This is a genomic window from Clavibacter sp. GW821-FHT01D01 (genome assembly GCF_059422605.1).
Genome location: NZ_JBWKXC010000004.1, coordinates 134781 through 248799, shown reverse-complemented (window position 1 = coordinate 248799; position 114019 = coordinate 134781). Strand labels below are relative to the sequence as shown.

Genomic DNA, 114019 nt, shown 5'->3' with positions numbered 1-114019 from the left:
GACGGCTCGAGCGAGTGGGTGGCCTCGCTCGGCTGACGACCGCCCGCGTGGCTCAGCCGCCGGGCGCGCCCTCGTGCCGCTCCGGCGGGTGCTCCGTCGGCGCCGCAGCGGGGAGCGCCTCAGCGGGGAGCGCCGCCGCGGAGGACGCCGCAGCGGCAGCGGCGCGCCGGTCCTCGCGTCGGGCGCTCACGCACCCGGCCGCCACGGCGACGACGAGGAGCGACTGCACGACCGCCAGCACGACCGCCGCCGTCTGCTCGGGCACCGGGAGCGCCGCGGGCGCGGATCCGGAGGCCGCGCCGAGCAGGACCGTCGCGTCGACGGCCGCGTGCACGACCACGACCGGCCACAGGCGGCCCGTGACCCGGCGCGTCCAGAGGCAGGCGGCGCCCACGACGGCGAGGTACGCGACCTGCAGCGCGAGCTCGGGTGCGGGCATGCCGCCCATGAGGCTGCCGGGCACGTGCCCGAGGGCGAACACGCCGCTGGTGACGCCCAGCGCCGCGAGCTCGCCGTGACGCTGCCGGACGGCGACGAGCAGCACGCCCCGGATCAGCAGCTCGTCGCCGACGCCCACGAGGCCCGTGCTCACCGCGACGACGAGGACGGTCGTCGCGGGGATCGCGCCCCACGCCACGGACATCGCCCCGAGGACCGGCAGCAGGGCGAGGAGCACCGGGAACGCGAGGAGCCACGGCCGGCGCGGGGACATCGCGAGGGTCGAGCGCTCCCGCCACACGGCGGCCTGGTCGCCCACCCACCACACGTGCAGGAGGAGGCCGCCCACGGCGATCGTCACGGGGATGACGTGGCCGAGCATCAGGCGGCTCGTCGCGTCGCGCTCGCCCGCGAGGCCCTCGAGGAGGCCGCCCAGGCCGACCGTGACGACGAGGTACCCGACCACGAGGGCCCCCGCGGTCCGGAGCCGGCGGCGCGACGGGTCGACGGGGACGGTCATCGCGCTCTCCTCGGGTCGGGGCGGAGAGGACGACGCCAACCGGATGCGCGGCCCGGCCCTCGCGGGCGTCCCCAGCCCTCGTCGGCGCGACCCCGCCGTCCCGGTCGGCGGAGGCGCCTGGGGACGATCGGGCGCAGGGGACCGGCGTCCGGGCTAGCGTCCGCACGGGATCCGGGAGGCAGGTCGTGCGGTTCGACATCTGGGAGGCGCGGGTCGCGTCGTCCCGCCGCGGGCGGCACGGGCGGCCCGTCCTCCCCGTGAGGCCGCAGACGGTCCTGATGTCGGCGGGCTGGGTGGTGATGGTCGGGTCCCCGCTCGCCGCAGGCACGCCGCGGCTGCTCCTCGTCGTGTTCGCGGTCGGCCTCGTCCTCGCGCTGGCCGGAGTCGTGGCGGCGGGCGTGCGGATGCTCCGTCGCGGGCTGCGCCTCCACCGGACGCGGCGTGCGGCCGCGCGCGCCGGTCATCCGCCCCGGCCCCGCCCGATGGACGCGAGCCGGGCCGCGGAGCTGTCGCTCGTCCTGTCGCTCCCCACGATGGTGGTCGCCTCCGCCGTCGTGGGCGACGCGACGCCCGGGGCGGCGATCGCGCTCGCCGCGGGGTCGCTCGCGCTGGGTGGCGCGGTGGGCGCGGCCGTCCGCGTGCACGGGCTCCGGTGCCTCCGTCGGTGGGAGGCGGGCGCGACGGGCGGCGCCGCGGGGGCCCGGCCCGAGGAGACGGGAGCGGCCTGACGGCGGATCCGCCTCACCCGTCGAGCGCGCCGCCGACGTGCTCGCGGAGGAGCGTCGCGAGCGCGGTGCGCTGCGCGTCCTCCAGGTGCGCCGGGAGCGTGTGCTCGTCGCCGACGTGCAGCCGCGCGCCCTCCACGCGGATCGCCGTCGGATCGAGGCCGGCGATCGGCGTCGCCACGGGCTCCTCCATGAGGTCCTTCGAGCGGATCGCGGTGCCGGTGACGACGACCCCGTACGGCCCGCCGGGGGTCTGGTCGGTCACGGTGAAGAGGATCCGCTCCTCCTCCGGCAGCGCCAGCGCCTTCGTCAGCCGGGCCATGTGCTTGCGGTGCCGCGGATCGTCCGGCAGCCGCACCACGTCGCCGAGTCCGAGCTCCGCGATGCGGCCGACGAGGCCGCGGGCGCGGGGCACGGCCGCGGGCAGCGACCGCGAGGTCCGCGCGTCGTGCTCGAGGGTGAGCGCGACGGCCCGCTCCAGCGCCCCGAGGAGGGCGGGCCGCGCGTCGGGAGGGAGCAGGTGGTCGACGTGCTGCCACGCGAATCCCCCGGCGGCCGTCGCGACGGTCGCCGCCGCGGCGGCGCCCTCCGGGCCGCGGACCAGCGGGATCCGCCGCACGGGCGCGCGGAGGATCACCCCGGACGGCGCGTCCCGCACGTGGACGGCGCGGTCGGTCACGAGGAAGCCCACCGCCTCCCGGGAGCGCGTGAGGCGGTTCATCGCGTGGTAGCCGAGGAACGCCACGGGGCGCTCCGCGGAGCCGTGGAGCAGCTGCGCCGCGGCCCGCTCGACGACCTCGACGGCGTCCTCGAAGGGGTGCGGCACGGCCGCGGGCACGAAGACGAGCCGCGCGATGCGCGGATCGCCGATGGTCGCCTGCCCGACCTCCCCGACGAGGCGTCCCCACTCGGCGTCGGGGCCGACCTCGTCGTCGCCCGCGTCGTCGTCCGGATCCGTCATGGTGCCCCCGTGGTCGATCGTCGCGACGAGCATGTCAGGCCCCGTGCGCCGGCGGAAGGGCGGCGCCCCCGGACGCGCGGCCGGTGCGCGTCAGGCAGCCGACGCGGCGTCCCGGGCGGCGATCCGCTCGGCCCGGCGGGCGCGCCCGCCCGCCAGCTGCAGCACGAGCGCGACCAGGGCGCTCGCCGCGACGAAGGCGCCGTAGACCGTGAGCACGACGGGCAGGCCGTCGGCCTCCACGAAGACCCCGGCGACGATGCTCGGGATCCCGAACGCGAGGTAGCTGGCGACGTAGACCGAGGAGAGGAGGCTCGCGCGCTGGTCGACGGGCGCCTCCGCGAGCACCAGCCGGAGGCCGGCCTGGAAGCCCGCGCCGAAGCCGACGCCGCCGACGACCGCGGCCACGGCGAAGAGGGGGAGCGACGCCGTCCAGATGGCCGCGACGAGGCCGACCGGGCCGAGCACGAGCGCGACGACGCCCACGATCAGGCTGCGGCGGGCGTCGCGGGTGCGGATCACGATGCCGGTGACCGCGCCCGTGCCGGTGAACAGGGCGATGGCCGCGCCCGTGAGCGCGGCGCTGTGCAGGCCGAAGGTCGTGCCGAGGACGGAGCCGATGAACGCGAGGAACATGCCGCCGAGCGCCCAGCTGGCGATCATGCCGCCGACGACGGCGGTGAAGACCGAGCGGGCGGCGCGCGGCACGGCCACCGACGGCACGAGCGAGCGGAGCGCGCCCGCCCGCCGCGGCTGCCGCTCGGGAACGACGGCGACGGCGACGCCCGCGGCCAGCATCAGCCCGGCGAGCACCAGGAACACCGTCTCCTCCGGGGCCGGCCCGTAGGCCACGAGGAAGCCGCTGCCCAGCGCGCCGACCGTGAGCGCGGCGGGCGGCACCACGCCGTTGAGGAAGGCGGCGAGGCCGGACCGGCGGACGGGCTGGTGGTCGATCATCCCGGCGCCGAGGGCCCCGGTCGCCAGGCCGATCGCGAGGCCCTGCAGGATGCGCGCGACGACGAGCGCCAGCCCGTCCTCGGCGAACGCGAACACGAGCATGGCGGCGACGGAGACGGCGAGCGCCCCGAGGATCACGGGCCGGCGGCCGATGTGGTCGGACAGCCGCCCGGCGGTCAGCAGGGTCGCGAGGAGGCCGGCGACGTAGACGGCGAACACGACGGTGAGCACCACGGGCGGCAGCGCCCACTCCTCCTGGTACACGGGGTAGAGCGGCGAGGGCGCGGCGCCGCTGGCGACCAGCACGAGCAGCGTGAGCGCGTAGACGAGGAGGCCCACGGGGGACTCGCGGCGGGGTGACGCGAGCGGGGCGGATCCGGCGGCGGTGGGCGCGGATGCGGTGTCGGTGCTGCCGGTGGTCATGAGCGCTCCTCGCGGTGGGCGGATCCCCGCGGCCGGGCGGGGCGGGCCGCTCCCCGTCGAGCGCGCGACCCCGATCGGGTCACGAGGAGGGGCAACGACGGACCGCTCGCGGGAATTCCCCGGGTGGAGACCACCTAGGCTCGTCCGGTGGCCCATCTGCTGGGAGCCGAAGCGCTCCACCTCGAGTTCCCGACGCGCGTGATCTTCGACGACGTGACCATCGGGGTGAACGAGGGCGACCGCATCGGCATCGTCGGACGCAACGGCGACGGCAAGTCGACCCTCCTCTCCCTCCTCGCCGGGCGCCTCGAGCCCGACCGCGGCCGCGTCACGCGCCGCCGGGGCGTCACCATCGGCGTCCTCGACCAGAGCGACACCCTGCCCGACGGCCAGACCGTGGGCGAGGCCATCGTCGGCGGCATCGACGAGCACGAGTGGGCGGGCAACCCGCTCGTCCGCGACGTGATCGACGGGCTCGCGTCCGACGTGCCGTGGGACGCGGACGTCGCCCAGCTCTCCGGCGGCCAGCGCCGCCGGGTCGCCCTGGCGAAGCTCCTCATCGGCGACCACGACATCCTGTTCCTCGACGAGCCCACCAACCACCTCGACGTGGAGGGCATCGCCTGGCTCGCCGGCCACCTCCGCCGCCGCTGGGCGCCGAGCTCCGGCGGCCTCATCGTCGTGACCCACGACCGGTGGTTCCTCGACGAGGTCGCCAACGCCACGTGGGAGGTGCACGACCGGCTCATCGAGCCGTTCGAGGGCGGGTACGCGGCGTACATCCTGCAGCGCGTCGAGCGCGACCGCAGCGCCGCGGTCTCCGAGGCGAAGCGCCAGAACCTCATGAAGAAGGAGCTCGCGTGGCTGCGCCGCGGTGCGCCCGCGCGCACGGCGAAGCCCAAGTTCCGCATCGAGGCGGCCAACGCCCTCATCGCCGACGAGCCGCCCGCGCGCGACACCGTCTCGCTCGCCTCCATGGCCATGCAGCGGCTCGGCAAGGACGTGGTCGACCTGCTCGACGTGTCCGTCAGCTACGGCGACAAGCAGATCCTGAAGGACGTCGAGTGGCGCATCGCGCCCGGCGAGCGCACCGGCATCCTCGGCGTCAACGGCGCCGGCAAGTCGACGCTGCTGTCGCTCGTCGCCGGCTCCCTGCAGCCCACGAGCGGCCGGGTCAAGCGCGGCAAGACCATCAAGGTGGCCGTGCTCACGCAGCAGCTCGACGAGCTGAAGGACGTGCTGGAGGACCGCGTGTCCACCGTCATCGGCCGCCAGCGCACCACGTACGTCGCGGGCGGCAAGGAGATGACCCCGGGTCAGCTCCTCGAGCGCCTCGGCTTCACGAGCGCGCAGCTGTCCACCCCGGTGAAGGACCTGTCGGGCGGCCAGAAGCGGCGCCTCCAGCTCCTCCTCATCGTGCTCGACGAGCCGAACGTGCTCATCCTCGACGAGCCCACCAACGACCTCGACACGGACATGCTCGCCGCGATGGAGGACCTGCTCGACTCCTTCCCCGGCACGCTCCTCGTCGTGAGCCACGACCGGTACCTCATCGAGCGCGTCACCGACCAGCAGTACGCCGTCATGAACGGGAACCTCCGCCACCTCCCGGGCGGCGTGGAGCAGTACCTGAAGCTCCGGTCGCAGCCCGGCAACGCGGAGAAGGCGACCGTCGCGCGGCCCGACGAGGTCGGCGGCCAGGCCACCGCCACGCTCGGCGGATCCGGCGGCTCGCAGCTCCAGGGCGCCGAGCTCCGGAACGCGCAGAAGGAGCTCGCGAGCATCACGCGGAAGCTCGAGAAGGCGGACACCCGCCGCCGCCAGGCGCTCGACGCCATGGCGGAGCACGATCCGGACGACTACGAGGGGCTCGCGAAGGTGAACGAGGGCGTGCGCGCCATCGAGGCCGAGGTCGAGGCCTTCGAGAGCCGGTGGATGGAGCTCAGCGAGCTGCTCGAGGGCTGATCCGCCGGCAGGTCAGTACGCGAGCTGACCCGCCGGGAAGGCGAGCGTGATCGTGCCGTCGGGGGCCAGAGCGGCCGTGAGCTCGATCCCCGCCATCACGATCCGGCCGTCGAACGCGCGCAGCGGCGCGTCCGCGACCCAGGTGACGTGGAGGTCCGAGGCGGCGAGCTGCGCGGGGGACACGCAGGACAGGATCCCGGATCCGGGGCTCGCATCGTCCTCCCGCGGTGATCCCGACCACGGGTACACCAGCAGGCACACGTCGGCGGAGATCGTGCGCGCCACGTAGAGCCCCACGCTCGTCTGCACGCCGCGGATCGAGGAGAGGTCGACGTCCCCGCGCGGCGAGCGGGGCGGCGAGTCCGCCTCCTCCCGGGGGCGGTCCAGGACGTCCTGGAGGGCGATGCCGCGGGACCGGCCCCCGATGTCGGTCCCGAGCAGCGAGAGGACGTCCGCCGGATCCGGGGGCTCGGCGGCGTCGGCGTCCGCGGGGTCGGTCGGGGTCGGGGAGGCGGTCGCCTCGGCGGACGGCGCCGCGGCTCCGTCCCGGCCCGCGGCGATGCCCGCGGCGATGCCCGCGCCGCCGAGCAGCCCGACGACGAGCGCGCCCGCGGCCCACGCGAGGGGACGCCGGGACGGGTTCCGCGGCGCTCCCGCGTCCTCCGGGGGATCCTCCGCCCCGCCCGGATCCCCGGTGCCGTCCGCGCCGTCACCCGCCGCGGCGAGCGACGCGCGCTCCCGGCGTCCCAGCTCGGCGGCCGCGCGGGTCCACCGGGGGTCGCCCTCGTCGACGCCCGGCGCGTAGACGACGCGCCGCAGGTCGTCGAGCGGCATGCCGCCCGGGTCGTCCTCCGGTCCTCGCGAGCGTCCGTCCATGGCGAGATCCCCTTCCCCCTGCCGACCCTGTCACACGACGCCGCGGCGCACCGCCAGCCCCTCAGTACGCGAGGAGGCGGCCCGGCGTCGTCAGCGTGATGAGGCCGTCGGTCGACCAGGTCGCGGTGACGTCGCCCGTGATGGTGCCGACGGAGCCGTCGCGGTTGCGGGACGGGAACACCGTCGTCCACGCGATGCGGAGGCCCGTGTCGGCGACCTGGTCGGGGGTGCCGCAGGTGAGGACCGCGGATCCGCCGTCCGGGAAGACCAGCAGGCAGAGGTCGCCCGTCACGGTGCGGGCGGCGTAGAGCCCGACGCTCGTCTGCACGCCGCGCACGGAGGCGGGATCGACGTCCGCGCGCACCTGGCGCGGCGGCAGGTCGGTGTCGGTCTGCTCGGAGTCGAGGATCGCGCCGATCGGGCGGCTGCGGGTGTCCGACAGCGACTCCGGGCCGAGGAGCGCCGGCGAGGCCGACGCGTTCGGCGAGGTGCCCGTGGTGCCCGTGGAGGCGGCGCCGGATCCGCCCGTCCGCGGGAGGTCGGACGCCGCGCTGTCCGAGCGGTCCGCGGCGGCGCCCGCGCCCGCGCCCGGAGCGGCGGCGCCGAGGCCCGTGCCCACCGCGATGCCCGCGATGAGGCCCACCGCCAGGGCGGCGCAGGCTCCGAGCAGCGCGACGGGGAGGCGGGGGCGTCGGGGCGCCGCGTCCGCATCCGCGTCGCGGTCGGCCTCGGTCCGGTGCTCGGTGCCCGGGAGCCCGGCCCCGGCTCCGCGATCGTCGTCCGGGGACTCGCCCCGGGCGGCGCGCTCGCGGCGGTCGAGCTCGGCGGCGGCGCGGATCCAGCGCTCGTCCGACTCGTCGGCGCCCTGCGCGTAGACGCGGCGGCGGAGCTCCGCGTCCGGCAGCGCGCCGAGATCCTCGACCGCGTCGTCGCCGTCCTGGTGCATGGAGCACCTCCTCCTCCGCCGACCCTGCCACATCGGGCGGGGGCAGGGGAGCGGAGGACGGCCCGCGGACCCCGCCGCGGCATCCGGAGGGATCCCGCCATGGCCCCGTCGCGTCCTCGCGGCGTCCCGTCGGCGTTCCCGGCGTCGTCCCGGCGGCGTTCCCGCGATGTCCTCGCGGTGTCCCCGTGTTACGCCCCGGTTCGACACGCGACCGCCCCCGCGCCTACCGTCGAGGTGCTGCAGGGCCGCGGCGACCGGTCGGCGCCGGCGTCCCGCACCGCATCCGCGGCACGGAGCCGCCCGCGCGCGCCGCTCGGCATCGCCGCAGGGGTCCCGCATCCGGGTGCCGCTCCGCGTGCCGTCGCATCGCCCGAACCCGACCCGGACGGCCGTCCGCGCGCCGCGTCCGCTCGACCAGCCCCTGCACGCACCAGGCTCCCCGCACCCCGCACCCCGCACCAGGCACCCCGCACCACCCGGACAGCACCGGCTCCCGCACCACCGAGAGGATCCCCATGACCACCCAGGCACCCCTGATCGACGCCCCGAAGCGGCGGAACCGCCTCGGCCTCATCATCGGCGCGGTCGTCGTCGTCCTCGCCGTCGTCGCGGCCGTCCTCTTCGCGACCGGCGCGTTCGACCGCGGCGGCAAGGCCGTCCGCATCGGCGTGGTCGGCGCGAGCGACCCGCAGTGGCAGCCCTTCGTCGACGCGGCGAAGGAGGAGGGCATCGACGTGGAGGTCGTCAACTTCTCCGAGTACACGCAGCTGAACCCGGCGCTGTCCGAGGGCGAGATCGACCTCAACCAGTTCCAGCACCTCGTCTACCTCGCGCAGTACAACGAGGGCGCGGGCGACGACCTCACTCCCGTCGGCGCCACGGCCATCTACCCCCTGGCGCTGTACTCCTCCAAGCACGCGTCGGTCGACGAGATCCCCGAGGGCGGCACGGTGGTCGTCCCCAACGACGAGTCGAACCTCGCCCGCAGCCTCCTGGTGCTCCAGAGCGCGGGCCTCGTCACCCTCGAGGGCGGCGGATCCAGCATCTCCACGCTCGACGACATCGACCAGGACGCCTCGAAGGTCACGGTCACCACTGTCGACGCGGCCCTCACCGCCACGTCGCTGCCCGACGCGGACGCCGTCATCATCAACAACGACTTCGTCCCCGACGCCGGGCTCACCTCCGACGACGCCATCGCGCAGGACGACCCGAGCGACCCCGCCTCGCTCGCCTACGTCAACGTCTTCGCCGCCCGCGGGGACGACGCGTCGAACGAGACGTACCTCGAGCTCGCCCGCATCTTCGAGGACACGCCGGCCGTCATCGACGCGCTCGTCGAGAACTCGGGCGGCACCGCGGTCCCGCTGAAGACCCCGGCCGACGAGCTGCGGAGCATCCTCGCCACCACCGAGGAGGACGTCGCGGCGAGCAAGGCGGCGGAGTGACGGACGCCCGTCCCGCGGGCTCCGGCCCCGACGCCGATCCCCGTCCCGCCCGGGACGGGGATCCCGTCGCGCCGCACGTCTCCCTGCGGGGCGTCGGCAAGCGGTACCCGCCGCGCGCGAAGGGCGAGCCGGCCCTCGACGCGCTCGCGGACGTCGACCTCGACATCCGCCGCGGCGAGGTGTTCGGCATCATCGGCTACTCGGGTGCCGGCAAGAGCACGCTCGTGCGGCTCGTGAACGCGCTCGAGCTCCCGACGTCGGGCACCGTCTCGGTCGACGGGCGCGAGATCCAGGACCTCCCCGAGCGGGAGCTCCGGAAGCTCCGGCTCGGCATCGGCATGGTCTTCCAGCAGTTCAACCTCTTCACCTCGAAGACCGTGTGGGGCAACGTCGCGTACCCGCTGTCCGTGGCGGGCATGCCGAAGGACCAGCAGCAGCGCCGCATCAGCGAGCTCCTGCACTTCGTCGGCCTCGCCGACAAGGCGCACGCGCGGCCGGACGAGCTGTCCGGCGGCCAGAAGCAGCGCGTCGGCATCGCCCGGGCGCTCGCGACCAGCCCCGCGATCCTCCTCGCCGACGAGGCCACGAGCGCGCTCGACCCGGAGACCACGAGCGAGGTCCTGGCTCTCCTCCGCCGGGTCAACGAGGAGCTCGGCGTCACCATCGTCGTCATCACGCACGAGATGGAGGTCATCAAGTCCATCGCCGACCGCGTGGCCGTGATGGACTCCGGCCGCGTCATCGAGCAGGGCGAGGTGTTCGACGTGTTCTCGCGGCCGTCGAGCGACGCCGCGCGCCGCTTCGTGTCCACGGTGGTCGCGGGCGTGCCCGAGGCCGACGAGGTCGCCCGGCTCCGCGCCCGGCACCCCGGCCGCCTCGTCACGCTGTCCTTCGCGGACGGCGGGGCGACGCAGACGGAGGTGTTCCGGGCGCTCGCGGGCGCCGGCATCGCCTTCGAGGTCGTCCACGGCGGCATCACCGACATCCAGGGCCGCACCTTCGGCAACCTGACCCTCGCGCTCACCGGCGACCCGGCGCGCATCGACGAGGTGCTCGCCGCCGACCGCGCCGGCGTCACCGTGACGGAGGTGGTCTGAGATGGACGCGCTGACCCCGCTCCTGCCCCTCCTCGGCCGCGCCACGGTCGAGACGCTCACGATGGTGCTGCTCACGCTCCTGTTCGGCGGGCTCGGCGGCCTCGTCATGGGCCTCGGCCTGTACCTGACGCGCGCCGGCAGCCTGTTCGCCAACCGGCCCGTGTTCGCGGTGCTGAACGTGGTGGTCAACACCTTCCGGCCGATCCCGTTCATCATCTTCCTGGTCGCCGCGCAGCCCCTCGCCCGGCTCGCGACCGGCAGCGGCATCGGGCAGCCGGCGATCATCTTCACCCTGTCGCTCGCGGCGTCGTTCGCGATCAGCCGCATCGTCGAGCAGAACCTCCTCACGGTGCAGCCCGGCGTCATCGAGGCGGCCCGCTCGGTGGGCGCGAGCCCGGTGCGGATCGTCGTCACCCTGCTGATCCCGGAGGCGCTCGGCCCGCTGGTCCTCGGCTACACGTTCGTCTTCGTCGGGATCGTCGACATGACGGCCGTCGCGGGCGCGGTCGGCGGCGGCGGGCTCGGCGACTTCGCGATCGTCTACGGCTACCGGCAGTTCGAGCCGGTCGTGACGTGGTCGGCCGTGCTCATCATCATCGTGCTCGTGCAGGTGGTGCAGTTCATCGGCAACCGGCTGGCGCGCGCGGCGCTGCGGCGCTGATCCTCCCGCGCGTCGCCCGCCGCGGCCGCCTCGCTACCTCAGCGAGGCGGCCGCGGCGCGCACGTGCCGGGTGAGGTCCGCGAGCACGGGGGAGTCGACGCTCCAGCGCTGCCAGTGCAGCGCCACGTCCACGTGGGACGCCTCGTCGAGCCGCACGAGCACGCCCCGGCGCACGAGCTCCTCGGCCTGGAGGTCGGGCAGCATACCCCAGCCCATGCCGAGCGTGACCGCCGTGACGAACTCCGCCGACGAGGGCACGTAGTGCCGTGGCTGGCCGGCGGGCGCGCGCCGGCCACGGAGCCAGCGGTCCTGCATGGCGTCCTTGCGGTCGTACATGACGAGGGGCGCGGTCGCCAGCGCGCCGGGCGTCGGCCCGTCGGGCAGGTGCGCGTCGCGGTACGCGGGCGTCGCCAGCGCCCGGTACCGCATGCGGCCGAGCCGCTCCGAGGTGCAGCCCTGCACGGGGTCGCGCACGCTCGTGACGGCGGCCATGGCGGTGCCGTCGCGCAGCAGGTCGAGCGAGTGGTGCTCGTCCTCCCGCAGGACCTCGACGGCCTGCCCGGTCTCGGCGGCGAGGGCGGCGAACGCGGGCAGCAGCCAGGACGCGAGCGAGTCCCCGTTCACGACGACGGGCACGGCCGCGGTGCCGGCGCGCGGGGTGTCCCCATCACCTGGGCCGAGGAGCCCGTCGAGGTCGCGCTCGAGCAGCAGCACCTGCCGCGCGTGCCGGAGGACGGCGTCGCCGGCCTCGGTGGTGGTCGCGGGCCGGGTGCGGCGCAGGAGCACGCGGCCCGCGCTCCGCTCCAGCGCCGTGATGCGCTGGCTCACCGCGGACGGCGTCAGCCGCAGCGCGCGGGCGGCCGCGTCGAGCGTGCCCGCGTCGATGACGGCGGCCAGGGTGCGCAGGTGCTCGGTGCGGATGTCCATCATCAGCGATGCTAATGGTGCTCCACGGACGTGAGCTGGCCTGATGCCCGGCCGATGCCTACCGTGGGGGCATGCACCCGCTCGCGCACGCCCTCTCCGGCTTCGGCCTCGGCTTCTCCCTCATCGCCGCCATCGGCGCGCAGAACGCCTTCATCCTGCGGCAGGGCACGCGTCGCGAGCACGTCCTCGCGGTCGTCCTCATCTGCGCGGTCTCCGACGTGATCCTCATCGGGCTGGGCGTGGCGGGGGTCGGCGCGGTCATCGAGGCCGCCCCGGTGGCGATCGTCGTGATCCGCATCCTCGGCGCCTGCTTCCTCGCCGGGTACGCGGCGCTGTCCCTGCTCCGCGCCGTCGCGCCCGCGGGCCTCGCCGTCGCCGCGTCGGCGCCGCGCGCGCTCGGCGCCGTGGTCGCCGCGTGCCTCGCGCTCACCTGGCTGAACCCGCACGTCTACCTCGACACGGTCCTCCTCGTCGGATCGGTCGCCGCGGGCCACGGCGACGGCCGCTGGGCGTTCGGCATCGGGGCCATGGTCGCCAGCTGCGTCTGGTTCACGCTCCTCGCCACCGCGGCGCGCGTGTTCGCGCCCGTGCTCGCCCGTCCGGCGGCCTGGCGGGTGCTCGACACCGTGATCGCCGCCGTGATGCTGGTGCTCGCCGTGCAGATCCTGCTGCCGCTCGTGCCGGAGGAGCTCGCGGAGGGCGCGCGGATCCTCGTCGCCACGGCGGTCTGCCTGGCGCTCGCGGGAGCGGTCGCCGCGGGGTCCCGGTTCCGGCGTAGGCGCGCGGGCTCCACCGGCTCCGACGCCGAGGCCGCCGCCGCGGACGCCGTCGACCGCCGCCCCGCGGACGCCGTCGACCGCCGCCCCGCGGTCCCGGCGGCATCCGACCTGCCCGATGCGCCCGCGCCCGCCTCCCCGGTCGGCACCTCCGCCCCCACGCGATGAGGGCCGCGCCGCGCCCGGGACGCCGCGCGCTCCCCGGCTCGGAACACCCGGGGCCCTCCCGCTGTTGACCCCGGCATGACCGTCCCGCTCTCCATCCTCGACCTCGCCCCCATCGCCCCCGGGGAGACCGCCCGCGACAGCTTCGCCGCCTCCGTGGCGCTCGCCCAGCAGGCCGAGCGCAGCGGCTACCGCCGGGTCTGGTACGCGGAGCACCACAACATGGCGTCCATCGCGTCGAGCGCCACGAGCGTCCTGATCGCGCACGTCGCCAGCCGGACGTCGACGATCCGCCTCGGCTCCGGCGGCGTGATGCTCCCCAACCACTCGCCGCTCACCATCGCCGAGCAGTTCGGCACGCTCGAGACGCTGCACCCGGGCCGCATCGACCTCGGCCTCGGCCGCGCCCCCGGCAGCGACCAGGCCACCTTCCGGGCGCTCCGCCGCGACCCCGCGTCGTCCGACCGGTTCCCCGAGGACGTCGTCGAGCTGCAGGGCTTCCTCGCCGGCGAGAGCCAGGTCCCCGGGGTCTCCGCGACCCCCGGCGCGGGCACCCGCGTGCCCCTCTACATCCTCGGGTCCTCGCTCTTCGGCGCCCAGCTCGCGGCGGCCCTCGGCCTGCCGTACGCGTTCGCCTCGCACTTCGCGCCCGACGCCCTGCTCGAGGCCGTGCGGATCTACCGCCGCGACTTCCGCCCCTCCGAGCAGCTCCAGGAGCCGTACGCCATCGCCGGCATCAACGCCATCGCCGCCGACGACCGCGCCGACGCCGAGCGCCAGTTCCAGGACGTCCGCCGGGCGCGGCTCATGATGCTGCTCCGGCAGAGCGGGCAGATCCCGGCCGACCAGACCTTCACCGACGACGAGCTCGACCGGCTCCTCGAGGCGCCCGTCGGCGCGCACGTGGCCAGCATGATGACGTACACGGGCATCGGCACGGGGGCCGAGGTCTCCGACTACGCGAACCGCTTCGCGGAGCGCGCGGGCGTCGACGAGGTCATCGTCGGGCACGCCTCGCAGCGGACGCCGGAGCGCCTCCGCTCGGTGGAGCTGCTCGCCGACGCGCACGCGCTCGTCGCCGCGTAGCCCGGTTCCGTGCCCCCCGACCCCGACGACGCCGCGCGGGACGACGCCGCGCCGATGGAGGCGGCCCCGGCCGACGCCGCGCCCCTCGACCCGCGTGCGTCCCTGGCCGCCCTGCGGGCCGACACGCTCGCGCTCATCCGCGGGCTCGACCGCGACGTGGCGGCCATCGTCGAGGCGCGCCAGGACGCCAACTCCGACGACGAGCACGACCCGGAGGGAGCGACCCTCGCCTTCGAGCGCTCGCAGTCCGACGCGATGATCCACGAGGCGCGCGCCCGCCTGGGCGACGTCGACGCGGCCGTCGCACGACTCGACGCCGGCACCTACGGCCGGTGCGAGGTCTGCGGGGAGCGGATCCCGGCCGGCCGGCTCGAGATCCGTCCGGCCGCGCGCCGCTGCGTCGCGCACGCCTGAGCGACGCCGTTGACGGCCGGTCGGATCAGGCCCCGTCGTCGTCCAGGTCGAGGATCAGCTGGCGGAGGAGCCCCGCCAGCGTGTCGCGATCGGCGGCGGGCATCGTCTCCAGCAGGTCGGCCTCCTCGGCGACCAGCCGCGTGATGGCCGTGTCCACGCGCGTGCGCCCGGCGTCGGACATGACCACGAGGATCCCGCGCCCGTCGTGCGGGTCCGTCCGGCGCTCCACGAGCCCGCGGGCGACGAGCCGGTCGATGCGGTTCGTCATGGTGCCCGAGGAGACGAGCGTCTGCTGGAGGAGGGCCTTGGGGCTCAGCTGGTAGGGATCGCCCGCGCGCCGGAGCGCCGACAGCACGTCGAACTCCCAGGACTCGAGCTCCGACTCCTGGAACGCCGAGCGCCGGGCGCGCTCCAGCAGCCGCGACAGCCGTCCGACGCGCGACAGCACCTCGAGTGGGGAGAAGTCGAGGTCGGGCCGCTCGCCCCGCCACGCGTCGACGATGCGGTCGACCTCGTCGCGGCTGGGCATGCCCCCATCATGCCGGTCCGCCCCGGCTCCCCGGACCCACCTGGGAGTCCGGCTCCTCCTCGGCCTCCGGCGCCCGCCACCCCGCGGGGAAGAGGTCGTGGACGTCCTCGGCGACGCCGGCCGCGTCGAACAGGGACGCCGAGCGCACCCGGCGACGGGCCGCGTCGCCGAGCGCCTCGGACCGGCCCTCGGCGATGCGCCGGGCGAACGCGAGGGTGGCGAGGCAGGAGCGAGCGGCGCGACGGCGTCGACCACGGGGCGGAGGGCATCCGCCGACACGGGCCCGCGGACCCGGTGCGCGAGGCGCAGCCCGGGAGTCGCGCCCGGGACCGACGCCGTCCACGACTCGGGCAGCGGCTCGATCCCCGCGGGGCGCAGGGCCTCGACGAGGGCGCGGTCGAGCCGGGGCAGGTCCACGGCCAGCCCCGCGAAGGTCTCCTCCAGGTCCTCGGGATCCGCGGAGACGCCGAAGGGGACGTCGCACGCGACCCGGTCCGCGGGGCCCGCGGGGCGGACGTCGACGACGAGACCCGCGGGGTCGCCGGTCGCCACGCGCTCGGCGAGGGCCAGGTGGAGGTCCTCCACGGCCCGGCGCATCGCGATCCTGCCCCGATGCTCCTCGAACCGGAGGCGATCGCCGGGTTAAAGGTCGTCGAGCGGGATGCGCGCGCGTCGCAGGAGGTCCAGCGTGATGCCGTCGACGAGCTGGTCGGGGGAGCAGGAGCGGTACCCGGTGGCCGGATCGACGGCCGCCGGGGTGAGCACCGCGCGCTCCGCGTACAGGCGGAGGGCCGTGTCGGAGAGGCCGGTCGGGGATCGGAACCGACCGGCGGGGAGGTTCGTGGGGGGCGTGGAGGACATGCCCTCACGGTGGGCCCTGCCCCAGGGGCGGAGTCGAGCGCCCGGCCGACCGGCGCACCGCGGTCTGGCAGACTCGACCTGCGCACGGCCGGGCCGTGGAGCGGTCCGCCTTGGTGTAACGGCAGCACTTCAGCCTTTGGAGCTGTGAGGTCCAGGTTCGAATCCTGGGGGCGGAGCGACGCCCGCCGGCCGCGCCGGACGACGGAACGCGAGACGCAGGGAGATCGTCATGACCGACTCAGACAGCACGCCGAGGACCCGCGAGATCCCCATCGTCACGGGCGAGCTCGACGTCGACGGCGAGCCGCGCAGCCCCTCGATCGCCGTCGTGATCCTCGCCGCCGGCCAGGGCACGCGCATGCGCTCGCGCCTCCCCAAGGTGCTGCACGCGCTCGCCGGGCTGCCGCTCGTCGGCCACGTGCTCGCGACCGCGGAGGAGCTGGGCGCCCGCCACGTCGTCACCGTCGTCCGCCACGAGCGCGACCAGGTCGTCGAGGTCGTCCGCGCCCTCTCGCCCGACGCCCTCGTGGTCGACCAGGACGAGATCCCGGGCACCGGCCGCGCGGTGGAGGTGGGCATCACCGCCCTGCCCGACGGGTTCACGGGCCAGGTCGTCGTGCTGTCCGGCGACGTGCCGCTGCTCGACGCGGCGACCCTCCGCTCGCTCGTGTCCGCGCACCGGCAGGCCCGCAACGACTTGACCCTGCTCACCGCCCGCCTCGCCGACCCCACCGGCAACGGGCGCATCATCCGCGGCGAGGACGGCGCGTTCCAGGCCATCGTCGAGCAGAAGGACGCCACGGGCGACCAGCTCCGCATCGACGAGGTCAACGCGGGCGTCTACGTCTTCGACGCGGAGGCGCTGCGGCGGACCCTGGGCGCCATCGGCACCGAGAACGCGCAGCGGGAGAAGTACCTCACCGACGCGGCCGACGTCATCCGCCGCGCGGGCGGCGCCATCGAGGCGCTCCCCGTGCGCGACAGCTGGCTCGTCGCGGGCATCAACGACCGGGTGCAGCTCACGGCGGCCGCGACGGAGCTGAACGCGCGCATCATCCGGCGCTGGCAGCTCGCGGGCGTGACCGTCCAGGACCCGCGCACCACCTGGATCGACGTGAAGGCCACGCTCGCCGCCGACGTGACCGTCCTCCCGGGCACGCAGATCCTCGGCGCCAGCACGGTGGCCGCGGGCGCCACGGTCGGCCCCGACACGACCCTCCGCGACACGGAGGTCGGCGAGGACGCCGAGGTCCGCCGCACCGACGCGGAGCTCGCCGTCATCGGCGCCCGCGCGAAGGTCGGCCCGTTCTCGTTCCTCCGCCCGGGCACGCGCCTCGGCGACGACGGCAAGATCGGCGCCTACGTCGAGACCAAGAACGTGGAGATCGGCGCGTCCAGCAAGGTCCCGCACCTCAGCTACGTGGGCGACGCGACCATCGGCGAGCACACCAACATCGGCGCCGGCGCGATCTTCGCGAACTACGACGGCGTCGCCAAGCACCGCACGGAGGTCGGCGACCACGTGCACGTGGGCTCGCGGAACGTCTTCGTCGCACCCGTTAGGATCGGTACCGGCTCCTACACGGGTGCCGGTGCCGTCATCCGCAAGGACGTCCCGCCCGGCGCACTCGGCATCTCGGTGGCGCCGCAACGCAACATGGTCGGCTGGACCGAGGCCAAGCGACCGGGCACCCCCGAGGCCCGGGCCGCCGTCGAGGCCGCCGACGGCGCGAGGGACGACTCGTCCGACGCCCAGACCACCGAGCAGCACTGACGAGACGGAGTCCCGTGTCCGCAATCAAGACCGCCGGAGAGAAGCGGCTCGTGCTCGTCACGGGGCGCGCGCACCCCGAGCTCGCCGAGCAGATCGCGGAGGAGCTCGAGACCACCCTCGTGCACACCGACGCGCGGACCTTCGCCAACGGCGAGCTCTACATCCGCTACGACGAGAGCGTCCGCGGCAGCGACGCCTTCGTCATCCAGGCGCACACGGCGCCCATCAACGAGTGGCTCATGGAGCAGCTCATCATGGTCGACGCGCTGAAGCGCGCCTCCGCGAAGCGCATCACGGTGGTGGCCCCGTTCTACCCCTACGCGCGCCAGGACAAGAAGGGCCGCGGCCGCGAGCCGATCTCCGCCCGTCTGGTGGCCGACCTCTTCAAGGCCGCCGGCGCCGACCGGATCATGTCGGTCGACCTGCACGCCGCCCAGATCCAGGGCTTCTTCGACGGTCCCGTCGACCACCTCTTCGCCATGCCCGTGCTCCTCGAGCACATGCGCAGCGTCCTCGACTCGAAGACCCTCACGGTCGTCTCGCCCGACATGGGCCGCGTCCGCGTCGCCGACATCTGGAGCGACAAGCTCGGCGCCCCCCTCGCCATCATCCACAAGCGCCGCGACCCGAAGGTGCACAACCAGGTCACCGTGCACGAGATCGTCGGCGAGGTCTCGGATCGCGTCTGCCTGCTGGTGGACGACCTCATCGACACGGGGCGCACCATCGTCTCGGCCGCCGAGGCGCTCAAGAGGAACGGCGCCACGGGCGTCGTGGTCGCCGCGACGCACGCCGTCTTCTCGGACCCGGCCACGCAGATCCTCGACAGCCCGCACATCGACTCGGTCGTCGTCACGGACACGCTGCCGATCCCGGAGGGGAAGCGCTGGGACAAGCTCACGGTGCTGCCCATCGCGCCGCTGCTGGCCCGCGCGATCCACGAGGTCTTCGACGACGGATCCGTCACGAGCATGTTCGACGGGGCGGCCTGACCCGGTGCGCGCCCGCCGCCTCCCCGTGCGGGGGGCGGCTCCGGCGGGTCAGTCCCGGGAGTTCCGCTCGACGACCTCGCGCGCGACGCGCCCCGAGGGGATGAGGCCCAGCGAGACGATGTGCTCGTCGCCGCCGAAGGCGTACCGCGTGTAGCACTCGTAGCCCACGACGCCGGGGCCGAAGAGCTGGAAGCGCACCTCGTAGGACGGGGAGTCGGGGCGCTCGAAGCGCACGAAGTCGGCGCACGCCATGTCGGCCGTGTTCGCGCCGACGCGCACCATGGTGACGACGCCGGGCAGCAGCAGGCTGACGATCCCGACGACGACGACGACCCGCATCACGAGGAGCGTGCGCTTGCTGCGCAGGCTGCGGGGGCGGTGCGGCTCGTAGCCCGCGAGCTCGGGGTGCTCGTCGTCGTCCATCCGCCCCAGTCTGACAGACGCCCCGCCGCCCACGAGGGGCGGCGGGGCGTCGTCGGGGCGCGGACGGCTAGTGCGTGTCCTCGGCCTCGATCTCGGAGCGGTCGCCGGACCACAGCGTGTGGAAGGTGCCCTCCTTGTCGACGCGGTGGTACGTGTGGGCGCCGAAGAAGTCGCGCTGGCCCTGCACCAGGGCGGCGGGCAGGCGCTCGGAGGCGAGCGAGTCGTAGTAGCTGAGCGCCGACGCGAAGCCGGGCACCGGGATGCCGGACAGCGCGGCGACCGAGACGACGCGGCGCCAGGCCTGCTCGCCGTCGGCGACGGCCTTCGCGAAGTACGGGTCCTCCAGCAACGTGGCGAGACCCGAGTCCTTCTCGTACGCCTCGACGATGCGGTTCAGGAACTGGGCGCGGATGATGCAGCCGCCGCGCCAGATCTCCGCGACCTTGCCCTTGTCGATGTCCCAGCCGTACTCCTCCGCGCCCGCGATGATCGCGTCGAAGCCCTGCGCGTACGCGACGACCTTGCTGGCGTAGAGCGCGGCGCGCACGTCGTCCTCGAAGGTGTCCCCGCCGGGCTGGATCTCCGGACGGCTCGTGATCGTGGCCTGCACGGCCTTCCGCTGCTCGGGCTTCGAGGAGACGGCGCGGGCGAACACGGCCTCCGCGATGCCGCCCACGGGCACGCCGAGGCCCACCGCGTTCTGCACGGTCCAGACGCCGGTGCCCTTGGAGCCGGCCTGGTCGACGATCACGTCGACGAGGGGCTTCCCGGTCGACGCGTCCGCCTGCCGCAGCACCTCCGCGGTGATCTCGATGAGGTACGACTCGAGGTCGCCCCCGTTCCACTCCTCGAAGACGTCCGCGATCGCGTCGGGCTCGTGGCCGCCGACGCGGCGCAGCAGGTCGAACGACTCGGCGATGAGCTGCATGTCGGCGTACTCGATGCCGTTGTGGATCATCTTCACGAAGTGGCCGGCGCCGTCGGTGCCGACGTGGGTCACGCAGGGCTCGCCCTCCGCGACCGCGGCGATGGACTCGAGGATGGGGCCGAGCGTCTCGTACGCCTCGGCGGTCCCTCCGGGCATGATGCTCGGGCCCTTGAGCGCGCCCTCCTCGCCGCCGGAGATGCCGGCGCCGACGAAGTGGAGGCCCTTGGCGCGGACCTCCTTCTCGCGGCGGATGGTGTCGGTGAACAGGGCGTTGCCGCCGTCCACGATGATGTCGCCCTCCTCGAACGCCGCGGTCAGCTGCTCGATGACGGCGTCCGTGCCGCGTCCGGCCTTGACCATGATGATCGCCGTGCGGGGACGCTGCAGCGACGCGGCGAACTCCTCGACGGTGGTGGCGGCGACGAAGCCGGCCTCGGGGTGCTCCTCGATGAGGTGCGTGGTCTTCTCGGTGGTGCGGTTGTACACCGCGACCGTGTTGCCCTCGCGGCTGGCGAGGTTGCGGGCGAGGTTCGACCCCATCACCGCGAGCCCCACCACCCCGATGTTCGCCGTGGCCTTCTGGTCATCTGACATCTGATGCCTCCTTGTCGACAGTCGTGCTCAGGGTACGCCCGGGTCCCCGGGCGTCAGCGAGGTCTCGGGGAGCGTCTCGTAGGATGGACGGGCGCACCGCGAGGGTCGCGCCGCACGAGTTCCTCACCGAACCGCAGGGAGTGATCCGCATCGACGCCGTCCGCCCGTTCCCGCCCGTGATCGTGATGGGGGTCTCCGGATCCGGGAAGTCGACGGTGGGCGACCTCCTCGCCCAGGACGCGGGCGTCCCCTTCGTCGACGGGGACGACCTCCACACCGACGTCGCCCGCCGGAAGATGGCCGAGGGCCACGCCCTCGACGACGACGACCGGCGCCCCTGGCTCGAGGCCGTCGGGCGCGTGCTCGCCGACCGGCCCGAGGGCGGCCCGGTCGTCGCCTGCAGCGCCCTGAAGCGCTCCTACCGCGACGTCCTCCGCGCCTCCGCGCCCGACGTCGCCTTCGTGCACCTCGCGGGCGACCACGACCTCCTGGCCGAGCGCCTCGGGCACCGGGCGGGCCACTTCATGCCGGGCAGCCTCCTCGCCTCGCAGCAGCGCACGCTGGAGCCGCTCGGCGACGACGAGCGCGGCGTCACGCTCGACATCGCCGACGACCCGGTGGCCCTCGCCGACGCCGCGGTCCGCGAGCTCCTGCCCGGCGGCCGCACCGCGTCGCCCGGCCGGCTCGACGACGCCCCGGCGTCGCCGACGGAGCCCGCCGCCGCGGTCCCCGAGGCGGACGTCCCGGCGCTCGTCCGCGCCGCGCGCGCCGATGACGCGCTGCCGGATCCGTCGGTCGCCGCCGCGGCCGTCGGCGAGACCGCGCCGTCCGACGAGGGCGCGCCCGCGGCAGCCGTCCACCAGCCCATCCGGGTGGCGATCGTCGGCTGCGGCGTCATCGGCACCCACCACGCGCGCGTCCTCGCCGAGCACCCCGGCTTCCGCGTCGCCGCGCTCGTCGACACGAGCGCCGCCACCGCGGAGGAGCTCGCCGACGTGGTCGTCGAGGAGCTGCGCGCCGAGCGCCCCCGCGTCTTCGCCCGGCTGGCCGACCTCGTCCGCGCGGAGGCCGCCGAGCTCGTCGTCATCTGCACCCCGAGCGGCCTGCACATCGGCCTCGCCGAGGAGGCGCTCGCCGCGGGCCTGCACGTCGTCATCGAGAAGCCGCTCGACGTCGACCTGGCGCGGGGCCGCCGCATCGCGGAGCTCGCGCGCGCGGCCGCCGGGCGCGGGATCCTCTCCACCGTCATCAGCCAGCACCGCTTCAACCCGTCGAGCGTGGTCGTCGACCGCGCCGTGCGCTCGGGCCGGCTCGGCCGGCTCACCTCCGCGGTCGCGAGCGCCCCGTGGTGGCGCAGCCAGGGCTTCTACGACTCCGGGCACTGGCGCGGCACGTGGGACCTCGACGGCGGCGGCGCCCTCATGAACCAGGGCGTGCACACGCTCGACCTCCTCGTCTCCTACCTCGGCCGTCCGGTCGAGGTCTACGCGCAGACCGCGCTGCTCGCCCACGAGGGCATCGAGGTGGAGGACGTGGCGGTCGCCGTGATCCGCTTCGCCTCGGGCGCCCTCGCGACCCTGCAGGCGACCACCGCCGGCTACCCGGGACTCGACACGCGCGTGCAGGTGCAGGGGACGCGCGGGTCCGCGGTCATCGAGGCGGGCTCGCTCACCTACTTCCACGCGGCGCCCGAGTCCGGCGTGCCGGCCCAGGCGGACGTGCGGAACGACGCCGAGCTCGAGCTGCACGACGCGGACCTGCCCCGGTCCCCGCGCCTGGACAACACCTACCTCGAGGGCCACTACCGGCAGTACGACGACATCGCCGACGCGCTGCGGACGGGACGCCCGGCGGGGGTGACCGTCGACGACGCGTTCCTGTCGCTGGCGACCGTGGTGAGCGTGTACGTCTCGGCCACGCTCGGCACGCCGGTCGCCTTCGAGGACGTCGTCGACGGCGTGCACGACGGCCTGCGCCTCCGCGTCGGGCAGTCGACGCCGCCCGCGCCCGGCGCCGCGGCCCCGACCGCGCGGGAGGGGTCCACCGCGGACGCGTCGACCGGGGACCCGTCCGTCCGGTAGCATCGGGGGTTGAACTTCGGCGAGGGATCGCAGGGGCCGTGCGCGAGCACGGCGGCGGTCCGTTATCGACGCGGTGGACGGGGCTCGCACCTCATTCCTCACGCGCAAGCGTTCGAGCAGACGACACCCACACGACGCGAGCCCTCACGGGCTCCACTAGGAGCGACACCATGGTTGACAACAACCTCACCGCGGAGCTGCGCACGCAGTTCGGCAAGGGCGCGGCCCGCAAGATCCGCGCGATCGGCAAGATCCCCGCGGTCATCTACGGCCACGGCACCGACCCGCAGCACGTCACGCTGCCGGGCCACGAGCTCATGCTCATCATCCGCAAGGCGAACCAGATCATCACGCTCGACATCGCCGGCAAGCCGCAGCTCGCGCTGGTGAAGGACGTCCAGAAGGACCCCGTCCGCCAGATCATCGAGCACGTCGACCTCATCGTCGTCCGCCAGGGCGAGCGCGTCGAGGTCGAGGTCCCGATCCACGTCGAAGGCGAGTCCTACCCGGGCACGATCCACACCATCGAGAACACCTCCATCCTGGTCGAGGTCGAGGCCACGCACATCCCGGAGAGCTTCGTCGTCTCCATCGAGGGCTTCGAGGACGGCACGCAGGTCTCAGCCGGCCAGGTCGACCTCCCCGCCGGCGCCACGCTGGTCACCGACCCCGAGACGCTCGTCCTCGCGGTCTCCGTGCCCCAGCTCGACCTCACGACCGACGCGGTCGACGAGGACGTCGTGGCCGAGGGCGACGCCGAGGTCGACGTCACCGACGACGGCGCCACCGGCGACCAGTCGGGCGACTCCGACAAGTAGCACCACCGCGGCCCGCGGGCCGCGCCGCCGCATCGCGCGGCACCGCACCACCAGCACCACGGAGCCCGTCGGCCGCCGTCCGGGACACCGGCCGCGGCCGGCGGGCTCCGCGCATCCGCCCCGGATGCGGCCGACGACGAGGAGATCGCACGTGGACGACCGGACGCTGCTCGTGGTCGGGCTCGGCAACCCGGGCCCGCAGTACGCCGGCACGCGCCACAACGTCGGCCAGATGGCCCTCGACGTGCTGGCCGACCGGATGCGCGCCACCTTCCGCTCGCACCGCGCCAACGCGCAGGTCGCGGAGGGCCGTCCCGTCCCGGGCGGGCCAAAGCTCATCCTCGCGAAGCCCAGCTCGTTCATGAACCTCTCCGGAGGGCCCGTCGCGAACCTCCTCAAGTACTTCTCGCTCGACGCGTCGCAGCTCGTGGTCGCGCACGACGAGCTCGACATCCCGTTCGACGCCATGAAGCTCAAGCAGGGTGGCGGGCACGGCGGCCACAACGGCATCCGCGACATCATCTCCTCGGCCGGCACGGGCGACTTCACGCGCGTGCGCATCGGCATCGGCCGGCCTCCCGGCCGTCAGGACGCGGCGGACTTCGTGCTGAAGCCCTTCTCCTCCACCGAGCGGCAGGTGCTGCCGAACGTGCTCGAGGACGCCGCGGACGCCATCGAGATGATCGCCGCCGACGGCCTCATCGCCGCGCAGCTGCGCTTCCACACCGCCGCGTCCTGACGGACGCGCCGCTCCCGCCCGTCCGCCCTCGGCGGACGACGGCGAGCACGTCGGTGGCGGCGCGTACGATCATCTGGTGATCCTCCAGGGCTTGATCCCGGCGCTCTCGCGCGCCTCCACGTTCGACGACGCCCTCGCATCGGCCTCCCGCGACGCCGACTTCTCCCTCACCGAGGGGCTCCAGGGGCCGCTGCTCGCGGGGCTCCTCCGCCAGCGCATCCAGCGCGGCATCCCGGGGTGCCTGCTCGTCGTCACCGCCACCGGCCGCGAGTCCGAGGGCATGCGCCGCAGCCTCGCCGCGGTGCTGCCCGACGCCGAGATCCTCGAGTTCCCGGCGTGGGAGACCCTGCCGCACGAGCGGCTGAGCCCGAGCGCCGAGATCGTCGGCAAGCGGATCCACGCGCTCCGCCGCATGGAGCAGTGGCACCGCGCGCTCGGCCAGGGCGCCCGCGAGGTGCCGGCCGACCAGGTGCGGCCGCTCGTCGTCGTCGCCTCCGTGCGCGCCGCGCTGCAGCCCGTCGCCGACAACCTCACCGAGCTCGCGCCCGTGCAGCTCGTCACCGGCAGCCGCGGCCACGACCTGTCGGAGCTCGCGGTGCGGCTCGTCGACCTCGCCTACTCGCGCGTCGACATGGTCACGCGCCGCGGCGAGTTCGCGGTGCGCGGCGGCATCCTCGACGTCTTCCCGCCGGTCTCCGACCACCCCGTGCGCGTCGAGTTCTTCGGCGACGAGGTCGACCAGATGCGACCGTTCGCGGTCGCCGACCAGCGCTCCCTCGAGGAGACGGTCGAGTCCGTGGAGCTCCCGCCGAGCCGCGAGCTGCTGCTGAGCGCCCCCGTGCGCCAGCGCGCACGGGAGATGCAGCACGAGTTCCCGAACCTGCAGCAGATGCTCGCCAAGATCGCGGAGGGCATCCCGGTGGAGGGCATGGAGTCCCTCGCGCCCGCGCTCGTCGACCGGCTGGTGCCCGTCACCCACTACCTCCCGGTCGACGCGGCCATCGCCGTCGTCTCGCCCGAGCGCGTGTCCACCCGGGCGCAGAGCCTCGCCGACACGAACCGCGAGTTCCTCGACGCCGCCTGGAACGCCGCCACCGCCGGTGCCCAGGCCCCCATCGACCTCGCCTCCGGCGACTTCCTCTCCCTCGGGCGGCTGCGCGACGCCCGCGGCCCGCGCCGCTGGTGGACCCTGTCGGGCTTCCAGGCCACCGACGTGCTCCCGGAGGACCTGGGCATCGACGAGGTCATGACCGTCCGCATCCAGGCGGATCCGGTCCCGAGCTTCGCGGGCAACGCCGACGGCGCCGTCGAGCACGTGCGCGAGCGCCTCGCGGCGGGGTGGAGCGTGGGCGTCGTCGCGCAGGGCTCCGGGCTCGTCGAGCGCGCCGACACCGTCCTCCGCGAGGCCGGCGTGCCCGCGCGCGTGGTCGAGGAGTTCCCCGCGGCGCCGGAGGCGGGCATCGCCTACCTCCTGCGCGCCGCGATCGACGCGGGCTTCGAGATGCCCGAGATCCAGCTGGCGCTGCTCACGGAGAGCGAGTTCTACGGCCGGGCCGCCGGGTACGACAGCCGGCAGGTCAAGAAGCTCGCCACGCGCCGCAAGAACGTCGTCGACCCGCTGCAGCTGAAGCCGGGCGACCACGTCGTGCACACCACGCACGGCATCGGGCGCTTCGTGGAGCTCACCCAGCGCGAGGTCTCCTCCGGCGGACGCAACGCGGTGAAGACGCGGCGCGAGTACCTCGTCATCGAGTACGCGCCCTCGAAGCGCGGCTACCCGGGCGACAAGCTCTTCGTGCCCACCGATCAGCTCGACCTCCTCAGCCGGTACGTCGGCGGCGAGGAGCCCGGGCTCAGCAAGATGGGCGGCAGCGACTGGGCTGCGGCCAAGGGCAAGGCGCGCCGGGCCGTCCGCGACATCGCGGTCGAGCTCGTGAAGCTCTACTCCGCGCGCATGGCGTCGCGCGGGCACTCGTTCCCGCCGGACACCCCCTGGCAGCGCGAGCTCGAGGAGGCGTTCCCGTTCATGGAGACGCCCGACCAGCTCACCGTCATCGACGAGGTCAAGCGCGACATGGAGAGCCCCATCCCCATGGACCGCCTGGTCTCGGGCGACGTCGGCTTCGGCAAGACCGAGATCGCCGTGCGCGCCGCGTTCAAGGCGGTGCAGGACGGCAAGCAGGTCGTCATGCTCGTGCCCACCACGCTGCTCGTGAAGCAGCACTTCGAGACGTTCTCCGAGCGCTTCGCCGGGTTCCCGGTCCACCTGCGCCAGCTCAGCCGCTTCCAGACCGACAAGGAGTCCCGCGAGACCATCAAGGGGCTGGAGGACGGCTCGGTCGACGTCGTCATCGGCACGCATCGCCTGCTCACGGGCAGCATCGCGTTCAAGGACGTCGGCCTCGTCATCATCGACGAGGAGCAGCGGTTCGGCGTCGAGCACAAGGACGCGCTGAAGAAGCTGAAGGCCAACGTCGACATCCTCGCCATGTCGGCCACGCCCATCCCGCGCACGCTCGAGATGGCGGTCACGGGCATCCGCGAGATGTCGACGCTGGCGACCCCGCCGGAGGACCGGCACCCGATCCTCACCTTCGTCGGCCCGAACAGCGAGAAGCAGATCGCGGCGGCGATCCGCCGGGAGCTCCTCCGCGAGGGCCAGGTGTTCTTCGTGCACAACCGCGTCTCGAGCATCAACCGGGTCGCGTCCGAGCTGGCGGAGCTCGTGCCCGAGGCGCGCGTCGCCGTGGCGCACGGCAAGATGAGCGAGGCCATGCTGGAGCAGGTCATCGTGGACTTCTGGGAGCGGAAGTTCGACGTGCTCGTCTCGACCACCATCATCGAGACCGGCCTCGACATCGCCAACGCGAACACGCTCATCATCGACCGGGCCGACAAGTACGGCCTCAGCCAGCTGCACCAGCTGCGCGGGCGCGTCGGCCGCGGGCGGGAGCGCGCGTACGCGTACTTCCTCTACGACGCCGACAAGCCGCTGTCCGAGACGGCGCACGACCGGCTGTCCACCATCGCGGCCAACAACGAGCTCGGCTCCGGCATGCAGGTGGCGCTGAAGGACCTCGAGATCCGCGGCGCGGGGAACCTGCTGGGCGGCGAGCAGTCCGGCCACATCCAGGGCGTCGGCTTCGACCTCTACCTCCGCATGATCGGCGAGGCCGTCTCGACTTTCCGGGGCGACGTGGCCGAGGGCCAGACCGAGCTGCGGCTCGAGCTGCCGGTCGACGCGCACATCCCGGAGGAGTACGTCGACAGCGAGCGGCTGCGCCTGGAGGCCTACCAGAAGCTCTCGACGGCGGCGTCGCCCGCGGCGTCGGACGACCAGATCGACCGGGTCATCGAGGAGCTGTCGGACCGGTACGGCGAGCCGCCCGTGGAGGTCGACAACCTCGTGCGGGTGTCGCGCCTGCGTCGCGTCGCGCAGCGGGCGGGGCTCAGCGAGGTCGTGGCCATGGGCCCGAACCTCCGCATCGCGCCGGCCGACCTCGCCGACAGCAAGCAGGTGCGCCTGCAGCGCATGTACCCGGGGAGCCGCCTGTTCGCGCAGACCAACGCCGTGACCGTGCCGCTGCCCAAGCGCGACGGCGAGCCGCTGCCGGACTCCGAGCTCGTGGACTGGGTGCGCCAGCTCCTCGACGCGGTGTTCACGGTGGAGCCCGCGCCCGCGGCGAAGGAGTCCGCGCCGAGGGCCTGACCCGGCGGCGGGCGCCGGCGCCTAGGCGCGGGCCGGTCCGCCGTCGACGTGCGCCGGGAAGTCGTCGCGCGTCGCGTCGTCCGCGTCCGCGTCGCCCCCGGCGCGGCGGGCACGGCGGCTGCGGATCGACAGGGTGACGGCGGCCGCGACGATGGAGACGCCCGAGCCGAGGAGCACCGCGAGGGTGCCCTCGTCGCGCACCTCGTCCAGGCCCGCGAACGCCAACTCGCTCATGAGCAGCGACACCGTGAAGCCGATGCCGCCGAGCAGCGACACGGTCACGAGGTCGGGCAGGGCGAGGCCGCCCGGGGATCCGCGTCGCCGGGCGACGGCCGCGCCGAGCAGCCCGCCCGCGGTGATGCCGACGAGCTTCCCCAGCGGGAGCGCGAGAGCGATGCCCCAGAACGCGGGCGCGAGCTCCGCGAGCCCGACCGCGGGGATCGCGACGAGCGCCGCGGAGAACGCGAAGAGCGGCAGCACGATGCCGTTCGAGGCGGGCTCGAGCGCGTGCGCGGCGCGGAGGCCCGAGAGGCGGGGGAGCGCGAAGCCGAGGGCGACGCCCGCGATGGTGGCGTGGATCCCGGAGGAGAGCGTCGCCCACCACGTGACGAGCGCGATGAGGACGAGCAGGGCCACCACGGCTGTCCGGGCCGCGCCGGTGCGCCCGACGCCGAGCCGGCCGACGACGGCGAAGAGGGCCACGCCCGCCACCGCGACGACGAGCGGCACGACCGCGAGGTCCTCCGTGAAGAAGACGGCGATGATCCCGATGGCGATCAGGTCGTCGAGCACCGCGAGCGCGAGGAGGAACACGCGGACGGCCGCGGGCAGCCCCCGGCCGAACACGGCGAGCACGCCGAGCGCGAAGGCGATGTCGGTCGCCGTCGGCACCGGCCAGCCCCGCTCGAAGCCGCTGCCGGCGGTGATCGCGAGGTACACGCCCGCGGGTACGACGACCCCGCCGACGGCGGCGATGGCCGGGACGAGCGCGGCGGAGACGCTGTTCAGCCCGCCGGCGAGGAACTCGTGCTTGAGCTCGACGGCGACGATGAAGAAGAAGACGACGAGCAGGCCGTCGCTCACCCAGTGGCGCAGCGACAGGTCGACGCCGATCGCGGGCAGGGCGAGGTGCCCGTCGGCCCACGCGATGAGGCCGGGCCCGGCGGGCGTGTTCGCCACGACGAGGCCCACCACGGCGGCGAAGAGGAGGAGTCCGGCGGCGATGCGCTCGGAGCGGATGAGGGCGGTCATGTGCGCCTTCCGGGGTCGGGGGAGGAGGAGACGGTCGCCCGCCGCCGACCAGACTTCCCGGCGCACCGGAGATCAGCCTACCGGCGGTCCGGTGCGAGGATGACGGCATGAGCGAGCCCGCGTCCCCCTCCGCGCCCTCCGGATCCGCCGCCGCGGCCGTCGGCGACCTCGCCGCCGCGATGGCCGTCCTCCGGGCACCCGACGGCTGCGTCTGGAACCGCGGCATGACGCATCGCTCGCTCGTGCCGTACCTGCTCGAGGAGAGCCACGAGCTGGTCGAGGCCATCGAGTCCGGCGACGTGAGCGGCATGCGCGAGGAGCTCGCCGACGTCCTGCTGCAGGTCGTCTTCCACGCCGACATCGCGCGCACGGAGGGCGAGGGCTTCGACCTCGGCGACGTCGCCCGGACGGCCACGGAGAAGATGGTGCGCCGCCATCCCCACGTCTTCGGCGACGAGCGCGCGGACACCGTGGAGGAGGTGCTGCGCGTGTGGGGCGCGGCGAAGGACCGCGAGAAGTCGGCCCGCACGAGCGTCCTCGACGGGATCCCGGCGTCCCTCCCGTCCCTCGCCCTCGCCGACAAGCTGCTCGGCCGCGCCGAGCGGATCGGGCTCCTGCAGGCGGACGCGCCCGCGGCCATCCCGGTGGACGACGAGGACGACCTCGGCCGCCTGCTGCTCGCGGTGGTGGTCTCGGCCCGGAGCCGGGGGCTCGACGCGGAGCGCGCGCTGCGGACGACGCTGCGGTCGCTCGGCGCGGAGATCCGGGCCGCCGAGCCCGCGCGCGGGGACGGCGGGGCGGCCGGGCACGGTGCCGAGACGGGGCCGGGGAGCGACGACGGGCCGACGGGGACCGCCGGCGCGGGCCGGAGCGCCTGAGGCGAGGTCCGGCCCGCGGGGGCGTCGCCCGGGATTTACCCGATCCCGGGCCGCCACGTCCGACGCCTCCACCCGAAGGAGACGGCGGACAGACTGGGCGCTCACACCGTACGGGTCTTCGCCACCCGTCCATCACGGTTGTTATGGTCGGGGCGTGGCAGCTCCGGATCCGCGTCGCCGCCAGGAGCTCCTGGCGCACATCCTCGACCACCTGCGCACGCACCCGCTGGCCTCCGTGACCTTCCGCGGGCTGGCGGACGCGCTCGGGGAGAGCACGTTCGTGCTCGTCTACCACTTCGGCTCCAAGGAGCGGCTCCTCGAGGCCGCGATGGACGCGATCGACCAGCGCCAGTCCGAGATGGTGGCCGGCGATCCGCGCGAGATCCCCTCCTGGGAGCTGCGCGAGTGGACGACCCGGGCCTGGAGCTGGCGCCTCACGGACGTCAACCGCGACTTCCAGCGCCTCGAGTTCGAGGCGGCGCTCCTCCGCACCCGCGACGGCGTCGTACGGCCGCACGCGATCGCGAGCGTCACCGCGTGGCGCCGCTTCGGGCTCGACTGGATGCTGGCGCACGGCGTGCCGGAGGACGTGGCCGTGGACACGGCCGACCTCCTGCAGGCGGGCTCCTACGGCCTCCAGTTCGACTTCGTCATCTCGGGCGACCGCGACCGGGCCCTGCGCGGCTTCGAGGCGCTCATCGACGCGTTCACGCCGCGCATCGAGCCGTGGATCGACGCCGCCGCGGCCGCCGCGGCGGCGGAGGCCGGTCGGGCGCCCGAGGGCCCGCCCGCCGCCTGACAGAATCGGGGGATGCCCCAGCAGATCACGCCGCCCCGCGGCATGCGCGACTTCCTGCCCGCCGAGAAGGCCCGACGCGAGCAGGCGCTCGCCGTCATCCGCCGCACGTACCGGGCCCACGGCTTCGACGAGATCGAGACGCCCGTGGTCGAGGAGTCGGGCCGGCTGCACGCGGGCCTCGGCGGCGACAACGAGAAGCTCGCCTACTCGGTGCTGAAGCGCGGGCTCTCGGGGGACGACCTGCACGCGGCGGCGGACTCCGGCGACGTGCTCGCGCTCTCCGACCTCGGGCTCCGGTTCGACCTCACGGTGCCGCTCGCCCGGTTCTACGCCTCGCACCGCGCCGAGCTCCCGGGCGTCTTCCGCGCCATCCAGGCCGCCCCGGTCTGGCGCGCGGAGCGCCCGCAGAAGGGCCGCTACCGCCAGTTCATGCAGTGCGACATCGACATCATCGGCGAGCCCGGCCAGCTGGCCGAGGTCGAGCTGATCTCGGCGACCGCGGCGACCCTGGACGCCCTCGGCCTCACGGGCTGCACGATCCGCGTGAACGACCGCCGCATCCTCGCCGGCATCCTCGACTCCTGCGGCTTCGCGCCCGAGCGCCACGCGCAGGCCCTCATCAGCATCGACAAGCTCGACAAGATCGGCGCCGTGGGCGTCGTCGCCGAGCTCGCCGAGGGCGGGGCGGACGCGGCGGACGTGCTCGGCGGCATCCTCGCGCGCATCGAGCCCGCGCTCGCCGACGGCGGCGTGCCGCTCACGGCCGACGCGATCACGGCGATCCTCCCCGCGGGCGTCGACCCCGACGCGGTCGCCGACCTCGATACCCTCGCCGACGCGCTCGTCGGCCTCCCCGACGGCGTCACCCTCCGCTTCGACCCGACCCTGGTGCGCGGCATGGGCTACTACACGGGCACCATCTTCGAGATCGCGCACCCCGCGTCCGGCAGCTCCGTGGGCGGCGGCGGACGCTACGACGGGATGATCGGCCGCTTCCTCGGCCAGGACGTGCCGGCCGCGGGCTTCTCCATCGGGTTCGAGCGGATCGTCGACCTGGCCGTCCTGCCCGCCGCGGAGGACGCCGACGCGATCGCCCTCGTCCACGACCGCCGCACCCCCGTCGCCGTGCTCGCGCGCCTCAAGGCGGAGCTGGTCGCGACGGGACGCCGCGTGCGGCTCGAGCCGCGCCCGAAGAACGTGGCGCCGCTCCTGGAGTCGCTGCGGCTGCAGGGGTTCCGCACGTTCGCGGCGGTCGACGCCGGCACCGCCGACGCCGCGTCCCTGCAGGAGCGCCCGCTCGACGGCGGCCCGCGCGGCTGATCCGCCACCTGCGCGACACCTGCGCGCATCCCGGCGCCCGCGGCTCGCGAGGGGCCCGCGGCTAGGATGGACGCGACTTCACACCCCCCACCGCAACGCAAGGAGACCATTCCGTGGCAGCCATCGAAGCAGTCAACGCACGCGAGATCCTCGACTCCCGGGGCAACCCGACCGTCGAGGTCGAGGTGCTCCTCGAGGACGGCACGTTCACGCGTGCCGCCGTCCCGTCCGGCGCCTCCACCGGCGCGTTCGAGGCGTACGAGCTGCGCGACGGCGACGCGGGCCGCTACCTGGGCAAGGGCGTCCAGAAGGCCGTCGCCGCCGTCGTCGACGAGATCGGCCCGGCCATCCAGGACCTCGACGCCGCGGACCAGCGCATCATCGACGCCACGATGATCGAGCTCGACGGCACCGAGAACAAGTCCCGCCTCGGCGCGAACGCGCTCCTCGGCGTCTCCCTCGCCGTCGCGAAGGCCGCGGCCGACTCGGCCGAGCTGCCGCTGTACCGCTACCTCGGCGGCCCGAACGCGCACACGCTGCCCGTCCCCATGCTCAACGTCATCAACGGCGGCTCGCACGCGGACACCAACGTCGACATCCAGGAGTTCATGATCCTGCCCGTCGGCGCGTCCACCTTCTCGGAGGGCCTGCGCTGGGGCGTCGAGACGTACCACGCGCTCAAGGCGCTCCTGAAGGCCAAGGGCCTGTCGACCGGCCTCGGCGACGAGGGCGGCTTCGCCCCGAACCTCGACAGCAACCGCGCCGCGCTCGACCTCCTCATGGAGGCCATCGAGTCCGCCGGCTTCACCCCCGGCAAGCAGATCGCCCTCGGGCTCGACGTCGCGTCCAGCGAGTTCCACTCCGACGGCGCGTACACGTTCGAGGGCCAGAAGGTGGATGCGGCGCACATGACGTCGTACTTCGCCGACCTCGTCGCGTCCTACCCCCTCATCACCATCGAGGACCCGCTGGACGAGGACGACTGGACCGGGTACGACCACTTCACCGCGGAGCTCGGCTCGAAGGTGCAGATCGTCGGCGACGACCTGTTCGTCACGAACCCGAAGCGCCTCGCGGACGGCATCACACGCGGCGTCGCGAACTCGATCCTCGTCAAGGTCAACCAGATCGGCACGCTCACCGAGACGCTCGACGCGGTCAGCCTCGCCCAGCGCAGCGGCTACACGACCGTGCTCTCGCACCGCTCCGGCGAGACCGAGGACACGACCATCGCCGACCTCGCGGTCGCGGTGGACGCGGGCCAGATCAAGACCGGCGCCCCCGCCCGCAGCGAGCGCGTCGCCAAGTACAACCAGCTCCTCCGCATCGAGCAGGACCTCGGCGCCGCCGCGGTCTACGCCGGCCGCAGCGCCTTCCCGCGCTTCCAGGCCTGATCCGACCGGCCCGCCCCGCGACGCGGCGGCGGGCCCTCGGCGCACCACCGGACGACGCGGCGGGGCGACGGGCCACGCGGCCCGGCGTCCCGCCGCCCCCGTCCGCCGCACGACCCGCCGCCGCCCGACACCGCACCCGAAGGAGGACCGATGGCCCGATTCCCCGGACTCGACACCCTCCGCGCCCGCCGCTCCGCCCGGCCGCGCACCGAGCGCGTCCCCGTGGCGCTGCCCGACGCCGACGCGCCCGCCGGCAACTGGCTCCGCAGCATGCGCTTCTCCGGCTTCTCGGCGATGGTCCTCGTGCTCCTCGTCCTGACGGTCGTGGTGCTCGCCCCGGGCCTGCGCATCTACCTGGAGCAGCGCGAGCAGCTCAGCAGCCTGCAGAGCGCGGTCGACGCCCAGAAGGGCACCATCGCCGAGCTGCAGGACCAGCGCGCCCGGTACGACGACCCCGCGTTCCTCAAGGCGCAGGTGCGCGACCGCCTCTTCTACGTGATGCCCGGCGAGACGAGCTACCTCGTCCGCGGCCTCCCCGCCGCGTCCGACGACCCGGCCACCACCGCCGACGGCGCGCCCATCAGCGACGACCTGCAGGAGACCCGGCAGGACTGGGTCCAGGCCCTCCTCGGCTCCGCGCTCACCAGCGCCCTCAGCGACACCCCGCCCGACCAGCTCCAGGGATCCGTCCAGGGAGGCGACCAGTGACCCGACCCCCCTTCGACCCGCCCTCCGAGCGCGACGTCCGCGTCGTCTCCGCCCAGCTCGGCCGTCCGGCCCGCGACGTGGTCGGCATCGCCGCGCGCTGCGTCTGCGGCAATCCGACGGTCGTGAGCACCGCGCCCCGCCTGTCCGACGGCACGCCGTTCCCCACGCTCTACTACCTGTGCCACCCGGCGGCCACCGCGGCCATCTCGCACCTCGAGGCCGAGCACGTCATGGCCGAGCTGCAGGACGACCTCGCCGAGGACGAGGGGATGCGCGACGCCTACGCCGCCGCCCACGCGTCCTACCTCGCCGACCGCGATTCGATCCTGGTGGTGCCCGAGCTCGCGGGCGTCTCCGCGGGCGGCATGCCCGTGCGGGTGAAGTGCCTGCACGCGCTGGCCGGCCACGCGCTGGCCGCGGGCCCGGGGGTGAACCCCGTCGGCGACATCGCGCTCGCGCGGGCGTCGTGGTCGCCCGACGTGTGCGAGTGCGCCGACCACGACGCGGCATGACCCCCGCACCCGGCACGCGGGCGCCCGTCGCGTCGCGGCGCCGGCTGGCACGCGCGGTCGCCGTCGGGATCCTGGCCCTCGCCGCCGCCCTGCCCACCGTCACACCGGCCGCCGCCGATCCCGTGCGCGACCGGCAGTACTGGCTGCGCGACTACGGCATCGAGCAGGCGTGGCAGACCACGCGCGGCGAGGGCGTCACGGTGGCCGTCATCGACACCGGCGTCGACTCCTCGGTCGCCGACCTCCGCGGCGCGGTCGTCGGCGGCACGGACGTGTCGGGCGTCGGATCCGCGGACGGCACCCGCCCCGTGGGCGCCTCGAGCGAGCACGGCACCATGGTCGCGTCGCTCCTCGCGGGCCGCGGCACGGGCACGGGCTCGGGCGTCATCGGCGTCGCGCCGGCCGCCGGCCTCCTCAGCGTCTCGGTCGCCCTCGGCGGCCCGACCCCGGGCGCCCGCGACGAGGACGCCCAGATCGCCGACGCGGTCCGCTGGGCCGTCGACAACGGCGCGAGCGTCATCAACATGTCGCTCACGCGGAACTCCCTCGACTGGCCGGAGAGCTGGGACCGCGCCTTCCTCTACGCCTACGAGCACGACGTCGTGGTCGTCGCGGCCGCCGGCAACCGGGGGAGCGGCACGACCGAGGTGGGCGCGCCCGCCACCATCCCGGGCGTGCTCGCGGTCGCGGGCGTCGACCGGTCCGGCGCCGCGAGCTTCGACGCGTCCTCGCAGGGCATCACCATCGCCGTGGCGGCGCCGAGCGAGCAGCTCGTGGGCGTCGAGCCCGGCGGCGGGTACGTCCAGTGGGACGGCACGAGCGGCGCCGCGCCCCTGGTCTCCGGCGTCGTCGCGCTCGTGCGGGCAGCGCACCCGGAGCTCGACGCCGACGACGTGGTCGAGCGGGTCCTCGCGACCGCACGGCAGGAGGGCCGGCCCGAGATCTACGGCCGCGGCCTCGTCGACGCGGCCGCGGCCGTGACCGCGCCGGTGGCGCCCGCGAGCGGCAAGCCGCTCGGCGACCTGGAGGAGTGGGTGCGGCTCTACCGCCGCGCCCCCGTCGCGACGCCGGATCCCGCGGCGTCCGCGCGCCCTGACGCCGAGCCCGCGGTCCCCGCCGACGGCCCGACCGCCGACCCCGCGGCGGACGCCGTGCCGACGGCCGGCGCGCTCCGCCAGGTCGGGATCCCCGCCCTCGTGCTGTCCGTCTTCGCCGCGCTCGCGGCCGCCATGGGCGTCGTGGCGTACCGGCATTTCAGACGGCTGCTCCGATAGGGGTAGCCTGATTTCGACCACAACCTGCAGGGAGTCATCCATCGTGCCCAAAATCCTGATCGTCGGCGGCGGCTACGCCGGTTTCTACACGGCATGGAAGCTCGAGTCGCACCTCCGATCCGGCGAGGCCGAGGTCACCATGGTCGACCCGCTGCCGTACATGACGTACCAGCCGTTCCTGCCCGAGGTCGTGTCCGGCTCCATCGAGCCGCGCCACGCCGTGGTGTCCCAGCGACGCCACCTCCGCACCACGAACGTCGTCACGGCCAAGGTCACCGGCATCGACCACGCGTCGAAGACCGCGACCATCACGCCGCCCGTGGGCGAGCCGTACGAGTTCTCCTACGACATCATCGTCGTCACCGCGGGCAGCGTCTCGCGCACGTTCCCGATCCCGGGCGTGGCCGACGAGGCCATCGGCCTGAAGACCATCGAGGAGGCCGTCGCGATCCGCGACCGCATCTTCGCGAACTTCGACCGCGCCGCGACGCTCCCCGCCGGGCCCGAGCGCGACCGCCTCCTCACCTTCGTGGTGGTCGGCGGCGGCTTCGCCGGCATCGAGGTGTTCGCCGAGATGCGCAGCATCGCGACCGACCTCGTGAAGAAGTACCCCGAGATCGACTTCGAGGACACGCACTTCCACCTCATCGAGGCGATGGGCCGCATCATGCCCGAGGTCTCGCTCGAGACCAGCCACTGGGTGCTGAAGAACCTGGCCGAGCGCGGCGCGCTCGTGCACCTCGACACGCAGCTGAAGTCCGCCGTCGGCGGCGTCGTCGAGCTGTCCACCGGCGAGTCCTTCGAGTCCGACGTCATCGTCTGGACCGCGGGCGTCATGGCAAGCCCCATGCTGAAGAACACCGACCTCCCGATCGAGGAGCGCGGGCGCCTGCGCGTGCGCGCCGACGGTCGCGTCGAGGGCGACGACGGCATCGTCCCGGACGCCTGGGGCGCCGGCGACGTGGCGGCCACCCCCGACCTCACCGGCGGCGGCGTCGGCGGGTTCTGCGTCCCCAACGCGCAGCACGCCGTCCGCCAGGGCAAGCTCATGGCGAAGAACCTCACCGCGAGCATCCGCGGCGAGGGGATCACCGACTACTTCCACAAGAACCTCGGCGCCGTCGCGGGCCTCGGCCTGTACCAGGGCGCGTTCCAGTCCGGGAAGGTCGGCATCACCGGCTTCCCCGCCTGGGTCATGCACCGCGGCTACCACGGCCTCGCGATCCCGAGCTTCGAGCGCAAGGCGCGCGTCGTCACGGGCTGGCTGAACAACCTCGTCTGGGGCCGCGACATCGTCTCCATCGAGGCCCGCGAGACCCCGCGCACCGCGTTCGAGACGTTCGCGTCGCGCCCGCGCCCCGCGGCGGACGCGGCACCGGCCCCGAAGAAGGAGGACGCGGCACCCGCCAGGAAGGCCGCCGAGGAGAAGGCCGACGCGCCCAGCGAGGGCGAGAAGTCCCCGGCCCTCGCCGGCAGCTACAGCACGTCGCCCACCGCGGAGACCACGGGCGAGGACCGCACGGCCTGATCCGTATGATCCCCCGGCACCACCCGTCCGACGGCCCGCAGGCAGCAGCCTGCGGGCCGTCGTCATGCGCGGGCGACCGGTGGGAGCGTCCCGCCGAGGGCAGCGGCCCGCGCGCGCGGGGTGGACGCGGCCCGGGCGCGTCGACCGTAGGCTGTCGGGAGCGCTCCGGCGCCCAGCCCCCGTGGCCCAATCGGCAGAGGCAGGCGACTTAAAATCGCTACAGGTCAGGGTTCGACTCCCTGCGGGGGCACCGCATCCGCCGTCGTCGTCGTCCCGTCCACCGTGCCGCGGGGACCACTGGGACGGACACCGGGGAAGAGCCGGTAGCGCTACTTGGTACGCGCCCCATCCATCAGGGCACGTAAGCTGAGGATGCCCGAGATCTCGGGTGCCGTGGACGGGGGTCCATGACGGCGAGGGGGCGGGGATGAGTCTGATCGAGGACGCGCGGGCGACGGCTACGCAGCGGGCCGTCGAGGCCCTGGGCCTGCTCGACGGGGTGCCCGAGGAGCGCTTCGACCGCGTCACGCGGCTCGCGCGCACGGCCTTCGACGTGCCCCTGTCGACCATCGGGCTCGCCGACCACGACCGCATGTGGTTCGCCTCCTGCGCGGGCGCCGAGATGAGCGAGGCGCCCATCAGCGCCGTCTTCTGCGACACCACCATCCGGGAGGACCGGGTCCTCGTCGTCGAGGACGCCCAGGAGCACCCCGTCTTCCGTCACCTGCCCTCCGTCGCGGGCGAGCCGCACGTGCGGTTCTACGCGGGCCAGCCGCTGCACGACGCCGAGGGCGTGGTCATCGGCACCTTCTGCCTCTACGACCTGCGTCCGCGCTCGCTCGACGATGGCCAGCTCGCCCTCCTCGCGGAGCTCGCCGAGTGGGCCCAGCGCGAGCTCATCGCGAGCGTCGAGATGGAGCGCGCGCAGGCCGTGCAGGCCGCGCTGCTGCCGGCCGCCGAGGTCCAGCTGCCCGGCTACGGGATCGCCGCGGTGTGCGTGCCCGCGCAGGTGGTGGGCGGCGACTTCTACGACTACGAGCGGACCCCGTCGGGCCTGCGCTTCTCCATCGCCGACGTGATGGGCAAGGGCACGGGCGCGGCGATCCTCACGGCGACCGTGCGCGCGGTGCTCCGCGGGATCGCCAGCACCGCGGACCGCTTCGGCGCGGGCGTGCTCGAGGACACCGGGCTCCTCGTCACGGACGCCGCCCGCACCCTCGAGGCCGACCTCGAGCGCACGGGCGCGTTCGTCACGCTGCAGCACGGCCACCTCGACGCGGCGTCGGGCCTCCTCCGCTACGCCGACGCCGGGCACGGCCTGACGATCGTCGTCCACCCCGACGGCGCCGTCACGCACCTCTGCACGACCGACCTGCCCGTCGGCATCGACGCCGACCACCGCTGGCAGGAGCGCCACGTCGTGCTCGCCCCGGGGGACACCTTCGTCACCTTCAGCGACGGCCTGTTCGACATGTTCGGCGGCAGCGACCCGGCCTTCGACCTCATCGGCGGCCTCGTGCGCGAGGCCGACGGCGTGGACGCGCTCGTCGAGCGGGTGCGGACGCTGGCCGCGGCCGGCACGCCGCTCGACGACGTCACCGTCCTCGCCGTGAGCCGCGCGTGACGCGCACGGGCGCCCGCGGGACCGGCACCGGCGCCGGGACCGGCGCCGGCACGGGCCGCATGACGCTCCGCTTCGCGGTCATCCGGCTGCTCGCGGTGGTCACCGCCATCCTCGGCCTCAACTACATCGTGTGGCGGCTCCTGTTCTCGGTGAACCCCGAGGCGCTCTGGATCGCCATCCCGCTGGTCCTCGCGGAGACGTACAGCCTCATCGACTCGCTGCTGTTCGGGCTCACGATGTGGCGCGCGCGCGAGCGGCCCCGCCCGCCGGCGCCGCAGCCGGGCCTCACGGTCGACGTGTTCATCGCCACCTACAACGAGCCGCTCGACCTCGTGATGGAGACGGCGCGCGCAGCGCAGCGCATCACCTACCCGCACAAGACGTGGGTGCTCGACGACGGGAACCGCACGGAGCTGCGCGACCTCGCCGAGGCGGAGGGGATCGGCTGGATCACCCGGTCGGCGGACTGGAGCGGCCGGGCGCGCCACGCGAAGGCCGGCAACCTCAACAACGCCCTGCTGACGACCGAGGGCGAGTTCATGCTCATCCTCGACGCCGACCAGGTGCCGGAGCCCGAGATCCTCGACCGCACGCTCGGGTACTTCGACGACCGCCGCATGGCGATCGTGCAGACGCCGCAGGTCTTCGTGAACGTGCCGGACTCGGATCCGCTCGGCAGCCAGGCGCCCCTGTTCTACGGCCCCATCCAGCAGGGCAAGGACGGCTGGAACGCGGCGTTCTTCTGCGGCTCCAACGCGATCCTCCGCCGCGAGGCGCTCATGCTCCTCGGCGTCTCGCGCTACGTGACCGACATCGAGATCAGCGTGTTCCGCGCCCTCCGCACGGCGGGCGACGTGCTCGACAAGGCGCGCGCGGAGCTCGAGCCCGACCAGGTCGACCTCCGCAAGGCGCTCGACGACGTCGCCTACGACGTGCGCCGCGCCCGCGCGGAGCTCCGCCGCGGCCAGCGCCTCGCCGACGTGACCTACCGCTTCCAGAAGCGCGTCGACTCCATCGCCGCCCGCATGGTGCAGGACGACATGGCGGCGCTGAAGGCCGACCTCGCCGAGATCGCCGCGCTCGCCGGCCGCCACTCCGCCGACCGGGACGCCGTGTCGCTCGTGGACGACTCGGCCCTGTCCCGCCTGTCCCAGCGCGACTGGTCGCCGCTCGGCGCCCTCGATGCCGTGCGGGCCCTCGTCCGCGACATCGACGTGCACCGCGACGACGACGCGCAGTCGATCATGCCGCTGGCCACCATCTCGGTCACCGAGGACATGGCGACCTGCATGCGCCTGCACGGCCTCGGCTGGAAGTCCGCGTACCACGACGAGACGCTCGCCTACGGGCTCGCCCCGGAGGACCTGCCCACGATGCTCACCCAGCGGCTCCGCTGGGCGCAGGGCACGATCCAGGTGTTCTTCCGCGAGAACCCGCTCCTGCAGAAGGCCCTGTCCATCCCGCAGCGGCTCATGTACTTCGCCACCATGTGGAGCTACTTCTCCGGGTTCACGGCCGTCGTGTACGTGGCGGCGCCGATCATCTACCTCGTGTTCGGCGTGCTGCCGGTGCAGGCGCTCTCGACCGACTTCTTCGTGCGGCTCATCCCGTTCCTCGTGGTCAACCAGCTGCTGTTCGCGGTGGTGGGGCGCGGCAAGCGCACGTGGCGCGGCCAGCAGTACTCGCTGGCGCTGTTCCCGGTGTGGATCTCCTCGGTCACCACCGCCGTCGCCAACGTGTTCTTCCGCAAGCCCCTCGACTTCGCGGTCACGCCGAAGGTCCGCGCCGAGAGCGGGAAGCCGCGGTGGGACCTCGTGAAGCCGCAGCTCTACGTGATCGGCGCGCTCATCGTCGCCTCCGCGATCGGCCTGCTCCGGCTCGCCGTCGGGCAGGCCACGCCGCTCGGCACGTTCACCAACCTCGCCTGGGTCGTGTTCGACCTGGCGATCTTCAGCATCATCATCCGTGCGGCCCGCTACCGGGGCTTCACGCCGGCCAAGGAGGACGCATGATCGACATCGCAGTGACCGAGCAGGGGACCGACGTCAGCGTCGTCACGCCGAGCGGACGCCTCAACATGGTGTCGGCCCGTCAGCTCACCACCGTGGTCACCGAGGTCATCGACGGGGGCCGCCCCTACGTGGTCGTGGACCTCGGCAGCACCGAGTTCATGGACTCCTCGGGCCTCGGCGCCCTCGTCTCGGGCCTCAAGCGCGCCCGGCAGGCCGGCGGCGACCTCCGCCTCGCCCGCCCCAACGCGCAGGTGCGGGCGGTGCTGGAGCTCACCAACCTCAACCGCGTCCTGACGGTGCACGACGCCCCCGAGGGGGTGTTCGGTGACCGCTGACGCGGTCGACGAGGGACGCCACGGCGCCGTCGCGCCCGTCCGCGCCTCCGCGACCCTCCCGGCGGTCGAGGACAGCCTGGAGGCGGTGCACGCCCTCGTCAGCGGCGTGTGGGACCGTGCCTCGGACGTCGACGACACCGAGCGGATGCTGTTCGAGACGGCCGTGATGGAGATCGCCGGCAACGTGGTCGAGCACGGCGTCGCCGTCGGCGGCCGCATCGGCGCCGTCGTCACGTTCACGCTCACCGTCATCTGCGGCCACGACCGCATCGTCGCGCTGTTCGAGGACGACGGGAAGCCGGCCGAGGTGGACCTCACGCAGGTCTCCATGCCCGACGACCTCAGCGAGAGCGGGCGCGGCCTCGCGCTCGCCCAGGCGGTCCTCGACGACCTCACCTTCGAGCGCGCCGACGGCAGCAACCGCTGGCGACTCGTCCGGCTCCGCGGCTGATGCGCGGCGGGGGGATGCGGGCGCGCGGGGGCGGGCGCACGCGGGCGCGGATGCGGGGCTGGGCGGCGGCGGCCGTCGCGCTCGCGATCGCCGTCGTCCCCGCGACGGCCGCGCTCGCCGCCCCTGCCGCCCCGGCGGCCACCGCGCCCGCGGCCCCCGCCGACGAGGTCGACCTCACGCGTGCACCGGACGCACCCTGGTTCGGCGGCATCCTCGACTGGACCGCGGACGACGCGCAGAGCTACGCGGACCGCCTCGGGGCGACCCCCGCGGTGCTCGGCCAGTCGGTGCGCTACCCCCTCGGGTCCGACGACGTCACCTACCTCGACCAGTTCGCCCAGCAGGCCGGCCAGCAGGGCGCGCTCCTCCTCCTCACGCTGGAGCCCACGAAGCCGCTCGCCGAGCTCACCACGGAGGACGCGGACGCCCTGGCCGCCCGGCTGGAGGCGCTCCGCGAGCGCTACGACTCCCGCGCGCTCGTGCGGTTCGCGCCCGAGATGAACGGCTCGTGGACCCCGTGGGGCCAGCAGCCGTCCGCGTACGTGGCGGCCTTCCGCCAGGTCGCCGACGCCGTGCACGCGTCCGACGCGGGCGCCGTCACCGTCTGGTCGCCCGCCTACGCGGCCGGCTACCCGTTCGGGTCGGCCGACGGGCTCACCGACGCGTCCGGCACGCGTCCCGTCGCGGAGCTCGACACCGACGGCAACGGCCGCGTCGACATCGACGACGACGCCTACCGGCCGTACTACCCGGGCGACGACGCCGTCGACTGGGTGGGCCTGTCGGCCTCGCACTTCGGATCCGAGCAGGACTTCGTCACCGGGCAGCCGGTGGAGGAGTACCTGGGCGGCGAGGTGGTCCCGCAGCAGGAGTTCGGCGACAACGTGGTCCCCGAGGAGGGCAAGTTCTCCCGGGAGCTCACCGGCGCGTACGGCTACGCCGACCAGGGCGGCGCCGGCCGCGACTTCGCGGCGGAGTGGATCGAGGGGACCGGCAAGCCCGCCGTCATCGAGACGGGCGCGCTGTACGACCCCGCCCGCACCGACGGCGCGAGCGAGTCCGAGATCAAGGCCGCCTGGTGGGAGCAGGTGCTCTCGGCCGACGTCCGCGCGGAGCACCCCGGCATCGGCATGGTCGTGTGGCGGGAGCTCGAGCGGGAGGAGGCGGAGGCCGACGGCGCCGTCGTCGACTGGCGCGCCACGGGCGACCCGGCCATCGCCTCCGCCCTCCGCGCCCACCTGGACCCGGCGACGGCGACCCTCGGCCCCGTCACGCAGGTGTTCGACCAGGAGCGCGCGAACACCGCGACCGCGCAGTACCGCGACCCCGGATCCCCGGAGGACGAGCAGATGGGCTGGATCGTGCTGTGCGCGGTCGTGCTCCTCGTGCTGTTCGCCGCGTCCGGCCTCATCGGGCGCCTCCGGCCCGGCTGGCGCTATCCGGACGAGCACAGTCCCCGCGACCGCCGCCTGGACCTCTTCCGCGGCTGGACCATCGTCGCCGTGGTCATCACCCACATCGAGGTGGCGAGCCCGTACTCCTACGTGACCATCAACGCGATCGGCGCCATCACGGGCGCCGAGATGTTCGTGCTGCTCTCCGGCCTCGTGCTCGGCATGGTCTACCCCATGGCCGTGAAGCGGTTCGGCGAGCTGAAGGCGCTCGTGTCGATCCTCCGCCGCGCGTTCAAGCAGTACGTCGTGGCGATCGCGGTGGTCGTCATCGTGTTCGCGCTCACCTTCGTGCCGTTCCTCGACACCGACGTGATCACCACCTTCACCGACCGCGGCACGGGCGCCGACGGCAAGGTGACGACGGGCCAGGTCTACGACCTCTACCCGAACGGCGCGCGCCTGCTCGACTACCCGCCGCCCTGGTACGCGATCCGGGACCTGCTGCTGCTGCGCATGGGCCCGTGGGTCTTCAACATCATGGGGCTGTTCGTGGTCCTCACGCTGCTCGTGCCGGCCGTCGTGTGGCTCCTCCGCCGACGGATGTGGTGGGTCGTGCTCATCGCCAGCTGGGCCGGGTACCTGCTGAACGCGCAGTACGACATCCGGATCCTGCCGTCGATGTTCGAGGACGTCTTCCCGCTGCTCACGTGGCAGGTCGCGTTCCTCAACGGCATGGTCATCGGCTACTACCGGCGGCAGATCACGCGGGCCCTCACCGGCCGCCTGGGCCGCGTGCTGGTGACGATCGGGCTGGTCGCCTACGTGGGCTCCCTCGCCGTGCTGTGGGCCGGCCACACCTACGGCGTGCAGCTGCCGGGTGTCCCCGACGGCCTCTACTCGTCGCTGTACGAGTCGATGTACCAGCGCACGTTCCTGCAGCCGGGGCGCCTCGTCGACCTCGCGCTCATGCTCGTGGTCGCCTACACGTTCCTCACGCGGGTCTGGAAGCCGGTCGACCGGGCGTTCGGGTGGTTCTACACGCCGCTGGGCTCCGCGAGCCTGTACGTGTTCATCGTCCACGTGTTCTTCGTCCTCGTCGTCGGCAGCCTGCCGTTCCTCGACAGGTCGAACGCCTGGCAGGGGGCTGTCGTCCACACGCTGGTGCTCGCGGCGATCTGGTTCATGGTCACGCGCAAGGTGCTGTTCAAGGTCATCCCGACCTGATCCGCATCCGCGGGCGGGATCCGAGGGGATCCGATGCGATCCCGGGCAATCCGGCACGGTCCCCGTTCCGAACGCTTCTCGACATCCGGCGAAACAGTGCATCGCGCCCCTATGCCGGATGCCTGTCATCCGCATAGCGTTCGAACCAGCACGCGTTCGGTATCTGGGATACGGTCGCGACGATCAAGGGAGCTCCAACCATGTTCGACAAGAAGTTCATCACCCAGGCCATCGACCGGAGCGCGCAGTCGCCGCTGGACCGTCGTCGCTTCTTCAGCGCCGCCGGCATCGCGGGTCTCGGCGTCGGCGCCGCGGCCCTCATCCCCGCCACCGGAGCCCAGGCGGCCGACGCCCAGGCCGAGGCGGACGCCGGACAGGCGACCGACCTCGCCGTCCTCAACTTCGCGCTCAACCTCGAGTACCTCGAGGCCGAGTTCTACCTCCGCGCCTCCACCGGCGCGGGCCTCGTCCCGAACGACATCTCCGGCGTCGGCACGGCTGGCGGCGTCACCGGCGGCCGCCAGGTCCAGTTCAAGGACCGCGCGATCCGCGAGTACGCCCGCGAGATCGCCCAGGACGAGAAGGCCCACGTCAAGTTCCTGCGCTCCGCGCTGGGCTCGGCGAAGGTCGCCCGTCCGGCCATCGACCTCGACGCGGCCTTCTCCGCCGCGGCGACGGCCGCCGGCCTCATCAAGCCGGGCGAGAAGTTCGACGCGTTCGCGAGCGACGAGAACTTCCTGCTCGCGTCCTTCGTGTTCGAGGACGTCGGAGTGACCGCCTACAAGGGCGCCGCCCCGCTCATCACGAACAAGACGTACCTCGAGGCGGCCGCCGGCATCCTCGCGGTCGAGGCGTACCACGCGGGCATCATCCGCACGTCGCTGTTCGCGAAGGGCCTCGCGGCTCCGACCAACGCGATCTCGAACGCGCGCGACTCCCTCGACGGGTCCTCGGACCTCGACCAGGGCATCACGATCTCGGGCGGCGCGAACCTCGTGCCGACGGATGCGAACGGCATCGCGTACAGCCGCAGCACCGGCCAGGTCCTCAACATCGTGTACCTGAACAACAAGGCCGTGACCAAGGGCGGGTTCTACCCCAACGGCGTCAACGGCGGCATCAACACCAGCGCGGCCAACTAGCCCGCAGGCACGATCGCCACAGGGGCGCCGCCCACCTCCTCAGGTGGGCGGCGCCCCTGTCGTCGTCCGGGCCGTGCGCGCCCGTCGCGCGGAGGTGCCGCGGAGGTCGCGCGTCCGCGGCGCTACCGGCGGTTCCGCGGGCTGTCGGCCGCGAGCACCGAGTTCCGGCGCGAGTACGCCAGGTAGATCACGAGGCCGATGACCAGCCACACCCCGAAGCGCACCCAGGTCTCCCACGGCAGCGACGACACCAGCCACAGCGAGAAGCCGATCCCGACGATCGGCACGACGGGCATGAGCGGCAGGCGGAACGCGCGCGGGATCTCGGGGCGCTTGTAGCGCAGCACGATGACCGCGGCGCAGACCACCACGAACGCCAGCAGGATCCCGATGTTGGTGAGCTCGGCCACCACGGTGATGGGCAGGAAGCCCGCGAACAGCGCCGAGCCGATGCCGATGATCCAGGTCACGCGGGTGGGCACGTTGCGCTTCCGGTCCGTCACGGCGAACCACGCGGGCAGCAGGCCGTCGCGGCTCATGGAGAACCACACGCGCGAGGCGCCGAGCATGAACGTGAGCATCACCGTGACGACGCTCACGATCGCGCCGACGGCGACGACGTTCGCCACGGCGGGGAGGCCCACCGACTCGAAGGCCGTGGCGAAGCCGCTCTCCGGGTTGATGTCGCTGTAGCGCTGCATCCCGGTGAGGACGATGGTCGCGAGCACGTAGAGCACCATCGCGATGGCGAGCGACAGGAGGATCGCCTTCGGCATGTGCTTCGTGGCGTCCTTCGACTCCTCGGCCGCGGTGCTCATCGCGTCGTAGCCGAACACCGCGAAGAACACCGTCGCGGCGCCGGTGAACACGCCGGCCGCGCCGAAGGGGAAGTACGGCTGGTAGTTGGCGCCGGTGATCTGCGTGAAGCCGATCACGACGATGACGAGCACGAGCGCCACCTTCAGGCCCACGAGGTAGAGCTCGAAGCGGCCGACGCTCTTCATGCCGCGCGTGAGGACGAAGGCGGTGCCGAGGCAGAGGACCACGGCGAAGAGGTCGACCACGTGGCCGTCGCCCGTGCCCGCGGCGCCCAGCATCCAGGCGGGCAGGTCGATGCCGAGCTGGTCGAGCAGGAAGCCCGCGTACCCGGACACCCCGATGGCGACCACGCCCACGATGGCCGTGTACTCGAGCAGCAGGTCCCAGCCGATGAACCAGCCCACGATCTCGCCGAGGGCCGCGTAGCCGTAGGTGTACGCGGATCCGGCCTTGGGGATCATGCCCGCGAACTCCGCGTAGGAGAGCGCCGCGGCCGCGCTGGCGATGCCGGCGATCAGGAACGAGATGAGGACGGCGGGGCCCGCGGTCTGGTTGGCGACCGTGCCGGCGAGCGTGAAGATGCCCGTGCCGATGATGCCGCCCACGCCGATCGCGGTGAGCTGCCAGAGCCCGAGGGAGCGGGTCAGGCCGCCCTCCGAGCCCTGCGTGCCCGGCTCGTCCTCGATGGCGTCCACGGGCTTCCGCCGTGTCAGCGCCGACCAGAGGCTCGCGCTCGATGTGCTCATGGAGGACTCCTGCCGTCGGGGCCCGCGGGCCGCGTCGAGGCCGCCGGCGCCGGCGACGCCCCCAGTGTGGACCCGGCGCGGGATCCGCACCAGGTGCGGTCCGGCCGCCGGCCAGGACGGGGAGGGGGAGCTACGGGCGCTGCAGGGAGGGCTCGACGACGCGGATCCAGAGCCACACGGCGACGCTCAGCGCCGCGAAGGCCGCGGCGACGACGAGCGCCGTGATCCAGACCCCGGCCTGCACCCCCGACGCCGTCGTCGCGACCGCGGCGAACGCCAGCGTGAGGACGGCGACGCTCGTCACGGCCCACAGGGGCAGCGAGCGGAGGAGGAGCGACCGGCCGAGCACGAGCGACACCGGGGCGAGCGCCAGGGCCGCCGAGCTGAGCGCGGCGAGGGTCATCGTGCTGAGCAGCTCGTTCGCGGACTGCGCCCAGATGCCGCCGCGGGCGGGGACGAACCCGTAGGCGACCCACGCCGCGAGTCCCAGCGTCGCCAGCGCCCCGGACTGCACGAGGGCGAGGCGGGCCCGGGAGCGGTCGTCGCGGTCGTCGGCGACGAGGCCGAGGACCTGGCCGATGACGATGGGCGGCGCGAGGCCGAGGCCGCGCGACACGAGCACGGCGGTGGCCGAGAGGACGAGGAGGGCGGGCACGGCCCGGACCCGCGCCGGGCCCGCGCCCACGCGCCCGGCCACCGAGGCGACGGCGACGACGCCGACGCCGTTCACGACGGCGAGGCCGAGGAGCGCCGCGAGGAAGAGGCGCACGGCGTTGGGGTCGGATCCGACGGGCAGCGACAGCGAGGCGAGCGCGGCGGCGAGGGCCAGCGCGACGGCCGCGCCTCCCCAGCGCCCGGCGCGGCCGGGCTCCCGCACGGGGCGTTCGCCGAGGAGCGTCGGCTCCGGCTCCCGCCGCGCGGGGACGGGGATCGGGGCCGAGTCCAGCCGTCCGGGGACGATGCGCATCTGCCCGGTGGTCGCGGTGGTGTCCGTGAACGCGGCGGCCGTGGCGCGCGTGGTGAGCGCGCCGGCGTCGCCGCGCGGCACGATCCTGAGCGGCGTCATGTCGGACGCGGACCGGTGCCGTCCGCCGAAGCGCGCGACCAGCGCGCCGCGCAGGAGGAGGGCCGGGAGCGTCACGAGGAGGACGGCGCCGAGGGCGAGGAGGAGGGGGAGGAGGCCGCGGCCGTCGGTGAACGCGGCGTCGAGCGGCTGCAGCGACGTGCCGAAGCGCGTGGGCGCGTTCCAGGTGCCGGGTGCCGCGGCCGCGGGCGCCGAACCCGTTCCGGGTGCTCCCTCCGGCACGGGGCCCACCCCGGGCGTCCCGTCCCCGCCCGGTCCCGTCGCCGGTGCGGGCGCCGCCTCGGTGCCCTCGGGCGAGCTCGTGGCCTCGGGGGAGGGGGTGGCGGGCGGCGTCGTCGCGCCGGGCGTCGGGGAGGCGGAGGGCGCCGCCACGGTGACGCGCACCTCGGCGGCCAGCGTGCTGATGTTGCCGAGGGGATCCGTGACCGTGGCGGTGATGCCGAGCGGACCGGGCGGCAGCGTGCCCGTCGCGCACGACCAGCGTCCGCCGACGACCTGCGCCTGGCACGCCGCGTCGCCGTAGCCCGCCAGGTACGCGCGCACGGTGGCGCCGTCCTCGTCGGAGGTGCCGGAGATCGTGATCCCGGCGGTGTCGATGCTCGCCCCGGCCGCGGGGGCGGTGATGACGGCCGCGCCGGGTGCCGTGGTGTCGAAGCTTCCGGTGCCGCGTCCGACCGCGGGCGTGCCGACGCTCCACGACGTGGACTGCGTGGCCGTGACGGCGACCCCGGTCCCCGAGGGCGGCGGGGGAGCGAGGAGGCAGGCCCACGTGCTGGACGCCCCGACGGTGGCCCGGCAGGCGGCGCCGCCCGAGCGGGCGTCGACGGTGGCGCCCGGGAACCCGGTCCCGCTGACGAGGCCCGTGGTCACGACGGAGAAGCTGTTCACGCCCGGCGCCCGGAGGACGGATGCCGTGGTCGTCGCCTCCTGGCCGTCCGAGGAGACGCGGACGGCGCTCTGGCCGTCGGGCACGCCGGTGGCGGACGCCCGCCAGGTCGTCGCCGTGGGCAGCGCGACGGCGGCGGGGACGCTCGCGATGGTCACCTGCACGTCCGCTCCCGACGGGCGCGTGCCCGAGACCTGCACGGCGCCGTCGGTCGAGAAGGGCGGCGCCTGGACCGTGGGGCCGACCGCGGGCGCGGGCAGGGGCGCGCCCGGGGGACGGGGCGACGGCGAGGGGGTCTGCGTGGCGGCGGACGCCGCGGTGGCGCCGCCGGCGCCCAGGGCGACCAGCAGCGCGAGGACGGAGAGGGCGCGGACGAGGCGCTCGCGGGATCGACGGACACCGCCCGCACCACCCCCCGTGGACGGACGTCCCTCTTCCCTCGTCCTGAACCGCACCGTGCATCCATTCATGCGGGAACCTCCGGGCGTGTCAACCGCCCGCACCGACCGTGACGCAAGTGGTACGGGAACCTGGGCGCCGCGTGCCCGACGCCGGTGGACGGGGTGTGCGCCCACGGTGCGCGCCCTGGTGCCGCGCTCCGTCCGGGCCCCGAGCGCGCACCCTGCGGAGCGGGCGCCGGCACCGGCCGCGGCGTCCGCGGCCCCGTGCCCGATACTGGCGGGGTGACCCCTCGCCCCGCCGTCCCCGACCGCCCGACCCCCCTCGAGCTCGCCGGGCTCCTCGCCGGCGGACCGCGCATCGGGGTGAGCACGAGCGCCGCCAAGGTCGAGGGCCGCGCGCACGAGGGCGGACGCTCCGAGTCCGTGTGGGACGCCTTCGCCCGGCGTCCCGGGGCCGTCGCCGACGGCAGCGATCCCGAGCGCGGCGCCGACCACGTCGCGCGCGTCGCCGAGGACGTCGCCCTCGCGGCCGAGCTCGGCGTCGACCTCCTCTCCTTCTCGATCTCGTGGTCCCGCATCCAGCCGGAGGCGCGCGGCGGACTCCGTCGGGAGGGCATCGCGTTCTACGACGAGCTGGTCGACGCGCTGCTCGCGGCGGGCATCCGCCCCCGGGCCGCCCTCCACGACCACGACCTGCCCGTGGAGCTGCAGGACCGCGGCGGCTGGCTGCACCGCGACACCGCCCTCCGCTTCGGCGACGTCGCGTACCTCGCCGCGGAGGCGCTCGCCGACCGCGTGCCCGACTGGGTGACGCTCCGGACGCCGGACCTCACCACGATGGGCGGCCACGTCACGGGCACCCACGCCCCGGCATCCCGCCTCGGGCTCGACGCGCTCCCCACCGTGCACCACCAGCTCCTCGCGCACGGCCGGGCCGTCGAGGCCGTCCGCGGCTCGCGGTCCACGGCCCGGGTCGGCATCGTCGTCGGCCACCGGGTGGTCGAGGCCGCGTCCGCGGACGACGACGACCGCGCGGCGGCCGTCGTGGCGCGCGCCCTGCACCAGGACCTCTTCGCCGACGCGGTGCTGCTCGGCCGCTACCCGGACCTCGCGGGCCCGCACGCGGAGGCCTTCGAACGGCTCGGCCGGGTCGACCCGGCCGACCTCCGCTCCATCGGCCAGCCCCTCGACCACTACGGCGTCGCGCTGGCCGACCCGATCCGCGTCGCCGCCGTCCCGCGCCTCGTCGCCGGCTCCACCGCGATCCCGTTCGCCGAGCTGCCCTGGACCGACCACCCGGCGACCCTCGACGGCCACGCGGTCGCACCCGACCTCGTGCCGGTGGTGCTCGCCGACCTCCGCGCCCGCTACGGCGACGCGCTCCCGCCCGTCGTCCTCTCCGGCCTCGACGGCGCGCACCCCGAGCAGGTCGACGACCGCGACGGCTCGCGCCGCGATCCCCGCCGCGCGGACGCCATCGCCGACCACCTCGTGCAGGCGCTCGCCGCCGTCGCGCCGGGCGGGCCGGCCGAGGGCGTGCGGCTGGAGGCGGTGGTGGCGGGCAGCCTGCTCGACGGGTTCGAGTGGGAGGCGGGACGCCGGGCGCCCCGCGGGCTGGTGCACGTGGACCCGCGCACGGCCGACCGCACGCCGCGGACGTCGTACCGCTTCCTCCGCGACACCCTGCGCGAGCGCGGCTGAGGCGGGCGAGGGCCGCGTCGAGGGCCGCGGGACGCCCCCAATAGGGGTGCGCGGGGCCCCCATCCCCGGGTCCTCCCCAGGGCCGCGCGTAGGATCCTCACCATGGAATTGTGGATCGCGCTCGGAGTCGTCGTGCTCCTGGCAGTGCTCGTCGGCATCTACCTCTGGGCGACCTACAACGCCCTCGTCACCCTGAACGTCCGCGTGGACGAGGCGTGGAGCGACATCACGGTGCAGCTGAAGAGGCGGGCGGACCTGCTGCCGACCATCATCGAGTCGGTCAAGGGCTACGCCAACCACGAGCAGCGCGTCTTCGAGTCCGTGGCCTCCGCGCGCACCGAGACGATCAGCGCCGCGAACCCGGCCGAGGCCAGCGCCGCCGAGGAGCACCTGCAGGGGGCCATGAAGTCCCTGTTCGCGGTCGCCGAGGCGTACCCGCAGCTCCAGACGAGCCAGACGTTCCTGCAGCTGCAGGGCGAGCTGGTGGACACCGAGGACCGCATCCAGGCCTCGCGCCGGTTCTACAACGGCGGCGTCCGCGAGCTGAACACCAAGATCACGCAGTTCCCGAACACGCTCTTCGTGCGCGGGCTCGGCTTCGGCGAGCGGGACTTCTACGAGGTCTCGAGCCTCGCGTCCATCGCCGAGCCGCCGCGCGTGCAGTTCTAGCGGGCTCCGGCCGAGCGGCGCCCGGCGGTCGCGGCGTCCTCGCCGCTCATCCGGGCGCGTCCCCGGCGGGCTCCGGATCCGTCGCCGTCACCTCGGGCAGGTGCGCGCGCAGGGCCGCCGCGAGCGTGCCCCGCTCCACCACGCCGACCGACCCGAGCCCCTGCCACTCCGCCGCGCGCTCGAGCAGCGGCGCGATGCACCCGGCCACGACGGTCGGGTCGTGCCCGGCCTCGACCCACGACGCCTGCACCCGCAGCACGCCCGCCTGCCGGTCGCTCTTGAGGTCGACCCGGGCGACGATCTCGTCGTCCACCAGCACGGGCAGCACGTAGTAGCCGTGCACGCGCCGCGCGGCCGGCGTGTAGATCTCGATCCGGTAGCGCAGGTCGAAGACCCGCAGCGCCCGCTCCCGGAACCAGACGACGGGGTCGAAGGGCGACAGGAGCGCCTCCCCGCGGATCCGCCGCGGCAGGCGCGCGTCCCGGTGCAGCCACACGGGCAGCGGCCGCCCGCGCCCCTCCCACCCGGGCACGGTCACCGGCAGCACCTCGCCCGCGTCGGCGAGGTCGCGGAGCCCGCGGTCGGTCGCGGCGCGGGACAGGCGGTGGTAGTCGCCGAGGTCGGCGGCCGTGCCGATCCCGTGCGCGACGGCGGACCGGCGGACGAGCTCCCGCACGGCATCCTCCTCGGGCACGTCGCGCGCGAGGACGGCCGCGGGCAGCACGTCCTCCGCGAGCCCGTAGACGCGCTCGAACCCGCGGCGGCCGGCGCTCGCGATCTCGCCCCACGCGAACATCGCCTCCAGCGCCCGCTTCACGTCCGACCACCCCCACCACGGACCCGTGCGGACGTTCGCCTCGTGCTCGACGGCGCTCGCGGGCACGGGGCCGGTGCGCGCGAGCTCGGCGCGCAGCTCCCGGATGAGGGGCGCGTGCTCCAGCGCCCAGGAGCCCGGGCGTGTGCGGCGGGCGCGCTCCGCGTCCATCCGCCAGCGGAACAGGGGAAGGTCGTCCACGGGCAGCACGGCCGCCTGGTGCGCCCAGTACTCGGTGTACGCGCCGCCGCCGCCGAACAGCATGCGGTCGAGCGCGGCGCGGTCGTAGGGGCCGACGCGGGCGAGCACGGGGAGGTGGTGGCTGCGCTCGAAGACGTTGACGGAGTCGATCTGCAGCAGACCCAGCCGGCGGATCTCCGCGGCGAGACGGCGCGTGCCGGCGGGGGAGGAGTGCGGTCGGCCGAGCCCCTGCGCCGCCAGCGCGACGCGTCGGGCGAGGGCGGGGGAGACGGTGTCGACCATGCCCCGACGCTACCCGCGGCCCCCGACCGGGATCCGGCGGGCCGGGCCGCGCATCCGCCCGGCACCGGCTCACGGGAGGCCCGTCCTAGACTCCCAGCATGATCTTCGGCCAGCGATCCCGCGCCCGCGCCGCGGCGGACGCCCGCGCGGTCGAGCGCCGCGCCGATCCCGACATCGACAGCGTCCAGCCGGTCGCGCGCACTGTCGCGGAGACCGTGCCGCCGGGCATGGTCATCGCGGGCGCGTGGGCGTGGCGCCTGCTCCTCATCCTCGGCGTGCTGGGGGTCGTGGGCTGGCTCGTGATCCAGCTCGAGTACGTCGTGATCCCGCTGCTGCTCGCCATCGTCCTCGCGGCGCTCCTCGTGCCCATCTCGTCGTGGATGCAGCGCCACCACGTGCCCAAGTGGCTCGCGGTCGCGATCTCCGAGATCGGCGTCATCGTCGCGGTGGCGGCGCTCGTCTACCTCGTGACGACGCAGATCATCGGCCAGTACGACTCCATCCGGGCGCAGACGCTCACGCGCTACGCGGACGTCCGCGGCTTCCTCACCGACGGCCCGCTGCAGCTCTCCGAGGCGCAGCTGAACGACGCGTACACCCAAGCGGTCGACGCGGTCCAGCGCGACGCGGGCGTGCTGCTGAGCGGCGCGCTGTCCGTCACCTCCTCGCTCGGGCACGTGCTCGCGGGCGTCCTGCTGGTGCTGTTCTCGACCCTGTTCATCCTCATCGACGGCGCGGGCATGTGGCGCTGGGTCGTCCGCCTGTTCCCGCGGCTGGCGCGGCCCGCCGTCGACGGCGCGGGCCGGGCGGGCTGGACCACGCTGCAGAACTTCGTGAAGGTGCAGGTGCTCGTCGCCCTCATCGACGCGGTCGGCATCGCGGGCGGCGCCGCCATCATCGGGGTGCCGCTGGCCATCCCCATCGGCGTGCTGGTGTTCCTCGGGTCCTTCATCCCCATCGTCGGCGCCGTCGTCACGGGCACGCTCGCCGTGTTCGTCGCGCTCGTCTACAACGGGCTCACGCAGGCGCTCATCATGATCGCGATCGTGCTCATCGTGCAGCAGGTGGAGGGGCACGTCCTCCAGCCGCTCATCATGGGCTCGGTCGTGAAGGTGCACCCGCTCGCCGTGGTCCTGTCGGTCGCGGCCGGCGGGATGGTTGGCGGCATCGCGGGCACGTTCTTCGCCGTGCCGCTCGTCGCCACCGTCAACTCCATGGTCAAGCACGTGGCGAGCGGAGCCTGGCGCGGGCAGCCCGAGCCCCCGCCTCCCGCCGTCCCCGCCGACGCCTCGCACGCCACCCGCCGTCCCCGCCCCAGGAAGCGCACCCCATGACCGACGCCGCCACCGCCCCCGCCGCGCACGCCGACCCGCCGCTCCTGCGCGCCGTCGGCGACGAGCTCGACCCGAGCCAGCTGGGGGAGGACGCCGCCGCCCTCGCCGGGGAGCTGCCGGGCGGATCCGCGCCCACGCTCGCCCGCATCGAGGAGGCCCGCCAGGTCGTCGGCCGCGTGGCCGACGTGACGCCGATGGAGTCCTCGCGCTTCCTCGCGGAGATCCTCGGCAGCCCCGTGCACCTCAAGTGCGAGAACCTGCAGCGCACCGGGTCGTACAAGATCCGCGGCGCCTACAACCGCATCTCGCGGCTCACCGACGAGGAGAAGGCGCGGGGCGTGGTCGCCGCCTCCGCGGGCAACCACGCGCAGGGCGTCGCGTTCGCGGCGCGCGAGCTCGGGATCCGCGCGACGATCTTCATGCCCACGGGCGTCGCGCTGCCGAAGCTCCAGGCCACCCGGCAGTACGGCGCCGAGGTCATCCTGCGCGGCCACACGGTCGCGGAGCCGCTGCTGGCCGCCGCGGAGTTCGCGGCGCAGACCGGCGCGGTGCTCATCCCGCCCTTCGACCACGAGGACGTCATCACGGGCCAGGCCACGCTCGGCCTCGAGATCCTCGACCAGACGCCCGACGTCGAGACGGTCGTCGTCCCCATCGGCGGCGGCGGGCTCATCTCGGGCGTCGCGACCGCGCTGAAGCTCCGCGCCGCGCAGGAGGGCCGGACGATCCGCGTCGTCGGCGTGCAGGCCCGGAACGCCGCCGCGTACCCGCCCTCGCTCGCCGCGGGCCGCGCGACCGAGATCGAGATCACGCCCACCATCGCCGACGGCATCGCGGTCGCGAAGCCGGGCCTGCTGAACTTCGACATCATCCGCGACAGCGTGGACGAGGTGGTCACGGTCGAGGACGACGACACGGCGCGCGCCCTGCTCCTCCTCCTGGAGCGCGCGAAGCTCGTGGTGGAGCCGGCCGGCGCCGTGGGCGTCGCGGCGATCCTCGCGGGCCTCGTGCGGGACGCCGGCCGCACGGTCGTCATCCTCTCCGGGGGCAACATCGACCCGCTCATGATGGAGCGCGTCATCAGCCGGGGCCTCGCCGCGTCCGACCGCTACGTGAAGCTGCGGATCATGCTGCCCGACCGCCCCGGCCAGCTCGCGCGCACCTCGCAGATCATCTCCGAGGCGAACGCCAACGTGGTCGAGGTGCTGCACACGCGGCACGGCCAGGGACTGCAGATCAGCGAGGTCGAGCTCGAGGTGAGCGTCGAGACCCGGGGCCCGGAGCACACCGCCGAGGTCGTCCAGCGCCTGCGCGAGGCCGGGTACGACCCGCGCCTGCAGCGCGACTGACGACGCGCCGGCACCCGGGACGGCGGAGGATGCGTCGCGACTACGGCGTGTAGTTCTCCACGGCCTGGATCTCGACGGGGATCTCGCGGCCGTTCGGCGCGGTGTACGCGCCCTTCCGCCCGACCTCCCAGCCGATGATGGCGGCGCCGAGCGGCGACTGCTCGCTGTAGACGTCGAGGTCGCTGTCGCCCGCGATCTCCCGGTTGCCGAGCAGGAACTTCGTCTCGTCGCCCGCGATGAGCGCGGTGACGACGGTGCCGGGCTCCACGACGCCGTGGCTCTCGGGGGCGTCCCCGACCTCGGCTGTGCGGAGCAGCTGCGTGAGCTGGCGGATGCGGGCCTCGATCTTGCCCTGCTCCTCCTTGGCGGCGTGGTAGCCGCCGTTCTCCTTGAGGTCGCCCTCCTCGCGGGCGATCTCGATCTTCTTCGCGATCTCCTCGCGGCCCTGCACGCTGAGGGTGTCGAGCTCCCTGCTGAGGCGGTCGAACGCCTCCTGGGTCAGCCAGGTGACTGCCTGCTCCTGCGCCACGATGGACTCCTTGCACTCGCACGGACGCCCCGACGGATCCGTCAGGGCGAATCCCCCACTCTAGGCGGGCCAGCAGCTGTGGATCAAGCCGGTGACGGCGGGACCGGTCGTGCGGAGGCGCACCGTCTCCATCCGCTCGAACGCGTCACGGGCCGGGAGCTCGACGACCTTCCAGCCGACGATGGAGCGCTGTTCGTCCTGCGCCTGCACGGCGCACCACGCCGCCTCGCCCGCCGGCATGACGACGGAGAAGGTCACGTCGATGGTGCGGTCGTCGACGATGTCGAACGCGCGGTCGGTGGCGTCGATGGAGCCGGACGCCTGGTCGATCCCCGCCCACAGCACCCACGCGCCGAACACCACGGCGACGAGGCCGCCGGCTGTGCCGTAGAGCCAGCGCTGGCGGATCCGCGCGGGGCGCGTGCGCCCGTACCGCTCGTCGAGCGCGGCGGTGGTGGGGAGCGCGGGGACGCGGTGCTCGACGGTCTCGTCGTCCTCCGCGGAGGCGCCGGCGGGGACGGGGGAGCGGGACCCTGTCGTCACGGCAACTCCTCCACACGCACCTTGTACCCTGGAGGTCCAGACTACCGTCCCCACCCTTGGAGCCCCGTGACCCTGCGCCTCATGGCCGTGCATGCCCACCCCGACGACGAGTCGAGCAAGGGTGCGGCGACGTACACCCACTACACGCAGCAGGGTGCCGAGGTCATGGCCGTCAGCTGCACCGGCGGCGAGGCCGGCGACATCCTCAACGAGGGGCTGGCCGAGCGCGCGATGGCGGAGCGCGACCTCCCGGGCCTCCGCCGCATCGAGATGGCGCGCGCGCAGGCCGTCATGGGCGTGCAGCACCGCTGGCTCGGCTACGTCGACTCCGGCATGGCGCGGGAGGACGGCTCGCTGCCGCCCGCGAGCTTCGCGAGCATCCCGGTGGAGGTCTCGGCCGAGCCGCTCATCCGCCTCGTGCGCGAGTTCCGGCCGCACGTGCTGGTGGCGTACGACGAGAACGGCGGCTACCCGCACCCCGACCACATCCAGGCGCACGTGGTGGCCATGGAGGCGTGGCGCGAGTCCGGCGTCGCCGGCTCCTACCCCGACGCGGGCGCGCCGTGGCAGGTCTCCAAGCTCTACTTCGACCGGATCTTCAACGGCGCCAAGCTCCGCGCGGTCCGCGAGCACCTCGTCGCGGACGACGCGGCGCCCGAGATGCTCGAGGCCGTCGACGAGATGCTCGGCTGGATGGGCGACCGCCCCGACCTCGCGACGACGCACGTGGACGTGGGCGAGCACTTCGAGGCCCGCGACCGCGCGCTGCTCTCGCACGCGAGCCAGGTCGCCCCCGACAGCACGTTCTTCCGCTGGCCGCGCGACCTGCAGCAGCGGGCGTGGCCGTTCGAGGACTTCCAGCTCGTGGAGTCGCGCGTCGACGCGCCGGACGAGGAGCACGACCTCTTCGCCGGGATCGTCGACGAGGAGCGGGCGGTGCGCGCGTGATGCGCCAGGACCTCGTCCTCCGGCTCGCCGCCGCCGTCACGACGCCGAGCCCCACCCCCACGGCCGAGTTCGACCCGGACACGGTCTCCCCGGGTCCGATCGGCTTCATCGCGATCTTCTTCGTCGCGATCGTGGTGCTGCTGCTCATGGTGGACATGACGCGCCGGATCCGACGCACCCGCTACCGCGAGGAGATCCGCGGGCGGCTGGAGGCCGAGAAGCTCGAGGCCGACCTCGCCCGCGACGCGGCGCCGGAACGGGGACCGCGCACGTCCCCGGCCGCGGAGGCCGCACCGGACGCTCCCGCCACGCCGGACGACCCGGCGGACCCGCCCCGCGCCTGAGCGGCGCCCGCCGGACGGGCGGCGCGCGTCAGACGGGCGGCGCGCGTCAGACGAGCGGCGGGTCGGTCGCCACCAGCAGGATCCCCGTCCAGTGGCAGAGGAACGCCACCAGCGTGAACGCGTGGAAGATCTCGTGGAAGCCGAAGCGGCCGGGCCACGGGTTCGGCCGCTTCAGCGCGTACACGACGGCGCCCACCGTGTAGGCGAGGCCGCCCGCGAGGATGAGCGTCATCATCGCGGCGTCGGCGCGGAAGAAGTCGACGATGAAGACGAGCGACGCGTAGCCGAGCACCAGGTACAGGAGCACGTAGAGCCAGCGCGGGGCGCCGATCCACAGCACGCGGAACAGCACGCCGAGGACCGCGCCCGACCACACCAGCCAGAGCAGCAGCACCGACTTCCCGTGGGGCAGGGCCAGCACGGTGATGGGCGTGTACGAGCCGGCGATGAGCAGGAAGATGTTCGCGTGGTCCATGCGCTTCAGGAGGACCTTCGTGCGCGGCGACCAGTCGAACCGGTGGTAGACGGCCGAGACGCCGAACAGCAGCAGCGACGACGCCACGAACACGGCGCAGGCGATGCGGGCGGCGGTGCCGTCGGCCACGGCGATGAGCACGACGCCGAGCACGAGGGCCACGGGCGTCATGCCGGCGTGCAGCCAGCCGCGCCAGGTGGGCCGGGGCTCGGGACCCGCGTCCTGCGCGTCCTCGACGAGCGGGAGGTGCGGGACGGGCCCGTCCTCCTCGCGGCGCGACGCTGCGGGCCGGTCCTCCGGGGTGCCGAGCGGTCCGGGGGAGGCGGCGGCGGGCGTCATCCTGCGAGTGTAGGACAGCCCCGGTGACGTCACCCGGCCGGGCGATCCGCGCTCCCGGGACGTGGGATAGCGTGGGACACGTGCGAGAGAAGCCGATCCGACCGTGGCGCGGTCTCCTCTACCGGGCGTACCAGAAGCGCATCCGCCGCGGCCTCGACCGCACCGCCCTGCCGCACCACATCGCGATGATCCTCGACGGCAACCGCCGCTGGGCGCGCCAGCTCGGCCTCGAGTCGGCGGCCCATGGACACCGTGCGGGGGCGGCGAAGTTCCTCGAGTTCCTCGAGTGGTGCGACGACCTCGACATCAAGGTCACGACGCTCTACCTGCTCTCCACCGACAACCTCACGGGCCGGGGCAGCGCCGAGCTCACGGCGCTCATCGACATCATCGGCGAGCTCGCCGAGGACCTCTCCCGGCACCGCGACTGGCGCGTCAAGCACGTCGGCTCGGACGAGGGCCTGCCGCCCGAGCTCCTCGCCCGGCTCGACGCGTCGGAGGAGCGCTCCAAGGAGAACGCGGGACTCCACATCAACCTCGCGGTCGGCTACGGCGGGCGCACCGAGATCGCGGACGCCATGCGCAGCATCGTCCAGTCGCACCACCTCGCCGGCGGCACCCTCGAGGACCTCGCGGCCCTCCTCACGCCCGACCTCATCGGCGAGCACCTCTACACGGGCGGGCAGCCGGATCCGGACCTGGTCATCCGCACCTCGGGCGAGCAGCGCATCAGCGACTTCATGCTCTGGCAGTCGGCCCACAGCGAGCTCTACTTCATGGAGGCGCTCGGGCCCGACCTCCGCGAGGTCGACTTCCTCCGCGCCCTGCGCGACTACTCCTCCCGCCAGCGCCGCTTCGGCTCCTGACGCGTCCCGCCGGGCCTCCGGGCACCGCGCCGCCCCGCGCCGCCGGCCGACGCCGCGACGCCGGGCAAGAGTTAATGTCCCTGACACATCGGGACGCGCGTGGCACTGGTCAGCGGGCGGGGTCCCGACGTAGGTTCCACTCATCGGGCATGGCGCCCGATCGAGAGGGCCGCCGCATCGCTTCTCGTCACCGTGGCCCGATCGCCGTCAGGATCCGAGCGCGAACGCTCGGGGATGGAGTGGCCCGTGGCCCCGATGGACAGCCAGAGCAGCACCGCACGGCACGCCGGCCCGGGAGGGGGGACGCGGCAGGCCGAGCGCACGTACGTGCTCGACACCTCCGTCCTCCTGTCCGACCCGCGGGCGCTGTTCCGCTTCGCCGAGCACGCGGTGGTGATCCCGGTCATCGTCATCACGGAGCTCGAGTCGAAGCGGAACGACCCGGAGATCGGCTACTTCGCCCGCCAGGCCCTCCGCCACCTCGACCAGCTCCGGGAGGAGCACGAGCGGCTCGACTTCCCCATCGAGGTGGGCGACGCCGGCGGCACCCTGCGGGTCGAGCTCAACCACTCGAGCATGGCGGCGCTCCCCAACGGGCTGCAGCTCGGAGACAACGACTCGCGGATCCTCGCGGTCGCCCTCAATCTGTCGACCGAGGGCCTCGCCGTCACGGTCGTCTCCAAGGACATGCCGCTGCGCGTGAAGGCCGCCTCCATCGGCCTCCCGGCGGAGGAGTACCGGGCCGAGCTCGCGATCGACAGCGGCTGGACCGGCATGGCCGACGTCACGCTCTCCAGCGAGCAGATGGCCGACCTGTACGAGCGCGACACGCTCCAGACGCGGGCGGTGCAGGACCTGCCCGTGAACACGGGCGTCGTCCTCCACTCCGACCGGGGATCCGCCCTCGGCCGGGTCGTCCGCCGCGGCACCGTCAAGTCCGTGCGCGGCGACCGGGAGGTGTTCGGGCTCAAGGGGCGCTCGGCCGAGCAGCGGCTCGCGATCGACCTGCTCCTGGACCGCGAGGTGGGCATCGTGTCCCTCGGCGGCAGCGCGGGCACCGGCAAGTCGGCGCTCGCCCTCTGCGCCGCGCTCGAGGCTGTGCTGGAGAAGCAGCAGCACCGCAAGATCATGGTGTTCCGGCCGCTCTATGCGGTGGGCGGCCAGGAGCTCGGCTACCTGCCGGGCGACGCCGCGGAGAAGATGAACCCGTGGGCGCAGGCCGTGTTCGACACCCTCGGATCGGTCGTCTCGCAGAACGTCATGGACGAGGTGGTGGAGCGGGGGATCCTCGAGGTGCTGCCGCTCACCCACATCCGCGGGCGCTCGCTGCACGACGCGTTCGTGATCGTCGACGAGGCCCAGTCGCTCGAGCGGAACGTGCTGCTCACGGTGCTCAGCCGCATCGGGCAGAACTCGCGCGTGGTGCTCACGCACGACGTGGCGCAGCGGGACAACCTGCGGGTCGGCCGGCACGACGGCGTCGCCAGCGTCATCGAGACGCTGAAGGGCCACGAGCTGTTCGGCCACATCACGCTGACGCGCTCGGAGCGGAGCGCCATCGCGGCGCTCGTCACGGGTCTGCTCGACGGCGATCCCGTGTGACGCGCGCAGCCGCCGCATGACGACGGGCGCCGGTCCCCGAGGGGACCGGCGCCCGTCGGCGTCCGTCGTGCGGTGCGCGCTGCGAGGCGCGCGGGCCTAGAGGCCGGGCGCCGTCATCCGCAGCACGTCGAGGCCCTGGTCGAGCTGCTCCTCGGTGATCTCGCCGCGCTCGACGTAGCCGAGGTCGACGACGGCCTCGCGCACCGTCATCTTCTGCGCGACCGAGTGCTTCGCGATCCTCGCCGCGGCCTCGTACCCGATGATGCGGTTCAGCGGCGTGACGATGGAGGGCGACGACTCCGCGAGCGCGCGCGCGTGCTCCTCGTTGACGCGGAGCCCGTCGACCGTCTTGTCGGCGAGCAGGCGCGTGGAGGTCGAGAGGATGCGGATCGACTCGAGCAGCGACGAGCCCATCACGGGGATCGCGACGTTGAGCTCGAACAGGCCCGAGGCGCCCGCCCAGGCGACGGTCGCGTCGTTGCCGATGACGCGCGCGCAGACCATGAGGACGGCCTCCGGGATGACCGGGTTGACCTTGCCGGGCATGATCGAGGACCCGGGCTGGAGGTCGGGGATGTGCAGCTCGCCGAGGCCCGTGTTGGGGCCCGAGCCCATCCAGCGGATGTCGTTGCAGATCTTGGTGAGGCTCACCGCGAGCGTGCGGAGCGCGCCGGAGGCGTCGACCAGGCCGTCACGCGCGCCCTGCGCCTCGAAGTGGTCGAGCGCCTCGGTGACGGGCAGGCCGGTGTCGTCGGCGAGCACCTGGATGACCTTCTGCGGGAACCCGAGCGGCGTGTTGATGCCCGTGCCCGTGGCCGTGCCGCCGAGGGGGACCTCCGCGACGCGGGGGAGCGCGGTGCGGACGCGCTCGATGCCGAGGCGCACCTGGCGGGCGTAGCCGGCGAACTCCTGGCCGAAGGTGACCGGGGTCGCGTCCATGAGGTGCGTGCGGCCCGCCTTGACGAGCCCCTTCCACGCCTCGGCCTTCGACTCCAGCGCCTCCGCGAGGTGCTCGAGGGCGGGGATCAGCTCGGCGAGGAGCGCGCCCGTGACGGCGACGTGCACCGAGGTGGGGAACACGTCGTTCGACGACTGCGAGGCGTTGACGTGGTCGTTCGGGTGCACGGGCTTCCCGAGCGAGGACGTGGCGAGGGCCGCGAGGACCTCGTTCATGTTCATGTTCGAGCTCGTGCCGGAGCCTGTCTGGTACACGTCGATGGGGAAGTGCTCGTGGTGGGATCCGCCCGCCACCTGGTCCGCCGCGGCGACGATGGCCTCGGCGACGTCCGCGTCGATGATGCCCATCTCGCCGTTGACGATCGCGGCGGCGCGCTTGATGCGGGCCAGCGCCTGGATCTGCGCGGGCTCGAGGCCGCGGCCGGAGATGGGGAAGTTCTCGACGGCGCGCTGCGTCTGGGCGGCGTAGAGCGCGTCCCTCGGGACCCGCACCTCGCCCATCGTGTCGTGCTCGATGCGGAACTCGTCCGTCGTGCCGCTGTCTGATCCGGGGGAAGTGTCGACCACGCTGTTTCTCTCTCCTTCGGGACGGGTGATGCACCGGGCCTCGTGGGCCCGGGGTACGGGGGCGGCGCGCACACGGCGCCTTCCGGCGCGCGGGGTGGGCCTCCGCGGACGTCGCCCCTAGCGGGGGATGTCGCCCACGATGACGTCGGGCACCGCGGTGCCCTCGAGGAGCTTGTAGTTGGCGCCGACGATGGCCAGGCTACCGGCCGCCACCCGGTCGGAGATCATCTCGGAGGCCTCCAGCATGCGGGTCACGGTGTCGCGCAGGTGCTGGCGCCCGACCTCGCCCGCGTCGACCTCGGACGGCACGACGGGGTCGCCCGCCACGCGGCGGACGGCGGGCTCGATGGGGGCGATGAGGCGCGCGATGTGCGGCGGCAGCGCCTCCGCGTCGGGCGCCGCGCTCTCGATGGCCGCGCGGACGGCGCCGCACTCGTCGTGGCCGAGCACGACGATGAGCGGCACGCCCAGCACGGCGACCGCGTACTCGAGGCTGCCGAGGACCGAGTCGGAGATGATCTGGCCGGCGTTGCGCACCACGAAGAGGTCGCCGAGGCCCTTGTCGAAGATGATCTCGGCGGCGAGCCGGGAGTCGCTGCAGCCGAAGAGCGCGGCGACCGGGCGCTGCACGTGCGCGAGGGCCGCGCGGCGCTCGACGTCCTGCCGCGGGTGCTGGGGCGCGCCCTGGACGAAGCGCGCGTTGCCCTCGACCATCTCGGCCCACACCTCGGCGGGTGCCTGCGTGACCTCGTCCTGATCGGTCATCCCTCGATCCCCTCTCCGGGTGCGGTGGTGCTCGTGGCGCCGTCCGCGGGCGTCGGGGCGGGGGTGGCGGAGGAGCCCGCCGCCGTGCCCCGCGCGGCGGCGACCGCGTCGATGGCGGTGCGCAGCTCGTTGGCGTCGGCCGTGCCGTAGACCGCGTACGTGCTGTCGCCGTCGACGGCGCTCGCCGCGAGGACCACGTTGCCCGGGTCGTCGGCCTGGCCGTTGTCGTACAGGGTCCACTCGAGGCCGCCGATCTCCTCGCGGCTCACCTCCGGCGCGGACCGCAGGGTCTCGGCCAGCCAGGTGGGGTTCGCGTCGATGCCCTGGGAGATGCCGATGTAGCGGTTGCTCGGCGTGATGAGGCCGATGTACCAGACGGCGACGCCGTCGCGGCCTGCAGGCCGGATCTCGGCGTCGTTGCTCTTCCAGGCCGTGGGCAGGTCGGGTACGACGAGGGTCTGCGGGAAGCCGCCCTGCGCCTCGGCGGCCGTGGCGCCGTAGTCGACGTCGGGCAGGATCGTGGTGTTCGAGCGGGGCACCAGCGCGATGATGACCGCGACGGTGGCGACCGTGACGATGAGCGAGTACAGCAGGTTGCGGAAGGTCTGCTTGGCGCGGTGCCGGCGGGAGTCGGCGGCCTTGCGGGCGGCGGTCTCCTCGGGCGTCTCCGGCCGGCCGAGCTCGGCGACGACGTTCGGCGTGCGGTCCTTCGCCACGGTCAGCCGGCGTCGGACGCGGTGGTGCGGGCGGCGTCGAGCCGTGCCTTGGCGCCGAGCAGCCACTCCTCGCAGCGGGCCGCGAGGGCCTCGCCGCGCTCCCACAGGGCGATCGACTCCTCGAGCGTGGACGCGCCCTGCTCGAGGTCGTTGACGACGCGCACCAGCGCGTCCCGGGCCTCCTCGTAGCTGAGCTCGGAGACGTCGGGCAGGCGGGCGCCGGTGTCGGTGCCGGTGTCGGCGGGGCTGGTGGGCATGGGGGAGATCCTAGCTTTCGGAGCCGGGCGCGGGCCGGGCCCCGGGGGTGGGGGACGAGGGCAGGAGGGCGGCCGACGACGGGATGTCGTCGGTGGGGCCGGTGGAGGTTGCGCCCAGCGCGCCGGCGGCGAGGCGGAGGACGAGGCCGGTGCCTGCGGGGGCGTCGGCGGGGGTGCGGAGCGCGGATCCGTCGGCGGCCTGCACGATGGCGTACCCGCGGTCGAGGACGTGCTGCGGGGACAGGGCGCGCAGCTGCCGCGAGAGCTCGCTCGTCTGCTGCACGCCGCGCTCCACGACGCGGCCGGCGAGCTCGGCGGACCGCGCGATGTAGCGGCCGAGCTCCTCGGCGCGCGAGTCGACGATCCACGCGGAGCCCGTGAGCACCGGACGGGAGCGCAGCTGCTCGATGCGGTCGATCTCCCCCCGCACCTGCGAGGTGAGGCGCATGCCGATGCGGGCGCGGGCCTGCTGCACGCGGGCGAGCTCCTCGGAGACGTCCGGCACCACGCGCTTCGCGGCGTCGGTGGGGGTGGAGGCGCGGAGGTCGGCCACGTCGTCGAGCAGGGGCCGGTCGGCCTCGTGGCCGATGGCGCTCACGAGCGGGGTGCGGCACGCGGCCGCGGTGCGCACCAGGGTCTCGTCGCTGAAGACGAGCAGGTTCTGGAAGTCGCCGCCGCCCCGGGCGATGACGATGACGTCCACCTCGGGATCCTCGTCGAGCACGCCGATGGCGCGCGTGACCTCGCCGGCGGCCCGGTCGCCCTGCACGGCGGTGTGCACGACGCGGAAGCGCACGCTCGGCCAGCGCAGCTGCGCATTCCGGAGGACGTCCTTCTCGGCGTCGGAGTCCTTGCCGGTGATGAGGCCGATGCAGCCGGGGAGGAACGGGAGGCGCCGCTTGCGGTCCGCGTCGAACAGGCCCTCCGCGCGCAGCGTCTGACGCAGGCGCTCGAGGCGCTCGAGCAGGTCGCCGAGGCCGACGTGCCGCATCTCCAGCACCTGCATGGTGAGCGTGCCGCCCTTGACCCAGTAGTTGGGCTTGACGAGCGCGACGACGCGGGCGCCCTGGCCGAGGTCGGCAGGGATCTTCGCGCGCACGGACGACCAGACCGTGAAGCTGATGGTGGCGTCGACGTCGAGGTCCTTGAGCTTGCCGTAGACGTTGCCGCCGGAGCCGCCCCACTGGGTGATCTCGCCCTCGACCCAGGCCGTGCCGAGGCGGTCGATCCAGCCCTTGACCTTGCCGGACAGCACCGAGACGGGCCACGGCGCGTCGACGGTCGGGGCCCCCGCGGCGGGCATGGACACGGTGCGCGTCTCGCTCATGGCTCCCCACTCGGCGCCCAGCGCGGGCGCATACAATCGGATGCGTGACTACAGCGACCACTGACCAGCGACTCGTGGGAGCACCCGTCGTCAGCCTGTCGATGCCCCGGATGCCCGGCGTCCGCAACAGGCTCAAGGATAACCCGGTGGACGGACCCAAGAAGGTCCTGCTCGCCGCTCCGCGGGGCTACTGCGCCGGCGTCGACCGCGCCGTCGTCGCCGTCGAGAAGGCCCTCGAGCGCTACGGCGCCCCCGTCTACGTGCGGAAGCAGATCGTCCACAACGTGCACGTCGTCTCCACCCTCGAGCGCATGGGCGCGATCTTCGTGGAGGAGGTCGACGAGGTGCCCACCGGCGCCCACGTCGTCTTCAGCGCCCACGGCGTCTCGCCGGCCGTCGTGCAGGGCGCCGCCGACCGCGGCCTCCAGGCCATCGACGCGACCTGCCCGCTGGTCACCAAGGTCCACCGCGAGGCCGTGCGCTTCGCGAAGGCCGACAAGCAGATCCTCCTCATCGGCCACGAGGGCCACGAGGAGGTCGAGGGCACCGCGGGCGAGGCGCCCGAGCAGACCATCGTCGTCAACTCCCCGGAGCACGCCGACACCATCGAGGTGCGGGACCCGGACAACCTGGTCTGGCTGTCCCAGACCACGCTCTCGGTCGACGAGACCATGGAGACCGTCCGCCGCCTCCGCGCGCGCTTCCCGAACCTGCAGGACCCGCCGAGCGACGACATCTGCTACGCCACGCAGAACCGCCAGGTGGCCATCAAGAAGGTCGCGGTCGACGCCGACCTCGTCATCGTCATCGGCTCCGCGAACAGCTCCAACTCGGTCCGACTCGTCGAGGTGGCCCTCGAGTACGGCGCGAAGGCGTCCTACCGCGTGGACTACGCCTCCGAGGTCAAGCAGGAGTGGCTGGACGGCGTGCAGACGGTCGGCGTCACGAGCGGCGCCTCCGTCCCCGAGGTGCTCGTGCAGGAGCTCCTCGACGACCTCGCCGACGCCGGCTACGGCGACGTGACCGCGGTCGTGACCGCCGAGGAGGACCTCGTGTTCTCGCTCCCCAAGGAGCTGCGCAAGGACCAGTCCGGCAACACGGACTCGCGCGCCATCGGCGGGCGCACCCGCGCGTGAGCGACGACGACGGGCAGCGCCGCTCCGGCCGGCCCGCCCCGCGCTTCGGCGAGTACGCGTCCCCGTCGTCCTCCGCGGGCGGCTCCTCGGAGCTGTCCGAGGCCGATGCGCGCATCGTCGCGGAGGCGGCCGCCTACCGCGAGGCCGCGGCCGCCCGGGACGCCCCGGGTGGCGAGGGCGTCGCGAAGGGCAGGAAGGCCGGCAATCAGGCGGCGCCCCAGACCCTCGCCGAGCAGATGGCGGCGGAGCGCAAGGCCGCGCGCGAGCGCCAGCAGGCCGAGCGCCGCGACGCCGAGAAGGCCGCGGTGGACGCGCGTCGCGCATCCGAGAGGACCGCCGCGACGGAGCGCCGGGATGCGCGACGCGCACCCGCTCCCGCGCGCCCGGATCCCGCTCCGGACCAGCCCGCCGGCTCGGCTCCGGGTACGACGCCCGGACGCCCCGGCTACCTCGCCGGCCAGGAGCCGCGTCGTGCGCCGCGGCGGTTCGACGCGGCCATCACCATCGGCCTGCTCGCCGCCGGGCTCGTGAACGTGGCCGGCAGCATCGGCGCCAACTCGGATCCCTCGCAGGCCATCGACCAGTCCTACGCCCTCTTCGGCGGCGGCACCTACACGGTCACGCCGCAGACGGCGGTCATCGGCATCGCGGTCAACGTCGTGAACGTGGTCGTGTTCGTGCTGACCGCCTGGATCGCCCTCGAGCTCGTCAAGCGCCGCCGCATGGCGTTCTGGGTGCCCATCGCGGGCGCGGTCCTCGCCACCGTCATCACGAGCGTGCTCGTGCTGACGCTCATCATCCAGGACCCGGCGTTCCAGCAGATCATGTCGAACGGCGGGCCCTGACGCCCGCATGCACGCGAACGACGGCGGGGCCGGTCCACCAGGACCGGCCCCGCCGTCGTGTCCCCCGCGAGCAGCGGGAGGGCGACCGCCGTCGCTAGCTCTGCGACTTCCCGTGCGAGCCGAGCTGGCGCGTGGCCTCGACGACGCGGGCCGCCATGGCCGACTCCGCCGTCTTGCCCCAGGCGCGCGGGTCGTACGTCTTCTTGTCGCCCACCTCGCCGTCGACCTTGAGGAAGCCGTCGTAGTTGCGGAGCACCGAGTCGGCGATGGAGCGGCTGAACGCGTACTGCGTGTCGGTGTCGATGTTCATCTTCACGACGCCGTTGCGCACGGCCTCGGCGATCTCGTCGTCGGAGGAGCCGGATCCGCCGTGGAAGACGAGGTCGAACGGCTTCTCGGACGTGCCGTACTTCGACTGGATGCCGTCCTGGATCTCCTTGAGGAGCGACGGGCGCAGCTGCACGCCGCCGGGCTTGTACACGCCGTGCACGTTGCCGAAGGTGAGGGCGGCCATGTAGCGGCCCTGGTCGCCGAGGCCGAGGGCCTCGACGGTGGAGATGGCGTCCTCGAGGGTCGTGTAGAGGTGCGCGCCGGTGTCGTGGCTGACGCCGTCCTCCTCGCCGCCGACGACGCCGATCTCGACCTCGAGGATGGCGTTGATGGCCTTCATGCGGGGGAGCAGGTCGGTCGCGATGTCGAGGTTCTCGTTGAGCGGGATGGCCGAGCCGTCCCACATGTGCGACTGGAAGATGGGGTTGCGGCCCGCGCGGACCTCCTCCTCGCTGGCCTCGATCATGGGGATGACGAAGCCGTCGAGGGCGTCCTTCGGGCAGTGGTCGGTGTGCAGCGCGACCGTGATGGGGTAGTTCTTGGCGACCTCGGTGGCGAAGCGCGCGAAGGCGAGGGCGCCCGCCGCGCGGTTCTTCACGGTGTGGCCGGAGAAGTAGTCGGCGCCGCCCGTGGTGACCTGGATGATGCCGTCGGAGCCGGCGTCCGTGAGCCCCTGGAGGACCGCGTTGATGGTCTGCGAGGACGAGACGTTGACCGCGGGGTAGGCGAATCCGCCGGACTTGGCGCGATCCAGCATCTCGGCGTACTGCTCGGGGGTTGCTACGGGCATGGTGCATCTCCTTCGGCGGATCCACGGCGACGCCGTGCGGCTGACGCGGGCCCTCGGCGGCCGGTGGGAGGTGCTCCCGCGGCCGGGCCCCGCGTGCTCGCCACTCTACCGAGCGGTCGCGTCGGCGTCCCCGGACGCCCGGGGAGCGGATGCGGCCGACGTGAACTCGTCCGCCGACAGCTCGCGCGCGGTGGCCTCGAGCGGCGCGAGGGTGCCGATGACCTTGGACTCGTCGAGCCGGCTGAGGCGGCGGGCGGTGGGCAGCACCTGGCGCTCCAGGGATCCGACGACGCGGTTGTAGTCGCCGACGGCGCCCGTGAGGGAGCGGCCGAGCTTCGCGATGTGCTCGCCGCTGGTGGCGAGGCGGGCGTGCAGCTCGCGGCTGAGGTCGAAGAGCTGCTTCGCGTCCTCCGTGAGGACCTCCTGCTGCCAGCTGAACGCGACGGTCTTGAGCACCGACCACAGCGTGACGGGGGAGGAGAGGGCGACCCGGCGGCTGAACGCGAACTCCATGATGCTCGGATCCGCCTCGAGCGCGGACGACACCAGGGACTCGCTCGGGATGAACGCGATGACCATCTCCGGGCTCGCGTCGAGCCCCTCCCAGTAGGCCCGGCTGCCGAGCGCCGTGATGTGGTCGCGGACGGCCTGCACGTGCTGCTTCATGAGGTGGTCGCGTCGTGCGCCCTCGGGGCCGGTGGCGGAGGCGGGGATGGCGCTCGCCTCGAGGTACGCGGTGAAGGGCGCCTTCGCGTCCACCGCGATGTTCTTGCCGCCCGGCAGGTGCACCACCATGTCCGGCCGGCCGACGCCCTGGGCGGTGGAGACGCTGGTCTGCACGTCGAAGTCGACGCGGTGGATGAGGCCCGCGGCCTCCACGACGCTGCGCAGCTGCGTCTCGCCCCACACGCCGCGCGTGCTGTTGGAGCGGAGCGCGGACGCGAGCGTCTCGGCGGTGGCGCGCAGCCGCTCCTCCGCCTCCGTGGCGCTCCGCAGCTGCTCGCTCAGCTCGCCGTGCTGCTGGCGGCGCTGCTCCTCGAGCTCGTGCACCTTCGCCTGCACCTGCTTGAGGCTCTCCGCGACCGGGCTGAGCGCCGTGAGCACCCGGCCGTCCTCCTCGGTGCGGGCCACCTCGGCGCGCTGGACCTCGCGCAGCCGCGACTGCAGCTCCGCGATGCGGTCCTCCTGCTGGCCGATCTGCTCGCGGAGGTGCGACTCCTGGGCGTCCAGCCGCTCGCGGTGGAGCGCGTCCTGCGCCTGGGCGCGCTCCGCGTACTGCGCGGTGGCCTGCCCGACCTGCTCCTCGGCGAGGCGCTCCGTGCGGTCCAGCTGCTCCCGGAGCGCCGCGACGGTGGCCTCCGCGGCGGCGAGGCGGGCGGCCTCTCCCGCGCGGCCCGGCGCATCCACCCCCGAGCGGGCGCGGGACACGGCGATGCCCACCACCGCGCCCACGGCCAGGCCGATGACGAGGCCGACGAGCAGGGCGATGACGGGGTCCATGCGTGCAGTGTGCCAGCGGCCCCCGACACGGCCGGGACGTGCGGCGCGCGCCCGGGGGACGGGTCCCGCCGGGTGCCCGGGGACGGATCAGGCCCAGTCGATGGGCGGGGTCGCGGCAGCCGAGGCCCGGGTGACGGGCTGCGTGCGAGGCGCGCCGATGCGGCCCATCCCGACGCCCGCCGCCTCGGCGAGGCCGGTCAGGGAGGCGGCGCCGTGCCTCTCGGCCGCGTGCACGACGATGGCCGCGCAGGCCCGCGCGTCGGCCAGCGCCTCGTGGTGCGCGAAGTCCTCGAAGCCCGCGGCCCGGGCGGCGACCGGCAGCCGGTACGACTCGAGCGCGTAGGTGCGGCGGGCGACCTGGAGGCTGCACAGGTAGGAGTACGGCGGCGGGATGAGCGCGGTCGCCCGGCACGCGCCCTGGATGACGCCCATGTCGAAGCGCGCGTTGTGGGCGACGAGGTGGTCGTCGCCCGCGAACGCCATGAGCCGCGGCAGCTGGTCGGCCCAGCCGAGGGCGTCCGCCACGTCGTCCTCGACGATGCCGTGGATCCGCGTGTTCCAGACGGAGAAGGAGTCGTGCCCGGCCGGCGGGCGGATGAGCCACGACGCGGTGTCGACGACGACGCCGTCCCGGACCTTGACGAGACCCACCGAGCAGGCGCTCGCCGACGAGTTGTTGGCGGTCTCGAAGTCGATCGCGGTGAAGTCCAACGGCATGGCATCGATGCTCGCACGCACGACCGACGCCGGATCCCGGGAGAGCCGGGCCGCCCGGGGGCGGGGGAGGAGGCGGCCCGCCCCGTACGATGGTCTCCCGTGGCTCTCACTATCGCGATCGTCGGTCTCCCCAACGTCGGCAAGTCGACGCTCTTCAACGCCCTGACCAAGAACCAGGTGCTCGCCGCGAACTACCCGTTCGCGACCATCGAGCCGAACGTGGGCGTGGTGAACCTGCCGGACCCGCGCCTCGAGGTGCTCGCCGGCCTCTTCGGCTCGGAGCGGATCCTCGCGGCCCCCGTCTCCTTCGTCGACATCGCGGGCATCGTCCGCGGCGCGAGCGAGGGCGAGGGCCTCGGCAACCAGTTCCTCGCGAACATCCGCGAGGCCGACGCCATCGCGCAGGTCGTCCGCGGCTTCGAGGACGAGGACGTCGTGCACGTCGACGGCCGCGTTGACGCGGCCAGCGACATGGAGACCATCAACACCGAGCTGATCCTCGCCGACCTGCAGACCCTCGAGCGCGCCGAGCCGCGCTACGAGAAGGAGCTGAAGACCAAGCGCATCGAGCCCGTCGTGCTCGAGACCGCGAAGGCCGCGCGCGAGTGGCTCGACTCGGGCAAGCCGCTGTCGGCCTCGAAGATCGACCTGGAGCCCGTCCGCGAGCTCGGGCTGCTCACAGCCAAGCCCTTCATCTACGTGTTCAACGTCGACGAGCAGGTGCTCGGCGACACGGGCAGGCTGGCGGAGCTGGCCGCCCTCGTGGCGCCCGCGCAGGCCGTGTTCCTCGACGCGAAGATCGAGTCGGAGCTCATCGAGCTCGACCCCGAGGACGCCGCCGAGATGCTCGCCTCGACCGGCCAGGAGGAGTCCGGCCTCGACCAGCTCGCCCGCATCGGCTTCGAGACCCTGGGCCTCCAGACCTACCTGACGGCAGGCCCGAAGGAGACGCGCGCCTGGACCATCGGCAAGGGCTGGAAGGCCCCGCAGGCCGCCGGCGTGATCCACACCGACTTCGAGAAGGGCTTCATCAAGGCCGAGGTCATCTCCTACGACGACCTCGTCGAGACCGGCTCCATCGCCGAGGCGCGCTCCAAGGGCAAGGCCCGCATCGAGGGCAAGGAGTACGTCATGCAGGACGGCGACGTCGTGGAGTTCCGGTTCAATGTGTAGGGTAGTTTTCTGATTCACATTGCCCATCTCGCTCCATCGCATTGATATATACCGATATTCCGGTCATGTCTCAAGATCCCACGCAAGACCCACGAGGGAGGTCGGACCTCGTGCGTTCGGCTTCGCGACCGCGTGCGTGTGATCACTGGTTAGCGACGCTGGGTCGATGTACTGTTTCTGGTTAAGGTGGCGGTGGCGGTGGCGTGAGGAGCCGAGCTCATCGGTTGGTTAGTGCGGGAGAGGCCTGGTGACACAACAGATCCCCCTCCGGATCCGCCGATGGCCGCTGTGATTCTCATGCACGCGCTCAGACGGAATGATCGATGTGCTTTGAAAGGCTGTGACGGATGAGTGCGGCCGCGATCAACGAACGGCTCATCAAGTCGCGGCAGCGCGTGAGGGCGCATGGCGAGGTCTTCACTCCGCGGCATATGGTGAATCAGATGCTCGATCTCGTCCGCCCCGAGCTCGAGGCAGGACCGAACTTCGTTGACAAGACGTTCTTCGAGCCTGCCGCCGGCGATGGAAACTTCCTTGTCGCGATACTGCGCCGCAAACTCGACGCCATCGTCAAGCGCTACCAGCCATCCGTCCAACCCATGGAGTCGCTCTTCGCGCTGGCATCGATCTATGGCGTCGAACTGCTTGAGGACAACCACGCGGCGGCCAAGGCGAACCTCTTGGCCACATTCACCGCATTTCAGGAAAATGCAGGGGTTTCCTGCGGCACGCGCACGAACCTGTACCGCTCAGCAGCGGCGCTCGTGGACTGGAACGTCCTCCGCGGTAACACTCTTACCGGGCTCGACTGGGAGGGCCGAGAGCTCGTCTTCTCCTGGTGGAATCGCGTGCTCAACAAGCCGGCCCTCGTGCAACGCGAGCCGTTTACGCTCGCCTCGCTGCGCGGATCGAGCGTCGGCACGTTCGAGTTCAGCATTCATGCTTCATACTCTGTGTGTCAGATCACCCACGTCTATAAAGAGCTGAGGGCCGATGCCTAGTCCGAAGATCAGTACGTTCCGTGAGATCGTTCCCGTCGTCTATGCCTGGATGACTCCTGATGTCGCGAAATACCAGGGTTGGGAAAAGATCGGCTACACCGAGCAGGAGGGCGGGGCCGACGTGCGCATCGCCCAGCAGGCCTCCCAGCTGGGGATCGAGAAGGTCAAGCTATGGGCGCAGCGCGCGTTCTTCACATCGGAGGCTGGAGGTGCGTTCACTGACCGGGACTTCCACTCGTACCTCAAGCAGCGCGGCGTTGAGCGGGAACTCACCCCACGCACGGAATGGCATCGCTTCGCGGAAATGCCGTTGACCTCCAAGCAATACTTCCTCGAGTACGCTAGCCAAGACGGCGCAGAACTCCAGCGCGCCAGTAACGAGGACTACCGCCTGCGCCCCGAGCAGGATGCCGCCGTGGCGCAGGCGCTCCGTGCCTTCGGGTCCGGCCACGCGGATGTCCTGTGGAATGCCAAGCCTCGCTTTGGTAAGACGCTGACGACGTATGACCTCATGCGGCGCCTCGATGCACGCCGCGTGCTAATCGTCACGAACCGTCCGGCGGTCGCCAACTCGTGGTTCGACGACTTCGTCCGCTTTATCGGCCACCAGACCTCATATGTATTCGTCTCGGACTCGGCATCCCTCGCCGGCCGGGAGACAATGTCGCGCGGCCGGTGGACCCAGTACGCCGCGGAGCATGACGACCCGCGCAGCGTCGAGTTCCTCTCACTGCAGGACCTTAAGGGCTCCCAGTATTTCGGCGGCTCGCACAAGAAGCTTCTACACATAAAGAAGTCCAGTTGGGACCTGCTCGTCATCGACGAGGCCCACGAAGGCGTGGACACGACGAAGACCGACATCGTCTTCGACCAAATAACACGCAAGAGGACTCTGCACCTGTCCGGAACGCCGTTCAAAGCCCTTGCCGCGGGCAAGTTCGACGACCAGCAGATCTTCAACTGGACGTACGAGGACGAGCAGACGGCCCGTGCCGAGTGGTCCGATGGTGCGCAGGAAAACCCCTACGCAGCGCTGCCGACGCTCAACATGCTCACATACCAGCTCTCGCGCATGATCTCCGATCGTCTGTCCGAGGGGGTCGCCCTCGGTGAGGACCAGGCGAACATTGACTTCGCATTCGACCTTGGCGAGTTCTTTGCGACGAAGGACAACGGCGTCTTCGAGCACCGTGACGACGTCGTTAAGTTCCTCGATCGCCTCACCACGAACGAAAAGTATCCGTTCTCGACGTCCGAGTTGCGCGACGAAATTCGACACTCGTTCTGGCTGCTGAACCGCGTCGCGTCGGCAAAGGCGCTCGAGAAGCTGCTCAAGCAGCATGAGATCTTTAGGGACTACACAATCGTCCTTGCCGCCGGCGACGGGCGCAGCGAAGAGGACGCCGATACCATCGACTCAGCCAAGGCTCTCGAAAAGGTCCGTACCGCCATCGCCGCCGCGGAGCAGGTTGGCGGCAAAACGATCACCCTATCGGTAGGACAGCTCACCACCGGGGTCACCGTGCCCGAGTGGACGGCAGTGCTCATGCTCTCAAATCTGGCCTCGCCGGCGCTCTACATGCAGGCAGCCTTCCGCGCGCAGAACCCGCACACATTCCTCCGCGGCGAGCGCATGCTGCAGAAGAACAACGCCTATATTTTCGACTTCGCGCCGGAGCGCACGCTTGCAATCTTTGACGAGTTCGCGAACAACCTGCGCCCCAACTCGTTGAGGAGCCCCGAGGTTCGACGTGAGAACATCCGCACATTGCTCAACTTTTTCCCCGTCATCGGCGAGGACGCCGACGGCCGTATGGTCGAACTCGACGCCGCGCAGGTACTTACGTTCCCGCAGGTCTTCAAGGCGCGGGAGGTCGTACGTCGCGGCTTCCTTTCTAACCTGCTATTCGCGAATGTCTCCGGCATCTTCCGCTACTCCGAGCAGGTTATGGCGATCCTCGAGAAGCTGCCCGAGGCTAAGCAGGGCAAGCTTAAGGCGGGCACCAAAATCACTCTTGAAGAGCCTGTACCAATTACCGACTCCGACGGGAACGTTGAGGTTGACTTGCAGACAGTGATCAACCCTAAGGTGGCCGAGCTCGGCGCACCCGTTTGGCAGGTTGAGGATATCCCTATCATACAGCCTAATGCTCCGGCAAGCATCGCCGCAACGAGAATCGCGGACGCTATTACCGAGCAGACGAAAGAGAAGCGCGAGGAGCTAAAAGACGTCTACGGCCTTACGACCGCGCAAGTCACGCGGGATGAGAAGCGCACCGAGGCGGCGGTCGCGGCTGCCGTTGAACGCGCTTACGTCGATCACTCTATTGTCTCCAAGTACCTCGAGGACGAATTTCACAACGCTACGACTGACGCCGACGTTGCGGCCGTTGCCGAAAAGCGGGCCGAGCAGGAGCAAGCTTTTACCGCCGACATTTTAGCCATAGTTGGTAGGACGATGGAGCAGGTCGTTCCAGAGATCGTTGCAAGGGAGGAGAATAAGAAGGAGCAGAAGCGCGCGAACATCGCAATGGACAATGCGCGCGCCCACCTGCGGGGTTTCGCCCGGACTATCCCGATGTTCCTCATGGCCTACGGTAATGAGAGCATCCGTCTTTCGAACTTCGATGATCACACCCCTGACGCCGTCTTCGAAGAGATCACAGGCATCAGCGAAGCGGACTTCCGCATTCTGCGGGACGGACAGGACATCGCCGAAGACGACGGCACCGTCTCCCGAATTCCGGGCCTGTTCGATACGTCGGTTTTTGATCAGGCAATTCAGGAGTTCCTCGCCAAGAAGGTCGCGTTGGCTGATTACTTCGACGACGCGCTAACTGAGGATATCTTCGCATACATCCCACGTCAAAAATCGTCGCTCGTTTTCACACCCCAGCCGGTAGTGAAGCAGATGGTTGACATTCTCCAGCTAGAGAACCCCGGAATATTTTCCGACCCCACGAGAACTTTCGCAGACCTGTTCTCCACCGCTGGGTTGTTCCTCATGGAGCTCGTGCGCAGGCTCGATAATGGGCTGGCAGACGTCATCCCGGATCAGAACGATCGCCTGCGACACATCCTCTCGAAGCAGATCTTTGAGATGAGCCACAACCAAATCCTTCACGACATCACCATCGAGGCCGTGTCCGGCGGTGTCCGTGAACGCAAACAGTGGATCGCGGAGTCCGGGCACTACCGCGTACATAACCTCGCTCAGATGACCGCCGAACAGCGGCAGGCCGTCATCGACGACATGCTAACGGAAGGCGACTGATATGACCAAAAAGTTCGACGTTGTCATCGGCAACCCGCCGTACCAGGAGAAGGCTCTAGGTAAGGGCACCCGAGACACCCCGGTCTACCACCGCTTCATGGACGCGGCGTATGAAGTCGGGACGAAAGCCGTGCTTATCACCCCGGCCCGGTTCCTGTTCAACGCTGGCTTTACGCCAAAGGCGTGGAACGAGAAGATGCTCGCGGATGCGCATCTAAGCGTTCCGTATTACGAACCCGATTCTAACCAAATGTTTCCGGGCTTGACGGATCCTATTAAAGGTGGTGTTGCAGTCACATATCGCGACTCGGAGCGCGAGATCGGTCCGGTTGGCTTCTTTATACGGCACCCTGAGCTTAGCACTATCCTGCACAAGGTCCAGAGGTCGGGAACGAGCTTCATTGACAAGCTTGTGTCAAGCGGTCGGGCCTATGCCTTTACGGACGAGATGCACGATCGGTACCCGAATGCAATGGGCATGATGTCGATCGATGCACGGTTCCGTGTAAGCACCAATGCCTTCGAGCAGCTCGCATTTCTGTTCTTTCAGGTTCGACCGGACGACGGCGGTGAGTACGTGCGTCTCCTTGGGGTTATCAAGAACGTTCGCGTGTTCCGTTGGATTCGCAGTGAGTATATATCGGGGCCCAACAGCCTCAATCGGTATAAGGTCGCCGTGCCGGCGGCGAACGGGTCGGGTTCCACGACTGACTTCTTCGGCGTGGCGTTGAATTATCCGACGGTGCTGGAGCCAGGGGTCGCAGTGACACAAACATTTATTACCATAGGATCGTTCAACACTGAGGCGGAAGCCAAAGCTTGTCAGAAGTACACGAAGTCCAAGTTCGCGAGAACAATGCTCGGCATCCTCAAGATCACCCAGCACAACCCGCGAAATACCTGGAAGTTTGTCCCAAGCCAGGACTTCACTTCGGCATCATCCATCGACTGGAGTGGGTCGATTCCGGAGATTGACCAGCAGCTGTATGCCAAGTACGGGCTCGACGAGGAAGAGATCTCATTCATCGAGACCAACGTCAAGTCCGTGGAGTGACCGCCGGATAGTGATTTAGGTCATTCCCGCCAACGTTCAGATCCCGCAGTAGTGAATGGGCTCCGCCGTCGCCGATATCGTCGTGTAGGCGGTCCGTGGCGTCTTGGTCAATCGACATGACGTCGCGTTCAGCGCCGTCGATGAAGTGGCAGTAACGACATCTGCACTTTGTTGAGGGACGGAGAGGGCGACCCTCCGCAAGGACGAGTTGCTGAACGCGGCGCTGGATGTCGAGGACCGATGCATCCCGCCCGGCGACCGGCTCGAACGGCTGGCGGGTGATCGCCGTGGCCAGCACAGCTCCGGGTGAACGACCAGTGGCGGCTCTGCGTCATCTGGCAAGAGGGAGGTGCGGAGGATGTCGAGCTCGTCGACTACCACTGACAGTGACCGGATCGATCCGATCCATCCGGGCGAGATCCTGATGGAGGACTTCATCGAGGGCTTCGGGATCACCAGAACAAGCTCGCGGTGTCGAACGGCGTACCCCCGCTGCGCATCAACGAGATCGTGCACGGCAAGCGGGGCATCACTGCCGGCACCGCCATCCGGCTGGCGTGCTACTTCGGGACCTCGGACGAGTTCTGGATGAACCTGCAGTCCCACTAAGAGCTGCGGCTCGAGCGGCGGGCGCTGCAGGACAGGGTCGCGGAGATCGTCCCCCTGCGGGTTGCCTGGCCGCGAGACCCCGAGTCCGCCCGCCCTCTGGATGCCTGCCGCCGCGATCGCCTCAGAAGAGCGGCCAGGGGACCGCCGGCATCTCGCCCTCGGGGGCCGGGAAGCGCCCTGCCGAGCGCAACCGAAAGCAGCGGGCGGCGAGCGCGGCGATCTCCTCCGCCGTCAGCAGCTCCTTCAGTTCCCGCCCCAGATCCCCGTCCAGTGCCGCGAGCACCCGATCCACGCCCTCGAGCTCCTCGGCGCTCAGCGGATCCCCGACCCACCCCCACAGCACAGTGCGGAGCTTGTGGTCCCGGTGGAAGGTGAGGCCGTGGTCGACGCCGTGGCGGTGGCCGTCCGGCATCGCGAGCACGTGGTAGCCCTTGCGGTCGGCGTTGTTGACGATCACGTCGAAGACGGCCATGCGGCGGAGCGCGGGGGAGTCCTCGTGGATCAGGGTCACCGAGTTCCCCTCCTGGTCCTCGCCGCCGAGGACGGTGCGGTAGCCGGTCTCCGGCACCTCGTCCGTGGGGATCAGATCGACGGCGTCCTGGTCGGGGTCCTCGTCCTGCCAGAGCTGCACCATGCCCGCGCCGAGCGGGCCGTCGCGCAGCCAGGTGCGGGGCACGACGTTCCAGCCCAAGGCCTCCGAGACGAGGTAGGCGGCGACCTCGCGGTGCGCGAGCGTGCCGTCGGGGAAGTCCCACAGCGGGTTCTCGCCCTGGATGGGCTTGTAGACCACGGTGGTGTCGCCGATGGTGCCGAGGAAGGTCGCGTTGGACGCGGTGCGGATGCGGCCCGTGAGCGTCAGCTCGGCGGTGACCAGGTCCGTCGCCGGCATCAGTCCTCGCGGGCGATGCAGATGTGACCCTCGGGGTCCATCGGCTGGCCGCAGAACGGGCACGTCGGGCGGCCGGCGTCCACGATCTCGCGGGTGCGCAGGGCGAAGGCCCGGGCCGCGCCCACGGGGAGGCGCACGACCAGCATCTCGCCGTCGTCCGCGGACGGCATGCCGGGGAGGTCGTCGTCCTCGTCGCCGTCCGTGAGCGGGTACGCCTCGATGACGACCTGCGCCGTCGTCGGATCCCAGCCGAGGCTCATCGCGCCGGCGCGGAAGCGCTCCTCGACGGGCTCGAGCGCGTCCTCGTCGACGAGCTCGCGCGGCGTGTTCGTCGGGACGCTGAAGGGGTTCCCCTCGACGGCCACGAGCTGGTCGAGGATCTCGTCGATCTTCTCCGCGAGGAGCGCGGACTGCTGCTTCTCGAGGGCGATGCTCACCAGCTGCTGGCTCGCACGCACCTGCAGGTAGAACGTGCGGGCACCCGGGAGGCCGATGGTGCCGACCACGAGCCGGTCGGGCCAGTCGAACTCCAAGGCGCGTGTGGGCATGTCACCACTCTAGGCGCGTGCGGATCACGGTGCGCTGTGCCCGGCGCCGCCGCCGACCGGCGCATCGCCGGAGCCCGTGGGGCCTGCGAGCCAGGAGAGGTCGCCCGCGTCGCTGTTGGTCGCGTGGACGATCGGCCGGCTCGCGCCGTACCGCACGATCGAGACGGACGCGGGGCCCACGTCGATGCGCTGGAACAGGTCGAGGTGCGTGCCGAGGGCGTCGGCGAGGATCGACTTGATGACGTCGCCGTGGCTGACCGCGACCCACACGGCACCCGGCCCGTGCTCGGCCTCGATGGTGGCGTCGTGGCGGCGGATCGCCGCGACCGCGCGCGCCTGCATCCCGGCCATGGACTCGCCGCCGGGGAAGACGACCGACGAGGGGTGCGACTGCACGCGAGACCAGAGGTCCTCCTTGGCGAGGTCGCCGAGCGCGCGGCCCTGCCAGTCGCCGTAGTCGCACTCGGTGATGTCGGGCTCGATCGGCTGGGCCGGCTTCCCCGTCTGGTGCTCGAGGATCCGCTGCGCCGTCTCCCAGCATCGCTGGAGCGGGCTGGACACGACGGCGGCGAGCGGCACGGCGGCGAGCCGTTCGGCGGTGCGGTCCGCCTGCTCGCGTCCTGTGTCGTCGAGGTCGACGCCGGGTGTGCGCCCCGCCAGAATCCCGGTCGCGTTCGCTGTGGTGCGTCCGTGCCGCACGAGGATCACTGTCGCCATGCGGCGAGCCTAACGAGGCGGGCTGGGGCGGGGTCGCGGGAGCGGGGTCGCCCCAGGGCGTCGGTCGTCCAGCAAGCCGGTCGCGGCCCAAGACACCAGGATTGTGGAGGACACCGACGATCGTGGTCAGGAGGGTTGTACGTTCCAGTCCTCGGACCGTCTGACCGGGATGGAGGCTGCAGATGAGCATGCTGGTCACGCTCGGCGCCGTCGTGCTCGTCGGCGGGAGCATCGGGTACCTCGGTTCCATCGACGACCCCACCGGAGTGAGCAGGGCGTCGATGGTGCCATCTGCGGTCCTCCTGGCGGCGAGCGCGTACGTCCTCTTCGCGTTCGTCCCCTCCTCGGGATACGGGCCGCCGGTGCTCGCGATCAGCATGGTCGCCGGGTCGGCGCTCGCCGCGGGGATCGCGCTGCGGAGGCATCCGCTTGCGAAGGGCATGGGGTACTTGCAGCGCGTGGGCCTCGGATTCCGGCACACCCGCCTGCTGCGCGAGTACGCCGCGCAGCAGCGGCACAGGGACGCCGACGCCGACCGTCAGTCGCGGACGGTCTGACGGAGCGCGCCGCGAGGGGGCGCGCGACTGGTCGCGCGACGGTGCCTGCGCCACGATGGCGGGAGGGACGACGAAGAGGGGGACGCCATGGCGACCGATGCGCAGGCCGGTTGGTACGACGACGGATCCGCGACCATGCGCTGGTGGGACGGGGCGCGGTGGACCGAGCACGTGATGCCGCCGACGCCGCCCGTCCCGCCGGCCTCCCCGGTGGTGGCCCCGACCGCGGCCGTCCCGGCTGCGTCTATCAAGCCGCCTGCGGACGTCGCAGGCCACGCGGTGGCCACCGCGACGTCGATCACGCGTCCTGTCACCGGCCAGGGCGGTGCGACGACGCCGACCAGGACGGACTCCGCCGTCCCCTCGGGTCAGGCCTACGTCGTGCTCCAGATCATCCTCAAGGAGAAGCTGTGGGGGACGGGCAGCGGCAACCTCACCGAGCTCGAGCACGCGATCAACGAGCAGGCGGCGAAGGGGTACCGCTTGCACACGATCTCGACGGCATCCTCCGGCAGCAAGGGGCTCGCCGGCGGCGATCGGATCCAGGCGACCTTGGTGTTCGAGCGGCTCGGGTGACGGCAGCGACTCCACTCCCGTCCCGTGCTGAGCGCGTGAACCGTCGACCCGCGTCCCTCGCCGCCGCCGCACTCGTGCTGGCGGCGGCCCTCAGCGGGTGCACGGCATCTGACGACCTCGCGCAGCAGTTCCGCTCCGGTGACGGCAAGGGGCACATCTCCGGAGACGGGCGGGTGACGGAGTTCAGCGTCGAGGATCGAGGCACGCCCGTGACGTTCGTCTCAGACGACACAGCGGGCACGGCCGTGACCGCTGAGCAGTTCCGCGGCAAGGTCCTCGTGGTCGACTTCTGGTACGCCGAGTGCGGTCCCTGCCGGCTCGAGGCGAAGGACCTCAACGAGGTCAGCGCGGCGACGACGGACACGGCGATGTTCCTGGGCGTGAACACCCGGGATTCGGCAGCCAACGCCGACGCATTCGTCCGTGCCTTCGATGTCCCCTACGACACCGTGCTCGACGCGCAGGACAGCAGCGTCCAATTGGCATTCGCCGAAAGGACAGCACCCAACGCCACGCCGTCGACGATCGTGCTCGACCCGGAGGGCCGCGTGAGCGCCCGGATCCTCGGGCTGGTCGACCCCAGCACGCTCACGACGTTGATCGCGACGGCCGCGGCGACGCCGCCCGCCTAGACCGGACGCGCTACGCCTGGCCCCGCACCGTCGGCCGGCAGATCAGCACCGGGCACGGCGCCGAGTGCTGGACGCGGCTGGCGGTGCTGCCCAGCAGGATGGTCGCGGTGAGGCCGCGGCTGCCCGCGGCCATCGAGATGAGGCCGGCGGAGAGCTCCTCGGCGGCGCGGATGATCTCGGTCGCGGGGGAGCCGCTGCGCACGTCGCGGTGGATGGTGGGGCCCCAGCCCTCGAACACGTGAGCGACCACCTCGACGGCGGACTCGGCGTCGCGGCGGTAGCTCAGCTCCGTCTGGCCGTGCGCATGGCGCGGGCCGAGCTCGTTCGCGAACGGGGCCGCCGCGTAGGGGCTCACGACCGCGAGCACGGTGACCTCGGTGATCTCGCGGGAGTCCGCGATCACCTGGAACTGGCGGGCCGCCTCCAGGGAGGCGCGGGATCCGTCGGTGGCGACGATGACGTGCATGCTCAGACCTCCCGGTCCGTCGGGGAGGATGCGGCGACGCCCGCCGCGGCCTCGAGGTCCGGCTTCTTCCCGCCGAGCGTCCGCTGGGCGAGGTACAGCACGAGGCCCAGTGCGAGGAGCCCGCCCACCCACCAGAGTGCGTCGGGGTCGTCGACGAGCGTGTAGATCAGCACGGCGACGTTGCCGAGGATGCCCACGACGAGCAGCGGCGTGTTAGCCCGGTAGGTGTCCGGCGTCTCGTCCTTCCCGCGGAGCTTCAGGCACGCGACGATCACGAGCGCGTAGATGAAGAGGAGGAACACGACCGTGATGGTGGCGAGCCGGTCGACGATGTCGAGCCGCTCGTCCTCCGGGAGGCCGGCCTGGCTGGAGCGGATCGCCGCGCCGATGATCAGCAGCGACGCCACGACCGCGCCGCCGAACAGCAGCGCGACGTACGGGCTCCGGCGGGCCGGGTGCACCTTGGCGAAGACCGCCGGCACCACGTTCTCGCGGGCCATGCCGAACAGGATCCGCGACTGCGCCACCACCGTGACGAGCGCCGTGTTGCTGATGGCGACCATCGCGATGAGGCCGAAGACCACGAGCATGATCGCCGCCGGGATGAAGAACAGGTCGGCGCGCACCACCTCGAGGAGGGTGTTGCCGGCGAGGGCGTCGATCGGCACGGCGAGGGCCGCGGCCATCGAGACGAGCACGTAGACGACGCCGGCGGTCATCATGCCGCCGATGAGCGCGCGGGGGAACGCGCGGGACGGGTCGATGGTCTCCTCGGCGACGTTGGCCGCGTTCTCGAAGCCCGTCATGGCGAAGAAGGCGAGCGAGACGCCCGCGAGCACGGCGAGCACCGCGGATCCGGCGCCGCCCTCGACCTGGAACTGGAGGAGCACGGCCGGGTCGCCGACGCCCTCGACCAGCGCGATCACGCCGATGGCGACGACCACGACGAGGCCGCTGATCTCGATGAACGTCATGACGACGTTCGCGATGACCGACTCGCTGATGCCGATGAGGTTGATGACCGTGATGAGCGCCACGAACGCGACGGCGATGCCGGTGGACGCCCAGATGGCGGACTCGGGCAGGCCGATCAGGTCGCTGAGGTACCGCACGAATCCCGCGGCGAGCGACCCGACCGCGGCCATGTTGGCGCTCAGCATGCAGATGGTGATGAAGAACGTGAGCACGGGGCTGCGGAACGCCTTGTTGATGTACAGCGAGGCGCCGGCGGCCTGCGGGTACTTCGTGACGAGCTCCGCGTAGGCGAGGCCGGTGATGGTCGCGATGGAGACGCCCACGAGGAACGCCATCCAGAACGCGCCGCCCACGGCGGCGGCGACGAGGCCGACGAGCACGTAGATGCCGGAACCCAGCACGTCCCCGACCACGTAGAAGTACAGCTGCTTGGCCGTGATGGAGCGCTTCAGCTCGGATCGCGGGGGTGCGGGTGCCTCGATGGGGTTCGCCATCACCCAACCCTAGGGGCGGGGTGCCCTGCGGTGAAGGGCCGGTTGCGGCCCCCGATGCTGCGGCATGCGTCGCCGACGGGGTCGCGCGCCACGGATCCGGTCGTGGATGCCGATCGGCGGGGCGCCCGTCAGCTCGCGTCCGGACCCGACTCGCCCTGCGTCGTGGTCGCCGCGAGCTGCTCCATGAGCTCGGCCGTGCGTCGCAGCTCCTCCTCGTCGGCGACGGGCCCGACGGCCGAGGCGGCCTCGCGCAACCAGCCCGCGCGTGCCACGAGCACCGCGGCGAGGAGCTGACGCCCGGCGGGGGCGACGACGAGGCGGGGCCCGATCCCGTCCGTCTCCTCGGCGAGGACGCCGCGGTGGAGGAGCGCGGCGAGGCTCGGGACGAGTGCGGCGCGCGACGTCCGGGTCCAGACCGCCAGGGACCCGCGGTCCACCCGCATGTCGGTGGCGACCACGCGGAGGAGCTGGATCTGCAGTCCCGTCAGCCCGTCCCAGGCATCGATCGTGGCGGCGTCCATGACGTCGAAGACGTCGCTCATGCCGACGATGAGCCGTCCGAGCACGTGCGGATCCGTCATGGCGCGCCTCCTCGGGAGCCGGTGGCGACGACCCCGCGGGCCGTCTGCTCTGGAGGGACCGTATCGCCCGACGGCGCCGGAGGCCATGGGCGACGGCGAACCGTCACGACATCCGTCCGTCTGCGATGCTGGCACCGGATGCGCGCCGTGGGAGCGCGACCGTGACGAGGAGGTCGCATGAGCGCCGCAGCAGTCGCTGGATCCGCGGGGGCGCGCCCGTGACGCCCCGGATCCGCGCCCTCCTCCTCACGGGCATCATCACCGGGCTCACCATGGCCGTCGTCGCGGCCGCCCGGCCCTGGACCCGCCCGGACGCGCCCGACGACTGGGTCGTGCTGCGCTTCGCCGCGGGCGACGCCGGATCCGCCTACGAGGCCTTCGAGTCCCTCGCGGCGACCGAGGCGGCGGGGGACGACGCGCTGCAGCTGCTGGAGGCCGGACGCATCGACGGCAACGAGTTCGGCGCGGACTCCTACGACGTCTACTTCGTGGGACCCGACCGCCGGATCATGTGGGAGGTCCTCGCGCCGATCTTCGCCGGGGCGCCCGTGCCGTGGACGTCGGTGGAGCTCCGTCGCGGCCTCGCGGACGCCGCGCCCGTGGTGGTGCGGGCCGGGCGCTGACCGCGGGATCCGCCGCGCGCCCTGCCGGTCCGCGCCGCGCCACGCTGCGCCGTGCCGACTCGCGTCGCAGCCCGCCGGGCCGCGGTGTCGGCGCCCGCGTCTAGCGTCGGGGCATGACGTCGAGCGGATCCCCCAGGTGCCGGGCCGAGGCGTGCGTCGCGCTCGTCGAGCCCGGGGCGCCCGTGCCGCTGTGCGCCGCGCACCTCGTGGCCGCGGCGGCCTGGGTGGAGCGGGGGCACGGCGTCGAGGACGTGCTGCCGTCCCCGTGCCCGGCCTGCGGCTCCCGCTTGGGCGTCCGCTACCCGTCGGGCTGGCTGTGCGCGGTGTGCGAGTGGCGGCACGGCGACCACCCGGACGGGGAGCTCGCGCCGCCGCGGGTGGATGTCGTCTACTACATCCGCTTCGGCGAACGGCTGAAGATCGGCACGAGCGCCAATCCCCGGCAGCGGCTCGGCACGCTCCGGCACGACGAGCTGCTCGCGTTCGAGCGCGGCGGGCGCGCGGTGGAGCGGGCGCGGCACACGCGGTTCGCGCGGCAGCGGTTCGACCGCACGGAGTGGTTCGCGCTGGACGACGAGCTGCGGGAGCACGTGCGGGCGCTCGCCGCGGGGCAGCCGGATCCGTGGGAGCTGCTCGCCCGGTGGCGGAGCGAGGCGCAGGCGCTGCGGGTGAGCTGACGCCTGCCTGCCCTGCCCGCCCCGACAGCCCCGCCCACCCGCTGACAGCGCCCGCGGCTCGCGGGGGTCAGCCGGCGGACGCGGCGGCGGTCGGCGGCTCGCGCAGGTAGGCGTCGACCAGGAACGGGCCGCGGATCTCACGCAGCCGGTCGAGCAGCAGGTCCACCGTGCCGCGCGTGAGCCCGGAGACGCAGAGGTCGTAGGGCCCGAGCGGGGGCAGCTTGCCGGTGCGGATCCGGACGACCTCCCAGCCGGCGGACCGCAGCGCCCGGTCCTTCCGGCGATCCGCCTCCTCGCGGCGGCCGACGTGCTCCAGCCCGTGGCGTCCCGTGGAGTCGTACTCGACGGCGACGCGCAGCTCCGGCAGCAGGATGTCGGGCCACGCCTCGAGGTGCTCGAAGAACGGGCGGGCGAGGCGCACGGCGTTGAGCCCCGGGGTGTGCTCCAGGCGCGCGACCAGCTCCTGCCGCAGGCGCTCCTCGACGGCGGACGCGGGCGGCGGGGCGCACGCGCTCGCGAATGGCTCGCCCACGGGGAGGTCGGGGGTGGCGCTGCAGACGCCGGGTGAGCGGCGGGCGCGGGCGACGGGCGGATCCGCGACCGGAGCCGGGCCGCGCACCGCCCGCGGGGCCGGGCTCGGCGTGCCGTCCTTCGCGCGCCGGTCGCGCCCGGTGCCGCGGGACGCGGGCATGCCGTCGCGCGCTCCCCGCCGCGCGCGCGGCGAGCCGGAGGGCGACGACGGGGATTCGGGCGCCAGCCCGGGCGCTGCCGCGGTCGGGGCACCCGCCACCGCACCTGCCACCGGACCCGCCACCAGCGGGGACGCGCCCGGCCAGCGCACCTGGTCCGCCATCGGCAGCACGGGCGTGCGCGGAGCCGCCGCCTCGGCGCACTCCGGGCACCACGACGACCGGCGGCGCTCCCGGCCCGGGCGCATGCGCTGCTCCTCGGGCGTCGCGACGAAGACGTGACCCGTGTCGCACTGCCAGGTGAGGAAGACGTCGGCGGCGGGCGGCACCTGGGTGAGCGTGATGCCGCGGTTGAACTCCGGGTGGTACTGCCTGATGAGCACCGGGAACGACGCCCACGCCTCCCGGTAGGCGCCCACGGGGTAGGGCACGTCGAGGCCGCGCGACCAGCGGCGTCGCGCCCACCACGCATCCACCGGCTCGGGCATGCGGTCACGCTACGAGGAGCCACCGACCTCGGCCTAGCCTGGGGCCGTGCCCGACCTCGCGACCGACCGCCTGCTGCTCCGGCGCTACGCCGCCGCCGACGCGCCCTTCCTCCTCGACCTGCATTCCCGGGCCGAGGTGCAGCGGTGGATCGGCTCGGGCCGCGTCGAGGCGGATCCGGCCCAGGCGGCCGCGCGCGCGGACCGCTACGCCGCGTTCGACCACCCCGTGCGCGGGATCTGGGCGATCGCCGGCCGCGCGGACGGCGCCCTCCTCGGGTCGCTGCTGCTGAAGGGGCTCCCCGCGTCGGCGGATCCCGTGACGGCGGACGATCCCGCCCCGCGCGACGCGCCCGCGGAGGGCGAGACGGAGATCGGCTGGCACCTGCACCCGGACGCCTGGGGTCGTGGCGTCGCGACGGAGGCGGCGCGCCGCGTCCTGGCGCACGCGGCCGCCGGCGGCCTGACGCGCGTCCTGGCCGTGACGAACCCGGCGAACGCGCCGTCGCAGGCCGTGTGCCGGCGCATCGGGATGCGGGCCCTCGGCCACACCCGCGGCTACTACGACGCCGAGTGCGAGCTGTTCCGCGTCGACCTCGGCTGAGCGGGATCGGCATTCGCCCCGCGTCCCTTTTCCGGCATCTGAGGAATCCGCGACTAGCGTGGGACGCGATGCGAGGGGGCTCCGCGACGATGCGGCGCGTCCCGATCCGCAACGCGCACCAGGAGGACGATCGACGATGATCACGCAACCATCCGCACCAGGACGCGGGACGCCCGCGGACGGTGCACCCGAGCGACGCCCGAGGCGGAGGGGGATGCGCGCGGTCGCCGTGACCGCCGGCATCGCCACCGCCCTGTCCCTCGCGGGCCTGCCCGCGCACGCCGCGACGCCGTCCGGAGCGCACGCGCCGGCCGCCGCCGCGCCCGCGGCCATCGCCCCGTCGGCTCCCGCCGCCGTCGAGGACGCGACCTTCACCCCGGGCGAGGCCCGCCTCGACACCGCGGGGAACGTGATCCAGGCGCACGGCGGCCAGATCGTCCCCTCGGTCGACGAGACCGGCGCCACCATCTACTACTGGTACGGCGAGGACCGCTCCAACGGCTACGCGTCGAGCCCCGGCGTGCACGTGTACTCATCCCGCGACCTGGAGGCGTGGACCGACGAGGGCCTCGCGCTCCGGGCCATGTCGTCGCCCGACCAGTTCGACGCCGACCCCTTCTTCGCCGGCCTCTACGGCGACCTCGACGCCGACGCGCGCGCCGCCGTCTACGAGGACCTCGGCACCACGCCCGCGGCCGGGTCCTCGCGCCCCGCCGCGATCCTGGAGCGCCCGAAGGTCATCCACAACGAGGCGACCGGCCAGTGGGTCATGTGGATCCACACCGACGGTCCCACCGCCACGAGCGACGCGCAGTACGCGAAGGCCACCGCGGGCGTCGCGGTGTCCGACTCGCCGACCGGCCCGTTCCGCTACCTGCAGGACCACCGGCTCCACGAGGCGCCTCCGGGCGAGCCCGACTACCAGCCGAGCAGCAAGGGCATGGCCCGGGACATGAACCTGTTCGTCGACGACGACGGGACGGCCTACATCATCTACTCGAGCGAGGAGAACTACTCGCTCTACATCTCGAAGCTCGACAGCGACTACACGGCGCTGGCGACCGGGCCCGCCGACGCGGTCAAGGGCGTCGACTTCACGCGCCCCTACATCGGCGCGCACCGCGAGGCGCCCGTGCTCTTCAAGTCGCACGGCACCTACTACCTCATCACCTCGGGCGCGACCGGCTGGAACCCCAACCCGGCCTCGTACGCGACGGCGACCGACATCCTCGGCACCTGGACGGACCGCGGCAACCCCGCGCAGGGTGACGGCGCCGCCACGACCTTCGGGTCGCAGAGCACCTCGGTGATCCCGATCGACCCGGAGGACGGCCGCTTCGTCTACATGGGCGACCGGTGGACGCCGGACGACCTGGCGAACGCGCCGTACATCTGGCTGCCCCTCTCCTTCGGCGAGGGCGGATCCATGACGCTCACCGACCCGGGCACGTGGAGCGTCCGCGACATCCCGGCCTACGCGCCGTGGGAGGTCACGACGGAGATCCCCGCCACCGTGCGCACCGACGACGCCTCGTCGCTGCCCGACGAGGTCGAGGTGCGGAGCGACGGCGCGACCACGACCACGGGCATCGCCTGGGACGCCCGGGCGCTCGCCGGGGCCGGTCCCGTGCAGCTGCGCGGCACGCTCGACGACGGGCGCACGCTCGTCCGCCGCGTGGTCGTCGTCCCGCAGGACCTCGAGTACGCGGTCGACGCGGGCGGCTGGGCGACGGCCGACTGGAAGGCCGTCGTGCAGGCGGCCGCGGGCGACGCGCCGCTCCTCGGATCGGTGCCCGAGCAGCCGCTCGGCACGGATCCCGCCACCGGCACCACCTGGGGCTGGACCGGATCGAGCGACGTGAAGGGCGACGCCGGCGGCGACCTGTACTCGACGCTCCGCTGGGCGAAGTCGGGCGCGACGCTCACGTACTCCTTCGGCGGGCTGACGCCCGGCGAGCACCGCGTCGACCTCGGGTTCTCGGACCCGTGGACCACCGCGAGCCGCACCGCGCGCATCACGCTGAACGGGCAGGTCGTCGAGCGGGCGCGGCCCTTCGGCGCCGACTCCTCGAGCGCGTACACCGCGGTCGTCGGGGCGGACGGCGTGCTGGAGGTGGAGATCGCGAAGGCGGCGGGACCGGACGTCCAGGTCAGCTTCCTCCTGGTCTCCGGCGGCCCCTCGGCTCTCGCCGAGCAGAGCATCGCGTTCACCGCGCCCACCCGCGCGACCGCAGGCGGCGACCCCATCGCGCTGACGGCCACCGCGACCTCGGGCCTGCCCGTGTCGTTCGCGGCCTCCGGGGCGTGCGAGGTCGACGGCGCGCAGCTCACGCCCACGTCCGCGGGCGTCTGCACCATCACCGCGACGCAGGCGGGGGATGACGCGTTCGCGCCCGCCGAGGCCGTCACGCGCACCTTCCGGGTGCAGGCGGCGGTCCTCGACGACTTCGCCCGCCGCGGCTCCGCGGTCGGCGGATCGTGGACCGGGTCCACCGCCGCGACCGCCTACCGCCTCGCGGCCGGCACGCTCCGCCCGTACCAGGGCGGCGCGCTCCTCCACGGCGAGGCGCTCGGCGCCACGCAGGAGGCGGCGGTGCGGCTCACGAAGGTGTCCCGCACCGCGCAGTCGGTCGGCCTCGTCCTCAAGTCGCAGTCGGCCCGCACGGTCGACCGCGGCGCGGTCACGGTCGCGTACGACGCGCGCACGAAGGCGATCACCACCACGGCGATCGCGACCGACGGCACCCGCACGGCCTACCCGGCGATCCCGGTGCAGCTGCTCGCGGGCGACGTCCTCACGGCGCGCTACACGGCCGACGACACGGTGGAGGTCCTCCTCGACGACGACCTCGTCGCCACGACGGAGCTCTCCGACGCGGACGCCGAGCGCTTCCACGACGCGACCGGCCGCGTCGGCCTCTGGACGCAGGGCGCCCTGCTGACGGTGCTCGACGACATCCGCGGCGGCACGACGGTCGGCTGACCACCGGCCGGGAGCGGGGACGCGTCACGGCGCGTCCCCGCTCCCGGCGTCAGTCGCCGCTCTCGCGGGCCCTCCGGGTCTCCCGGTCGTTCGCCTTCCGGATCCCGTCCACCAGCTCGTCCTTCGTCATGCGGCTGCGGCCGCTCACGTCGAGGCGGCGCGCCACGTCCATCAGGTGCGCCTTCGACGCGTTCGCGTCCACCCCGCCCTGCGTCCCCGCGCCGCGGCGCTCGGCCCCGTCGTCGGAGGGGCCCTTCTCGTCCTTCGGCTCCCAGTGGTCGCCGACCTTCTCGAAGCCGTGCTTCAGCGCGGCGTAGGCGGTGCGCTCCGCGCGCTCCCCGGATCCGTACTGCTCCTCCGCGGAGGCGTGCGCGGCCGACCAGGTCGCCTGGGCGCGCTCGGGGGAGCGCCGGATGGTGCTCGGCATGTCGTCGTCGTCGGGGGCCACGGGTCCTCCTCGTGCTCGGGTGCGGGCGCCGTGCGCGCCGCCGTCCCTCCACCCTGCCCCTCCGCACCGGTCGAGGTCGAGGGCTGGGGGAGGCCGTGACCGCCAGGGGACGCGCCTCCGGCCTCCGGCGCCGGTGAGCCCGCCGGGGGATGATGGACCCATGGCGTCTCCGCTCCACCCCCGCACCCCGTCCCCCCTCCGACGCGCCGCGCTCGCCGCGGCCGCCGCCGCGCTCGTGCTGGGCGGTGCGCTGATCCCCGCGGGTCCCGCCTCCGCGCACGACCGCCTCGTGGGATCCACTCCCGCGGCGGACGCCACCGTCACCGCCGAGCCCGGCACCATCGCCCTCGACTTCAGCGAGGACCTCCTCTCGCTCGACGCGCAGAACTCGGGCTTCGCCATCCAGGTCGTGAACGCCTCGGGCGGCACCTTCCACGAGGACGGCTGCGTCACGGTCGACGGCACCACGGCCACGAGCCGCATCGCGCTCGGCACGGCGGGCACGTACCAGGTCACGTGGCGCGCGGTCTCGAGCGACAGCCACCCCATCGACGGCACCTACTCCTTCACCTACGCACCCGAGGGCGACACCACGGGCACGCCCGCGGTCCTCGCCGCCCCGGCATGCGGCGACGCGTGGGCGGGCAGCGCGGCTACCGCGACGCCGGAGCCCGAGGGCACCATGACGACGCAGGGCACGCAGGGATCCGCTCCCGCGCCCACCACGGACGCGGAGTCCGGCGAGTCCGTGCCGCTCGCCGACGCCGCGGAGACCACGCCCGTGTGGGTGTTCGTCCTCATCGGCCTGGTGATCCTCGCGGCCGCCGTGCTCGTCGTGCTCGGGGTGGTGCGGCGCTCGTCGCGCCGGTTCCCGGGCGAGGACGGGCGGAGCGTCGGCGGTCCGACCGACGGCGCCGACGACCGGCGCTAGGCCCGGTCGTCCCCGCCGAGGGCGCGGCGCAGGGCCTGGAGGTCGTCGCCGTCGAGCGTCCCCGCGAAGCGGAGCAGCGCGGCCTCGCGGTCCTTCGTGGCCGCGAGCGCGCCCGACATGAGCGACGCGGCGTGGTCCGTGCGCGATCGCGCGGGCGCGAACGTGAGGGCACGGGCCTCGTCCGAGCGGGTGACGAGGCCCTTCTGGCCGAGCCGGTCGAGGACCGTGAGCACGGTCGTGAGCGCGGGCCGCGGATCCGGGATGCGCGCGACGACGTCCTTGCCGGTGAGCGGCTCGTCCGCGTCCCACAGGGCGTCCATGATGGCGGCCTCGAGCTCCCCGCGGGGGCGCTGGCGTCCGATCGGCACGGTCGGCTCCCCTCGGGTCGGGTGGCGGATGGAGGTCACGATCCTACGCCGACCCGCGGGGCCCGCTCCGCGCCCCGCGCCCTCGCGGTCAGCCGGCACCCCGGCGGATCGGGCACGATGGAGGCATGACCGATTCACAGGACCGAGAGCCCACCCCCCTCGAGCAGGCCATCGCGCGCGGCCAGGCCGGCGAGTCCGACATGACCGCCGTCCTCACGGAGTTCATCAACACGACCGTGGTGGTGCCCACCGCGACGCCCCTGACCCCGGAGACCGACCAGCTCCAGCCGGTCCTCTTCGACCGCGACGGCGTGCCCATGCTCGCCGCGTTCACGCACGAGGACCGCATCGACGAGAAGGTCACGAGCGTCGCCGACCACGTCGCCACCATCCCCGCCGCCGAGCTCGTCCAGGCGATCCCGGAGGGCACTGGCCTCGTCATCAACGTCGGCACCACCGACGGCTTCGAGATGATGCCCGAGGGCGTCGCGCAGCTCGCCGACGACGTGCGCCGCGTCATCGACCAGGACGAGGACGGCACGCAGCCGGGAGCTCCCACCCCGTCCGCGCCGTCGCCCGACGCCGTCTGACCCCGGCCCCGCCGACCACCCGGCGCCGTCGCACCCGAGGAGGGGGCGGCGGCGTCGTCGCGTCGGGGGCGTCTGGGGCGTCTGGGGCGTCCGGGGCGTCCGGGGCGTCCGCGACGTCCGGCGGACGCGACCCGGATCGTCACACGACGGAAACGTCCCGCTCGATATGCTGATCCCGTAGCACGGCCGCGCACGCATCGCGGGAGAGCTCCTCCGGGAGCACCGAAGGAGCAAGCCTCCCCGCCAATCTCTCAGGTCCCTGTACCGCGATGCACTGGCCACTCTGAAAAGAAGTCGTCCCGTACGGCTCGCCCACGGTGAAAGCACCGTCCTCGGACGGCGCGAAGCTCTCAGGCACATGACAGAGGGGGAGTCCCGCACCCGGCGCGCCCGCGCCGGAGGAACCCGGAGGACTCCATGCCCGACGCACCCGCCGACGCCCCGGCCGAGGCGCAGCCCCGCCGCTCCCCGCTGCACGCCGTGCACGAGGCGGCCGGCGCCTCCTTCACCGACTTCGCGGGCTGGCTCATGCCGGTCCGCTACACGAGCGACCTCGCCGAGCACCGCGCCGTGCGCGAGGCCGCCGGCATCTTCGACATCTCGCACATGGCCGAGATCTCCGTCGAGGGGGAGGGCGCCGCGGCGTTCCTCGACTCCGTCCTCGCCGGCCGGCTGTCCGCCATCGCCGAGTGGCAGGCGAAGTACACGCTGCTGCTGGACCCCTCGGGCGGCATCGTCGACGACCTCATCGTCTACCGCACCGGCGAGGAGTCCTTCCTCGTGGTCGCCAACGCCGGCAACCACGATCCCGTGCTCGCCGTCCTCGCCGAGGCCGCCGCGGACCGCGACGACGTCGAGGTCGACGACGCGAGCGACGACGTCGCGCTGATCGCCGTCCAGGGCCCGGTGTCCCGCGCGATCCTCGAGGCCACCGAGGGCCTCGACACCGAGGCGCCGCTCGAGGCGCTCCGCTACTACCGCGCGACCCCGGCGCGCTTCGCCGGGCAGGACGTGCTCGTCGCGCGCACCGGCTACACGGGCGAGGACGGCTACGAGCTGTACGTCGCCACGGAGGACGCCGTCGCGCTGTGGGAGGCGCTCGTCGCCGCCGGCACCCCGCTCGGGCTCCTGTCCACGGGCCTCGCCTGCCGCGACACCCTGCGCCTCGAGGCGGGCATGCCCCTCTACGGCCACGAGCTCGGCCTCCACACGCTGCCCGTGCAGGCGGGCCTCGGCAAGGTGGTCGCGCTCGGCAAGGAGGGCGGCTTCCGCGGGCGCGCCGCCGTGGAGCGGGGCCCGGACCCCGTCGCGCGCGTGCTCGTCGGCCTCGTCACCGAGGGTCGCCGTGCACCGCGCGCCGACTACCCCGTCTACGCCGAGGAGGCCGTGGGCGACTCCGCCGCCGCCCTCGAGGCCGTGATGGACGCGACCGAGGGCGCCGTGCCGCCCGTCGGCATCGTCACCAGCGGCGCCCTGTCGCCCACGCTCGGCCACCCCGTGGCCATGGCGTACGTGGATCCCGCGCTCGCCGCCCCCGGCACGCGCCTCACCGTCGACGTCCGCGGCACGCGCGTGCCCGCCACCGTCGTGACCCTCCCGTTCTACTCGCGAAAGGCCCGCGCATGACCGACCAGACCACCCTCCAGTACACCGCCGAGCACGAGTGGGTGCAGGTCGACGGCGACGTCGCGACCGTCGGCATCACCGCGTACGCCGCCGACAAGCTCGGCGACGTCGTCTTCGTCGAGCTGCCCGCCGTGGGCGACGAGCTCTCGGGCGGCGAGGTCGTCGGCGAGATCGAGTCGACCAAGTCGGTCGGCGAGCTCTTCGCGCCCATCGACGGCACGGTCACCGAGGTCAACGACGACGTCGTCGCCTCGCCCGACCTCGTGAACAGCGACCCGTTCGGGGCCGGCTGGCTGGTGAAGGTGCGCTTCGAGGCGCTCCCCGCGCTCCTCAGCCACGACGAGTACCGCGCGCTGGTGGGCGAGTGACCGCCGTCGACGCCGGCACGCGCCCGGCCGCGACCCCCGTCCCCTCCACCGTGCCGGATGCGGCGGAGGAGTCCTCCGCGTTCGCGCCCGGCGCGTTCGGCGCACGGCACATCGGCATCGACTCCGAGGCGCGCGCCACCATGCTGGGCGTCCTCGGCCACGACTCGATCGCCTCGCTCCTCGCGAAGGCGGTTCCGGAGACCATCCAGGTCGGCCGGTTCCGCACCGAGGGCGACTCCGTGCTCCCCGAGGCCGCCACCGAGCGCGACGCGCTCGCGGAGCTCCGCCGCATCGCCGGCCGCAACCGCGTGCGCACCTCGATGATCGGCCTCGGGTACCACGACACGATCACGCCCGCCGTCATCACCCGGAACGTGCTCGAGAACCCGAGCTGGTACACGGCCTACACGCCGTACCAGCCGGAGATCTCCCAGGGACGCCTCGAGGCGCTCATCAACTTCCAGACGATGGTGGCCGAGCTGTCCGGGCTCGCGACCGCGAACGCGTCCATGCTCGACGAGTCGACCGCCGTCGTCGAGGGCATGCTCCTCGCGCGCCGGGCCTCGAAGGCGAAGACCCCCGTCTTCCTCATCGACGCCGACGCGCTGCCGCAGACGCGCGCGCTCCTCGACAGCCGCGCCGCGGCCCTCGGCATCGAGCTGGTCGCGCACGACCTCGCCACAGTGGATCCCGCGGAGCTGCCGGACGCGTTCGGCGCGTTCATCCAGTACCCCGGCGCCTGCGGCCGCATCTGGGACCCGAGCGCCGTCATCGCCCGCGTGCACGCGGCGGGCGGCCTCGCGGTCGTCGCGGCCGACCTGCTCGCCCTCACGGTCATCACGTCGCCCGGAGAGCTCGGCGCGGACATCGCGGTCGGCACCTCGCAGCGCTTCGGCGTGCCCATGGGCTTCGGCGGTCCGCACGCGGGGTACCTCGCCGTGCGCGCCGGCCTCGAGCGGCAGATGCCCGGACGCCTCGTCGGCGTCAGCCAGGACGCGGCCGGGCACCCCGCCTACCGGCTCTCGCTGCAGACGCGCGAGCAGCACATCCGCCGCGAGAAAGCCACGAGCAACATCTGCACGGCGCAGGTGCTCCTCGCGGTCATGGCGTCGATGTACGCCGTCTACCACGGGCCGAAGGGCCTCCGGGTGATCGCGCGCCAGGCGAACCGGGGCGCCCGCCGCCTCGTCCGCTCGCTCGCCGCGGTGGGCGTCGAGCCGCTGCACGCCGCGTTCTTCGACACCGTGCGGGTCTCCGTGCCCGGCCGCGCCGACGAGATCCTCGCCGCCGCCGCCCGGGGCGGGGTCAACCTGCTCCGCGTGGACGCCGACACGCTGGGCTTCAGCGTCGACGAGGCCACGCGCACCGAGGACCTCCGGGTCGTCGCCCGCGCGTTCGGCGCGGAGCTCGCCGACGACGAGGGGGCGGCCGGCGACCTGTCGTCGATCCCCGAGGCGTCCGTGCGCACGAGCGAGTACCTGACGCACGCGGTCTTCTCGACGCACCGGTCCGAGACCGGCATGATGCGCTACCTCAAGCGCCTGTCCGACAAGGACTACGCGCTCGACCGCGGCATGATCCCGCTCGGCTCCTGCACGATGAAGCTCAACGCGGCCAGCGAGATGGAGGCGGTGACCTGGCCCGAGTTCCAGGCCATCCACCCCTTCGCGCCCGTCGACGACGTCGAGGGCTACCTGGAGCTCGTGCTGCAGCTCGAGACCTGGCTCGCCGACGTCACGGGCTACGACACCGTGAGCCTGCAGCCGAACGCGGGCAGCCAGGGCGAGCTCGCGGGCCTCCTCGCGATCCGCGGCTACCACCTCGCGAACGGCGACGCCGAGCGCACCGTGTGCCTCATCCCGCAGAGCGCCCACGGCACGAATGCCGCCAGCGCCGTGCTCGCAGGCATGCGCGTCGTGGTCGTCGCGTGCGACGAGCTCGGCAACGTCGACCTCGACGACCTCCGCGCGAAGATCGCCGAGAACCGCGACACGCTCGCGGGCCTCATGATCACCTACCCCTCCACCCACGGCGTCTACGAGCACGAGGTCGGCGCGATCTGCGACGCCGTTCACGAGGCCGGCGGCCAGGTGTACGTCGACGGCGCGAACCTCAACGCGCTCCTCGGCTTCGCCCGGTTCGGCGACTTCGGCGGCGACGTCTCGCACCTCAACCTGCACAAGACGTTCTGCATCCCGCACGGCGGCGGCGGGCCCGGCGTCGGCCCGGTGGCGGCGAAGGCGCACCTCGCGCCCTTCCTGCCCGGCCACCCGCAGGCGCAGCGCAACGTGCACGCGCTCGTGCAGGGCGGGCTCGTCTCGACCATCGAGCACGGCGGCGCCCCGGTGTCGGCGGCCCCCTACGGGTCCCCGAGCATCCTCCCCATCAGCTGGGCCTACGTCCGGATGATGGGCGCGGAGGGCCTCATGCAGGCGACCGGCGCCGCGGTGCTCTCGGCGAACTACATCGCCGCGCGCCTGCGCGACCACTACCCGGTCCTCTACGCCGGCGAGGACGGCCTCGTCGCGCACGAGTGCATCCTCGACCTCCGCCCGCTCACCGCCGCCACCGGCGTGACCGTGGACGACGTGGCCAAGCGCCTCGTCGACTACGGATTCCACGCGCCCACGATGAGCTTCCCGGTGCCGGGGACGCTCATGGTCGAGCCGACCGAGAGCGAGGACCTCGCCGAGGTCGAGCGCTTCGTCGCCGCCATGATCGGCATCAAGCAGGAGGCCGACTCGGTCGCCGCGGGCGAGTGGCCGGCCGACGACAACCCGCTCCGGAACGCGCCGCATACCGCCGAGTCCGTCATCGCGGGGGAGTGGACGCACGCGTACACGCGCGAGCGCGCCGTCTACCCCGTGTCGACCCTGGTGCGCGACAAGTACTGGCCGCCCGTGCGCCGCATCGACCAGGCGTACGGCGACCGCAACCTGTTCTGCGCGTGCCCGCCGCCGGAGGCGTTCGCCTGATCCGGGGCTGACGCACGACGGACGACGCACGACGCGCGCACGACGAGGGCGGCGGGACCATCCGGTCCCGCCGCCCTCGTCGCACGTCCGGCCGCCGTCGGCCTAGTGCTCCGTCGCCTTCTCGGCGCCGTGCCCGGTGAGCGACCGCACGTCCATCTCGGCCGCGACGAGCGCGTCCTCCTTGCGCGTCGACGTGACCGTCCCGATCCAGCCGAGCAGGAACCCGACGGGGATCGACACGATGCCGGGGTTGCTCAGCGGGAACCACGAGAAGTCGGCTCCCGGGATCATCGACGTCTCGGCGCCCGACACCACGGGCGAGAACGCGATCAGCACGAGCGCCGTCCCGAGGCCGCCGTACATGCTGAGCACCGCGCCCCGGGTGGAGAACCGCCGCCAGTAGAGGGAGTACAGGATCGTCGGCAGGTTCGCGCTCGCGGCGACCGCGAACGCGAGGGCGACGAGGAACGCGACGTTCTGCCCGTTCGCGCCGATGCCCGCGAGGATCGACACGATCCCGATCACGACGACCGTGATCCGCGCGACCCGCACCTCGCCGTTGGCCGAGACCTGGCCCTTCTTGATGACGCTGCCGTACACGTCGTGCGCGAAGGACGCCGCCGCCGTGATGGTCAGCCCGGCGACCACCGCCAGGATGGTGGCGAAGGCCACCGCGGCGATGATCCCGAGGAGGATCGGCCCGCCGAGCTCGAGCGCGAGGAGCGGCGCGGCGGAGTTCACGCCGCCGGGGGCCGCGAGGATCCGCTCGCTGCCGAGCAGCGCGCCCGCGCCGTAGCCGAGCACCAGGGTGAAGAGGTAGAAGACGCCGATGAGCCAGATCGCCCAGACGACGCTCCGGCGGGCCTCCTTCGCGGTCGGCACCGTGTAGAAGCGCATGAGCACGTGGGGGAGGCCCGCCGTGCCGAGCACCAGCGCGAGCGCGAGCGACAGGAAGTCGAGCTTCGTGATGCCCGTGGCCCCGTACTGGTTGCCGGGCTCGAGCACGGGCTTGTCGGCCGCGGCCGCCGCGGCGCCCAGGAGCTCCGAGACATTGAACCCGTGGATCGCGAGCACCCACACGGTCATCACGGCGGCGCCCGCGATGAGCAGGCACGCCTTGATGATCTGCACCCAGGTGGTGCCCTTCATCCCGCCGACGAGCACGTAGACGATCATGAGCGCCCCGACGACCGCGATCACGAGCGACTGCCCGAGCCGGTCGTCGATGCCGAGCAGCAGCGAGACGAGCCCGCCGGCGCCCGCCATCTGGGCGAGCAGGTAGAAGAAGCAGACCGCGAGCGTCGTCGTGGCCGCGGCCAGCCGCACCGGACGCTGCTTGAGCCGGAAGCTCAGCACGTCGGCCATCGTGAACTTGCCGGTGTTGCGCATGAGCTCGGCGACCAGCAGCAGGGCCACGAGCCACGCCACCAGGAACCCGATGGAGTAGAGGAACCCGTCGTACCCGTTGATGGCGATGGCGCCGACGATGCCGAGGAACGACGCCGCCGAGAGGTAGTCGCCCGCGATCGCGGTGCCGTTCTGCGGCCCGGTGAAGGAGCGGCCGGCCGCGTAGTAGTCCGCGGCCGTGGAGTTGTTCCGGCTCGCGCGGAAGACGATCACCAGGGTGATGACCACGAACGCCCCGAAGATCGAGATGTTGAGGACCGGATCGCCCGTGTCGGTCGTCGGCGTGGTGGCCATGGCCGAGACGCCCGGCGCGCTCACCGTCGGCCGCCCTTCCGGCGCTTCGGCGGGGTGGATCCGCGGGGTCCCGCCGCGGCGACGCGCTCGCGCTCCTCCAGGTCGGCGCGGATCTCCGCGGCGATCGGGTCGAAGCGCGCGTTCGCCCGGCTCACGTACCAGGTGGTGATGGCGAACGTTGTGACGAACTGCCCGAGCCCCAGCAGGATCCCGAGGTTCACGTTCCCGATCACGGGCGTGGACATGAACTCGTGCGCGTAGTCCGACAGCAGGACGAACGCGAAGTACCAGACGAGGAACGCGACGGCCAGCGGGAACACGAAGCCGCGGTGCGCGCGCTTCAGCTCCCGGAACCTCGCCGAGTCCTCGACCTCCCGGTAGTCGACGGCCGGCCGGGGGTCCCCGACCGGATGAGCGGCGTCGCCCATGTGATCTCCTCGAGATGAGGCCGCACCTCGTCGTGCGGCACTCCCAGGTTAGGCACAGGCGAGGGGTGTTGACCAGGGCCCGCCCCCGGATCGTCCGGCGGGCCGGCTCAGGAGAACAGGCCGGGCAGCAGCTGCAGCGCCACCGGGTACCCCACGAAGCTCACGACGTCGAGGATCAGGTGGGCCACCACGACGGGCGCCGTCCGGCCGAACCGCACGTAGCACCAGCCGAACACGACCCCCATCGCCACGTTGCCGATGAAGGGCCCGTATCCCTGGTACAGGTGGTAGCTGCCCCGCAGCACCGCCGCGGCGAGGATCACGGTCCACGTCCCGAGCCGCCCGTTCCCCCAGCCGAGCTCGCGGAGCCGCGTGAAGAGGTAGCCGACGACGATCACCTCCTCCTGCAGGGCCGCGCGGAGCGCGACCAGCACGAGCACCGGCACGGTCCACCAGTAGGAGTCGAGGGCGGTGGGGACCACGTCCACGGTGATCCCGAGGGCCCGGCCCGCGAAGTACAGACCGAGCCCGGGCACGCCGATGAGCGCGGCGAGCCCGAACCCGGCGGCGACGTCGCGTCCGGGCCGGGTGAGGTCGAGGCCGATGCGGCGGAACGCGCTCCGGCCGGGCTGCCACAGGAGGTAGAGCACCAGGGCCGCCGGCACGAGCGCGGTGGCGACGTCGAGCAGCTGGTAGAGGAGGTCGAAGACCTGGCGGTCGTTCAGGCTCCGGTTGATGGTCGCGCTCTGCGAGCCGAGCGACTCCGCGCGGGTCGACAGGTCGACGATGCGGAGGACCGAGTACACCGCGCTCGCCCCGAGCGACAGCCCGAGCACGATCGCGATCTCCCACCGGAGCCTGGTCCGCGTCGCGGGCTCCGGGAGCGGACGGGGGGCGCGGGGGCGGTCGGGGGCGTCGGGCACGGGCCGATCCTAGGCGCGCGCATCTGCCTGACCGCCCGGCGGCCGTGCGTGGCCGGTGAGGCCCCTGACGACGCGATCCGTCGCCGGAGGCGGTGGGAACACGCGATCCCGACGGTCGAGACGCACGGATCCGGACCCCGACGCGCGGATCCGCGCGTCCGAGTTACCGGTATGTAACGTTTGCGTCCAGTTTTTGCAAAGACTCCCAGCCGTACCTATGGTCGTTCTTATCTGCGCGGTCGACTGCACGCACGGTGGGTCCGCGCCATTCCCATGCACAGGAGGAACATTGAAAATCAGACGCCTTGTGGTGGCTGGTGCTGCAATTGTCTCCGGTGCCCTCGTCCTCAGCGGCTGCTCTGCGCCCGCTCAGGAGTCCGAGGTCATCGACGGCTCTTCGATCACCGTGGCCTGGAACGACCCGTTCCTCGAGTACAACAACCTGTCGGCGACCGGCAACGCGACCGCCAACACGAACATCGTCTACCTGACGAACCGCTCGTTCAACTACTACGACGACGGCCCGACCCTGGTGAAGGACGAGGACTTCGGCACCTACGAGAAGGTCTCCGACGACCCGCTCGTGGTGAAGTTCACCATCGCGGACGGCGTCAAGTGGAGCGACGGCACGCCCGTCGACGCCGCGGACATGCTGCTCAACTGGGCGGCGAACACCACGAACGTCAACACGGTCGGCGGCGACGACGTCCAGACCGACGAGGAGACCGGCGCGGTCACCACCGGCGACGACCAGGTCTTCTTCAACTCCGGCGCCGTGGCGGACACCCGCCTCGGTCTCGTCACGCAGACCCCCGAGATCGGCGACAACGGCCGCAGCCTCACCTACACGTACGACAAGCCGTACGTCGACTGGGAGGTCGCGACCGGCAACGGCGTCGGCGTCTCCGCCCACGGCACGACCCAGCTCGCCTTCCCGGACGACGACCTGTCGGCCGAGGACGCCAAGGAGAAGCTGATCACGGCCATCCAGGACAAGGACGCCAGCGTCCTCGCCCCGGTCTCCAAGATCTGGAACGACGGCTACCGCTACTCGGACATGCCCGCCGAGGCGCAGAAGACGCTGGCCACCGGCCAGTACGTCATCTCGGACCTCAAGGCCGACCAGTACGTGACGCTCACCGCGAACCCCGAGTACACCGGCAGCAAGAAGCCGAAGTACCAGGAGATCACGGTCCGCTTCATCGCGGACCCGCAGGCGCAGATCCAGGCCCTCGAGAACGGCGAGGTCTCGATCGCGTCCGGCCAGCCCACGGCTGACCTCCTCAAGCAGGTCCAGGGCCTCAGCGGCGTCGAGTACAAGGGCCAGGCCGAGGGCACGTACGAGCACGTCGACCTCCAGACCACCAACGGCGGCGCGTTCGACGCGTCGAAGTTCGGCGGCGACGAGGAGAAGGCGAAGCTCGTCCGCCAGGCGTTCTTCAAGACCCTGCCGCGCGAGGAGATCCTCGAGAAGCTCATCAAGCCCCTCCAGGAGGACGCGGAGCTCCGCAACTCGAACGTCTTCGTGCCCGGCACGGAGAACTACGAGGCCTCCGTGAAGGAGAACGGCTACGCCGACCAGACGGTCGACATCGAGGGCGCCAAGGCGCTCCTCGCCGAGGCCGGCGTCACGGGCACGATCGACGCCCGCGTCCTCTACGGCCAGGGCAACACCCGTCGCCAGCAGGAGTTCGAGCTCATGCGCCAGTCGGCCAGCCAGGCCGGCTTCAACCTCATCGACGTGAACAGCGCGACGTGGGGCGCCGACCTCTCCAGCAAGCCCGACTCGTACGACATCGCCCTCTTCGGCTGGCAGTCCACGAGCCTGGCGGTCGGCGAGTCCGGCCCGAACTACCAGACCGGCGGCATCAACAACTACTACGGCTGGTCCAACCCGGAGATCGACGACCTGTTCACGCAGCTCGACACCGAGACTGACCCGGACAAGCAGCGCGAGATCCTGATCCAGGCGGAGACGCTCATCCAGGAGCAGAGCTGGACGACGCCGATCTTCCAGTTCCCGGGCCTGACGGCCTGGAGCGACACGGTGACGGGCGTCAAGCCGGCCTTCCTCTCCCCGACGTTCTTCTGGAACTTCGACGAGTGGGCACCGGCGAACACCTCCGCCGAGTAGCACGGCAGCAGTGAACGCGCACCCCCGAACGGGGTGAGCGTGAGGGTGCCGAGGCCACCTGGCCTCGGCACCCTCTCCATGTCCGTTGCCGATTCGTGATCCGCGGATCCGGCCGCGTATGCTCTCGTCGGGTCGGGTCACGAGCCCTGGCCGAACACAGAAAGGGACGTCGTCGCCCTGTGCTTACCTTCGTCTTGAGACGCCTCGTCGCGTCGTTCTTCGTCCTCCTGGGCGCCAGCTTCATCATCTACAACCTGGCCGCCAACTCGGGTGATCCGCTCGCCGACCTGCGCGAGTCGCCCTCGCCCAACCGCGACGCGCTCATCGCGGCCCGCACGGAGGCGCTGAACCTCGACGTGCCGCCGCCGCTGCGCTACTTCACCTGGCTCGCGGGCGTGTTCAAGGTGTTCATCGGCCAGATCGACCTGGGGCGCGCCATCGACGGCCGCGAGGTCAACGGCATGATCGCCACGGCGGCCGGCCAGACCATCCAGCTGGTGACCATCGCCACCGTCATCGCCGTCATCATCGGCGTGGCGATCGGCATGACGACGGCCCTCCGCCAGTACAGCGGCTACGACTACACGGTCACGTTCTCGTCGTTCCTCTTCTTCTCCCTCCCCGTCTTCTTCGTGGCCGTGCTGCTGAAGCAGTACGTCGCCATCGGCTTCAACGACTTCCTGACGGACCCCTCGATCCCGCCGCTGGTCATCGTGGTGCTGTCCCTCCTGTCCGGCTTCGTCTGGATGAGCATCATCGGCGGCGACCCGAAGCCCCGCCTCGTCGTGTTCGGCTCCGCCACCGTCATCACCGCGATCGTGCTCACGTACCTCACGATCACCGAGTGGTTCGCGCGCCCGGGGCTCGGCATCGTCCTCATCGCCGCGCTCGGCGCGCTCATCGCGGTGCTCATCACGTCGCTCTCCACGGGCCTGCGCAACCGGCGCGCGTTCTACTCCGCGCTCGGCATGGCCGCCCTCGGCGCCGCGCTCTGGTTCCCGCTGCAGTACGTGCTCACGGTCTCCGCCCCCTGGTGGATCACGTTGGTCCTCATCGCGGCGTTCGCCGTGGTCGGCATCGTCGTGGGCTACGTCGTGGGCCAGAACGACAAGCCCATCGTCGCCCGCGGCGCCGCCATTACCGGCGGGCTCGTAGCGCTGCTGATCATCGTCGACCGCGTCATGCAGGTGTGGCCGGACTACGTGCAGAACACGCGCGGGCGCCCCATCGCCACCGTCGGCGCCGTCACCCCGGGCCTCAACGGCTCGGTCTGGCAGGGCATGCTCGACAGCTACACGCACCTCCTCCTGCCCACCATCGCGCTGCTGCTCATCTCGGTGGCCAGCTACTCGCGCTACTCGCGGGCGAGCCTGCTCGAGGTCATGAACCAGGACTACGTGCGCACCGCGCGCGCGAAGGGCCTCACCGAGCGCACCGTCATCATGCGGCACGCGTTCCGCAACGCCATGATCCCCGTCGCCACCGTCATCGCCTTCGACGTCGGCGCGCTCATCGGCGGTGCGGTCATCACGGAGACGATCTTCGCGTGGAAGGGCATGGGGTCGATCTTCCAGGACGCCCTGCGCACCACCGACCTCAACCCCCTGATGGGATTCATCCTGATCACCAGCATCCTGACCGTGATCTTCAACATGCTGGCCGACATCCTGTACTCGGTCCTCGATCCTCGAATCCGGGTGAGCTGACACATGACGAACGCACTGATGGGGAACCCCAACGACCCCCACAACGACCCGAACCTGCCCGAGGGCGGTGCCAACTCCGAGCTGACCATCGAGCAGCGCGAGATCGAGGGCCTCAGCCAGGGCACCGTCGTCCGCCGTCGGTTCCTGCGTCACAAGGGCGCGATGACCGCGCTCGTCGTGCTCGTCCTGGTCGCGATCCTCGTGTACTCCTCCGTCGGCATCCAGTTCCTCGGCCTGCGCATCCCGGGGTGGTGGATGTGGGGCTACGAGGACGCCTCGCCCATCGTCAACGGCGGCGACCCGACATGGGTGCTGCCGTTCCAGTTCGGCTCCCACCCCTTCGGCCAGGACGAGATCGGGCGCGACATCTTCGCCCGCGTCATGCGCGGCACGCAGCAGTCCATCGTCGTGATGGTCGTATACGGCATCATCGCCGCGTTCCTCGGCATCGTGATCGGCGCCCTCGCCGGGTTCTTCCGTGGCCGCATCGACTCGATCCTGATGCGCTTCACCGACCTGATCATCGTGATCCCGGTCATCGTGATCGCCGCCGTCCTCGGCCGCACCTTCGGCAGCCTCGGAGCGGCCGTGCTCGGCGTGACGCTCGGTCTGGTCGGCTGGCCGAGCCTCGCGCGCCTCGTGCGCGGAGAGTTCCTCAGCCTCCGCGAGCGCGAGTTCGTCGATGCCGCCCGCGTCGCTGGAGCCTCCAACAGCCGCATCGTCTTCCGGCACATCCTGCCGAACGCCATCGGCGTCGTCATCGTGTCGACGACGTTGCTCATGAGCGCGGCCATCCTGCTCGAGGCTGCGCTGTCCTTCCTCGGCTTCGGCATCCGGCCGCCGGACGTCTCGCTCGGCCAGATCATCAACGAGTACCAGGGCGCCTTCTCGACGCGGCCGTGGCTGTTCTGGTTCCCGGGCCTGTTCATCGTCATCATCGCGCTGTCGATCAACTTCATCGGCGACGGCCTGCGCGACGCGTTCGACCCGCGCCAGCGGCGAATGCCGGGCGGACAGGGCCCCTACCGCCAGATGTTCGCCATGCTCACGGGCCGCGGCGGACGCGACAGCGGCCCGAAGGCAGGGTCGGGCGCCGAGGGCGTCCGCGTCTCGCCGCCCGTCGGGTCCGCGCGACCGGACTCGCAGGCCGACGGCCCGGCGTCCGACCGCACGGACGGCCGATGACGGTCACGGCGACGCGCCGGCCCGTCGGCCCCGCCCGCGGCTCCGGTCCGGTCTCAGACCAGGCTGCTCGCCACGGTCGCGACGACCAGCACCGCCAGCACGGCGATCTCGACCCAGTGCGTACGGACGCGGCGGGCCTCCTCCTCGACCGGGCCGCCCAGGTGGCCCGCCTCGGCGAGGTCGGCCAGGCGCAGCCGGATCACCGTGGCCGCGTCGCCCGAGTCGGTGCGCGGCAGGTCCCCGCGACGGGCGTCCTGCATCATGGCGCTGAGGTACGGCTGGTTCCGCTCCTCCTTCGTCGTGATGTAGGCGTTCGAGTGCCGGCCGGGCGCCGGAGCGGCCCAGGCCGTGACGCGCTCGTGCGCGGTCGTGATGTTCAGGGCCCACTTCGTGTCCACCCGGCGGATCGCCGGCCACGAGATGTCGTGCGTGCGGAAGACGTTGCGGATCTCGACGCCCTCCGTGGCGATGCGCACCCGCGGGTTCCAGAAGACGAGCCACGACGCGTAGGCCAGCATCAGCGGAGCCCACACCGCCGTCGGCAGGAGGTCGGCACGACCACCGACCACGGTGCTCACGAGCACCAGGACCGCGATCGCCGAGACGATCACGGTCAGCAGGCGTCCGAACGACGGGCGGATGACGACGGGCTGATCCATGGCCTCATCGTCCCACGGCCCGCATCGACGCCCCCCGACACCCCTACTTCCACCAGCCAGGAGGCCGCAGCATGAGCGCTCACGCGAACGGGGCGGATCCCGCCGCCCCCATCCTCGAGGTCTCCGGCCTCGGAGTCGACTTCTGGGTCGGCGACGAGTGGATCCCCGCGGCCATCGACCTCGACTACACGGTCAACCCGGGCGAGGTGCTCGCGATCGTCGGCGAGTCCGGCTCGGGCAAGAGCGTCAGCTCGATGTCGCTGCTCGGCCTCCTGCCGAAGAACGGCCGGGTCCGGGGGAGCGCCAAGCTCAAGGGCGTCGAGATGGTCGGCGCCGACCAGGCGACCCTGCGGAAGGCGCGCGGCAACGACATCGCCGTCATCTTCCAGGAGCCGATGACCGCGCTGAACCCCGTCTACACGGTGGGCTTCCAGATCGTGGAGGCGCTGCGCGTCCACCAGTCGATCATCCCGTCGGCCGCGAAGGTGCGCGCGCTCGAGCTGCTGAAGCTCGTGGAGATGCCCGACCCGGAGAAGGCGTTCGACTCCTACCCGCACCAGCTCTCTGGAGGGCAGCGCCAGCGCGCCATGATCGCCCAGTCGCTGTCGTGCGACCCCGACATGCTGATCGCCGACGAGCCGACCACGGCGCTCGACGTGACCATCCAGGCGGAGATCCTCGACCTGCTGCGGAAGCTGCACCAGCGCCTCAACAGCGCGATCGTCATCATCACCCACGACATGGGCGTGGTCGCCGACCTCGCGACCAACGTCATCGTGATGAAGAGCGGCCGCATCGTCGAGCGCGGCTCGGTGCGCGAGATCTTCCAGGCGCCGAAGGACCCGTACACGAAGCAGCTGCTCGCGTCGGTGCCGCACCTCGGCACCGGCGAGGCGTCGCAGGTGGAGGTCGCGGCCCGCACCACCGAGCCCGCCATCTCTCTGAAGGACGTCGACATCGACTACCCGAAGCTCGGCCGCGTGCCGGCGTTCCGGGCCGTGTCCGGCGCCTCCTTCGACATCCACCCCGGTGAGGTCGTGGGCGTCGTCGGCGAGTCGGGATCCGGCAAGACGACCATCGCCCGCGCCGCGGTCGGGCTCCTGCCCGTCGCCGGCGGGGAGATGACGGTCGCGGGGCGCCGCATGACCGGCATCTCGCAGAAGGACCTGCGGGCCGTGCGCCGCGAGATCGGCATCGTCTTCCAGGACCCGGGCTCCTCGCTGAACCCCCGCTGGCCCATCGGCCAGAGCATCGGCGAGCCGCTCGAGCTCTCAGGCCAGTTCTCGAAGAAGCAGCAGAGCGACCGCGTCGAGGAGCTCCTCGACCAGGTCGAGCTGCCGCGCAGCTTCCGCAACCGCTACCCGAACGAGCTCTCGGGCGGCCAGCGCCAGCGCGTCGGCATCGCCCGGGCGCTCGCGCTCCGGCCCAAGGTGCTCGTGGCCGACGAGCCCACCTCGGCGCTCGACGTGTCGGTGCAGGCGCGCGTGCTGGCGCTCTTGCAGGAGATCCAGAAGGAGCTCCAGTTCGCGTGCCTCTTCGTCAGCCACGACCTCGCGGTGGTCGACCTCCTCGCCGACCGCATCGTGGTGATGAACCACGGCAAGATCGTGGAGCAGGGGCCGACCGAGTCGATCCTCCGGAACCCGCAGCACCCGTACACGCAGAAGCTCATCGCCGCCGTGCCGCTGCCGGATCCCGACCAGCAGCAGGAGCGCCGCCAGCTCCGCGAGGCGCTGCGCGACCAGCAGCCGCCCGCGGCCTGACCGCCCCCGCACTACCCGGCCCGCCGCCCGGCGCACCCCCTCGCGGGGGCGCGCGGGCGGCGGGCCTCGTCGTGCCCGTGGGGGTGTGCGAAAGTCCGACCCGGAGCTGGACCGGGCCTCTAGCTTCGAGGACGGGGATGAACGGCTGGTTGGCTCTGTGATGCATGTCGGAGATCCGCTTCCTGCTCCCTCATCGATTCAGAGCGGGGCAGGTCGCGCTGGCGGAGCCGGTGAGGTCTGCAAGTTCGCCGGTGGTCATGATCGCAGTCCCTCGGCTACGTCCTCGCGGCCCTCATCGTCTTGTTGGAGGTCGGACTCGAAGATCAGGAAGGCAAGTGGATGACGACGTCACATGAGCGCGCGCGCAGACGCACCGCAAGCGGGATCGCCGTAGCAAGCAGTCTGGTCCTGGGTTGCGGGCTGTCCTTGCTCGTGGCCTCACCCGCCATGGCGAAGGGACCCGGTGATGTGCGGACGGCGCATTGCGCCGCCGGGAAGATCGTGCAGCTGTACTGGCAGAACACCGGACACGTCGGCCTCTTCGGCGATCGTGCCGGCCAATTCGATCTGAACGACTACATCGCCAGGTATCCGGCTGGCGCCAACTCCTACAACACCGGGCTTTCCGACTTCACCTGGGGATTCGGGAACAGCGGGGATGGCGACATCGTCCCCGGCACATCGAGCTTCACCTGCGTCAGCTTCCGAGCGTGATCCTCCAGGCGTCCTGAGGGGAGGCCGTCTGGAGTCGACGGCGCATGGCACCGAGAAGCGAGGCGGCGGAGTGCTGCGCGCGCGTGACGTCGCCCGCTTCCATGGCTCTCGGCAACCCCCAGTGTCACGGCCGTCAGGTGTCGCCCTGTCATCGCCCACCGGGCCTTCACAGGAGGAGGCGACCTCGGTCGGAGCTCCCCGCACGACCCGGCCCGCCGTCCGTCGCACCCCCTCCCGGGGGCGCGCGGGCGGCGGGCCTCGTCATGCCGCTCGCGTAGGATCGTCCGCGATGGACAGCGACACGCGAGGCCCCGAGGCCGCTCCAGCCCGGCGCCCGCGAAGGATCCGCCGGGCCGTCCGCGGTGCCTCCGCCGCCGTCGCGCTGGCCCTCGTGGCCGGCCTCGCCGCCTGCGCGCCGACGACCGGGATGGTCGCCGACACCGAGATCCGCGCCGCGCTGCCCACGTCCTTCACCTCCTACAACGCGGCTTCCCGCACCGGCGGGACTGACGGCAACCGGGAGATCGTCCACGCGACGAACGCCCGCTTCTCGGAGGTCGCCCCGGACGGCACGGTCGCCGCCGACCCCGGCTACGGGTCCGCGCGGGTCGTCTCGCGCGACCCCTTCACCGTCGAGTACACGGTGGCCGAGGGCGTCCGCTGGTCCGACGGCGAGCCCGTCGACGCGGCCGACCTCCTGCTCGCCTGGGCCGCGGGGTCCGGCGCGCTCGACACCCCGGGCTTCGACGCGGCGGGGTACGTCGACGAGTCCACCGGCGGGTACACCGGCCCGCTCCCGGAGGAGGCCGTCTGGTTCGACGCCGCGGCCGACGAGACGCTGACGCACGTCACGCGCACGCCGGAGATCGGCGACGGCGGCCGGTCGATCACCATGGTCTTCGACGAGTACGCGCCCGACTGGCGCCTCGCGTTCGAGGTCGGGCTCCCGGCGCACGCCGTCGTGCAGCTCGCGCTCGACATGTCGAGCCCCGGCCGCGCCAAGCAGACGCTGGTCGACGCCGTGCAGGACGGCGCCCCCGAGCTCCTCTCGCCCATCTCCGATGCGTGGAACCGCGGCTTCGGCGTGGCCGAGATCGCGGCGCACCCCGACCGCGCCGTGGGCTCCGGGCCGTACGCCATCGACTCGATCGATCCGGGCACGTCCATCACGCTGCGGGCCAACCGCTTCTACTCCGGCTTCCACCGGCCGTCGGTCGAGCGCATCGTCGTGTCGACCATCGAGGATCCGGGCGCCGCGGTCCAGGCCCTCGCCGACGGCGACGTCGACGTGATCGCGCCGACGGCCGACGGCGAGCTCGCCGACGCCCTCGCCGACCTCGACGGCGTGCAGGTCGTGCGCGGCGCGTCCGCGGCGTGGGAGCGCCTCGATCTGCAGACCGCGGGCGCCCGGAACCCCGCGATGTCGGACGTGGCCGTCCGCACGGCGTTCCTGTCCACGATCCCGCGGGACGAGATCCTCCGCGACGCGGCCGCGCCCATCGACCCCGACGCCACCACGCGCGACTCCTTCGTCCTCTCCCCGGGGACGGACGGCTACGCCGACCAGGTGCGGGCCAACGGGTCGAGCCGCTTCGACGAGGTCGACCTCGACGAGGCCCGTCGGCTGCTCGCCGCGGCCGGCCAGGCGGCCCCCGAGGTGTGCGTGCTGTTCGACCCCGCCGATCCCCGCCGCGTCGCCGCGTTCGAGGCGATCCGCGACTCGGCCGGCGAGGCCGGGTTCGTCGTCACCGACTGCTCCACCCCGCAGTGGGAGAGCGTGCTCGACCAGGCAGGCGCGTACGACGCCGCGCTCATCGGATCCGAGGACGCGTACCCGTCGGTCGCCTCCGTCCGCGCGGCGCACGAGGGACGCGCCGACGCCCGGGACGGCCAGGCGACCGCCGACCCCGACGTCGCGTCGCTCTTCGCCTCGCTCAGCCGCACCGAGGACGACGACGCCCGCACCGAGCTCCTGCTGCGCCTGGACCGCCGCATGTACGGCGACCGCACCGGGCTCCCGCTCTACCAGCACCCCGCCCTGGCGGCCGCGCAGGAGCGGGTCGGCGGGGTCCAGGTGTCCGCGCACCAGGCCGGGATCCTCGACGACGCGTGGCGCTGGACGCTCGCCCCCGCCGCTCCCTGAGCCCGGTTTGCATCGGCACGGTAGACTGGACGACGCTGGGAATAGCAGACGGCGGCTCTTCGCCCTACTCCCTTGATGACAAGGCCAGCATCCTCTTCCCACTGAAGGACAGCACTATGGCGCTAGTCGCGCGCAACGACCTCCGCAATGTGGCCATCGTGGCCCACGTGGACCACGGCAAGACGACCCTGGTCGACGCCATGCTCAAGCAGACGAACTCGTTCGACGCCCACTTCGAGGGCGAGGACCGCATGATGGACTCGAACGACCTCGAGCGCGAGAAGGGCATCACGATCCTCGCGAAGAACACCGCGGTGCTCTACAACGGGAAGCACGCCGACGGCTCGCCCATCGTCATCAACGTGATCGACACCCCGGGCCACGCCGACTTCGGCGGCGAGGTCGAGCGCGGCCTCTCCATGGTCGACGGCGTCGTGCTCCTCGTCGACGCGTCCGAGGGCCCGCTGCCCCAGACGCGCTTCGTGCTCCGCAAGGCCCTCGAGGCCAAGCTCCCCGTGATCCTCCTGGTCAACAAGACCGACCGCCCCGACGCGCGCATCGACGAGGTCGTGGCCGAGAGCCAGGACCTGCTCCTCGGCCTCGCCTCCGACATGTCGGACGAGCACCCCGACCTCGACCTCGACGCGATCCTCGACGTGCCCGTCGTCTACGCGTCCGGCCGCAACGGCGCCGCGAGCGCCAACAAGCCGGAGAATGGCGAGCTGCCCGACAACGAGGACCTCGAGCCCCTGTTCAAGGCGATCCTCGACCACGTCCCGGCGCCGACCTACGACGACGCGCACCCGCTCCAGGCCCACGTCACCAACCTCGACGCGTCGCCCTTCCTCGGCCGCCTCGCCCTCCTCCGCGTCTTCAACGGCACGATCAAGAAGGGCCAGCAGGTCGCCTGGGTCAAGCACGACGGCACCGTCAAGAACGTGAAGATCACCGAGCTCCTCATCACGAAGGCGCTCGACCGCTTCCCGACCGAGTCCGCGGGCCCCGGCGACATCGTCGCCGTCGCCGGCATCGAGGACATCACCATCGGCGAGACGCTCGCCGACCCCGAGGACGTCCGCCCGCTCCCCACCATCACGGTGGACGACCCGGCCATCTCGATGACCATCGGCACGAACACCAGCCCGCTCATCGGCAAGGTCAAGGGCCACAAGCTCACCGCGCGCATGGTCAAGGACCGCCTCGACCGCGAGCTCATCGGCAACGTGTCCATCAAGCTCGTCGACATCGGCCGCCCGGACGCCTGGGAGATCCAGGGCCGTGGCGAGCTGGCGCTCGCGATCCTCGTGGAGCAGATGCGCCGCGAGGGCTTCGAGCTCACCGTCGGCAAGCCGCAGGTGGTCGTGAAGCAGGTCGACGGCAAGGTACACGAGCCCTACGAGCACCTCACCATCGACTCGCCCGAGGAGTACCTCGGCGCGATCACGCAGCTCCTCGCCGCCCGCAAGGGCCGCATGGAGGGCATGAGCAACCACGGCACCGGCTGGGTCCGCATGGAGTTCGTCGTCCCGTCGCGCGGCCTCATCGGCTTCCGCACGGAGTTCCTCACCATCACGCGCGGCGCGGGCATCGCCAACGCCGTGTCGCACGGCTACGAGCAGTGGGCGGGCGAGATCACGACCCGCGTCAACGGCTCGATCGTCGCCGACCGCGCCGGTGTCGCCACCCCGTTCGCCATGGTCGCCCTGCAGGAGCGCATGTCGTTCTTCGTGGAGCCCACGCAGGAGGTCTACGAGGGCATGGTCGTCGGCGAGAACTCGCGTGCGGACGACATGGACGTGAACATCACCAAGGAGAAGCAGCTGACCAACATGCGTCAGTCCACCTCCGACTCCTTCGAGCGCATGACGCCCTCGCGGAAGCTGACGCTCGAGGAGTGCCTCGAGTTCGCCCGCGAGGACGAGTGCGTCGAGGTCACGCCCGAGTTCGTCCGGATCCGCAAGGTCGAGCTGGACGCCAACGCGCGCCAGCGGAAGACCTCGCGGCTGAAGAAGCAGAACGCGTAGCGCAGCACCACCCGGACGGGCCCGTCCGCCAGGTCCCTCCGCAGGAGGCGGCCGGCGGGCGGGCCCGTCCTCGTCTCCGCCTCGGCCGGGGGACCGGGGATCACCGGCGGGCGCAGCATCCGGGCATGATCTCCGACGGCTCCGACGGCTCCGACGGCTCCGACGGCTCCGACGGCTCCGACGGCTCCGACGGCTCCGACGGCTCCGACGG

At 72.7% G+C, this 114019-nt stretch carries 100 protein-coding genes, 2 tRNA genes, 1 pseudogene and 2 riboswitches (1 of these 105 running past the window's edge); of the genes and pseudogenes, 65 read left to right on the top strand and 38 right to left on the bottom strand.

What is annotated here, in order from left to right; genetic code table 11:
- Window positions 1–36, top strand: the final stretch of a protein-coding gene (locus AC07VC_RS08170) for a molybdenum cofactor biosynthesis protein MoaE (RefSeq protein ID WP_317231143.1). It extends 396 nt beyond the left edge of the window; only the last 36 of its 432 coding nucleotides appear in the window; the start codon falls outside the window, past its left edge; the stop codon is at window positions 34–36.
- A 16-nt stretch (window positions 37–52) separates the two neighbouring features.
- Here the strand turns inward: AC07VC_RS08170 and AC07VC_RS08165 are convergent, their stop codons facing one another.
- Complete coding sequence (locus tag AC07VC_RS08165; RefSeq protein WP_494676318.1) at window positions 53–958, bottom strand: CPBP family intramembrane glutamic endopeptidase; 906 nt, start codon at window positions 956–958, stop codon at window positions 53–55.
- A 185-nt stretch (window positions 959–1143) separates the two neighbouring features.
- Between AC07VC_RS08165 and AC07VC_RS08160 the strand changes: the two genes are divergently transcribed.
- Complete coding sequence (locus AC07VC_RS08160) at window positions 1144–1686, top strand: hypothetical protein (protein WP_494676317.1); 543 nt, start codon at window positions 1144–1146, stop codon at window positions 1684–1686.
- A 13-nt stretch (window positions 1687–1699) separates the two neighbouring features.
- On the opposite strand, the gene AC07VC_RS08155 is transcribed toward AC07VC_RS08160, so the two are convergent.
- Window positions 1700–2677: a hypothetical protein gene (locus tag AC07VC_RS08155; RefSeq protein WP_494676316.1), complete on the bottom strand. Its 978-nt coding sequence runs from the start codon at window positions 2675–2677 to the stop codon at window positions 1700–1702.
- A gap of 57 nt (window positions 2678–2734) precedes the next feature.
- Entirely contained in the window at window positions 2735–4021 is a 1287-nt protein-coding gene (locus AC07VC_RS08150; protein ID WP_104290150.1) for an MFS transporter, read from the bottom strand.
- Window positions 4022–4168: 147 nt separating this feature from the next.
- On the opposite strand from AC07VC_RS08150, the gene AC07VC_RS08145 reads away from it, so the two are divergent.
- The gene (locus tag AC07VC_RS08145; protein ID WP_494676315.1) at window positions 4169–5986 is read left to right on the top strand and encodes an ABC-F family ATP-binding cassette domain-containing protein; all 1818 of its coding nucleotides are present in this window, start codon (window positions 4169–4171) and stop codon (window positions 5984–5986) included.
- Window positions 5987–5998: 12 nt separating this feature from the next.
- Here AC07VC_RS08145 and AC07VC_RS08140 read toward each other — a convergent pair whose 3' ends face one another.
- Both AC07VC_RS08140 and AC07VC_RS08135 read right to left on the bottom strand, forming a co-directional pair.
- Window positions 5999–6862: a hypothetical protein gene (locus AC07VC_RS08140; protein WP_494676314.1), complete on the bottom strand. Its 864-nt coding sequence runs from the start codon at window positions 6860–6862 to the stop codon at window positions 5999–6001.
- Between the two features lie 61 nt (window positions 6863–6923).
- Entirely contained in the window at window positions 6924–7808 is an 885-nt protein-coding gene (locus AC07VC_RS08135; protein WP_494676313.1) for a hypothetical protein, read from the bottom strand.
- Window positions 7809–8323: 515 nt separating this feature from the next.
- On the opposite strand from AC07VC_RS08135, the gene AC07VC_RS08130 reads away from it, so the two are divergent.
- From AC07VC_RS08130 to AC07VC_RS08120, 3 genes are all read left to right on the top strand, one after another.
- Entirely contained in the window at window positions 8324–9256 is a 933-nt protein-coding gene (locus AC07VC_RS08130; RefSeq protein WP_317230763.1) for a MetQ/NlpA family ABC transporter substrate-binding protein, read from the top strand.
- A gap of 83 nt (window positions 9257–9339) precedes the next feature.
- Entirely contained in the window at window positions 9340–10353 is a 1014-nt protein-coding gene (locus AC07VC_RS08125; protein WP_494676583.1) for a methionine ABC transporter ATP-binding protein, read from the top strand.
- 1 nt (window position 10354) lies between these two features.
- Window positions 10355–11014 (top strand): methionine ABC transporter permease, encoded by a 660-nt coding sequence (locus tag AC07VC_RS08120; protein WP_317230764.1) that lies wholly within the window; start codon window positions 10355–10357, stop codon window positions 11012–11014.
- Between the two features lie 33 nt (window positions 11015–11047).
- On the opposite strand, the gene AC07VC_RS08115 is transcribed toward AC07VC_RS08120, so the two are convergent.
- Window positions 11048–11944 carry a LysR family transcriptional regulator ArgP gene (locus AC07VC_RS08115; protein ID WP_317230765.1) on the bottom strand — a complete coding sequence of 299 codons (897 nt, stop codon included), beginning with the start codon at window positions 11942–11944 and terminating at the stop codon, window positions 11048–11050.
- A gap of 68 nt (window positions 11945–12012) precedes the next feature.
- Between AC07VC_RS08115 and AC07VC_RS08110 the strand changes: the two genes are divergently transcribed.
- From AC07VC_RS08110 to AC07VC_RS08100, 3 genes are all read left to right on the top strand, one after another.
- Complete coding sequence (locus AC07VC_RS08110; protein ID WP_494676312.1) at window positions 12013–12885, top strand: LysE/ArgO family amino acid transporter; 873 nt, start codon at window positions 12013–12015, stop codon at window positions 12883–12885.
- Window positions 12886–12960: 75 nt separating this feature from the next.
- Complete coding sequence (locus AC07VC_RS08105; protein ID WP_317230384.1) at window positions 12961–13968, top strand: LLM class flavin-dependent oxidoreductase; 1008 nt, start codon at window positions 12961–12963, stop codon at window positions 13966–13968.
- A gap of 54 nt (window positions 13969–14022) precedes the next feature.
- Window positions 14023–14382 carry a TraR/DksA family transcriptional regulator gene (locus tag AC07VC_RS08100; RefSeq protein ID WP_494676582.1) on the top strand — a complete coding sequence of 120 codons (360 nt, stop codon included), beginning with the start codon at window positions 14023–14025 and terminating at the stop codon, window positions 14380–14382.
- A 25-nt stretch (window positions 14383–14407) separates the two neighbouring features.
- Here the strand turns inward: AC07VC_RS08100 and AC07VC_RS08095 are convergent, their stop codons facing one another.
- Together AC07VC_RS08095 and AC07VC_RS08090 are read right to left on the bottom strand one after the other, a co-directional pair.
- Window positions 14408–14911 (bottom strand): MarR family winged helix-turn-helix transcriptional regulator, encoded by a 504-nt coding sequence (locus AC07VC_RS08095; RefSeq protein ID WP_104344763.1) that lies wholly within the window; start codon window positions 14909–14911, stop codon window positions 14408–14410.
- A 642-nt stretch (window positions 14912–15553) separates the two neighbouring features.
- On the bottom strand, window positions 15554–15772 hold the full coding sequence (locus AC07VC_RS08090; RefSeq protein ID WP_494676311.1) for a MerR family transcriptional regulator: 219 nt from the start codon (window positions 15770–15772) through the stop codon (window positions 15554–15556).
- A gap of 104 nt (window positions 15773–15876) precedes the next feature.
- Here AC07VC_RS08090 and AC07VC_RS08085 point away from each other — a divergent pair.
- The 3 genes from AC07VC_RS08085 (at window position 15877) to AC07VC_RS08075 (ending at window position 18538) form a co-directional block, all read left to right on the top strand.
- Window positions 15877–15948: transfer RNA gene (locus AC07VC_RS08085), tRNA-Gln, on the top strand.
- 53 nt (window positions 15949–16001) lie between these two features.
- A complete protein-coding gene (gene glmU, locus AC07VC_RS08080; RefSeq protein WP_494676310.1) occupies window positions 16002–17546 on the top strand; it encodes a bifunctional UDP-N-acetylglucosamine diphosphorylase/glucosamine-1-phosphate N-acetyltransferase GlmU in 1545 nt (514 codons plus the stop codon).
- A gap of 14 nt (window positions 17547–17560) precedes the next feature.
- Window positions 17561–18538, top strand: a complete 978-nt coding sequence (locus tag AC07VC_RS08075) for a ribose-phosphate diphosphokinase (protein WP_494676309.1) — start codon at window positions 17561–17563, stop codon at window positions 18536–18538.
- Window positions 18539–18586: 48 nt separating this feature from the next.
- Here the strand turns inward: AC07VC_RS08075 and AC07VC_RS08070 are convergent, their stop codons facing one another.
- Together AC07VC_RS08070 and gnd are read right to left on the bottom strand one after the other, a co-directional pair.
- Complete coding sequence (locus AC07VC_RS08070; protein WP_104290143.1) at window positions 18587–18961, bottom strand: hypothetical protein; 375 nt, start codon at window positions 18959–18961, stop codon at window positions 18587–18589.
- A gap of 67 nt (window positions 18962–19028) precedes the next feature.
- Window positions 19029–20483 carry an NADP-dependent phosphogluconate dehydrogenase gene (gene gnd / locus AC07VC_RS08065; RefSeq protein WP_494676308.1) on the bottom strand — a complete coding sequence of 485 codons (1455 nt, stop codon included), beginning with the start codon at window positions 20481–20483 and terminating at the stop codon, window positions 19029–19031.
- A gap of 83 nt (window positions 20484–20566) precedes the next feature.
- Between gnd and AC07VC_RS08060 the strand changes: the two genes are divergently transcribed.
- From AC07VC_RS08060 to mfd, 4 genes are all read left to right on the top strand, one after another.
- A complete protein-coding gene (locus AC07VC_RS08060) occupies window positions 20567–22564 on the top strand; it encodes a gluconokinase, GntK/IdnK-type (protein WP_494676307.1) in 1998 nt (665 codons plus the stop codon).
- A 170-nt stretch (window positions 22565–22734) separates the two neighbouring features.
- Complete coding sequence (locus AC07VC_RS08055) at window positions 22735–23382, top strand: 50S ribosomal protein L25/general stress protein Ctc (RefSeq protein ID WP_094116364.1); 648 nt, start codon at window positions 22735–22737, stop codon at window positions 23380–23382.
- Window positions 23383–23533: 151 nt separating this feature from the next.
- A complete protein-coding gene (gene pth / locus AC07VC_RS08050) occupies window positions 23534–24121 on the top strand; it encodes an aminoacyl-tRNA hydrolase (protein ID WP_317229911.1) in 588 nt (195 codons plus the stop codon).
- Window positions 24122–24197: 76 nt separating this feature from the next.
- Complete coding sequence (gene mfd, locus AC07VC_RS08045) at window positions 24198–27830, top strand: transcription-repair coupling factor (RefSeq protein WP_494676306.1); 3633 nt, start codon at window positions 24198–24200, stop codon at window positions 27828–27830.
- 21 nt (window positions 27831–27851) lie between these two features.
- Here the strand turns inward: mfd and AC07VC_RS08040 are convergent, their stop codons facing one another.
- Window positions 27852–29081 (bottom strand): Na+/H+ antiporter NhaA, encoded by a 1230-nt coding sequence (locus tag AC07VC_RS08040; RefSeq protein ID WP_494676305.1) that lies wholly within the window; start codon window positions 29079–29081, stop codon window positions 27852–27854.
- Between the two features lie 107 nt (window positions 29082–29188).
- Between AC07VC_RS08040 and AC07VC_RS08035 the strand changes: the two genes are divergently transcribed.
- The 15 genes from AC07VC_RS08035 to AC07VC_RS07965 all read left to right on the top strand — a co-directional run bounded on the left by AC07VC_RS08035 (window position 29189) and on the right by AC07VC_RS07965 (window position 45676).
- Window positions 29189–29959 carry a nucleoside triphosphate pyrophosphohydrolase gene (locus AC07VC_RS08035; protein WP_494676304.1) on the top strand — a complete coding sequence of 257 codons (771 nt, stop codon included), beginning with the start codon at window positions 29189–29191 and terminating at the stop codon, window positions 29957–29959.
- 154 nt (window positions 29960–30113) lie between these two features.
- A complete protein-coding gene (locus AC07VC_RS08030) occupies window positions 30114–30758 on the top strand; it encodes a TetR/AcrR family transcriptional regulator (RefSeq protein ID WP_317229915.1) in 645 nt (214 codons plus the stop codon).
- 12 nt (window positions 30759–30770) lie between these two features.
- Window positions 30771–32078 (top strand): histidine--tRNA ligase, encoded by a 1308-nt coding sequence (hisS, locus tag AC07VC_RS08025; RefSeq protein ID WP_494676303.1) that lies wholly within the window; start codon window positions 30771–30773, stop codon window positions 32076–32078.
- A gap of 113 nt (window positions 32079–32191) precedes the next feature.
- Window positions 32192–33472 (top strand): phosphopyruvate hydratase, encoded by a 1281-nt coding sequence (eno, locus tag AC07VC_RS08020; RefSeq protein WP_317229917.1) that lies wholly within the window; start codon window positions 32192–32194, stop codon window positions 33470–33472.
- 150 nt (window positions 33473–33622) lie between these two features.
- Window positions 33623–34180: an FtsB family cell division protein gene (locus AC07VC_RS08015; RefSeq protein WP_317231178.1), complete on the top strand. Its 558-nt coding sequence runs from the start codon at window positions 33623–33625 to the stop codon at window positions 34178–34180.
- Window positions 34177–34692, top strand: coding sequence for a DUF501 domain-containing protein (locus AC07VC_RS08010; RefSeq protein WP_317231179.1), 516 nt, complete (start codon window positions 34177–34179; stop codon window positions 34690–34692). Before AC07VC_RS08015 ends, AC07VC_RS08010 begins: the two co-directional genes overlap by 4 nt.
- Complete coding sequence (locus tag AC07VC_RS08005; RefSeq protein WP_494676302.1) at window positions 34689–35966, top strand: S8 family peptidase; 1278 nt, start codon at window positions 34689–34691, stop codon at window positions 35964–35966. The genes AC07VC_RS08010 and AC07VC_RS08005 overlap by 4 nt, the downstream gene beginning before the upstream one ends.
- 43 nt (window positions 35967–36009) lie before the next feature.
- Window positions 36010–37494, top strand: coding sequence for an NAD(P)/FAD-dependent oxidoreductase (locus tag AC07VC_RS08000; RefSeq protein WP_317230643.1), 1485 nt, complete (start codon window positions 36010–36012; stop codon window positions 37492–37494).
- 175 nt (window positions 37495–37669) lie between these two features.
- Window positions 37670–37744 (top strand) — tRNA-Leu (locus tag AC07VC_RS07995).
- A 177-nt stretch (window positions 37745–37921) separates the two neighbouring features.
- The gene (locus tag AC07VC_RS07990; RefSeq protein ID WP_317230644.1) at window positions 37922–39118 is read left to right on the top strand and encodes a PP2C family protein-serine/threonine phosphatase; all 1197 of its coding nucleotides are present in this window, start codon (window positions 37922–37924) and stop codon (window positions 39116–39118) included.
- Window positions 39119–39177: 59 nt separating this feature from the next.
- Window positions 39178–41130 carry a glycosyltransferase family 2 protein gene (locus AC07VC_RS07985; RefSeq protein ID WP_317230647.1) on the top strand — a complete coding sequence of 651 codons (1953 nt, stop codon included), beginning with the start codon at window positions 39178–39180 and terminating at the stop codon, window positions 41128–41130.
- Window positions 41127–41465 (top strand): STAS domain-containing protein, encoded by a 339-nt coding sequence (locus AC07VC_RS07980; RefSeq protein WP_317230645.1) that lies wholly within the window; start codon window positions 41127–41129, stop codon window positions 41463–41465. Before AC07VC_RS07985 ends, AC07VC_RS07980 begins: the two co-directional genes overlap by 4 nt.
- On the top strand, window positions 41455–41916 hold the full coding sequence (locus AC07VC_RS07975) for an ATP-binding protein (RefSeq protein ID WP_317230646.1): 462 nt from the start codon (window positions 41455–41457) through the stop codon (window positions 41914–41916). The genes AC07VC_RS07980 and AC07VC_RS07975 overlap by 11 nt, the downstream gene beginning before the upstream one ends.
- 50 nt (window positions 41917–41966) lie before the next feature.
- Window positions 41967–44534, top strand: a complete 2568-nt coding sequence (gene opgC, locus AC07VC_RS07970) for an OpgC domain-containing protein (protein ID WP_494676301.1) — start codon at window positions 41967–41969, stop codon at window positions 44532–44534.
- Window positions 44535–44734: 200 nt separating this feature from the next.
- Complete coding sequence (locus AC07VC_RS07965) at window positions 44735–45676, top strand: ferritin-like domain-containing protein (RefSeq protein ID WP_494676300.1); 942 nt, start codon at window positions 44735–44737, stop codon at window positions 45674–45676.
- 122 nt (window positions 45677–45798) lie between these two features.
- Here AC07VC_RS07965 and AC07VC_RS07960 read toward each other — a convergent pair whose 3' ends face one another.
- Window positions 45799–47241 (bottom strand): amino acid permease, encoded by a 1443-nt coding sequence (locus tag AC07VC_RS07960; protein ID WP_317231157.1) that lies wholly within the window; start codon window positions 47239–47241, stop codon window positions 45799–45801.
- Window positions 47242–47371: 130 nt separating this feature from the next.
- On the bottom strand, window positions 47372–49681 hold the full coding sequence (locus AC07VC_RS07955; RefSeq protein ID WP_494724456.1) for a hypothetical protein: 2310 nt from the start codon (window positions 49679–49681) through the stop codon (window positions 47372–47374).
- A 213-nt stretch (window positions 49682–49894) separates the two neighbouring features.
- Between AC07VC_RS07955 and AC07VC_RS07950 the strand changes: the two genes are divergently transcribed.
- Together AC07VC_RS07950 and AC07VC_RS07945 are read left to right on the top strand one after the other, a co-directional pair.
- Window positions 49895–51313, top strand: coding sequence for a glycoside hydrolase family 1 protein (locus AC07VC_RS07950; protein ID WP_494676298.1), 1419 nt, complete (start codon window positions 49895–49897; stop codon window positions 51311–51313).
- Window positions 51314–51415: 102 nt separating this feature from the next.
- The gene (locus tag AC07VC_RS07945; RefSeq protein WP_317230791.1) at window positions 51416–51982 is read left to right on the top strand and encodes a LemA family protein; all 567 of its coding nucleotides are present in this window, start codon (window positions 51416–51418) and stop codon (window positions 51980–51982) included.
- 46 nt (window positions 51983–52028) lie between these two features.
- Here the strand turns inward: AC07VC_RS07945 and AC07VC_RS07940 are convergent, their stop codons facing one another.
- Entirely contained in the window at window positions 52029–53279 is a 1251-nt protein-coding gene (locus AC07VC_RS07940; protein WP_494676297.1) for a winged helix-turn-helix domain-containing protein, read from the bottom strand.
- Window positions 53280–53377: 98 nt separating this feature from the next.
- Between AC07VC_RS07940 and AC07VC_RS07935 the strand changes: the two genes are divergently transcribed.
- Together AC07VC_RS07935 and ilvA are read left to right on the top strand one after the other, a co-directional pair.
- Complete coding sequence (locus AC07VC_RS07935) at window positions 53378–54613, top strand: AI-2E family transporter (protein ID WP_317230789.1); 1236 nt, start codon at window positions 53378–53380, stop codon at window positions 54611–54613.
- Window positions 54610–55962 (top strand): threonine ammonia-lyase, encoded by a 1353-nt coding sequence (ilvA, locus tag AC07VC_RS07930; protein ID WP_494676296.1) that lies wholly within the window; start codon window positions 54610–54612, stop codon window positions 55960–55962. Before AC07VC_RS07935 ends, ilvA begins: the two co-directional genes overlap by 4 nt.
- A 40-nt stretch (window positions 55963–56002) precedes the next feature.
- Here ilvA and greA read toward each other — a convergent pair whose 3' ends face one another.
- Together greA and AC07VC_RS07920 are read right to left on the bottom strand one after the other, a co-directional pair.
- Window positions 56003–56491 carry a transcription elongation factor GreA gene (gene greA / locus AC07VC_RS07925; RefSeq protein ID WP_191147184.1) on the bottom strand — a complete coding sequence of 163 codons (489 nt, stop codon included), beginning with the start codon at window positions 56489–56491 and terminating at the stop codon, window positions 56003–56005.
- A gap of 60 nt (window positions 56492–56551) precedes the next feature.
- Window positions 56552–57034: a DUF4307 domain-containing protein gene (locus AC07VC_RS07920; protein WP_494676295.1), complete on the bottom strand. Its 483-nt coding sequence runs from the start codon at window positions 57032–57034 to the stop codon at window positions 56552–56554.
- A gap of 66 nt (window positions 57035–57100) precedes the next feature.
- Between AC07VC_RS07920 and mca the strand changes: the two genes are divergently transcribed.
- Both mca and AC07VC_RS07910 read left to right on the top strand, forming a co-directional pair.
- Window positions 57101–57982, top strand: coding sequence for a mycothiol conjugate amidase Mca (mca, locus tag AC07VC_RS07915; protein ID WP_494676294.1), 882 nt, complete (start codon window positions 57101–57103; stop codon window positions 57980–57982).
- Window positions 57982–58326 (top strand): hypothetical protein, encoded by a 345-nt coding sequence (locus AC07VC_RS07910; protein ID WP_317229730.1) that lies wholly within the window; start codon window positions 57982–57984, stop codon window positions 58324–58326. The genes mca and AC07VC_RS07910 overlap by 1 nt, the downstream gene beginning before the upstream one ends.
- A 46-nt stretch (window positions 58327–58372) precedes the next feature.
- Here AC07VC_RS07910 and trhA read toward each other — a convergent pair whose 3' ends face one another.
- Window positions 58373–59140: a PAQR family membrane homeostasis protein TrhA gene (gene trhA, locus AC07VC_RS07905; RefSeq protein ID WP_494676293.1), complete on the bottom strand. Its 768-nt coding sequence runs from the start codon at window positions 59138–59140 to the stop codon at window positions 58373–58375.
- 80 nt (window positions 59141–59220) lie between these two features.
- Here trhA and AC07VC_RS07900 point away from each other — a divergent pair, with 80 nt between their 5' ends.
- Complete coding sequence (locus tag AC07VC_RS07900; protein ID WP_494676292.1) at window positions 59221–60006, top strand: isoprenyl transferase; 786 nt, start codon at window positions 59221–59223, stop codon at window positions 60004–60006.
- Window positions 60007–60261: 255 nt separating this feature from the next.
- Window positions 60262–61608, top strand: coding sequence for an RNA 5'-3' helicase PhoH2 (gene phoH2 / locus AC07VC_RS07895; protein ID WP_494676581.1), 1347 nt, complete (start codon window positions 60262–60264; stop codon window positions 61606–61608).
- Between the two features lie 96 nt (window positions 61609–61704).
- On the opposite strand, the gene AC07VC_RS07890 is transcribed toward phoH2, so the two are convergent.
- The 5 genes from AC07VC_RS07890 to xseA all read right to left on the bottom strand — a co-directional run bounded on the left by AC07VC_RS07890 (window position 61705) and on the right by xseA (window position 66197).
- The gene (locus tag AC07VC_RS07890; RefSeq protein WP_317229723.1) at window positions 61705–63132 is read right to left on the bottom strand and encodes a class II fumarate hydratase; all 1428 of its coding nucleotides are present in this window, start codon (window positions 63130–63132) and stop codon (window positions 61705–61707) included.
- A 117-nt stretch (window positions 63133–63249) separates the two neighbouring features.
- Window positions 63250–63897: a carbonic anhydrase gene (locus AC07VC_RS07885; RefSeq protein ID WP_494676291.1), complete on the bottom strand. Its 648-nt coding sequence runs from the start codon at window positions 63895–63897 to the stop codon at window positions 63250–63252.
- Window positions 63894–64613 carry a DUF4245 domain-containing protein gene (locus tag AC07VC_RS07880; RefSeq protein WP_494676290.1) on the bottom strand — a complete coding sequence of 240 codons (720 nt, stop codon included), beginning with the start codon at window positions 64611–64613 and terminating at the stop codon, window positions 63894–63896. The genes AC07VC_RS07885 and AC07VC_RS07880 overlap by 4 nt, the downstream gene beginning before the upstream one ends.
- 2 nt (window positions 64614–64615) lie before the next feature.
- Window positions 64616–64870: an exodeoxyribonuclease VII small subunit gene (locus AC07VC_RS07875; protein ID WP_494676289.1), complete on the bottom strand. Its 255-nt coding sequence runs from the start codon at window positions 64868–64870 to the stop codon at window positions 64616–64618.
- Window positions 64871–64880: 10 nt separating this feature from the next.
- Window positions 64881–66197: an exodeoxyribonuclease VII large subunit gene (gene xseA, locus AC07VC_RS07870; protein WP_494676288.1), complete on the bottom strand. Its 1317-nt coding sequence runs from the start codon at window positions 66195–66197 to the stop codon at window positions 64881–64883.
- A gap of 101 nt (window positions 66198–66298) precedes the next feature.
- Here xseA and AC07VC_RS07865 point away from each other — a divergent pair, with 101 nt between their 5' ends.
- Window positions 66299–67333, top strand: a complete 1035-nt coding sequence (locus AC07VC_RS07865; protein ID WP_317229728.1) for a 4-hydroxy-3-methylbut-2-enyl diphosphate reductase — start codon at window positions 66299–66301, stop codon at window positions 67331–67333.
- Window positions 67330–68178: a DUF6264 family protein gene (locus AC07VC_RS07860; protein ID WP_494676287.1), complete on the top strand. Its 849-nt coding sequence runs from the start codon at window positions 67330–67332 to the stop codon at window positions 68176–68178. The genes AC07VC_RS07865 and AC07VC_RS07860 overlap by 4 nt, the downstream gene beginning before the upstream one ends.
- A gap of 94 nt (window positions 68179–68272) precedes the next feature.
- On the opposite strand, the gene fbaA is transcribed toward AC07VC_RS07860, so the two are convergent.
- The 3 genes from fbaA to AC07VC_RS07845 form a co-directional block, all read right to left on the bottom strand.
- Window positions 68273–69298: a class II fructose-bisphosphate aldolase gene (gene fbaA, locus AC07VC_RS07855; protein WP_317229717.1), complete on the bottom strand. Its 1026-nt coding sequence runs from the start codon at window positions 69296–69298 to the stop codon at window positions 68273–68275.
- A 105-nt stretch (window positions 69299–69403) separates the two neighbouring features.
- The gene (locus AC07VC_RS07850) at window positions 69404–70798 is read right to left on the bottom strand and encodes a DNA recombination protein RmuC (RefSeq protein ID WP_494676286.1); all 1395 of its coding nucleotides are present in this window, start codon (window positions 70796–70798) and stop codon (window positions 69404–69406) included.
- Window positions 70799–70885: 87 nt separating this feature from the next.
- Window positions 70886–71515, bottom strand: coding sequence for a 3'-5' exonuclease (locus AC07VC_RS07845; protein WP_494676285.1), 630 nt, complete (start codon window positions 71513–71515; stop codon window positions 70886–70888).
- A 99-nt stretch (window positions 71516–71614) separates the two neighbouring features.
- Between AC07VC_RS07845 and ychF the strand changes: the two genes are divergently transcribed.
- The 5 genes and pseudogenes from ychF to AC07VC_RS07820 form a co-directional block, all read left to right on the top strand.
- Complete coding sequence (gene ychF / locus AC07VC_RS07840; RefSeq protein ID WP_494676284.1) at window positions 71615–72688, top strand: redox-regulated ATPase YchF; 1074 nt, start codon at window positions 71615–71617, stop codon at window positions 72686–72688.
- Window positions 72689–73035: 347 nt separating this feature from the next.
- Window positions 73036–73689 carry a hypothetical protein gene (locus tag AC07VC_RS07835; protein ID WP_494676283.1) on the top strand — a complete coding sequence of 218 codons (654 nt, stop codon included), beginning with the start codon at window positions 73036–73038 and terminating at the stop codon, window positions 73687–73689.
- A complete protein-coding gene (locus AC07VC_RS07830) occupies window positions 73682–76963 on the top strand; it encodes a DEAD/DEAH box helicase (protein ID WP_494676282.1) in 3282 nt (1093 codons plus the stop codon). Before AC07VC_RS07835 ends, AC07VC_RS07830 begins: the two co-directional genes overlap by 8 nt.
- A gap of 1 nt (window position 76964) precedes the next feature.
- The gene (locus AC07VC_RS07825) at window positions 76965–78017 is read left to right on the top strand and encodes an Eco57I restriction-modification methylase domain-containing protein (RefSeq protein ID WP_494676281.1); all 1053 of its coding nucleotides are present in this window, start codon (window positions 76965–76967) and stop codon (window positions 78015–78017) included.
- Window positions 78018–78375: 358 nt separating this feature from the next.
- Window positions 78376–78692 (top strand): annotated as a pseudogene (locus AC07VC_RS07820) (HigA family addiction module antitoxin); the annotation flags it as partial.
- A 55-nt stretch (window positions 78693–78747) separates the two neighbouring features.
- Here AC07VC_RS07820 and AC07VC_RS07815 read toward each other — a convergent pair.
- The 3 genes from AC07VC_RS07815 to AC07VC_RS07805 are packed head-to-tail and all read right to left on the bottom strand — an operon-like array spanning window position 78748 to window position 80780.
- On the bottom strand, window positions 78748–79515 hold the full coding sequence (locus AC07VC_RS07815; RefSeq protein WP_494676280.1) for an SCO1664 family protein: 768 nt from the start codon (window positions 79513–79515) through the stop codon (window positions 78748–78750).
- The gene (locus AC07VC_RS07810) at window positions 79515–80063 is read right to left on the bottom strand and encodes a DUF3090 domain-containing protein (RefSeq protein ID WP_317230259.1); all 549 of its coding nucleotides are present in this window, start codon (window positions 80061–80063) and stop codon (window positions 79515–79517) included. Before AC07VC_RS07810 ends, AC07VC_RS07815 begins: the two co-directional genes overlap by 1 nt.
- Before the next feature lie 24 nt (window positions 80064–80087).
- Window positions 80088–80780 carry a histidine phosphatase family protein gene (locus AC07VC_RS07805; RefSeq protein ID WP_494676279.1) on the bottom strand — a complete coding sequence of 231 codons (693 nt, stop codon included), beginning with the start codon at window positions 80778–80780 and terminating at the stop codon, window positions 80088–80090.
- A 182-nt stretch (window positions 80781–80962) separates the two neighbouring features.
- Between AC07VC_RS07805 and AC07VC_RS07800 the strand changes: the two genes are divergently transcribed.
- The 3 genes from AC07VC_RS07800 to AC07VC_RS07790 all read left to right on the top strand — a co-directional run bounded on the left by AC07VC_RS07800 (window position 80963) and on the right by AC07VC_RS07790 (window position 82545).
- Window positions 80963–81337, top strand: coding sequence for a hypothetical protein (locus AC07VC_RS07800; protein WP_494676278.1), 375 nt, complete (start codon window positions 80963–80965; stop codon window positions 81335–81337).
- An 87-nt stretch (window positions 81338–81424) separates the two neighbouring features.
- A complete protein-coding gene (locus AC07VC_RS07795; protein ID WP_494676277.1) occupies window positions 81425–81913 on the top strand; it encodes a DUF2510 domain-containing protein in 489 nt (162 codons plus the stop codon).
- A gap of 35 nt (window positions 81914–81948) precedes the next feature.
- The gene (locus AC07VC_RS07790; RefSeq protein WP_494676276.1) at window positions 81949–82545 is read left to right on the top strand and encodes a TlpA family protein disulfide reductase; all 597 of its coding nucleotides are present in this window, start codon (window positions 81949–81951) and stop codon (window positions 82543–82545) included.
- Between the two features lie 10 nt (window positions 82546–82555).
- On the opposite strand, the gene AC07VC_RS07785 is transcribed toward AC07VC_RS07790, so the two are convergent.
- The 3 genes from AC07VC_RS07785 to AC07VC_RS07775 form a co-directional block, all read right to left on the bottom strand.
- Window positions 82556–83011, bottom strand: coding sequence for a universal stress protein (locus AC07VC_RS07785; protein WP_094116328.1), 456 nt, complete (start codon window positions 83009–83011; stop codon window positions 82556–82558).
- 2 nt (window positions 83012–83013) lie between these two features.
- On the bottom strand, window positions 83014–84480 hold the full coding sequence (locus AC07VC_RS07780; protein ID WP_317230264.1) for an APC family permease: 1467 nt from the start codon (window positions 84478–84480) through the stop codon (window positions 83014–83016).
- Window positions 84481–84608: 128 nt separating this feature from the next.
- Window positions 84609–85061, bottom strand: a complete 453-nt coding sequence (locus AC07VC_RS07775; RefSeq protein WP_494676275.1) for a MarR family transcriptional regulator — start codon at window positions 85059–85061, stop codon at window positions 84609–84611.
- A gap of 218 nt (window positions 85062–85279) precedes the next feature.
- Here AC07VC_RS07775 and AC07VC_RS07770 point away from each other — a divergent pair, with 218 nt between their 5' ends.
- Both AC07VC_RS07770 and AC07VC_RS07765 read left to right on the top strand, forming a co-directional pair.
- Complete coding sequence (locus tag AC07VC_RS07770) at window positions 85280–85684, top strand: hypothetical protein (protein WP_494676274.1); 405 nt, start codon at window positions 85280–85282, stop codon at window positions 85682–85684.
- A gap of 113 nt (window positions 85685–85797) precedes the next feature.
- Window positions 85798–86361, top strand: a complete 564-nt coding sequence (locus AC07VC_RS07765) for a GIY-YIG nuclease family protein (RefSeq protein WP_494676273.1) — start codon at window positions 85798–85800, stop codon at window positions 86359–86361.
- 67 nt (window positions 86362–86428) lie between these two features.
- Here the strand turns inward: AC07VC_RS07765 and AC07VC_RS07760 are convergent, their stop codons facing one another.
- Window positions 86429–87538 (bottom strand): zinc-ribbon domain-containing protein, encoded by a 1110-nt coding sequence (locus AC07VC_RS07760; RefSeq protein ID WP_494676272.1) that lies wholly within the window; start codon window positions 87536–87538, stop codon window positions 86429–86431.
- A 46-nt stretch (window positions 87539–87584) separates the two neighbouring features.
- Between AC07VC_RS07760 and AC07VC_RS07755 the strand changes: the two genes are divergently transcribed.
- Together AC07VC_RS07755 and AC07VC_RS07750 are read left to right on the top strand one after the other, a co-directional pair.
- On the top strand, window positions 87585–88139 hold the full coding sequence (locus tag AC07VC_RS07755) for a GNAT family N-acetyltransferase (RefSeq protein WP_494676271.1): 555 nt from the start codon (window positions 87585–87587) through the stop codon (window positions 88137–88139).
- A 214-nt stretch (window positions 88140–88353) separates the two neighbouring features.
- Window positions 88354–91122: a glycoside hydrolase family 43 protein gene (locus AC07VC_RS07750; protein WP_494676270.1), complete on the top strand. Its 2769-nt coding sequence runs from the start codon at window positions 88354–88356 to the stop codon at window positions 91120–91122.
- A 49-nt stretch (window positions 91123–91171) separates the two neighbouring features.
- Here the strand turns inward: AC07VC_RS07750 and AC07VC_RS07745 are convergent, their stop codons facing one another.
- Window positions 91172–91570 carry a ChaB family protein gene (locus AC07VC_RS07745; protein WP_494676269.1) on the bottom strand — a complete coding sequence of 133 codons (399 nt, stop codon included), beginning with the start codon at window positions 91568–91570 and terminating at the stop codon, window positions 91172–91174.
- A 160-nt stretch (window positions 91571–91730) separates the two neighbouring features.
- Here AC07VC_RS07745 and AC07VC_RS07740 point away from each other — a divergent pair, with 160 nt between their 5' ends.
- On the top strand, window positions 91731–92501 hold the full coding sequence (locus tag AC07VC_RS07740; RefSeq protein WP_494676268.1) for a copper resistance CopC family protein: 771 nt from the start codon (window positions 91731–91733) through the stop codon (window positions 92499–92501).
- Here AC07VC_RS07740 and AC07VC_RS07735 read toward each other — a convergent pair.
- A complete protein-coding gene (locus tag AC07VC_RS07735; protein WP_494676267.1) occupies window positions 92498–92908 on the bottom strand; it encodes a BlaI/MecI/CopY family transcriptional regulator in 411 nt (136 codons plus the stop codon). The two genes, AC07VC_RS07740 and AC07VC_RS07735, sit on opposite strands and share 4 nt — an antisense overlap.
- A gap of 86 nt (window positions 92909–92994) precedes the next feature.
- On the opposite strand from AC07VC_RS07735, the gene AC07VC_RS07730 reads away from it, so the two are divergent.
- The 4 genes from AC07VC_RS07730 (at window position 92995) to gcvP (ending at window position 98428) form a co-directional block, all read left to right on the top strand.
- Window positions 92995–93459: an SseB family protein gene (locus AC07VC_RS07730; protein ID WP_094116318.1), complete on the top strand. Its 465-nt coding sequence runs from the start codon at window positions 92995–92997 to the stop codon at window positions 93457–93459.
- Between the two features lie 190 nt (window positions 93460–93649).
- A riboswitch (glycine riboswitch) is annotated at window positions 93650–93736 on the top strand.
- A gap of 1 nt (window position 93737) precedes the next feature.
- A riboswitch (glycine riboswitch) is annotated at window positions 93738–93831 on the top strand.
- A gap of 45 nt (window positions 93832–93876) precedes the next feature.
- The gene (gcvT, locus tag AC07VC_RS07725) at window positions 93877–95085 is read left to right on the top strand and encodes a glycine cleavage system aminomethyltransferase GcvT (RefSeq protein WP_494676266.1); all 1209 of its coding nucleotides are present in this window, start codon (window positions 93877–93879) and stop codon (window positions 95083–95085) included.
- The gene (gene gcvH / locus AC07VC_RS07720) at window positions 95082–95453 is read left to right on the top strand and encodes a glycine cleavage system protein GcvH (protein WP_494676265.1); all 372 of its coding nucleotides are present in this window, start codon (window positions 95082–95084) and stop codon (window positions 95451–95453) included. Before gcvT ends, gcvH begins: the two co-directional genes overlap by 4 nt.
- Entirely contained in the window at window positions 95450–98428 is a 2979-nt protein-coding gene (gcvP, locus tag AC07VC_RS07715) for an aminomethyl-transferring glycine dehydrogenase (protein ID WP_494676264.1), read from the top strand. Before gcvH ends, gcvP begins: the two co-directional genes overlap by 4 nt.
- A gap of 102 nt (window positions 98429–98530) precedes the next feature.
- Here the strand turns inward: gcvP and AC07VC_RS07710 are convergent, their stop codons facing one another.
- The 3 genes from AC07VC_RS07710 to AC07VC_RS07700 all read right to left on the bottom strand — a co-directional run bounded on the left by AC07VC_RS07710 (window position 98531) and on the right by AC07VC_RS07700 (window position 101480).
- Window positions 98531–100129 carry a monocarboxylic acid transporter gene (locus AC07VC_RS07710; protein WP_317229358.1) on the bottom strand — a complete coding sequence of 533 codons (1599 nt, stop codon included), beginning with the start codon at window positions 100127–100129 and terminating at the stop codon, window positions 98531–98533.
- A gap of 20 nt (window positions 100130–100149) precedes the next feature.
- Complete coding sequence (locus AC07VC_RS07705; RefSeq protein WP_317229357.1) at window positions 100150–100557, bottom strand: DUF485 domain-containing protein; 408 nt, start codon at window positions 100555–100557, stop codon at window positions 100150–100152.
- A gap of 107 nt (window positions 100558–100664) precedes the next feature.
- Window positions 100665–101480 carry a CPBP family intramembrane glutamic endopeptidase gene (locus AC07VC_RS07700; protein WP_494676263.1) on the bottom strand — a complete coding sequence of 272 codons (816 nt, stop codon included), beginning with the start codon at window positions 101478–101480 and terminating at the stop codon, window positions 100665–100667.
- 406 nt (window positions 101481–101886) lie between these two features.
- On the opposite strand from AC07VC_RS07700, the gene AC07VC_RS07695 reads away from it, so the two are divergent.
- The 3 genes from AC07VC_RS07695 (at window position 101887) to AC07VC_RS07685 (ending at window position 106505) form a co-directional block, all read left to right on the top strand.
- Complete coding sequence (locus AC07VC_RS07695) at window positions 101887–103614, top strand: ABC transporter family substrate-binding protein (RefSeq protein WP_494676262.1); 1728 nt, start codon at window positions 101887–101889, stop codon at window positions 103612–103614.
- Window positions 103615–103793: 179 nt separating this feature from the next.
- Complete coding sequence (locus AC07VC_RS07690) at window positions 103794–105320, top strand: ABC transporter permease (RefSeq protein WP_494676261.1); 1527 nt, start codon at window positions 103794–103796, stop codon at window positions 105318–105320.
- Window positions 105321–105323: 3 nt separating this feature from the next.
- The gene (locus AC07VC_RS07685; RefSeq protein ID WP_494676260.1) at window positions 105324–106505 is read left to right on the top strand and encodes an ABC transporter permease; all 1182 of its coding nucleotides are present in this window, start codon (window positions 105324–105326) and stop codon (window positions 106503–106505) included.
- 53 nt (window positions 106506–106558) lie between these two features.
- Here AC07VC_RS07685 and AC07VC_RS07680 read toward each other — a convergent pair whose 3' ends face one another.
- Complete coding sequence (locus AC07VC_RS07680; protein ID WP_094116308.1) at window positions 106559–107164, bottom strand: PH domain-containing protein; 606 nt, start codon at window positions 107162–107164, stop codon at window positions 106559–106561.
- Window positions 107165–107235: 71 nt separating this feature from the next.
- On the opposite strand from AC07VC_RS07680, the gene AC07VC_RS07675 reads away from it, so the two are divergent.
- From AC07VC_RS07675 to typA, 4 genes are all read left to right on the top strand, one after another.
- Window positions 107236–108927, top strand: coding sequence for an ABC transporter ATP-binding protein (locus AC07VC_RS07675; protein WP_094116307.1), 1692 nt, complete (start codon window positions 107236–107238; stop codon window positions 108925–108927).
- A 339-nt stretch (window positions 108928–109266) separates the two neighbouring features.
- On the top strand, window positions 109267–109641 hold the full coding sequence (locus tag AC07VC_RS07670; protein WP_494724455.1) for a hypothetical protein: 375 nt from the start codon (window positions 109267–109269) through the stop codon (window positions 109639–109641).
- Between the two features lie 289 nt (window positions 109642–109930).
- A complete protein-coding gene (locus AC07VC_RS07665) occupies window positions 109931–111784 on the top strand; it encodes an ABC transporter family substrate-binding protein (protein WP_494676258.1) in 1854 nt (617 codons plus the stop codon).
- A gap of 116 nt (window positions 111785–111900) precedes the next feature.
- Complete coding sequence (gene typA, locus AC07VC_RS07660; protein ID WP_303054789.1) at window positions 111901–113808, top strand: translational GTPase TypA; 1908 nt, start codon at window positions 111901–111903, stop codon at window positions 113806–113808.
- The last annotated feature ends 211 nt before the right edge of the window (window positions 113809–114019 follow it).

Excerpts from the sequence above, each read along its gene's own strand:
- ilvA (WP_494676296.1), top strand. The coding sequence starts at position 54,610 with ATGACCGACGCCGCCACCGCCCCCGCCGCGCACGCCGACCCGCCGCTC.
- AC07VC_RS08150 (WP_104290150.1), bottom strand. The coding sequence starts at position 4,021 with ATGACCACCGGCAGCACCGACACCGCATCCGCGCCCACCGCCGCCGGA.
- AC07VC_RS07885 (WP_494676291.1), bottom strand. The coding sequence starts at position 63,897 with ATGACCGATCAGGACGAGGTCACGCAGGCACCCGCCGAGGTGTGGGCC.
- fbaA (WP_317229717.1), bottom strand. The coding sequence starts at position 69,298 with ATGCCCGTAGCAACCCCCGAGCAGTACGCCGAGATGCTGGATCGCGCC.
- AC07VC_RS07785 (WP_094116328.1), bottom strand. The coding sequence starts at position 83,011 with ATGCACGTCATCGTCGCCACCGACGGATCCCGCGCCTCCCTGGAGGCG.
- AC07VC_RS07935 (WP_317230789.1), top strand. The coding sequence starts at position 53,378 with ATGATCTTCGGCCAGCGATCCCGCGCCCGCGCCGCGGCGGACGCCCGC.
- AC07VC_RS07865 (WP_317229728.1), top strand. The coding sequence starts at position 66,299 with ATGCCCCGGATGCCCGGCGTCCGCAACAGGCTCAAGGATAACCCGGTG.
- AC07VC_RS08165 (WP_494676318.1), bottom strand. The coding sequence starts at position 958 with ATGACCGTCCCCGTCGACCCGTCGCGCCGCCGGCTCCGGACCGCGGGG.
- AC07VC_RS07850 (WP_494676286.1), bottom strand. The coding sequence starts at position 70,798 with ATGGACCCCGTCATCGCCCTGCTCGTCGGCCTCGTCATCGGCCTGGCC.
- AC07VC_RS07845 (WP_494676285.1), bottom strand. The coding sequence starts at position 71,515 with ATGCCGTTGGACTTCACCGCGATCGACTTCGAGACCGCCAACAACTCG.
- AC07VC_RS07985 (WP_317230647.1), top strand. The coding sequence starts at position 39,178 with ATGACGCTCCGCTTCGCGGTCATCCGGCTGCTCGCGGTGGTCACCGCC.
- AC07VC_RS07685 (WP_494676260.1), top strand. The coding sequence starts at position 105,324 with ATGACGAACGCACTGATGGGGAACCCCAACGACCCCCACAACGACCCG.
- gcvH (WP_494676265.1), top strand. The coding sequence starts at position 95,082 with ATGACCGACCAGACCACCCTCCAGTACACCGCCGAGCACGAGTGGGTG.
- AC07VC_RS07775 (WP_494676275.1), bottom strand. The coding sequence starts at position 85,061 with ATGACGGATCCGCACGTGCTCGGACGGCTCATCGTCGGCATGAGCGAC.
- AC07VC_RS07765 (WP_494676273.1), top strand. The coding sequence starts at position 85,798 with ATGACGTCGAGCGGATCCCCCAGGTGCCGGGCCGAGGCGTGCGTCGCG.
- AC07VC_RS08100 (WP_494676582.1), top strand. The coding sequence starts at position 14,023 with ATGGAGGCGGCCCCGGCCGACGCCGCGCCCCTCGACCCGCGTGCGTCC.
- AC07VC_RS08155 (WP_494676316.1), bottom strand. The coding sequence starts at position 2,677 with ATGCTCGTCGCGACGATCGACCACGGGGGCACCATGACGGATCCGGAC.
- AC07VC_RS08120 (WP_317230764.1), top strand. The coding sequence starts at position 10,355 with ATGGACGCGCTGACCCCGCTCCTGCCCCTCCTCGGCCGCGCCACGGTC.
- AC07VC_RS08090 (WP_494676311.1), bottom strand. The coding sequence starts at position 15,772 with ATGTCCTCCACGCCCCCCACGAACCTCCCCGCCGGTCGGTTCCGATCC.
- gnd (WP_494676308.1), bottom strand. The coding sequence starts at position 20,483 with ATGTCAGATGACCAGAAGGCCACGGCGAACATCGGGGTGGTGGGGCTC.
- AC07VC_RS07875 (WP_494676289.1), bottom strand. The coding sequence starts at position 64,870 with ATGCCCACCAGCCCCGCCGACACCGGCACCGACACCGGCGCCCGCCTG.
- AC07VC_RS07705 (WP_317229357.1), bottom strand. The coding sequence starts at position 100,557 with ATGGGCGACGCCGCTCATCCGGTCGGGGACCCCCGGCCGGCCGTCGAC.
- AC07VC_RS07945 (WP_317230791.1), top strand. The coding sequence starts at position 51,416 with ATGGAATTGTGGATCGCGCTCGGAGTCGTCGTGCTCCTGGCAGTGCTC.
- glmU (WP_494676310.1), top strand. The coding sequence starts at position 16,002 with ATGACCGACTCAGACAGCACGCCGAGGACCCGCGAGATCCCCATCGTC.
- trhA (WP_494676293.1), bottom strand. The coding sequence starts at position 59,140 with ATGACGCCCGCCGCCGCCTCCCCCGGACCGCTCGGCACCCCGGAGGAC.
- AC07VC_RS07940 (WP_494676297.1), bottom strand. The coding sequence starts at position 53,279 with ATGGTCGACACCGTCTCCCCCGCCCTCGCCCGACGCGTCGCGCTGGCG.
- AC07VC_RS07670 (WP_494724455.1), top strand. The coding sequence starts at position 109,267 with ATGACGACGTCACATGAGCGCGCGCGCAGACGCACCGCAAGCGGGATC.
- AC07VC_RS08040 (WP_494676305.1), bottom strand. The coding sequence starts at position 29,081 with ATGACCGCCCTCATCCGCTCCGAGCGCATCGCCGCCGGACTCCTCCTC.
- AC07VC_RS07955 (WP_494724456.1), bottom strand. The coding sequence starts at position 49,681 with ATGAATGGATGCACGGTGCGGTTCAGGACGAGGGAAGAGGGACGTCCG.
- AC07VC_RS07740 (WP_494676268.1), top strand. The coding sequence starts at position 91,731 with ATGGCGTCTCCGCTCCACCCCCGCACCCCGTCCCCCCTCCGACGCGCC.
- AC07VC_RS08115 (WP_317230765.1), bottom strand. The coding sequence starts at position 11,944 with ATGATGGACATCCGCACCGAGCACCTGCGCACCCTGGCCGCCGTCATC.
- AC07VC_RS07830 (WP_494676282.1), top strand. The coding sequence starts at position 73,682 with ATGCCTAGTCCGAAGATCAGTACGTTCCGTGAGATCGTTCCCGTCGTC.
- AC07VC_RS07675 (WP_094116307.1), top strand. The coding sequence starts at position 107,236 with ATGAGCGCTCACGCGAACGGGGCGGATCCCGCCGCCCCCATCCTCGAG.
- gcvT (WP_494676266.1), top strand. The coding sequence starts at position 93,877 with ATGCCCGACGCACCCGCCGACGCCCCGGCCGAGGCGCAGCCCCGCCGC.
- AC07VC_RS07730 (WP_094116318.1), top strand. The coding sequence starts at position 92,995 with ATGACCGATTCACAGGACCGAGAGCCCACCCCCCTCGAGCAGGCCATC.
- AC07VC_RS07805 (WP_494676279.1), bottom strand. The coding sequence starts at position 80,780 with ATGGCGACAGTGATCCTCGTGCGGCACGGACGCACCACAGCGAACGCG.
- AC07VC_RS08005 (WP_494676302.1), top strand. The coding sequence starts at position 34,689 with ATGACCCCCGCACCCGGCACGCGGGCGCCCGTCGCGTCGCGGCGCCGG.
- AC07VC_RS07960 (WP_317231157.1), bottom strand. The coding sequence starts at position 47,241 with ATGAGCACATCGAGCGCGAGCCTCTGGTCGGCGCTGACACGGCGGAAG.
- AC07VC_RS08035 (WP_494676304.1), top strand. The coding sequence starts at position 29,189 with ATGAGCGAGCCCGCGTCCCCCTCCGCGCCCTCCGGATCCGCCGCCGCG.
- AC07VC_RS07800 (WP_494676278.1), top strand. The coding sequence starts at position 80,963 with ATGAGCATGCTGGTCACGCTCGGCGCCGTCGTGCTCGTCGGCGGGAGC.
- AC07VC_RS07810 (WP_317230259.1), bottom strand. The coding sequence starts at position 80,063 with ATGCCCACACGCGCCTTGGAGTTCGACTGGCCCGACCGGCTCGTGGTC.
- AC07VC_RS07795 (WP_494676277.1), top strand. The coding sequence starts at position 81,425 with ATGGCGACCGATGCGCAGGCCGGTTGGTACGACGACGGATCCGCGACC.
- AC07VC_RS07910 (WP_317229730.1), top strand. The coding sequence starts at position 57,982 with ATGCGCCAGGACCTCGTCCTCCGGCTCGCCGCCGCCGTCACGACGCCG.
- AC07VC_RS08015 (WP_317231178.1), top strand. The coding sequence starts at position 33,623 with ATGGCCCGATTCCCCGGACTCGACACCCTCCGCGCCCGCCGCTCCGCC.
- xseA (WP_494676288.1), bottom strand. The coding sequence starts at position 66,197 with ATGAGCGAGACGCGCACCGTGTCCATGCCCGCCGCGGGGGCCCCGACC.
- AC07VC_RS07825 (WP_494676281.1), top strand. The coding sequence starts at position 76,965 with ATGACCAAAAAGTTCGACGTTGTCATCGGCAACCCGCCGTACCAGGAG.
- AC07VC_RS08130 (WP_317230763.1), top strand. The coding sequence starts at position 8,324 with ATGACCACCCAGGCACCCCTGATCGACGCCCCGAAGCGGCGGAACCGC.
- AC07VC_RS08060 (WP_494676307.1), top strand. The coding sequence starts at position 20,567 with ATGGACGGGCGCACCGCGAGGGTCGCGCCGCACGAGTTCCTCACCGAA.
- AC07VC_RS08135 (WP_494676313.1), bottom strand. The coding sequence starts at position 7,808 with ATGCACCAGGACGGCGACGACGCGGTCGAGGATCTCGGCGCGCTGCCG.
- phoH2 (WP_494676581.1), top strand. The coding sequence starts at position 60,262 with ATGGACAGCCAGAGCAGCACCGCACGGCACGCCGGCCCGGGAGGGGGG.
- AC07VC_RS07750 (WP_494676270.1), top strand. The coding sequence starts at position 88,354 with ATGCGCGCGGTCGCCGTGACCGCCGGCATCGCCACCGCCCTGTCCCTC.
- AC07VC_RS08140 (WP_494676314.1), bottom strand. The coding sequence starts at position 6,862 with ATGGACGGACGCTCGCGAGGACCGGAGGACGACCCGGGCGGCATGCCG.
- AC07VC_RS08095 (WP_104344763.1), bottom strand. The coding sequence starts at position 14,911 with ATGCCCAGCCGCGACGAGGTCGACCGCATCGTCGACGCGTGGCGGGGC.
- AC07VC_RS07760 (WP_494676272.1), bottom strand. The coding sequence starts at position 87,538 with ATGCCCGAGCCGGTGGATGCGTGGTGGGCGCGACGCCGCTGGTCGCGC.
- AC07VC_RS07710 (WP_317229358.1), bottom strand. The coding sequence starts at position 100,129 with ATGGCCACCACGCCGACGACCGACACGGGCGATCCGGTCCTCAACATC.
- AC07VC_RS08070 (WP_104290143.1), bottom strand. The coding sequence starts at position 18,961 with ATGGACGACGACGAGCACCCCGAGCTCGCGGGCTACGAGCCGCACCGC.
- AC07VC_RS07815 (WP_494676280.1), bottom strand. The coding sequence starts at position 79,515 with ATGCCGGCGACGGACCTGGTCACCGCCGAGCTGACGCTCACGGGCCGC.
- typA (WP_303054789.1), top strand. The coding sequence starts at position 111,901 with ATGGCGCTAGTCGCGCGCAACGACCTCCGCAATGTGGCCATCGTGGCC.
- AC07VC_RS07835 (WP_494676283.1), top strand. The coding sequence starts at position 73,036 with ATGAGTGCGGCCGCGATCAACGAACGGCTCATCAAGTCGCGGCAGCGC.
- AC07VC_RS07780 (WP_317230264.1), bottom strand. The coding sequence starts at position 84,480 with ATGGCGAACCCCATCGAGGCACCCGCACCCCCGCGATCCGAGCTGAAG.
- hisS (WP_494676303.1), top strand. The coding sequence starts at position 30,771 with ATGCCCCAGCAGATCACGCCGCCCCGCGGCATGCGCGACTTCCTGCCC.
- opgC (WP_494676301.1), top strand. The coding sequence starts at position 41,967 with ATGCGGGGCTGGGCGGCGGCGGCCGTCGCGCTCGCGATCGCCGTCGTC.
- AC07VC_RS07665 (WP_494676258.1), top strand. The coding sequence starts at position 109,931 with ATGGACAGCGACACGCGAGGCCCCGAGGCCGCTCCAGCCCGGCGCCCG.
- AC07VC_RS08110 (WP_494676312.1), top strand. The coding sequence starts at position 12,013 with ATGCACCCGCTCGCGCACGCCCTCTCCGGCTTCGGCCTCGGCTTCTCC.
- AC07VC_RS08055 (WP_094116364.1), top strand. The coding sequence starts at position 22,735 with ATGGTTGACAACAACCTCACCGCGGAGCTGCGCACGCAGTTCGGCAAG.
- AC07VC_RS07680 (WP_094116308.1), bottom strand. The coding sequence starts at position 107,164 with ATGGATCAGCCCGTCGTCATCCGCCCGTCGTTCGGACGCCTGCTGACC.
- AC07VC_RS07990 (WP_317230644.1), top strand. The coding sequence starts at position 37,922 with ATGAGTCTGATCGAGGACGCGCGGGCGACGGCTACGCAGCGGGCCGTC.
- AC07VC_RS08105 (WP_317230384.1), top strand. The coding sequence starts at position 12,961 with ATGACCGTCCCGCTCTCCATCCTCGACCTCGCCCCCATCGCCCCCGGG.
- AC07VC_RS07980 (WP_317230645.1), top strand. The coding sequence starts at position 41,127 with ATGATCGACATCGCAGTGACCGAGCAGGGGACCGACGTCAGCGTCGTC.
- AC07VC_RS07965 (WP_494676300.1), top strand. The coding sequence starts at position 44,735 with ATGTTCGACAAGAAGTTCATCACCCAGGCCATCGACCGGAGCGCGCAG.